Here is a 101,771-nt window from a genome sequence, read left to right on the forward strand (position 1 = left end):
CAGGTCGAGATGCGCGCCCCCGCCATTCTTGCTCAGCGTGATCTCGTCGTCCGAGCGGCGCGCGAAGGTGCCTGCGTGAATGTCGTAGTAATCCGCGATGATATCGGTCTCTGAGATCACGCCGCGCGCGAGCGGGTCCTTGAACTCGCCGATATGCTGGATCGTGGTCGCGCGGCTGTCGCAGAAGATGCGGGCGCGGCGCAGGGTCTCGTCATCGACCTCGCGCATGTCGGGCCGATAGGCGCCGATCAGGTCGAGATGCGTGCCCGGCTGCAGCCACTCGCCCCGGATATAGGGCTGAGAGGACATGGTGGTGCAGGCAATGATCTCGGCGCCGCGCACGGCGGTTTCCAGATCGGCCTCGGCGCGCGCACCGGTGCGCGCGGCCAGCGCCTCGGCGGTCAGATGGGTGCGGTTCCAGATCGTGAAGCGCGCCTGCGGGAAGGCCGCGCGATAAGCCTCGATCATCGAGGCGGCCACATGGCCAGCGCCGCAGATCAGGATCTCGCGCGCGTCAGGGCGGGCAAGGCGCCGCGCCGCCAGAAGGCTGTCGCCTGCGGTCTTCCACTTGGTGAGCAGCTTGAAGTCGACGAGGGCCTCAGGCATCCCGGTGCGGTCGCTGAGCAGGTTCACCGCGCCATTGACCATGGGCAGACCCGCCTCCGGGTTGCCCGGCATGATCGTGGCCGATTTCACCGCGATTCCGAGACCCGAGATCCAGGCCGAGCGGGTCAGCAGCGTGTCCTCGCCGCGATAGAGGAAGGTGTCGGCCACCTCGGCGCGCGGCAGGCGGTGGCCCGCCTCGAAGGCCTCGGTCAGGATGATCCAGTCAAGCAGACCCTCGGCCTCAGACCCGATGATATCGATGCTCATTCCGCCTCCGCGTCGCTCAATAGCCCCTCGGCCACAAGGCGCGCGGCCCAGCCGGCCGGCCCCTCGAAGAGATGCGTTTTCCAGCCGCGCAGATGCGCCGCAGCGATATTGTCTGCCCGGTCGTCGGTGAACAGAAGCTGCGCGCCCACCATGCCAGAAGCCTGCTCGACCATCTCGTAGATACGCGCCTCGGGCTTGATCACGCCCATATGCCCCGAGATGAAGGGCCGGTCGAAATCGCGCAGGAAGGGATAATGCGTGCAGGCATAATCGAATGAGCCGATGCCGAAATTCGTCAGCGAAAAGACCGGCACGCCGCGCGCCTGCAAGGCCTGCATCAGCCGCAGCGAGCGCGGGATGACCGGCGCGGCCATCTGAATCCAGTCGTCATGCCACAGCCGGATCTTCTCGCGCCACTGCGGATAACGCTCGGCCCAGTCGTAGATTGTCTCGCGGAACGAACCGCCACGGTCGATGATATCGTTCATCCCGTGCAGATCGACCTCGGCGAACATCGCCTCGCGCTCGGCGCGCGGCATGATCTGGTCGTAATACCGCTCGGGCTGCCATTCGATCAGCACGTTGCCGATATCGAAGATCACCGCTTCAACCATTCGCTTCCCTCATTGCTGCGCGCACGGTCCGGTCTAGCACATCGAGAAAGCGCGACCGATCGGCCTTGGAGAACGCACGCCCCCCGCCCTGCCGGAACGGATCGGCCGAACGCAGGTCGGCCATCAGATCGCGCGTCGCCAGGACATTGCCGATATTGGCGGGGGTCAGGGCCTCGCCATCGGGGCGCAACACGCGCGCCCCCGCCGCGACGCATTTCGCGGCCAGCGGGATGTCGTTGGTCACCACAACGTCGCCGCGCCCGGCGCGGTCGGCGATATGCATGTCGGCCACGTCCGGCCCTTCGGCCACATAAACCATCTGGATCAGCGGATTGGCCGAGGGGCGCAGCCCACCGTTCGACACGAAGGACGCCGGATGGCCGAGGCGTGTCGCCACGCGCTCGATCTCGGCCTTCACCGGGCAGGCATCGGCATCGACCCAGATCACCGCCAGAGCGCCTCGGCGTGGAAGGCGATATGGTCAGGCATGAAGGTCGAGACGAAGAAATAGCTGTGATCGTAGCCCGCCTGCATGCGGAAGACGCCCGGCTGGCGGCGCGCGGCCATCGCGGCGGCCAGCGCCTCGGGGCGCAGAAGGTCAAGGAACTGGTCGTCGCTGCCCTGGTCGATCAGCACATCGCCATCGAAGCCCACCCGGTTCATCAGGTGGGTGGCATCATGATCGAGCCAGGTGTTTTCATCCGCGCCCAGATAGGCCGTCAGTTGCTTGCGCCCCCAATCCGATTGCGAGGGCTGCGCGATCGGCGCGAATGCCGAGACCGAGCGGAACCGCCCCGGCAGCAGCATCGCCAGCGTCAGCGCGCCATGCCCGCCCATCGAGTGCCCGGTGATCGACTGGCGATCCTCGTCAATGTCGAAAGCGGCGGTGACGATGCGCGGCAGCTCATCGGCGATATAGTCCCACATGCGGAAATGGGGCGCCCAGGGTTCTTGCGTGGCGTTGACGTAAAAGCCCGCGCCCTGCCCCAGATCGTACGCATCGTCATTGGCCACATGCGCACCGCGCGGCGAGGTATCGGGGAAGCACAGCGCGATGCCATGCTCCGCCGCCCATTGCTGCGCCCCGGCCTTCACCATCGCGTTTTCATGTGTGCAGGTCAGGCCCGACAGATACCACAGCAACGGAACCGGTCCCTGCTCGGCCTCCTCGGGCAGGAACAGGCCAAAAGTCATCGCGCATCCGGTGGCCTCGGACTGGTGGGTATAGACCCCCTGCATGCCGCCAAAACACTTGTTTTCCGAAACCGTGTGCATGGGCTCTCCTATCGTGTAACCCAGGCGATAACGCCCGGAATGGTCAGAATGCTGATCGCCGTCGAAATCAGAATCGCGGTTGAGACGCGCTGAGGCGCAACGCCGTAATGCGCGGCCAGAATGTAGACATTTCCCGCCACCGGCAAGGCCGCAGCGGAGATCATCACCCCCGCGGCGTAGGGTTCCACGTCGAACACCGCGAGCGCCGCGATACCAACCGCCAGCGGATGCAGGAAGAGCTTGGCCGAAGACAGCCAGATCGCCGGCGCGACCCGCTCGGCCGAGCGGTCCGCCAGCGAGGCACCGATGGCGAAAAGCGCGCCGGGCGTGGCCGCCGCCCCAAGGATCGAGACGAAATCCTGCAAGGGCGCGGGCATGGGGATATGCAGCCCCGCCCAGAGCAGCCCCGCCGCCATCGACACGATCATCGGATTCTTCACCAGACCAAGCGCCAGCGGCGCAACGGCAATGCGACCGTGCCGAGCCACGGTGATGATCATGGTGATGATCGAGGAAAACACGATCAGATCGATCGCCAGCACCATCAGCACCGGCCCGACAGCAGGCGGCCCGAGCAGCACCACCAGCATCGGCACTCCGAGAAAGCCGGTATTGCCGGTCATCGCGGTGTGGGCCTCCATCGCGGCCTCGCTGAGCGGGCGGCCGCGCGCCTTGGCGACCGCGAAGCCGATCACCCAGACGAGCGCCGAGCCCAGCAGATAGGCGAGGAAGAACTGCGGATCGAACAGTTCCTCAAGCTTCAGCGTCGCGGTGAAGCGAAAGAGCATCGCCGAAAGGGCAAAATAGAAGACGAATTTCGTCAGCCAGGCCGTTGCCTCGGCGGGAAAGAAACGGATCCGACCGGCGAACCAGCCCAGTCCGATCAGGCCGAAAAATGGAAGCGTCTTGAGAAATATCTCCAGCATGGCCAAGCGCTAACACGCAGATTCCGCTTGCGCCAGTGCCCTCAGCCTCCCCCGATCAACACCCCAGCGGCAAAGACCAGCGCGCCGCCCAGAACGACCTGCATGACAGCGCGCATGAAGGGCGTCTCCATGTAGCGGTTCTGGATCCAGGCGATGGCCCAAAGCTCGACGAAGACGACAATCATCGCGATCACGGTGGCGGTCCAGAAATCGGGGATCAGATAGGGCAGCGCGTGGCCAAGACCGCCCACCGTCGTCATGATGCCCGAGGCGAAGCCGCGCTTGACCGGCGAGCCGCGCCCGGAGATGACGCCATCGTCATGCGCGGCCTCGGTAAAGCCCATCGAGATCCCCGCACCGACCGAGGCTGCAAGGCCCACGAGAAACGTCGTCCAGGTATCCTGCGTGGCGAAGGCCGTCGCGAAGATCGGCGCGAGCGTCGAGACCGAACCATCCATCAGCCCCGCAAGGCCGGGCTGCACCCAGGTCAGGATGAACTGGCGATGCGCGGCGCGGTCCTCCTCTTCCTTGGTCTCTTCGGGCAGATGCTTGGCCTCAAGCTGGGTTGCTTTCTTCTCATGGCCCATCTCTGCCGCGGCCAGATCGCCAAGCAGCTTGCGCGTGGCCGCATCCGAGGTGCGCTGCGCGGCGAGCGTGTAGAACTTGCCCGCCTCGCGCTCCATCGCCTCGGCCTCGGCGCGGATCGTTTCAAGTGGCAGGTTCTTGGTCAGCCAGATCGGCTTGCGGGCGTAGAAACCCGCAACGTGTTCACGTCGGATCAGCGGAATGACATCGCCAAAACGCGCCTGATGACGCTCGATCAACGACTGGCGGTGATGATCCTCTTCGGCGGCCATACCCTCGAACACGGCGGCAGAGGAAGGGTATTCGGCGCGCAGATGCTCGGCGTATTGGCGATAGATGCGGGCGTCGTCCTCCTCGGAGGAAATCGCGAGCGCCAGAACCTCCTGCTCGGACAGATCGGCAAAGCGTCGGCGGTTGGCGAGGCCGGGGATCATGGCAGGCTCCTTTTTAGAATGATTCCAAAATATGGAATAACGCATGGCTTGCAAGTGCCGATATTGAACCGCTTAGTTCAGAATCAACTTGCGGAACTAAACCGACCGGTTCATATAATCCATATGAACCGACTCGTTCAGTTTGGAGACGTGAGATGAAACGCATCCTTCTCAGCCTTGCATTGGTGACTGTATCGGCCGCTTCGGCCGCAGCCTATGGCGTCGATCTTCCTCGCCTGAGCTTCCCGAGCCAAGGCGAGCAAGTGACGCAGGGCTGCGATATCGCGACTCAGTCCTGCGAGGAGTGAGTTGCCCCAAGATGCGCCTGGCCCCGCTTGGCGGCCAGCTGCATCTGGTGCTCGCGCTCGCGGAACCGCGCGCGGTCGGCATCGGAATATTCGTCGATGCAGCGATGGCAGCTGACGCCCTGCTCGAATTCCGGGCGTAGCTTGTCCTCGGCCGAGACCGGGCGGCGGCAGGCGTGACAGCTGTCGTAATCGCCCTGCTTCAAGCCATGGCGCAGGCTGACGCGACCATCGAAGACGAAACAATCGCCCTCCCACAGGCTTTCGGTCTCGGGCACATCCTCAAGATATTGCAGGATGCCGCCCTTGAGGTGGTAGACCTCTTCCACCCCCTGGCTAAGCAGATAGTTCGTCGATTTTTCGCAACGGATACCGCCGGTGCAGAACATCGCAACGCGCTTGTTGTGGAACCGCGCGGCGTTCTCTTGCCACCATTGCGGAAACTCGCGGAAGCTGCGGGTCTTGGGGTCGATCGCGCCCTTGAAGGTACCGATCTCGACCTCGTAATCGTTGCGCGTGTCGATCACCACGACATCGGGGGCCGAGATCAGCTCGTTCCAGTCCTGTGGTGCTACGTAATGGCCGACCGACGCGCGCGGATCGACATCGGGCTCGCCCATCGTCACGATCTCGCGCTTGAGGCGCACCTTCATCTTGCCGAAAGGCATCTCTCGCGCGGCGCTTTCCTTCCATGCAAGCGTCGTACAGCCCGGCAAGGCGCGCAAATGCGCCAGCACGGCGTCAATCCCCTCGCGCGTGCCCGCAATGGTGCCGTTGATCCCTTCGCGCGCAAGCAAGAGCGAGCCTTTCACGCCCATCGAGCAGGCCAACCGAGCCAGCGGCGCCTGAAGCGCTGCGGGGTTTTCGAAACGGGTGAAGTGATAGAGGGCGGCGACGGTATACATAGCCCCCCTCTAGCGCCGAACCGGGGGCGCTGGCAAGCCGGGCGGCTCAGGCGGCGAAAGTATAGACGTTGCCACCCGCAGCCCGCGCTGCGCGGATACGCGCCTCGAGCCGCTCTTGCAGATCCTCAAGGGTGATATGCTCGGACAGGTTCGAGGCGAGGATCTCGCGCATCGGGCCGTTCGAGGCGATGCGCAGCATCTTGCGGCCCCGGCGGCGATGCAGCCAAAGCGCCGTGATCTCGCGGTAGGGAATATGCACGGGCTTCGACCCCATCGGCCCGGGCAGACTGAGCGTGTCGGGGCCCAGCACGATCTCTTCCTTGCGGCCTGCGGTGCGGATCAGGGTAATCAACCCGACAACCAGGAACACCGCCGCGCAGCCCACGAAGAACATGAAGAACGCCCGCGCGCCCATCCCCCCCGCGCCATCTGCCGGGTAAGAGATGATCGGGTTGTCCGAGAACGCCGCATGCCAGGAAAACAGCAGCACGAACAGGAACATGGCAATCGCCAGCAGCAGCTCCAGCGGGCGGCGGTAGAACGGGAGGGTCTCGGTCGTCATGGCGCGGCCTACAGCTTGAACAAAATAACTTACCTGCGATGCTAGAGGATGAATCTGGCAGAATTGGGACGCAAGAGGAAACAATGTCGGGCGAAACCGAAGCTTTGATCGTGATTGACGTGCAGAATGATTTCTGCCCCGGCGGCGCCTTGGCGGTCACGGGCGGGGATGAGATTATCCCGCGTATCAACGCGCTGATGCAGGAATTCCCCGTCACCGTCCTGACGCAGGACTGGCACCCCGAGGAGCATTCCTCCTTCGCGGCCATGCATGATGGCAAGTCGCCTTTCGAAACAATCGAGATGCCCTACGGTCCGCAGACGCTGTGGCCCGCGCATTGCGTCTGGGGCAGCAAGGGCGCGGCGCTTCACCCGCGCCTTGCCATCGATCCGGCCGATCTGATCATCCGCAAGGGCTTTCGCCCCGAGATCGATAGCTACTCGGCGTTTTTCGAGAACGACCACGCCACGCCGACGGGCCTTGCGGGCTACCTGCGCGAACGGGGCATCACCGATCTGACCTTTGTCGGTCTCGCGCTCGATTTCTGCGTGGCCTGGTCGGCCATCGACGCGGCCAAACTTGGGTTCAACGTGCGGGTGCTTGAGGGCGCCTGCCGCGCCATCGACCTGAACGGCTCGCTTGCCGCCGCGCGCGACGCGATGCGCGCCGCCGGCGTTGTGCTCGCGGCATGAGAGGAGGCCCGAGATGGTCGATATCGCCACCCGCGTCTATAACCACAAGTGGAAGATCGACCCGATCGTCCGCTCCCTGATCGACACCGATTTCTACAAGCTCTTGATGTGTCAGTCGATTTTCCGCAACAAGCGGGACACGACGGTCACCTTCAGCCTGCACAACCGCTCGAAATCCATTCGCCTGGCCGAGTTGATCGACGAGGGTGAGCTGCGCCAGCAGCTTGACTACGCACGTGACCTGCGGCTGGCGCGCGGCGAAAGCACCTGGCTGCGCGGCAATACCTTCTACGGTAAGCGCCAGATGTTCCGCCCCGATTTCATGGAGTGGTTCGAGGGTTTCCAGCTACCGCCCTATCACCTTGAGGTGCGCGACGGGCAATATGACCTGACCTTCGAGGGCAAGTGGCACGAGGTCATGCTGTGGGAGATCCCGGCGCTGGCGATCCTGATGGAGCTACGCTCGCGCGCGGTGCTGAACGCGATGGGTCGGTTCGAGTTGCAGGTGCTCTACGCCCGCGCCATGGCCCGCGTCTGGGAAAAGATCGAGGCACTCAAGGGTATCCCCGGCCTGCGCATCGCCGATTTCGGCACGCGGCGCCGCCATGGTTTCCTGTGGCAGGACTGGTGCGTGCAGGCGATGATCGAGGGCCTGGGCGACGCGGCCAAGGGTGGCGCCTTTACCGGTACTTCGAACTGCCTGATCGCCATGCGGCGCGACCTTGAGGCCGTCGGCACCAACGCGCATGAGCTGCCCATGGTCTATGCAGCGCTGGCCGATAGCGACGCAGCCCTGCGCGAGGCGCCCTACAAGGTTCTGGCCGACTGGCAGGAAGAGCATGAAGGCAACCTGCGCATCATTCTGCCCGACACCTACGGAACCAGGGGCTTTCTGGAGCACGCGCCCGACTGGCTCGCGGGCTGGACGGGCATCCGCATCGACTCGGGCGATCCGGTCGAGGGGGCCGAGACCGCGATCAAATGGTGGAAGGCGCGCGGCGAAGACCCGACGCAGAAGCTCGTGATCTTCTCGGACGGGCTCGATGTCGAGAAGATCCGCGAGTTACACGAACATTTCGCCGGTCGGGTCCGGGTCAGCTTTGGTTGGGGCACGCTGCTCACCAATGACTTCCGCGGCCTCGTGCCCGACGGCGGGCTGGCGCCGTTCAGCCTGGTGTGCAAGGCGATCAGCGCCGAGGGGCGCCCGACTGTCAAGCTGTCTGACAACCCCGAAAAGGCGCTTGGACCGGCGGATGAGATCACCCGCTACAAGCGCGTCTTCGGGGTCGGCCAGCAAGAGGCCATGCCGGTCGTCGTTTAACCGGCAAGCCCGTTGAGCAGCACGTAAAGCAGCGCCGAAAGCCCGGCCGAGGCCGGCACGGTGATGATCCAGGCCGCAGCGACCGTCAGCATATGCGAGCGGCGCACCAGCAGGCGGCGCGAGCGTTCCTCGGGCGGGATCGGCTTGCCCTTTTGCAGACCCAGTTGTCGCACCCGGCGCTCGGCGTGCCATTCGCGGTAGAAGCCCACGCCGAAGATCGCGCCGACCGCGATATGGGTCGAGGACACCGGCAGGCCAAGCCACGAGGCCACGATCACCGTGATCGCCGCCGACAGCGCCACGCAATAGGCGCGCATCGGGTTGAGCTTGGTGATCTCGGACCCAACGAGCCGGATCAGCTTGGGTCCGAACAGGATCAGACCGACCGAGATGCCAAGCGCGCCGACCACCATGACCCAGATCGGGATACCGACCTTGTCGGTGATGTCCCCGGCCTCGACGGCATGAACCACCGCCGCCAGCGGACCGACCGCGTTGGCCACGTCATTCGCGCCATGGGCAAAGGACAGAAGTGCCGCCGACACCACAAGCGGGATCGAGAACAGTTTCTTAAGCGACTTCTTCCGGTTCTCCAGCCCCTCTGACTGGCGCCGGATCAGCGGAACCGAGGCCGCCCAGGAGATCACGCCCGCAGCAAGCCCGATCAACAGCGCATGGGTCATCGAGATGCTGAAGACCCGCTTGAGACCCTTGATCGCGAGATAGGCGGCAAAAGCGCCGGCCATGATCCCGATCAGCACCGGCACCCAGCGGCGCGCGGCAGCGATCTTGTCATCGGCATACATGATATTGGCCTTGATGAAGGCCAGGAAGATCGCCGCAATGATCCCGCCCAAAACCGGCGAGACGACCCAGCTCAGCGCGATGGTTCCCATCGCGCTCCAGTTTACCGCCCCGAAGCCTGCCGCAACGATCCCCGCCCCGACAACGCCCCCGACGATCGAATGCGTCGTCGAGACCGGCGCACCAACGGCGGTGGCAAGATTCAGCCAGAGCGCTGCAGCCAGCAGCGCCGCCATCATGGCCCAGACGAAATGCGCGCTGTCGGTCACGACGCCAGGCGCGAGAATGCCGGTCGAGACGGTCTTGACCACATCTCCCCCCGCGATCAGCGCACCTGCGGTTTCAAAGACGGCCGCGATGATCAGCGCGCCGCCCAGCGTCAGCGCGTTGGCGCCGACGGCGGGGCCCATGTTGTTGGCAACGTCGTTGGCGCCGATGTTCAGCGCCATATAGGCGCCGATGGCCGCCGCCGCGATCACGATCAGCGCGCCGGGCTGCGAGCCCATCAGGATCGCCGCCGCGATCCCCGCCAGCACGATGAAGGCCAGGGCGATTCCCGGCGCGACAAGCGGCCGCGAGACGAACATCGTCGCCTCCTCCAGCCGCCCGATACGGCCCAAATCCTTGTCGAGCGTTTTCCACTGGTTCACCGGAGGCGTTGCCATGCCCTCTCCCCGCTTGTCATATTACTGACGTTAAACCGTCACAGTCGGGCGGCGGGGTAGCTGGTTTAGTCTCACAAAACAACTGCGGAATCGTCACAGAGCCAGCAAAATCTGCTTCAAGCCGTCTTCGGCGACGCGCTCGGCGGCGTCTTCGCTGGTAAACCACTCCCGCTTGCGACGACCCGCCTCCGGGTAGCGCTCGGACAGGCTCTGAACCTCGATCTGGAAAACGCGAACTTCGCAGCGCAAATGCATCCCGCTGTCGCGCTTCTTGAGATAGGAGAATGTGCCGATATGCCCGGGACGCACTTGCCCGCGCACGCCGGCCTCTTCCCAGGCTTCTTGCGCGGCGGCGCCCGCCAGCGTGCGACCATTCATCGGCCAGCCCTTGGGAATGATCCAGCGCCCGGTATCGAGCGAAGAGATCAGCAAGATCTCCCGCTTCCCCTTGTGACGGCGCACGCAAAGCGCGCCCACCTGCAAATGCGGCGGACGCAAGCCGAGCAAGCCGGTAAGAACTTCGCCGATAACCCTGATCATGGCGCACCCTCCCACAGAGGGCGCCCCGACAGCAAGGCCTGCCCGGCCTCAACCGCGCGCTTTGCATAGGCCGCACCGCGTGTTGCGTCGCCGGGGGCGCGGGTGATGACCCAACCGGCCGAGGCGAAGGCCCGCAGTGCCACAAAAAGCGGCAAAAGCCGCGCCTGATCGGCGGGCAGATCGCGCCGCGCGGCATAGCCCTGCACCAACGCCCGCGCCTGCTGGCCCATCGCCGGATCGCCCCAGCTCTGGATCAGGGCCGAGGCCAGATCGTAAAGCCGCCATCCCGGCCCGCTGTCATCAAAATCGATCAGCGTCATCCCCTCGGGGCCCAGCATGACATTGGTGCGGATTACATCGGCGTGGATCGGACCGAAATCCCGCGCCTGCGCCAAGATGCCACGCGCAAGCTCGCGCGCATCCAGCAGCAACGCGCGCTCCTCGACGCTCAGCGCGGGGTTCTCCCAAAACCGCCCCCAACGCGGCTGATCCCCCAATAGCGCGTCGGCGTCCCAAGGCTTGCGCGTGAAGGGCGCCGGGCAGGCGCCGGCATCGCTTGCGTCGTGCAGCGCGGCGATCAGCCCCCCCAGTTCAACCGCCCGCGCGGCCACGGCCGACCCGGCCAGCGGCTCATCCGCCTGCCCCATCGGTGTGCCCTCAATCCAGCGCAGGCAGGAAACGACGCGCCCGCCAAGCCCCGCCGTCAGCCGCCCGTTGATCGCACGGATCGGCTGCGCCACCGGCACCCCTGCGGCGGCCAGGCGCTCACACCATTCCAGCTCAACCTCGATACCTTCGCGCCCCTGATACCCCGGCCGGTGCAGACGCAGGGCCGCGCGCGTTCCATCGCGCAGCGTCGTCTCATAGACCACGTTCTCGCTTTGCCAGACCAGCCGCAGCGGCGCGCCAAGCGACCCCCAATGCGCCAGTGCCGCCTGCGCCTGCGCCGCGTCACGCGCGCTCATGCAGGCATCTCGCGCAGGATCGCGTCGAGCGTCTCGACCAGTTGCTCGGCATTGGCGCGCGAGAAGGGCATCGGCGGGCGCATCTTGAGGATATGCTGCGCGCGCCCCACCCGGCCCAGCAGGATGCCGCGCGCCTTGGCAGCCTCGACCACCCGGCCGCAGAAATCGCTGGCGGGCTGCGCGCCCTGCGCGAACTCGATCCCGAAGAACAGCCCGAAGCCGCGCACATCGGCGATCAGCGGGTGGCGCAACTGGCGCAGCAGGTCAAGCGCATAGCCGCCCACGTCGCGCGCGTTTTCGACTAGCCCCTCCTCTTCGATCACGCGCAGCGTCGCCATGGCCGCCGCGCAGGACACCGGATTGCCCCCAAATGTGTTGAAATACCCGAACGCCCCGCGAAACGCCGCCATCACATCGAGCCGCGCAACCACCGCGCCCACCGGATGACCATTGCCCATCGGCTTGCCAAGCGTCACCACATCGGGCGCGAAGCCCAGAAACTCATGCCCCCACCAATGCGAGCCCACACGGCCAAAACCCGGCTGAACCTCATCGCACAGGATCAACCCGCCCGCGCGGCGCACGACCTCAACAGTCGGAGCAAGGAAGCCCGGCGCGATCCCAGGCGTGCCCTCATTGGCGAAGATCGGACAGAGCATCAGCCCCGCAAACCCGTGCCCGGCCTCTTCCAGCTCGGCAATCGCGCGGGCCACGCCGTCCGCAAAAGCCTGCGGTTGCGCCGCCAGCGAGCCACCCAACGGCACCAGACTGTCCGGCGCGGGCACACGGCGCACATGGCCGGGGTAACCGCCAATCGGCGGACGCCGGGTGGACAAATGCGCCACCGCCGTTGTGTTGCCATGATAGGTATTGTCGGTCGCAATCAGCCCGGTCTTGCCGGTCACCGCCTGCGCCATGCGCAGCGCCACATCGTTCGCCTCGGACCCGGTGCAAACCATGATGATCTGGCTCAGATCATGGCCGAAATGCCCCAAGAGCCGCTCGGCATAGTCCAGAATGCCCTCGTGCAGGTAGCGCGTATGCGTGTTCAGCACCGCGGCCTGGGCCGAGATCGCCTCGACCACCTTCGGATGGCAATGCCCGACATGCGCGACGTTGTTGTAGCAATCAAGGTAGCGCCGCCCCTCGGCATCCCACAGCCATACACCCTCACCGCGCACGATATGCACAGGTTGTTCGTAGAAGGTCGGCACATTCGGCCCCAGCAGGCGCGCGCGCCGCGCGATCAGATCATTCGTCATCGCCCACCTTCCCGCGCAGGGACTTCACCTCGCCCCTCACCGTCTTGGCCTTGAGCCTGCGCCGCTGGCTGCCCAGTGTCGGCTTCGTCGCCACCCGCCGCTTGGGCGCAACCAGCGCGGCGCGGATCATCTCGGCGAGCCGCTCCCGCGCCAGCTCCCGGTTGCGCAACTGGCTTCGCGTCTCCTCGGCCCGGATCAGAATTGCCCCGTCCTGCGTCCACTTACGTCCCGCGATCCGCTTCAGCCGCGCTTTCACCGCCGGCGTCAGATGCGGCGAGCGTTCGGCCTCAAACCGCAACTCCACCGCCGTCGAGACCTTGTTGACGTTCTGCCCACCCGGCCCCTGCGCGCGGGTAAAGCTTTCCGAAAGCTCCCAATCGGCGATCGCCACAGTGTCGTTGATCCACAGCATGGCCAGACCCTAGCGCGCCGGGCGGAAAACGAAAGACCCCTGCCTTCAATGTGGCGCAAATATCCCGGGGTCCGGGGCAGCGCCCCGGCTCTCACGCCAGAAGGCGCGCGCCGTCATGGCCCAGAATGCGGGCGCTCAGGATCGTCCCCTCGGGCATGTCGCGCGCGAAGGCCACCTCGGTAAAGAACTCGGTGCGCCCAAGGCGCGGCCCCTCGGTCAGGATCACCCGCTCCTGCCCGACCTCGGCTGCCAGATGGCGTTCCAGCGCCTCCTGCCCCTTGGCACGCAGCCGCGCCGCGCGCTCCTTGATCGCGGGGCCAGCCACGCGCGGCATCCGCGCCGCAGGCGTGCCCTTGCGCGCCGAGAAGGGGAAGACATGCAGGAAGGTCAGCCCGCAGTCATCCACCAGCCGCAGCGAGTTCTCGAACATTTCCTCGGTCTCGGTCGGGAAACCGGCGATAATATCTGCGCCGAACACGATCCCCGGCCGCAACCGCCGCGACTCTTCGCAAAACCGGATCGCATCGTCGCGCAGATGGCGGCGCTTCATCCGCTTGAGGATCATGTCATCCCCCGCCTGAAGCGACAGATGCAGATGCGGCATCAAGCGCGGCTCCGTCGCGATCGCCAGCATCAGGTTCTCGTCGGCCTCGATCGAGTCGATCGAGGAAATCCGCAGCCGCGCCAGATCCGGCACCAGCCGCAGGATGCGCATCACCAGATCACCCAATCGCGGCCCGCCCGGCAGATCCGCCCCCCAGGAGGTCAGATCGACCCCGGTCAACACCACCTCGTTGAAACCGCGATCCACAAGCCGCTTGATCTGCTCGACCACTACCCCCGCCGGGACCGAGCGCGAATTGCCCCGCCCGAAGGGAATGATGCAGAAGGTGCAGCGGTGATCGCAGCCGTTCTGGACCTGCACATAAGCTCGATGGCGGCCGAAACCGTCAATCAGATGGCCTGCGGTCTCCTTGACCGACATGATGTCATCGACCTGGACCTTCTCGGTCTCGCCGATGAAGTCCGGGCCACGCATCTCGGCACCGATGCCCGACCAGGTCTCGGCCAGCATCTTCTCATGGTTGCCAATGACCCGCGTGACCTCTTCCATCGCCGCAAAGGTCTCGGGTTCGGTCTGCGCGGCGCATCCCGTCACGATGATCGGCGCGCCGGGGTTTTCCCGCGACAGCCGACGGATCTCCTGCTTGGCCTTGCGCACCGCCTCGGCGGTCACCGCGCAGGTATTGACGACCACGGCGTTCTCGATCCCCGCCTGGGCAGAGAGCTCCTTCATCGCCTCCGTCTCATAGGCGTTGAGACGGCAGCCGAGCGTGGCAAAGACCGGGGCTTTCATGCGCTGGCCAGGAATGCGGGGCTCAGGACGCCCTCGAACACCAGCGCGGTCGGGCCGGTCATCCAGACGCCATCGTCGCGCCAGTCGATCTCAAGCCGCCCACCGTCCACATCGACGATCACATGCCGCCCGGTCAGCCCGCGCAGATGCGCGGCAACGGCGGTGGCACAGGTGCCCGAGCCACAAGCCAGCGTGATGCCCGCCCCGCGCTCCCACACCCGCATGCGCAAATGGTCCGGCGCGATGAGCGAGGCAAATTCGACATTGGTGCGCTCGGGGAAGAGCGGGTCATGCTCGATCTGCGGGCCAAGACCCGCGACATCCACGGCCTCGGCATCCGCGACGAAATAGATGCAATGCGGGTTGCCCATGCCCACGGCCACCGGGTCACCCGCCAGCGGCAGATGCATGGGTTCCGCCGCGACCGGAATCGCAGCTGCCTCTAGAATCGGCGCGCCCATGTTGACCGAAACGAGCCCGTCTTCGCGCCGACGCGCCGAAAGCGTGCCGCGCGCGGTGGTCAGGGTGACAGCGTCCTTGCCCAACTGGCGCATCATCCAGTCCGATACGCAGCGCGTGGCATTGCCGCAAGCGCCCGCTTTCGAGCCATCCGAGTTCCAGAATTCCAGCGCGAAATCAGCCGCTTGCGAAGGCAGGATCACCGCAAGCTGATCAAAGCCCACGCCCCGATTCCGATCACCCACCGCACGCGCCAGCGCAGGCGTCACCGGATCGACGCCATCACGCGCGTCGATCACCACAAAGTCGTTGCCCAGACCATGCATCTTCATGAAACGCAGGCCGGTCAGAGGGGTCAGTGTGCTGTTCATGCCGGGCATATACGCCTGCCGATAGGTTTTTTCCAGATGCGCAAAATTTCCGAAGATTCGGCCTTGACCCCCCGTGCGTGGGCCTTTAGAGAGCCGCTCAGTGACGAGCCAAGGCGCCGCGCCACACTGAACCGCCATCGCGCAGAACAGAGTGAGCAAGCTAACAGCTTGACCCGCAAGGGGAAAACAGGGTACTAACCTGCTTCACGCGAGAAGAGTGGGCCGTTAGCTCAGTTGGTAGAGCAACTGACTTTTAATCAGTGGGTCGCAGGTTCGAATCCTGCACGGCTCACCACTCCCTCCACCTGATGCAACGTGACACGCTGCGGCTTGCCGTGGCGTTTTCGCAATTGACCAAGCGGCGCAGTATTCCCAAATATCTCTTCGATACTTTCGGGCCATGGCGCCTGCACGATACGAGGAGACCCCGATGCGCAAATACCTGATCCCCCTGCTCGCCCTCGCCGCGCTGAGCGCCTGCGAAACCGTCAAGGGTGCGGGCCGTGACCTGCAAACCGCAGGCGCGGCTGTCAGCCGCGAGGCCGCCGAGGTGCAATCGCAATACTGATCGAACGAAAAAGGGCGCCCGAGGGCGCCCTTTTCAGTTGTCCATCTTGAGGGCCGAGATGAAGGCCGATTGCGGGATTTCGACCTTCCCGAACTGGCGCATCTTCTTCTTGCCGGCCTTCTGCTTCTCAAGCAGCTTCTTCTTCCGCGTCGCGTCGCCGCCGTAGCACTTGGCGGTCACGTCCTTGCGCATCGCGCTGAGCGTCTCACGCGCGATCACGCGGCCGCCGATGGCCGCCTGGATCGGGATCTTGAACATGTGCCGCGGGATCAGTTCCTTGAGCTTTTCCACCATGGCGCGGCCACGCGATTCGGCGCGGTCGCGATGCACCATGATCGAGAGCGCATCGACCGGCTCGTCGTTCACCAGGATCGACATCTTCACGAGGAAATCCTCGCGATACTCGCTCAGCTGATAGTCGAAGCTCGCGTAGCCCTTGGTGACCGATTTCAGACGGTCGTAGAAGTCGAAGACAACCTCGGCCAGCGGCAGGTCATAGACCACCATGGCGCGCGAACCGGCATAGGTCAGGTCCAGCTGGATACCGCGGCGATCCTGGCAGAGTTTGAGCACATCGCCCAGATACTCGTCGGGCACCATGATCGTGGCCTTGATGCGCGGCTCCTGGATGTGATCGACATAGGTCAGGTCGGGCATGTCGGCGGGGTTGTGCAGATCGCGCACCTCACCGTCTTTCATGTGCAGCTTGAACACCACGCTCGGCGCGGTGGTGATCAGGTCGAGGTCATATTCGCGCTCCAGACGGTCGCGGATCACCTCGAGGTGCAGCAGCCCAAGGAAGCCGCAGCGGAAGCCAAAGCCAAGCGCAGCCGAAGTCTCCATCTCGTAGCTGAACGAGGCGTCGTTCAGCGCGAGCTTCTCGATCGCGTCGCGCAGGGCTTCGAAATCATTCGCATCGACCGGGAAGAGACCGCAGAACACCACCGGCTGAGCGGGTTTGAAGCCCGCCAGCGGCTTGTCGCAGGGTTTACGCTCATGCGTGATCGTGTCGCCCACGCGGGTATCGCGCACCTGCTTGATCGAGGCGGTCAGCACACCGATCTCGCCCGGGCCCAGTTCGGCGATGTCTACCATTTGGGGCTTCAGCACGGCGAGCTTGTCGATGCCATAGACCGCGCCGGTCTGCATCATCTTGATCCGGTCACCCTTCTTGATGACGCCGTCCATCACGCGGATCATGACGACAACGCCCAGGTAGGGGTCGTACCAGCTGTCGACCAGCATCGCCTTGAGCGGCGCGTTGCGGTCGCCCTTGGGCGAGGGCAGGCGCTGCACGATGGCCTCAAGCACATCGGGAATACCCAGACCGGTCTTGGCCGAGATCGGGATCGCGTCCGAGGCGTCGATGCCGATGACATCTTCGATATTGGCCTTCACCGCATCCGGGTCGGCGGCGGGCAGGTCGATCTTGTTCAGAACGGGCACGATCTCATGCCCCGCGTCGATCGCCTGATAGACGTTCGCCAGCGTCTGCGCCTCGACCCCTTGCGACGCATCGACCACCAGCAGCGAGCCCTCGACCGCGCGCATCGAGCGCGAGACTTCATAGGCGAAGTCGACGTGGCCGGGGGTGTCGATCAGGTTCAGGATATAGGTCTGGCCGTCCTTGGCGGGATACTCGATCCGCACGGTGTTGGCCTTGATGGTGATGCCCCGCTCCCGCTCGATATCCATCGAGTCGAGCATCTGCGCCTTCATGTCGCGCGCAGCCACCGTGCCGGTCATCTGGATGAGCCGGTCGGCAAGGGTGGATTTGCCGTGGTCGATATGCGCCACGATGGAGAAATTGCGGATGTGATCGAGCTGGGTCATGGGCGCGCATATATCTGCAAAAAAAGGGGCCGGGAAGGGGGATTGAACACCGCGCCCGCCGCGGTATTTTCGCGGCAAGCGGCGCAGCCGGGCCCGAGGCCATTGACCGCGCGGGCCAGATACTCAATCTAGCGCCTATCAGATCAGGAGAAAGCCATGATCCTTTCCGTTCCGAACATGACCTGCGGTCATTGCAAGGCCGCCGTCGAGGCCGCCATCGTCGAGGTCGGCGGCAAGGCCGACATCAATCTTGCCGACCGCGAGGTCGAGGTGAACGGCCTGCCCGAGGCAACGGTTCTGGCCGCGCTCAAGGCTGCCGGCTACGAGGCCGAGGTGATCGAGTAACGCTAGCGGTTGGGGCTGCGCCTGCTAAGCCCATCCACAGCTTGCGCGCGCTGCGTCTTTTTCGCGCGCCGACGGGCCAAAGGGGCGGTTTCGTTGCGATTTGCGCCAGAATCGGCTATGGTGCGCCCGCAAACAAAGGCGGGGACCAATCCCGCCAACTCAAGGCAGAACGCGGGGCAGTAGTCATGAAGTTCACCATTCTTGCGGCGGCATGTCTCGTCATGGGCGCCACTCAGGCCTCGGCGGGTCCGATTGACGGCGCCTGCATGGGCGCGAACCGCAACAGCGCCAACCGCGCGCTATGCGGATGTATCCAGCAAGTGGCCGACATGACGCTGAGCCGTTCGGACCAGCGTCGCGCGGCCAAGCTGTTCAAAGACCCGGAGAAGGCACAGGAAGTGCGTATGTCGGACCGCAAGGCCGACGAGGCGTTCTGGGACCGCTACAAGAACTTCGCGGCGGCAGCCGAGGGTTACTGCGGCGGCTGAAGCACGGCGATCAGGCGGCGCGCGCCATCCTCGATCAGGTCGAGGCAGCCATCGAAATCACGGGTGTAATAGGGGTCGGGCACGTCTTGCGTGCCCGTTTTCGCATCTAGAAACAGCCGCAGCTGCGCGCGGGCGCCCGCGGGCCGAATCCGCTCGGCATCTTTCAGGTTCTTGCCATCCATCGCCAGGATCAGGTCGAACCGCTCGAAATCATCGCGTGTCAGCTGGCGCGCGCGCAGGCTGCTCAGATCGTAGCCACGCGCGCTGGCGGCGGCCTGCATCGGGCCATAGGGCGGCTCGCCCCGGTGCCAGTCGCCCGTTCCAGCGCTGTCGGCCTCAGCCTCCAGACCCGCGCGGGCGGCCATTTCACGAAACACGCCCTCGGCGGCGGGAGAGCGGCAGATGTTGCCTAGGCAGAGAAACAGGATACGCATAAGCAACATGTAGCGAGAGGAGCGGCAATGGCCAAGATCGTGATTCTGACCGGGGCGGGAATTTCCGCCGAAAGCGGGATTCGGACGTTTCGGGCCTCGGACGGGTTATGGGAGGAGCATCGCATCGAGGATGTCGCGACCCCCGAGGGTTTCATGGCCGATCCGGGGCTGGTGCATCGCTTCTACAATGCCCGCCGCGCCGCAGCCGCCGCAGCCGCGCCGAATGCCGCCCATCGCGCGCTGGCCGAGCTCGAGCAAGACGGCCGCCACGAGGTGCTTGTGGTCACGCAAAACGTGGATGATCTGCACGAGCGTGGCGGCTCGGCCAATGTCATCCACATGCACGGCACTCTGACGGGCGCGCTGTGCCATTCCTGCGGCCATCGCTGGCCCGCGCCCGCCGAGATGGCGCCGCGCGATCCCTGCCCCGCCTGCCAAAAGCCTGCCACACGGCCCGACATCGTTTGGTTCGGCGAAATGCCCTATCAGATGGAAGAAATCTGGACCGCGCTGCGGGCGGCGGATCTCTTCGTGTCGATCGGCACCTCGGGGAACGTCTACCCGGCGGCCGGATTCGTCGCCGATGCCGGTCATGCCGGGGTGCCCACGCTTGAACTGAACCTCGAACCCTCGGCGGGCAGCCGCTATTTCGACGAGGCCCGGCACGGCCCCGCCACGGCGATTGTTCCCGCCTGGGTGCGTGAAATGCTGGGCTGAGGGGCGCTGCGGCGTTACGATGAAAATGAGTGCGCGGCCAACAGAATGCCCGCATGAATCGCTTGACGCCGCCCGGCTTTGCCCGTATGCCCCCCAAACGAATTTCCGGGCGCTGCCATTCGCGGCGTTCGTTTGTGTTGAGAAGCGGGCGGACACGCGCCCCGAGGAAACGAAGGATTTACGCCATGTCGCGCGTTTGCGAACTGACCGGCAAGGGCCCGATCACGGGCAACAACGTGAGCCACGCGAACAACAAGACGCGTCGCCGCTTCCTGCCGAACCTCAACGAAGTGACCCTGATCTCGGACGTTCTGGGTCAGTCGTTCAAGCTGCGCATTTCGGCCGCCGGCCTGCGCTCGGTCGACCACCGCGGTGGTCTCGACTCCTACCTGCTCAAGGCCAAGGACGCCGAGCTGTCGGACAACGCGCTGAAGATCAAGAAAGCGATCGTGAAGGCCCAGGCTGCCGCCTGATCCTGACACGCGTTAGTCAAGCGATTGCCCCGCCATCGGCGGGGTTTTTGCTTTTGCGCGACCTGCGGCAATTCGGCTTGACTAAAGGCATGGCGCGCGCCCGCGCAGGCGGCTAGATTGCAGCCATGAACCGGAAGTACGCACAGAGTGCCGTGGCGATCCTGCTGGCGGCTATCCTTGCGGCGACGAGCCTGACGATGGCCGTTGCCCGCGGGCAGACGCGTGTTGCCGGCGAGATCGTGATCTGCACCGGCTACGGCCTCACCACGGTCTCGGTCGATGAAAACGGGGACCCTGTCGGCCCCGTTCATCTCTGTCCCGACATGGTGCTGGGCATGATGGCCGCGCTGGATGAAGCGCCGCCTGTCCTCATGCGTCCCGAGGGCATGGTCGTGCACCTCGAAGCGCCCGAGCCTGCCAGCCTCAGCGCCCAGTCGGCCCTGACCCCGCGCGCGCGCGGCCCCCCGCTTTCGGCCTGATCCCTTCGCCTAACCCGAACCAAGATCAGACTGGAGACGAGTATGTCCCGCTTCAAACTTCTCATGACCGCCGCGGCGGTCGCCTTCGCTGCGCCCGCTTTCGCCAGCGACATCATGATCACCGACCCCTATGCCCGCGTCTCGACCATGATGTCGAAATCCGGCGCGGCCTTCATGGTCATCGAGAATCACGGTGCTGACGACGATCGACTGATCGGAGCGGCCTCGGATATCGCTGACCGGGTCGAGTTGCACACCCATATCTCCGATGCCAACGGGGTGATGCAGATGGTCGAGGTGAAGGAAGGCTTCCCGGTGGCTGCGCATGGCACGCACGAGCTCAAGCGCGGCGCGGACCATGTGATGTTCCTGGGCCTGCGTCAGTCGCTCAACGATGGCGATACGGTCCATGTCGTTCTGACCTTCGAGAAGGCAGGCGAGGTTGCGGTCGACATCCCGGTCGACCTCAAGCGCGATGCCGCAGCGATGGGCGGGATGCAGATGATGAACGGTGCGCCCGAAGGGAAGATGCCCGAGCATAAGAATATGCCCTCCAACTAATCTGTCGGCGCCGCCAGAAATGGCGGTTGCCGAAACGACCGGCCTCCGCCTCTTTCCCGAGCGGGCGGTGTGTCGTGCGGTCAGGCCCGGCTTCCCGAACGGGTTTCTGGCCACTTCCCTTGATTGCGGCCCGGTCGGTTCCCGACGACCGGCCCCATGATCCGGAACGGCCCTGCCTCCGCCCACGTGCCCTCGCGGATGGAGGCAGGGAACGTCCCAAAACGAAAAGCCCCGGCGCATCGACCGGGGCTTCGTTCATTTCAAAGGTGTTGATCGCTTACTCCGGGCCGGCTGCCCCCAGAAGCCGCAGCATCTCGGTCGCGGCGGCAGCCGGAGCCACCTCGCCCGCAGCAACGGCCGCCCCCAGATCGCCCATCCGTCCGCGAATAGCGGGGTCATTGTGCAGCCGCGCCAGAAGCCCCTCGCGCACCTCGGTTTCGAACCAGTGACGCGCCTGCGCCGCGCGGCGCGAGGTGAAATGGCCGTGTTCGCGCCGCCAGTCGGCCAGCATCTTCATTTCGTCCCAGGCCTTGATCAGGCCCTGCTCTTCCAGCGCCGAGACGGGCAGCGCCTTGGGAAAGCCCTCGGGGTCTTGCGCGCGCTTGCGCAGCAGGCGCAGCGCGCCCGCATAATCGGCCACGGTGCGCATCGCGGCGGGCTTGAGATCGCCGTCAGCCTTGTTGACAAGGATCATGTCGGCCATTTCCATGATGCCGCGCTTGACGCCCTGCAACTCATCCCCGCCCGCGGGCGCCATCAGCAGGATGAAAAGGTCGGTCATCTCGGCCACCAGCGTCTCGGACTGACCGACGCCCACCGTCTCGATCAGCACGACGTCGAAGCTCGCGGCCTCGCACAGGGCCACGGCCTCGCGGGTGCGGCGTGCAACGCCCCCCAGATGAGCCTGACTGGGCGACGGGCGGATGAAGGCGTTGGGATCGCGCGAGAGCCGCTCCATCCGGGTCTTGTCGCCCAGGATCGAGCCCCCCGAGCGCGCCGAGGACGGATCGACCGCCAGCACGGCAACCCGCAGACCCTGCGCCGTCAGCATCATCCCGAAGCTTTCGATGAAGGTCGATTTGCCCACGCCGGGCGTGCCCGACAGGCCGATGCGCAGCGCCTGCCGCCCCGCCCCCGCCAGCCGATCCAGAAGCGCCGTCGCCTGAGCGCGATGATCGGCCCGCGCCGACTCGACCATCGTGATCCCCCGAGCGAGCGAGCGGCGGTCACCGGCGAGGATTTTGTCAGCGAGGTCGGTCATGGCATGGGCGTTCATCGGAGGCCTTCGGACAGAGGAGATGACAAAAGCGTCAGAATTCGTGATGCGGTTTCGGTTTCTTGCCCCCTCGGGGCGGTGTATGTCCAGACCGAACACCGGATTTCCTGAGGAGCTATGATGCTTTCGTCGTTCAAGGGTCGTTTGGGCGCCGCCGCAATCGCGATCGGCGCGGCATTGATGGCCGCGTCGCCGCTCTTGGCGGACCAGAAGGATCGCATTCAATTCGATGTCGAGCTGAAGGGCCTCAAGGCGGGCCGCCTGACGATCAACGGCAAGATCGAGGGCGCATCCTACGGCGCGAACGGCACGCTGGAAACCACGGGGCTTCTGGGCGCGCTGAAAAAATTGCGCCACGACGCCTCGGTGGCGGGCAATTTCAAGGCGGGTGCCTTCACCCCGCTCAGCTACAACCAGACCTCGGAGCGTGGCGACAAGAAGGTCGACCACGTGATCGTCTACCAGGCGGGCACCCCCGTCTCGGTCAGCCGCAACCCGCCGCGCACGCCGCGCGACCTTGACGTGGACCCGGCCAAGCAAACCGGCACGATCGACCCGCTGACCGCGCTTTACGCCGTGCTGCGCGACGTGGACCGGGGCGATGCCTGCAAGCTCGACGTCAAGCTCTACGACGGCTCGAAGCGCACCCAGGTCAAGCTCGAACCGGCCCAAAGCAAGGGCGCAAATGTGATCTGCGCGGGCGAGTACCGCCGGCTTGAGGGCTTCTCGGCCAAGGACATGGATGAGAAGAGCCGCTTCCCCTTCACGCTGACCTACGCCCCCACCCCCGATGGGGCGCGCCTTCAGGTCATCGAGATCGCGACCGACACGATCTATGGCAAAGGACGTCTGAAACGGCGATAAGGACGTCGTGACGGACCGACTTCCCATAGACGAGGCGCTTCCCGCGCTGAAAGACGCACTGGCCAAGGCCGGTCGCGCCGTGCTGATGGCGCCGCCCGGCGCGGGCAAGACCACCCGCGTTCCGCTGGCGCTGCTCGATCAGGTGTCGGGCCGGATCGTCATGCTCGAACCCCGCCGCCTGGCCGCCCGCGCCGCTGCCGAACGCATGGCCGAGACGCTTGGCGAGCCGGTCGGCCAGACCGTTGGCTACCGCATTCGTGGCGAAGCCCGCACATCGCGCGCGACCCGCATCGAGGTGGTGACCGAGGGCATCCTGACGCGGATGCTGCAATCCGACCCGGAACTGACCGGTATCGGCTGCATCATCTTCGACGAGTTCCACGAACGCAGCCTGAATGCCGATCTGGGCCTTGCCCTGACATGGGAGGCGCGCAGCGCCCTGCGCCCCGATCTGGCCATCGTGGTGATGTCGGCAACCCTTGATGCCGAACCCGTCGCAGCGCTGCTCGACAACGCGCCTGTGATCGTCTCCGAAGGCCGCGCCTTCCCGGTCGAGACGCGCTGGCTTGGTCGCCCACTTGCGACTGGCATGCGGCTCGAGGCCGCCACGGCTGCGCTGGTCGAAGAAGCCGCGGCCGAGACCGAGGGCGGCATTCTGGTCTTCCTGCCCGGCGAGGCCGAGATCCGCCGCACCGAGGCGCTGCTGTCGGGTCGTCTTCGCCCCGAGATCACGCTGCGGCCGCTGTTCGGCGCGATGGATTTCGCCGCCCAACGCGCGGCCATCGTCCCCGCGAGTTCAGGGCGCAAGATCGTGCTGGCCACCTCTATCGCCGAAACCTCGCTGACCATTCAGGATATTCGCGTCGTCGTCGATGCCGGACGCGCCCGCCGCCTGCGCTTCGACCCAAGCTCGGGCATGGCCCGTCTGGTGACCGAGCGTGTCAGCCGTGCCGAGGCCGAACAGCGCCGTGGCCGCGCCGGGCGCGTCGCCGAAGGGATCTGTTACCGGCTCTGGACCAAGGGCGAAGAAGGCGCCCTACCCGCCTTCGCCCCGCCCGAGATTGCCGTGGCCGATCTGTCGGGCCTTGCGCTCGAACTCGCGCTTTGGGGATCGGATGGCGCGGATCTTGCCTTCCTTACGCCGCCCCCGTCCCCCGCGCTGGCCGAGGCACGCGCGCTGCTCGAAGGGCTTGGTGCGCTGAAAGACGGGCGGATCACGACGCATGGGCGGGCGCTGGCCGCGCTGCCGTTGCACCCGCGTCTCGCGCATATGCTGGTCACCGCCGGCCCCGAGGCCGCGACCCTAGCGGCGCTGCTGGCCGAGCGCGACCCGATCCGAGGGGCGCCCGCCGATCTTGCCCTGCGCATCGCTGCCATCGCTAATCCCGGACGATTCGAGGCAGAGCATCCCTGGCAGGTGCATCGAGGCACGGTCGAGCGGATCCGATCCGAGGCGAAACGGCTGGCGCGTATGGTGCAACCCGCAGTCAGCTACAGCCTGGCCGAGATGGCCGCTCTAGCCTATCCCGACCGGATCGGTCTGCGCCGCAAGGGCGAGGCACCGCGCTATGTGCTCTCGGGCGGCAAGGGTGCGGTGGCGGCCGAGACCGACGCGCTTGGCCGCGCGCGCCTGATCGTCGCGACCGATCTGGACGGTGACCCGCGCGAGGCCCGAATCCGGCAGGGCATCACGCTGGCAGAGGCCGAGCTGCGCCGTCTCCACGCACCCGAGATTGCCTGGCAAGACATCTGCGCCTGGTCGCGCCGCGAGGGCCGCGTGCTGGCCCGCAAGCAAGAACGCTTCGGCGCGCTGCTTCTTGATGATCGCCACTGGCCAGACGCGCCGCCCGAGGCCATCGCCCGCGGCGCGCTGGACGGGCTACGCGAGATCGGCCTCACGCTCTCCCCTTCCGCCGCGCGCTTCCGCGCCCGCGTCGATATCCTGCGTCAGGACGGCGAGGAGATGCCCGACCTGTCGGATGACGCCCTGCTAAATGGCGAGGCGCTGTTGCCCTACCTGCGCGGCAAACGGACGGAGGCCGATCTGCGCAACCTTGATCTGACCGAAGCCCTGCGCGGACAACTCGACTGGGGGCAGATGCAATTGCTGGACCGGCTGGTCCCGAGCCATTTCGAAACCCCGCTCGGCCGCCGCGTCCCGATCGACTATTCCGGTACAGCGCCCGCGATCGAGGTCAAGTTGCCCGAGATGTATGGCGTGACGGAGCATCCCTCTGTCGGGCCGAAACGTCATCCGCTGCGGATTTCCCTGCTAAGCCCTGGCAACAAACCGATCCAGGTGACTATGGATCTTCCGGGCTTCTGGGACGGCTCCTACGCCGATGTTCGCAAGGAAATGCGCGGCCGTTACCCGCGCCATCCCTGGCCCGAGAATCCGCGCGAAGCGGACCCGACCACACGCGCCAAGCCCCGCGGAACGTAAGGGGGCGCCGCCCCCTCGCGGCTTACGCCGCTCACCCCCGGGATATTTCTTGCCACATTGAAGGGCTGACCAGAGCACACCCGACCCCACCGCGGGGGGCGGAGAGGTCGAGCGGCCTTCAACGTGGACGGTCATCGGCGTCCCCGCCTGTACCGTGGGTTCAGATCTCACTGATTCTGGTTAAGAAAGCGTTTCCGCTTCAATGTGGCGCAAATATCCTCGGGGGGTGAATTTGCTGAAAGCAAAGAGGGGGGCAGACAGCCCCCCTGCGCCCCCGCCACCTGTCACTTGCCCAGACACCAGCGCATGATCGCCTTTTGTGCGTGCAAGCGGTTCTCGGCCTCGTCGAAGATCACCGAATGCGGACCGTCCATCACGGCGGAGGTCGCCTCGTCATTACGGTGCGCGGGCAGGCAATGCATGAAGAGCGCATCGGGCTTGGCGCGCGCCATCAGCTCTTCGTTGACCTGATAGGGGCGCAGCTGGTTGTGGCGGCGCTCCTTCGCGGATTCCGGGTCATGCATCGACACCCAGGTATCGGTGACCACCAGATCGGCTCCCTCGACCGCCTTGAATGGGTCGCGCTCGATCCGGGCATCGACGCCTTTGGATCGGGCGAAGTTCAACCACTCGGCCTCGGGGTCAAGGGTGGGCGGGCCGGTGAAGGTCAAATCGAACCCGAACTGACCTGCCGCATGCAGGAACGAGGCACAGACGTTGTTGCCATCCCCCGACCAGACGACCTTCTTGCCCGCGATGGGGCCGCGATGTTCCTCATAGGTCATCACATCCGCCATGATCTGACAGGGGTGGGTGCGGTTCGTAAGCCCGTTGATTACCGGCACGCTGGCGTATTCGGCCATCTCCTGCAGGGTTGCCTCTTCGAAGGTGCGGATCATGATCAGATCGACATAGCGCGAGAGCACCCGCGCCGTGTCGGCGATGGTCTCGCCGTGACCCAGCTGCATCTCCTTGCCCGAGAGCACCATCGTCTGCCCGCCCATCTGGCGCACGCCCACGTCAAAGCTGACGCGTGTCCGGGTCGAGGGTTTCTCGAAGATCAGCGCGACCATGTGACCGGCCAGCGGCTGATCATGGTCCAGCGCGCCTTTCGGGCGCCCGTTGCGCGCATCCTTCATGGCGCGCGCGCTGTCGATCATCTTGCGCAGGTCTTCGGGGCTGGTGGTGTGAATATCGAGAAAACTGGTCATCTGTCTGTCTTTCGCTCAGCGGCCCTCGCCGCCGGATCAATCAAGCCTTGGTCGGTTCAAGCGCGCTGGCGGCGGCATCGAGACGTGCGACCGCCTCGGCCATATCCGCCTCGGAGATGTTCAGCGCAGGCAGCAGGCGCAGCACGTTATCGGCAGCAGGCACCGTCAGCAGCTTCTCGGCATAGGCCGCCTTGACCACATCTGCGGGCGCAATCTTGCACTTGAGCCCGAGCATCAGCCCCTGGCCGCGCACACCCTCGAACACGTCGGGATGGGCCGCGATCAGGCCTTCGAGTTTCTGGCGCAGGAAGCCTGCCCTGGCGTTGACCGCATCGAGGAAGGCCGGATCCGTGACGATCTCCATCACCTTGCCGCCTACAGCGCAGCCAAGCGGGTTGCCGCCATAGGTCGAGCCATGGGTGCCTGCGACCATGCCGCTCGCGGCCTCTTCGGTGGCGAGCACCGCGCCAAGCGGGAAGCCGCCGCCGATGCCCTTGGCGACCATCATGATATCGGGCGTCACGCCCGCCCATTCATGGGCAAAGAGCCGACCGGTGCGGCCCACGCCGCACTGGACCTCGTCGAAGATCAAAAGCGTGCCGGTGGTGTCGCACAGATCGCGCAGGCCCTTGAGGCACTGATCGGGCACCGGGCGGATGCCGCCCTCGCCCTGCACCGGCTCGATCAGTATGGCGGCGGTGCGCTCGTTGATGGCGGCGCGCAGGCCCTCGTGGTCGCCCCATTTCACATGGACGAAGCCGGGCAGCAGCGGGCCAAAGCCCTTGACCATCTTCTCGGATCCGGCGGCGGCGATAGCCGCCGAGGAGCGGCCGTGGAAGGCGCCCTCAAAGGTGATGATTTCAACCCGCTCGGGCTGGCCTTTGTCATACCAGTATTTGCGCGCCATCTTGACGGCCAGCTCGCAGGCCTCGGTGCCCGAGTTGGTGAAGAAGACGGTATCGGCAAAGCTGTTCTCGACCAGCTGATCAGCAAGCTTCTGCTGCTCGGGGATCTGGTAGAGGTTGGAGACATGCCAGAGCTTGCCGGCCTGCTCGGTCAGGGCGGCGACCAGTTCGGGGGCTGCATGGCCCAACACGTTCACCGCGATGCCCGCCCCCATGTCGAGATATCGGGTACCGTCCGCCGTTTCGAGCCAGGAGCCCTCGCCCTTGACGAAGGCGAGAGGGGCGCGGTTGTAGGTGGGCAGAACGGAGGAAATCATCGCGTGTCTCCAGAAAGGGAAGGCCAAGGGGTGCAACAGGCCTGCAGGGCTGTCAACGGTCAAGGCCGGGGATTTAACGGGTTTTGGGGGGATGTGGCCAAAGACCACGGCAGATCGGACGTCAGGCGCGGGTGCGGCGGCGTCGGGGACGGGCGAAATGGGCGGTCCGTGTGATCATGGGCGTTCGGTAGCGCGCGCGATGGCACCTGTCAAAGGATTCCTTTGATGCAGGCGTGGCGCGGGCTTGAATTCCGGGGGCGGCGCTTGTATCTCATCGCGTCCTCACTAATATGAGGCAAGCCAAGCCGGAACCCGGTCAACGGACCGGGTCAGAATGCGAAAGGGTGGTCATGTCCTGGACCGATGAACGCGTCGAACTCCTGAAAAAGATGTGGTCGGAGGGCCAGTCGGCCAGCCAGATCGCCAAGGAGCTGGGCGGGGTGACCCGCAACGCCGTGATCGGCAAGGTGCATCGTCTGGGCCTGTCGAACCGCGCCGGTGGGAGCGATCCTGCGCCGGCGCCCGCCGCGCCCGCCGCTGCCAAGCCCGCTCCGGTGGAGCGGCCCGAACCGGTCGCGGCCGCCGCGCCCGCCGCAAACCGCCCCGAGCCCGCGCCCACCCCGAAGCCCGCGCCCGCCGCGCGCCCGGAACCCGCGCCCGCCCCCGCCGCGCCCACACCGGTGATGCGCAAGGCGATCATTCCTGCGGGGCAGCCGCTGCCGCCGCAGCCCTCGGCCAATGAGATCAGCCCCGAGGCTCTGGCCAAGGTGGGCGAGGTCGAGAAGCGCGCCCGCAAGATCAGCCTGATGGAGTTGACCGAGCGTACCTGCAAATGGCCGATCGGCGACCCGGCAACCGATAACTTCTATTTCTGCGGCCTGCCCTCGCAGCCCGGAAAACCCTATTGCGAGGCCCATGTGGGCGTCGCCTTCCAGCCGATGAGCGCTCGCCGCGACCGTCGCCGCTGAACCCGGGCTAAGCCGGGGGCGCTGCCCCCGGACCCCCGAGGTATTTGAACCAAGAAGAAAGGGCGGGTCGTCGGGCTCGCCTTTGCCGTTGAGAGGGCATGATGAGCCAGAACCCCCCGAACCTGCGCCCCGATCTGGCGCCGAAGGCGCGCTTTGACGAGGCGCCGCGCCCGGGTCAGCCGACGATCGGGATGGTCTCGCTTGGCTGTCCGAAGGCGCTGGTGGACAGCGAACGGATCCTGACGCGGTTGCGGGCCGAGGGCTATGCGATCAGCCCCGATTATACCGGGGCCGAGGCGGTGATCGTGAATACCTGCGGGTTTCTGGATAGTGCCAAGGCGGAAAGCCTTGAGGCCATTGGCGAGGCGCTGAAGGAGAACGGCAAGGTCATCGTGACCGGCTGCCTCGGTGCCGAACCCGAGTTCATCACCGGCGTGCATCCCAAGGTTCTGGCCGTGACCGGCCCGCAGCAGTTCGAGCAGGTGCTGGATGCGGTGCATGGGGCGGTGCCGCCCTCGCCCGATCCGTTCGTCGATCTGCTGCCGCCGACGGGTGTCAAGCTGACCCCGCGCCATTACAGCTATCTGAAGATCTCCGAGGGCTGCAATCACCACTGCAAGTTCTGCATCATCCCCGACATGCGCGGGCGTCTGGTCAGCCGCCCCGCCCATGCCGTGCTGCGCGAGGCGGAGAAGCTGCTTGATGCCGGGGTGCGCGAATTGCTGGTGATCTCGCAGGACACCTCGGCCTATGGGGTGGACCGCAAGCACGACCTGAGCCCCTGGAAGGGTGGCGAGGTGCGCGCGCATATCACCGATCTGACGCGCGAGATGGGCAAGATGGCCAAGGAGGCCGACGCCTGGCTGCGCCTGCATTACGTCTATCCCTACCCCCATGTGCGCGATCTGATCCCGCTGATGGCGGACGGGCTGATCCTGCCCTACCTCGATATTCCCTTCCAGCACGCACATCCCGAGACGCTCAAGCGCATGGCGCGGCCCGCGGCCTCGGCACGGACGCTCGACGAGATCGCCGCCTGGCGCGCGGCCTGCCCCGAGATCGTGCTGCGCTCGACCTTCATCGTGGGCTATCCCGGCGAGACCGAGGAAGAGTTCCAATACCTGCTCGACTGGATGGACGAGGCGCAGCTCGATCGTGTCGGGTGCTTCCAGTATGAGAATGTCGCCGGGGCGCGCTCGAACGACCTGCCCGATCATGTGCCGGATGCGCTGAAGCAGGAGCGGTGGGAGCGCTTCATGGAGAAGGCGCAGGCGATTTCCGAGGCGAAGCTGGAGGCCAAGGTCGGCACGCTGCAACAGGTGATCGTGGACGAGATCGACGAGCAGGGCGCGACCTGCCGCACCCGCGCCGATGCGCCCGAGATCGACGGCAACCTGTTCATCGACGCGGGGTTCGAGGTTCTCGCGCCGGGCGACATGCTGACGGTCGAGGTAGAGGAAGCCAGCGAATACGACCTTTGGGGTCGTCCGCTGACCTGATCGCCGCCCTCAGACCAGACCTTCGGTGTCGATATGCACGGTGGCGCCGCAGTGCTTGCAATGGATGGCGTCGGCGTCATGCAGGCTCAGCCCGCAGTGCTTGCACTCATAGCGCACCTTCCTGGGCCGGAAGAGCACCTGGGCCAGCCGCAGGAACAGCGTGACGCCGAAGATCATGATCCCGACCGACAGCAATCGTCCGGTCGTTCCGGGCAAGGTGATATCGCCAAACCCGGTTGTCGTCAGCGTCGTGACGGTGAAGTAGAGCGCATCGGCGTAGTTGCGGATATCCTCATTGCGCCCGAACTGCGTCGCATAGATCAGCCCGGTCATGATGAAGAGGAAAACGCACAGGTTGATCGCGGCGAGAATGACATCCTCGTGCCGACGGAAGAACCTAAATTCGACGCGTAGCCGGACCAGCATCTGATAAGCGTGCAGCAGCCGCAGGGTTCGCAAGACGCGCAGGAAGCCGAAGCTCTCGCCGGCGATGGGCGCAAGAAACGACACCATCGCCACCAGATCCGCCAGCGTCGCGGGCCGTGTCCAGAAATTCACCTTACTGTCCGCGATCAGGAGCCGCGCCAGAAAATCCGCCACGATCACAAGACCGATCAGCGCATCGGTCACCTCGATCGCCAGCGAGCGGGGCAGGAAGGACGAGATGATCACGAAAGTAATCGTCGTCAGATCGAAACATAGAATCAGGTAGCGAAAGCGTTGCGCGCGTTTCGTCTCACCTTCGTAGAGGGCGCGAAATGTCTCAAGCATGTGCGGGCCTTTTGGCCCGTTCTACCGTCATTTCCGCTTTCGTCAAACGCCGCTCTTGCAATTTAGGGGCAAAAGGCGCATCTAGTCTGGGCGAGACGCTATCTTTCGACGATCTGCTCCTTTCGGGCCTCAGTTCGCGATTTTGACGTGACTGAGCCGGGCTGCCGCAATTGTGCGGGCAGCATATCAAAAGGAGACACACGATGGCCAACGGCACCGTGAAATGGTTCAACAGCACCAAAGGCTTCGGCTTTATCGCCCCGGAAAACGGCGGCAAGGACATCTTCGTTCACATCTCGGCGGTTGAGCGCGCAGGCCTGCGCGGCCTCAACGACGGTCAGGCTGTGACCTTCGATCTGGAAAAAGGCCGTGACGGCCGCGAGTCGGCAACGAACCTCGCCCTGGCCTAAGGCCAATCCGGATTTCGGACGATAGAAGGCGGCCCCGAAGGGCCGCCTTTTTCATTGCCGCAATCAATTATCTGCGCGGGCATCTTTCAGCGCGATGATCTGGCCGATCGAGTATTCCGCCGGATCGACGCCGAGTTGGGCCGCCAACTGGGCGTGACCGGCGCTGATCGCGGCACCGCCGCTCGAAAGGGTCACGTTGGACGCAACGCCATGGGCCGGAGCCGCATAGGGCGCAGCGGCATCGTTGTCGCGTTTGGAATTCCACAGGGCGATGACCTCATCGGCCGAGTAATGCGCCGCATCGACGCCCGCCTGAGCCGCAAGCTGGGCGATGCCAGGGCTGACGCCTTGCGCCGAAGCAGCACCCGCCGAGAGGGCAGCAGCGAGACCGAGGATAAGAGCAGATTTACGCATTTCATTCTCCATTTTGTCTATCGTTTCAGGGCCTTGGATAGTGCCATCCCGGTTGCGCCCTGCGATAAGACAAACCTAGTTCTGCGCGTCAGGTATGAGAATGACACGAAATATCCGGACATTGTGCAAATTTGCCTATTGAAATCGGCCTGCACCAGACATGCCCTGCAACCGTTTGAATTGGCTGCCCACATTCGTGTGAACGCCCGCCACGGCCACCCCCGGACGCGCGCCATGCCGATCATAACCCCGCGATCATCCGTGATCGTTCCCGCGCTTTTCGTGAACGCAGGTTGCGACTCGCGCCCCTTCCCTCACGCGCCGCTTTCCCCTATCTAGGCGCAAACCCCGAAATACCCTCGAAAGGTGCGCCTATGGCTTCGTATCAATATGTTTACCACATGGATGGCGTCTCGAAGACCTATCCGGGTGGCAAGAAATGCTTTGAGAATATCCGACTGAACTTCCTGCCCGGCGTGAAGATCGGTGTGGTCGGCGTCAACGGCGCGGGTAAATCGACGCTGCTGAAAATCATGGCCGGCATGGACAAGGATTTCCAGGGCGAGGCCTGGGCCGCCAAGGGCGCCAAGGTCGGCTATCTCGCGCAGGAGCCGCAGCTCGACGAGACCAAGACCGTGCGCGAGAACGTCATGGAAGGCGTGGCCGAGAAGACCGCCAAGCTCGAGCGTTACAACGAGCTGGCGATGAACTACTCGGACGAGACCGCCGAGGAAATGGCCCGCCTGCAAGACGAGATCGACGCCGAGAACCTGTGGGATCTCGACAGTCAGGTCGATATCGCGCTCGAAGCGCTGCGCTGCCCGCCCGATGACGCCGATGTCTCGACCCTCTCGGGCGGTGAGCGTCGCCGCGTCGCGCTGTGCAAGCTGCTGCTCGAAGCGCCCGACATGCTGCTGCTCGACGAACCGACCAACCACCTTGACGCGGAAACTATCGCCTGGCTGCAGAAGCACCTGATCGAATACAAGGGTACGATCCTGTGCGTTACGCACGACCGTTACTTCCTTGACGACATCACCAGCTGGATCCTCGAACTCGAGCGCGGCCGCGGCATCCCCTACGAGGGCAACTACTCCGCCTGGCTCGAACAGAAAGCCAAACGGCTTGAGCAGGAAGCGCGCGAGGACAAGGCCAAGCAGAAGGTCATGGAGAAGGAACTCGAGTGGATCCGCGCCGGTGCCAAGGCCCGTCAGGCGAAATCCAAGGCCCGTATCGCGGCTTACGAGAAGATGGCCGACGAGGGCGTCAAGGATCGCGTGGGCAAGGCGCAGATCATCATCCCGAACGGCCCGCGCCTTGGCGGCAAGGTGATCGAGGTCGAGAACCTGAAGAAGCACATGGGCGACAAGCTGCTGATCGAGAACCTCTCGTTCAGCCTGCCGCCGGGCGGCATCCTGGGCATCATCGGCCCGAACGGCGCCGGTAAATCGACCCTGATCAAGATGATCGTCGGCGCCGAGCAGCCCGACGAAGGCACGATCACCGTCGGCGATACCGTCAAGCTTGCCTATGTCGACCAGTCGCGCGACGCGCTCCACCCGGACAAGAACGTCTGGGAAGAGATCTCGGGCGGGGCCGAACTGATCCAGTTGGGCGATGCCTCCGTCGCCAGCCGCAGCTATGTCGGCGCGTTCAACTTCAAGGGCGCGGATCAGCAGAAGAAGGTGGGCCTGCTGTCGGGCGGTGAACGCAACCGCGTCCACATGGCGAAACTGCTGAAATCGGGCGGCAACGTGCTCCTGCTCGACGAACCTACCAACGACCTCGACGTAGAAACCCTGCAAGCGCTGGAAGCGGCGATCGAAGACTTCGCCGGCTGCGCGGTCATCATCTCGCACGACCGCTTCTTCCTCGACCGCCTCTGCACCCACATCCTCGCCTTCGAAGGCGAGGCCCATGTGGAATTCTTCGAGGGCAACTTCGAGGATTACGAGAACGACAAGATCCGCCGCCTCGGCCCCGACGCGGTCGAGCCCAAGCGGGTCAAGTACAAGAAGTTCACGCGCTAAGACAAAGGCCCCCGCTCCGGGGGCCTTTTTTTCTTCCCCTTGCAAAGGCTCGCCATGCCCACCATCGCCCGCCTGCTAACCTACCTGCCCACCACGGACGCAGCGCACTCCCTCGCCACGGCGCTCATTGACGCGCGCCTGATCGCCTGCGCCAATATCGGCGCGCAGTTAACCTCGCTCTACTCTTGGCAAGGCACGCGCGAGGAAACGCCCGAGGTTCAACTCTGGCTCAAGACCCGCAGCGATCTGGCGCCCGATGTCATGGCCAAGATCGAACAGCTGCACCCCTACGACTGCCCGCTGATCGCGCTCGACGAAATCACCGTCAACCAAGCCTATGCCGATTGGGTCAACGCCCAAACGCGCTGATTTCGGCTTTGCCTAAATATCCCGGGGTGAATGGGCCGCAGGCCCAGAGGGGCAGCGCCCCTCCGCCTCTCGCGAAGGCCAAGTCCTCGCCATCCGACTGGCGCCGCACACCTTGGGCCGCACGCACGGCCTGTACGATCAGCCCCTCGATTGGCGCGCCACGATCCATCCGCAGCACCGCGCGGCCGATACGGGCCTCGAACCCTGCCCGGGCCAGCAAGTCACACACATAGTCCTCGGAATGCGCGTAACGGCGGCTCTCGCGCAGAACGAAGCCTTCACCCTCGTAGGCCTCAACGGTAAAGGCAAAGCGCCCACCCGGCGCCAGCGCTAGCGCAACCCAGCCGACGATCTGCTCCAGCGCGCCCAGATAGGCAAAGACATCGGCAGCCGTGATCAGATCATAGGCGTCCACAACCGGCGCAAGCACGCTCAGATCCGCCTTCTCAAGGCGATCGTAAACCCCCTTGGCCTCGGCCTCGCGCAGCATCTCGGCCGAGATATCCCAGCCCTCCAGATGCCTGGCCGAGGCGCGCAGCTCTGCCCCCATCAGACCCGTGCCGCAGCCCAGATCAAGCACCCGCGCGAACTCGCCTTCCAGCCCCGCCCGCAGCAATTGCGGCGCGCGGTAGTTCAGCGTCTCGACCAGCGCATGGTCGAAGTGATCGGCATATTGATCGAACAGCGTCTCGACAAAGGCCGAGGGCATGGTCTCGACCAGCGGCTGACCGCGTAAAAGATCAAGTCGCAGCGCCGCTCCCAATTGGTCAGCAGGGTCGAGGCGCAGCGCCTCGGCAAAGGCCTCACCCGCAGCGGGCAAACCATTCTCGGTGCGGATCTCACCCAGGCGATACCAGCCCGCCACCCAACCCGGCGCGACCTCAAGCGCCTGAAGGTAGAGATCGGCGGCGGCCGCAGCCTCGCCCGAGGCCAGAAGCCCCTCGGCATAATCCGCGCGACGGTCGGCGATCAGATCGCCGGAAGAAAACTGCAAGGGGGTCATGAAACACCTGAATCTGGAGGGAACCGGAGACTCAGGCAGGGGTTACGACAGGGGCTGACGCATGAAGGCACCGAAAGGGCGAGACGCGCCGCAGATGCAGCGGCGCGGCGCATTCGTCAAGGGGGCTCAGCGTTTCTTGACGAACTCGGTCAGGATGACGATACGCTGGCCCTCGACGCGACCCTCGATATGGGCAGGGTTGTCGGCCACAAGGCTGATGCCACGCACCGCAGTGCCGCGCTTGGCGGTAAAGCCCGCGCCCTTGACCGGCAGATCCTTGATCAGCGTGACGGTATCGCCACTGGCCAGCAGCGCGCCATTGCTGTCGCGATGCTCGACGCCGGGCAGCACCTGCCCGGCCTGCGCCCACGCAAGCGCGTCTCCCTCAAGCGCCATGCCCTCGCGCGCCTCGGCGGCCCAGGCGGCGTCGACCTGCCCAAGCTTGCGCCAGACGGCTGCCTGCACGGTGGGCTCGGCCGACCAGGCGGCACCCTCAAGGCAGCGCCAATGCGCCTCGGGCGCGTCCTCCGAGCGGCAGATCGCGCAAAGCAGAACGTGCTCTTCGGTGCCCGCCAGAGGCTCCGCCGCCAGATCTTCGGCAGCGCCGCAGAACTCGCACACCGCTCCCGAGCGGGCCATCAGATCGTCAATCAGCGCCATGGGAACCTCCTGCTGCTGCCCTCCAATAGGAGCCGTGCCGGGGCGAGGCAACGCGAAAAGAAAGGGCGCCCGCAGGCGCCCCGTCCGATCAGCTTACTTCGCCCATTCCCAGGGCACGGTGAATTCGCCCAGTTTTTGCTTGAGCTTGTCCTCGTCGATCGTGCCGGTGGTGGCGATCCCGGCCACTAGGCCACGTTTCTTGTCTTCGACCACAGCGACGACATGTGCGGCGATGCCTGCCTCGGCCAGCGCGGCATCAAGCACGCGCGAGATCGCGCGCTTGCGCAGGTCGGGCTTGAAGATCTTGCCCACGGCGGTCTTCGGCAACTCATCCATCACCTCGATATGCTTGGGGATCGCGGCGCGCTCATGGATGTGCTTTTTCGCGTGGGCGGTCAGTTCCTCATCGGTGACCGAGGCACCGGCCACCAGTTCGAGATAGACGCAGGGCAGCTCGCCCGCGAAGCTGTCGGGCTGCCCGATCGCCCCGGCGAAGGCCACGGCCGGATGCGACAGCAGCGCCTCTTCGATCTCGGCGGGGTCGATATTGTGGCCCCCGCGAATGATCAAATCCTTGGCGCGTCCGGTAATCCACAGATAGCCATCCGCATCAAGCCGCCCCAGGTCGCCCGTACGCAGGAAGCGGTCCTCGGCAAACAGGTCGTGGTTCTTGTCAGCCTCGGTATAGGTCGAGCCCTCGAAGACGCCGGGGTTGGCCACGCAGATCTCACCCACCTCATCGACGCCGCATTCATCAAAGCCCTCGGTCGTCTTGCGCAGGATGCGGACGTGGCAATAGGGCAGCGGAATACCGACCGAGCCGACCTTCTTATGGCCATCGACCGGGTTGACCGAGACAAGGCAGGTGGCCTCGGTCAGACCGTAGCCTTCCGCGATCTCGACGCCCGTCGCGGCCTTGAAGCGGTTGTAAAGCTCCAGCGGCAGTGGGGCGGAACCCGAGATCGCCGTCTTGAGCGAGGAAATATCGGCATTCACCGGGCGCTGCATCAGCGCAGAGATGGCCGTGGGCACCGTGATCAGGAAGGTGACCTTCCAACGCTCGACCAGCTTCCAGAAATTGTCGAACACGCCCTCGCCGCGATAGCCCGCAGGCGTCGGCATCACCACATGCGCCCCCGAGGCAATCGCGGACATCAGCACCGGATAGGCCGCGAAGACGTGGAACAGCGGCAGCGGACAGATCAGCACGTCTTCCTTGGTGAACAGCAGCGTCCCGCCCAGCCAGCCATTGTAGATCATGCCCGAGTATTTGTGCTGCGCCACCTTGGGCATCCCCGTGGTGCCGCCGGTGTGGAAATAGGCGGCTACCCGGTCACCGGCGCTGTCGGCGAAGGTCAGCCTGTCGCCCGGCATCTTGGCGCATTCGCGATTGAAGCAATAGACATCGGCATGGTGCTTCGTCGTGACCTTGGGGCGCACGAAAGGCACGATCAGCGACTTGGGTGGAGTCAGGTAGCGGTTCAGGTCGATCTCGAGCACGGTCTTGACGTTCGGCGCGAACTTGACCGCCTCGGCCGCCTTCTGGGCGATATCGCTTTTCGGGAAGGGCTTGAGCGTGACCAGAACCTTGGCCTTGGTCTCGCGCAGGATGGCCGAGATCTGCTCGGATTCGAGCAGCGGATTGATCGGATTCACGATCCCCGCGACCGAGCCCCCCAGCAGGGTCACCGCAGTTTCAAGGCAGTTCGGCAGGACGTAAGCGACCGTGTCACCCTCGCCCACACCAAGATGACGCAAGAGGTTCGCGGCTTGCGTCACGCGGCCATGCAGCTCGGACCAGCTCAGCGTCAGCGCCTTGTCCTTCGGCCCCGAAAAGATCTGGAAGGTCAGCGCCGGGCGGCTGCCATAGGCATCGCGTGCGCGGGTCAGGAACTGGTACATGGTCTGGGCGCGATCGCGGCCTTCCCATGGCATCTCGTTCTCGACCGCGTCGCGGTCGGCAATGGACGCAAAATTCGCCATCTCGGTCTTCCTCCCTAAGCCCGTTCCTCGCGGGCCCTTCCTGTCAGAATGCGACAGGAGCGCCCTCGGCAGCAAGTATGCAGGTCAGTGGGCAACGTCACGTCATGGCGAAAGTGACGCGGGGAAACAATATGGCGCGAAGGGCGGAGACAGCCGCTGCCGTCCCCGCACACTCAGGTCACAAGCAATCAGGCATTGCCGCCCGGAATACGCAGGACCTGGCCCGGATAGATCTTGTCGGGATGGGTCAGCATCGGCTTGTTCGCCTCGAAAATCTCCATGTAGCGGTTCGCGCTGCCCAGAGTTTTCTTGGCAATCGCCGAAAGCGTATCGCCTTTGACGACGGTGTGGAAAACGGCATCCAGGGTATCGGCATCCTCTTCGGTTTCGACCGCAGCCACACCATCGACATTGCCCACGGCGAGAATGATCTTTTCCTTGGTCTCGGCGTCGATCGCCTTGCCCGAAACCACGACCTTGTCACCCTCGACCTTCAGATCGACACCGGTCGCATCGAGCCCCAGATCTTTCAGCTCCGCCCGCAGCACATCTTCTTTCGGCGCCTCGGCGGCCTCGGCCTCCGAGCCGAACAGAGACTTGCCCGCGTCTTTCACAAAATTCCACAGACCCATAGCACTCTCCTCATATTGGCTGGCAGGCCCCCGGGGGCGCTGCCTTCAACCTGAGGTGACCGTGCAACGATCAGATGACGCGACAAAGGGGAATTACCGCACACACGGCCCCCTTGATGCGAGCGGATAGCGCGATCAGACCGCCGCGCCGTCGGTGAATTGCAGCCGCGCCAGTTCGGCATACAGACCGCCTTCGGCGACCAACTCGTCATGGGTGCCCTGCGCGACGATGCGGCCGTCTTCGAACACCACGATCCGGTCGGCCTTTTTCACCGTCGCGAGACGGTGCGCCACAATGACCGTTGTGCGCCCGACCGAGACACGCTCGACCGCAGCCTGCACCTCGCGCTCCGAGGCCGAATCCAGCGCCGAGGTCGCCTCGTCCAGCAGCAGGATCGGCGCGTCACGCAGGATCGCGCGGGCGATGGCGATACGCTGCTTCTGCCCACCCGACAGCATCACGCCGCGCTCGCCCACATAGGTGTCGAACCCGTCGGGAAGCGCCGTCAGGAAGTCATAGGCATGGGCCGCGCGCGCGGCTTCCTCGACCTCGTGATCCGTGGCGTTGGGGCGGCCGAAGCGAATATTCTCGCGCGCCGAGGCGGCGAAGATCACCGGATCTTGCGGCACAAGGGCCACGGCGTGGCGGAAATCATGCCGCGCAAGATCGCGCAGATCGTAGCCGTCGATCTTCACTTGCCCGTTCTCGGGATCCCAGAAACGCTGAATCAGCTGGATCACGGTGGTCTTGCCCGCCCCCGAAGGGCCGACAAGCGCGACCGTCTCGCCGGGCTTGATCGACAGCGTGACCTCCTCAAGCGCCGAGGTCTCGGGGCGTGAGGGGTAGTGGAAGGTGACATTCTCTAAGTCGATAGCACCGCGCGCGGGCATCGGCAGCGGCACCGGATGTTCGGGGTCTTTGACGCTGTCTTCGGCCCCGATCAACTCGACCAGACGCTCGGTCGCACCGGCGGCGCGCTGCAACTCGCCCCAGATTTCCGACAGCGCGCCGACCGAACCGGCGACCATCACGGCGTAAATGACGAACTGCACCAGCTCGCCCACCGACATGTAATCCAGACGCACGTCGCGCGCACCGACCCAGAGCACGCCAACCACGCCCGCAAACACGAGGAAAATCACGATCACCGTCATGATCGCGCGGGTGGTGATGCGACGCTGCGCCGAGACAAAGCTTTTCTCGGTGACATCGGCGAAATGCGCGCGGGTCTGCGCCTCATGGGTGAATGCCTGCACGGTCTGCGCCGACAAAAGCGCCTCGGAGGCCGCGCCCGAGGAACTGGCGATCCAGTCCTGGTTTTCGCGCGAAAGCGCGCGCAAGCGACGGCCGAGCACCACGATCGGGATGACCACGGCGGGCACGATCAGCAGCACAAGGCCGGTCAGCTTGGCCGAGGTGACCAGCAGCATCACCATGCCGCCGATCAGGATCAGGAAGTTGCGCAGCGCGACCGAGACCGACGAGCCGATGACCGACAGGATCAGCGTCGTATCTGTGGTGATGCGCGAGATGATCTCGCCCGTCAGGATGCGCTCGAAGAAGGCCGGGCTCATGCCCAGAACGCGGTCGAAGACTGCCTTGCGGATATCGGCCACGACCCGCTCGCCAAAGCGGGTAACAAGGTAGTAGCGCGCGCCGGTGCCAAGCGCGAGCAGCGCGGTGATCAGCAGCGCCGCACCGAAATACTGGTCGAGCAGTTCGGCCCCTTGCTGGAAGCCATCCACCACGCGGCGCACGGCAAGCGGCAGAACCAGGCTGATCGAGGCGGTCAGCATCAGCGCGGCCAGCGCGGCCAGCGCCATCCACTTGTAAGGCGTCACAAACGGGCTGAGGCCCTTGAGTGCGCCGATGCGTTTTGTGGTGGGCCGATCTTCGAGCGGCGCTTGCGGTCTGCGTGCCATGCTGTCTCCCCTGTCCGCTCGGGTTTAGGGGTAGACCCAGTGTGGGGCAAGGGCGGAATCGTCGCGTCGGATCCGCGCACGCCGTGAACAAAACGCCGCAGAGCCGCCAAGGGCCCTGTATTGCCGGAAGAAAGCAGCCAACAACGCGGGAAAATTCGGAACCACAATGATGCCGGCCTCACTTTCGTTCGATCGTATCCTGAAGCTGCTGCTTGGCCTCGCGCTGGCGAGTTTCTCCGCATACACACTCTACGGGCTTTGGCTGGGCTATTCGTTCTGGAATGACGAGGTATTCAGCGTGGCCGCCGCCGCCCTTCCGCAGGGAGAGGCAATGCAGGGTTATCTGCGCGATGTGCACCCGCCGCTCTATCAGTGGCTTCTTGCGCTCTGGGTCAAGCTGTTTGGCACCTCCGAACTGTCGGCGCGACTGTTCTCGGCGCTGTTTGTCGCGGGGGCCCTGGCTGCGCTGGCAAGCCTGCGCCGCAAGATGCCGCAACGCGTTGTCCTGCTGACGCTGTTCCTGTTTCTCTCCAGCTGGCTCACAACCTATTACGCGCAGGAAGCGCGCAGCTACGCGATGCTGCTGTTCGCGTCGGCGCTCTCGTTCGTGCTGTTCACACTGGGTGAGCGGCGCTGGCTGATCGCGGCGCTGCTGACGCTTGGCTGCACGCATTTCTTCGGCACCTTGCAGGCGATGCTCTACCTGCTCTGGATCGGCCTTGAGCGCGACACAGGCTGGCCCAAGCGCATCCTGCTGGCGAGCGTCGCGGGTGTGTTGATGATCTGGCCGGTCGCCATGCTGACGCTTGGCGGCGTCGGCGAGCAGGTCGGCGGGAAGTTCTGGATCGACAGCACGCCGCTCGACGCCCTGCAAGACGCGATCCAGGCCGGCATACCTTTGGGGTCGGCGGGGTTGATCTTGATCTTCGCCGCGGCATGGCTGCGCAGTTCCATCCCGACACTCGAGCGCCGCGCGGCGCAGGATGCCGCGATCCTGTTCGCCGCAATGGCAATCGGCACTGCACTGCTGAACTTTCATACGCCGGTCACAACCGAGCGGAACTTCATCGTGCTCTTGCCGCCCGGATCCTTCCTGCTAGCAGTAGCGCTCGACGCGATATTGCCGCGTGTGCCGCGAAACTGGGCGCGGATCGTCCTGCTCGTTCTGATTTTCTTGGCCACGCAAGAGCGCATCTACAGCAAGATTGGCCGCAAGTTCGAACCGCTCGAGAATATCCGGGGGGCGACAAAAGGCGCGCTCGCGGCCCTCGATCCCGTTCACGGACGGCTGTTTGCGTGGCCATTGCGCGCCCAGGCCACCATCTTCGGCTCCGAGCGGATCAACTTCTATTTCCCGCCGACCGCTCAGCCGAGGGTTCTCGACCCGCAAGCCATCCCTGCGCTGCACGCCGGAGATATCGTGGTCTTCCTGCGGATCACGGCGACCAATGCCAAAGCCGCCCCCTGCGACAACGCGCTATTTGTACATCTGGAGGCCAGCGGCACCCCCTTCCGGGCAACCTTCCCGCCGCAATCGGTGCGCTGCGAGACCGGGTTCGTGACGATCCTTGGGCCCTAGGTGTCAACCGCGCCAAAGAGCGGGCCGACACGAACTTCCGTGTCGGGGTCGCGCAGCAGAAACAGTGCATCCAACCCCTCGCGCCGGGCTACCCTTGCGCCCTCCTCGGGGCCAAGAACCATCAGCGCGGTGGCCCAGGCATCGGCCTCGGCGCAACTGCGCGCGACCACGCTGACCGAGGCTGGCCCGCCCTGCACGGGCGCGCCGCGGCGCGGCTGCATCGTGTGTGACAGGCGCTGGCTGCCCAGTTCGACCCAATGGCGATAGTCGCCCGAGGTGGCGACGGCTGCATCCTCAAGCGCCAGGATCGAATGCGGCGCGCGGCGCGCGGGATCGGGCGCCTCGACCGCGACCGACCAGGGTGCGCCATCGGGGCGCAGACCAAGAGCGCGCATCTCTCCGTCGATACCAACAAGCGCCGCCGTGATCCCGTGGTCCAGCATCACCTCGGCCAGACGATCCACACCGTAGCCCTTGGCGATCCCGTTCAGGTCCAGCGACAGCGGCGCGCGTTTGCGGACCTCGCCACGCTCGGGGGCGAGATCAAGCACCTCATGCGCAGGCGGCCGCGCGCGGGTCAGTGCTGAGCGAATGGCCTCGGCACTCGCAGCCTCAGGGCCGAAACCCCAGGCCCGCACCGCATCGCCCATGCCGATGTCGAAAGCCCCGCCCGAGGCGCGACCGATCCGCAGCCCAAGCTCCAGCACGCGCAGCAGATGGGCGGGCAGCACCACCCAGTCGCCCACAGGCGCCGTGTTGAAGCGCATCAGCGCGCTGTCGGGCTTCCATGTGGACATCTGATCGTCGATCTCTGCCACTGCATCCTGCAATGCGATGGCCAGCGCCCCCGGGTCATAGCCCGGGGGCGCATAGAACAGCGCCGACCAGCGGGTGCCCATCGTCGGGCCATTGAGCGCGATGCGCTGCGGCTCAGTAGGTGTCTTCGACATAGCGCCCCTCAGCTTTCAGCAGCACCGGCGACAATCCGGCGGGGGCAAGGATTTCGCCCAAGGCGGCCGACACACCTGCGGCCATCTCGCGCCCGCCGCAAACCATGATCCGCGCCCCGGACTGGATCAGCCGCGTCAACTCGGCCGCGTCAGCGCGCAGGGCATCCTGCACGTAATGCGGCCGCGCCCCGCGCGAGGCGGCGGTGATCAGGCGCGCCAGACGCCCCTCGTCCTGCCAGCGCGCGAGATCCTCGCCATAGAGAAAATCGCTTGCCGCATGGCGCATCCCGAAGAACAGGTGCATCGGGCGGCGGCGCGCGTTTGCCCGCACAAAACCCGCCAGCGGCCCGATCCCCGTGCCTGCCCCGATCAGGATCAGCGGCACCCGATCACGCCCGGCATGGAAGCCCGGATTGCGGCGCAGGAAGGCACGCACCCGATCGCCCGGCTGCAAGGCCATCAACTGCCCCGAGCAAAGCCCGCCCGGCTGCTTGCGCACCACGATCTCGACAAATCCATCGCGCGTAGCAGAAGCCAGCGAGTAGAAACGCGGGACCGAGGCGCCCTCGGGCACCACACCGATCAGATCGCCCGCAACAAAGCGGCCAAAGCCCTGCCCCGTCAGGCGCTGCCACAGCGACGCGCGAGGAAGCGCGAAGCGCAGGATCGCGGTCGGGGCCTGAACCTCGGCGCCATAGTCACGCCGCTCGATCAACTCCAATTGCGTCGTGCGCGGCGACCGGGGTGCATGGGACAGGACCAGATCGATCCCGAGGATCTGACCAAGCGCAACGCCCCAACGATGAAAGTCCTGCGGCGACTGGCGATCGACCGTCGCAAGCGGCAGCAGTTCCTGCCAACCTTTGGCCTCGGCAGCCGCGGCGACCTCGGCGGCATAGGCGCAATAGGCCGAAAAGCTGCGATCTCCAAACCCAAGCACCGCGAGCGGCGCCTTTGGCGCGGCGGGCAGCGCGGCAAGGCGATCCAGAAACCCCTTGGCCGAGGCAGGCGCCACCCCGTCGCCATAGGTCGCGGCCAGCACCAGGATGCGCTTCGCCCGGCCGTAGCTTTTCGGCGCAAAGGCCGACATGGGCGCGACATGCACCGGCTGGCCTGCCGCCCCGAGCGCGCGGGCCAGCGTTTCGGCAAAGCCGCGGGTCGAGCCGCCCTCACTGCCGACAAGAACGATGGTCTCGGCCTGCGCGGCCGGGGCGCTGCGAAAGCCCCGCGCCCCGCGCCCGGCCAGCCAGACGGCAAGGCCAGTGCCCGCCAGCCCCGGAATCGTCAGCGCGATCAGACCGAGAGCCAGCCCCAGAACCGAGGCCCCCTGCCCGGTATGCAGCATGTATATGGTTTCAGACAGGCGCTGCCACGGCGTCGCATCGGCCCATGCCAGCAGCGCGCCCGTTCCCTGATCGAGATACCCCGAGCCGCTCTTGGTCTTCAGCGTGAACACATCGCTTGCATCGCTCGGATAGGGATAGGTGAAGCTGCGCAGATCGGTCACCGCAAGCTTGCCGATCATGTCGATATCGGTCAGAGCAACACCGCTGCCCCCGCTGACCGAGGCGGGAAAGCCCGGCTGCGCCTCGCCGTCAGGCAAAAGATCGAAGGTCGAGGCGGTCATCCACAGCGCCGTGCCAGCCGAGAGCAAAAGCCCGACCGAGGCCACGCGCGCCATCTCGGCGTGCCAGCGCGCAGGCCCGGCTCCGCGCATCGGCGCGAACCAGCGCCGCCAGCCGCCCGCGCGCCGGGCAATCAGCCAGGCCCCGCTGAGCGACAAGATCAGCATCGCTCCGGCCCCCGCCGCCATCACCAAACGCCCCGCGTCATCCAGAAAGAGCGAGCGGTGCAGGTTCGTCAGCCAGCGCTCCACCGCGTTCGGGTCCGCGCTGGCCACGCCCTGCCCCGTTGCCGGTTCGATCACCGCCGCCATGGGCGTGCCGCCCTCAAACCAGTAGGCGGTGATCTTGCCCGAGGGCGCGCGGCGGATCTGCTCGACCGTCGGGTAGGCCCCGGCAATCTTCCCGACCAGATCGGCCACGCTTTGCCCGGCCTCGGCTTGCGGCGCGCTCAGCCGTTCGGCCGCCGGGAAGACCGACAGGGCTGCCCCGCTGAGGCCAAGCACCAGCAGGACAACCGCGGCCAGTAGCCCCGGCCAGCGATGCAGCGCGCGGATCATCGCACCCCCTCTTTACATCTCGTAGGTGAAGTTGGCGATGTAGCGCCGCCCCGCGACGGGCTGCCCTGCCCCTGCCGAGGTCAGCGGCACGGCGACCTCATTGGGGCTGTCGCGCATATCCTCGACCGAGGCGTCGAGATGCAGCGTGTAGCCCGCATCGAACAGCGCATCGGCCAGATCAAGCGTGATCTCAAGCTGGCGCCCGGCGCCCACGCTGGCGCCGGTAATGCCGTTGATCTGGGCAAGATCGCCCCCCGTGGCGCGATACCAGTCCGACAGGTGCTTGTAGTATTTGGACTTGCCGCCAGCCATCCAGAGGCTGCCGACATAGGCCCCGCCGGGATCGGTGACGTAAAGCGCAAGATAGGCCCCGTCCCCGCCATAGTTGTTCATCTGCGTGGTGAGCGTGACCGGGCGCGCGAGAGCCAGGGCAGGAAGCGTCAGCGCCGTGGTCAGCGCCAGTGCGGCGAATACGGGTTTCATGGCAGGCAACCTTTCAACAAGGGGTGGACAAGATGGATAGGCTCAGTTGACCTTTACCGTCGGCGTCGCACCTGGCACGAAAAGCCCGTTCTGCGGCGGAGCGACGGTTCCGGCGGGCGCGGCCTTCTGACCGCCACGGCCGTAATCGTCGTCGTCATCATCATCATCGTCGTCGTGATCGTCATCGTCGTCGTCATCGTCGTCGTGACTCGCGCGGAGCTTCCACAGCCAGCGGAACGCATCGTCATCGTCGTCACGATCATCGTCTGCCACACGCAGGGCGCGCTCGGCGCCCTTGGTGTCAAGGCTGGTGGCGCAGCCCAGATCGCGGGCGCAGCCATTGTCACGCAGCCCGCTAAGGGCCGGGAAACCGACAAGGGCCGACAGCGCGGTCCCGGCGGCAAGAAGTGCGAAGGTCTTTTTCATGGCGAGATCTCCTTTTGATCCGATGCGATCAAACTGGCCCCGCGAACTGAGCGTTTCCTGACGGCGCGGTTTTTTTTGCTTCAGCTTGCCGTCAGGAAACGAAAAGCCCCGCCACAAGGGCGGGGCTGCGGGTGCCGCGGCAGGCGGGCCTAATCGTCATCGTCCGCGTCGGGGCGGTTACGATCACGGCGCTTCTCTTCATATTCGAACTCGATCACTTCAAGCGTCGCTGGATGCAGCTTGACCTCGATGGGGCGGCCTTCGGCGTCGGTTCCGTCGATCTCATAGCAGCCGTCGTCGATCTTGATACGCCCGACGGTCCAGCCGTTCTGCGCGGCCATCTCGGCCACGGCGGCGCGCGGCTGCCACTCGGCCATGGGCGCAAAGCAATCGTCATCGGCCAGGGCCACCTGCGCCGGAGCCAGCGCAAGAAACACCAGAATTGTCAGCGACTTCTTCATCGGGCACACTCCGAGCCAGCGGGTATCATGGCCCCTTTCTTCACCATGAAGCTGACAGGAGCCTGAAGCAAGCCGCGGCGCCATGTCAGCTTGGCGTCAGCCGCGCGCGTCACAAGGATGCCAGACAAAGCAAGGAGCCCGCCTGCCATGCGCATTCTGCTGATCGAGGATGACACCGTTCTGGGCGCCGCTGTGCGCGACCAGATCGCGGCCGATGGCCATTCGGTCGATTGGGTGACGCGGCTCGATCAGGCGGGCGATGCGGTGGCGGGAACGGTCTATGACCTGCTTCTGCTCGACCTGATGCTGCCGGACGGGCGCGGCATCAGCTTTCTCAAGGCCCGCCGTGTGCGGGGCGATGTGACGCCGGTGATTATCCTGACCGCGCTCGATCAGGTCTCGGACCGGATCGAGGGGCTGAACGCCGGGGCGGACGACTACCTTGTGAAACCCTTCGATCTGGCGGAGCTTTCGGCGCGGATTGGCTCGGTCTCGCGGCGCTATGCGGGCAATCCCAACCCGCTGATCGAGCATGGCGCGCTCCAAATCGACCTGTCGGCGCGCAGCATCCGGCGCGACGGCAAGCCCGTGGTGCTGACCGCGCGGGAATGGGCCCTCTTCGAGGCACTGCTTGCGCGGCCCGGCCAGCTTCTGTCGAAAGCCCAGCTAGAGGAGAAGCTTTACGCCTTCGGCGCCGAGATCGAGAGCAACACGATCGAGGTCCATGTCAGCCGCCTGCGCAAGAAACTCGGCGCGGGCGTGATCGAGACCGAACGCGGCCTTGGCTACCGGCTGGGGGCCGCATGAAACTGCCGCGCAGCCTTCAGCTTCGGCTTGCGACCTCGGTTGGCCTGCTGCTGACCGCGCTGTGGCTGACGGCGGCCTCTCTGACCACCATCGTGCTGCGCAACGAGATGAACGAGGTCTTCGACTCGGCCCTTCAGGAAACCGCGCAACGGCTGCTTCCGCTGGCCATCGTCGATATCGTCAACCGCGAGGAAGAGGGCATCACGCAGCGGCTGGCGACGATCCGTGAGCATGACGAGTATTTCACCTATATCGTGCGTGACGAACGCGGGCGGGTGTTGCTGCAATCGCATGGCGCCGATCCGACGATCTTTCCTGCATACGAAGACCCCGGTTTCACGCAGAATGCCACCTACCGCTTCTTCCATGACGAGGCGCTGAGGGGCAGCCTGCGCATCTCGGTGGCCGAGCCCCTGACTCATCGCGCCGAGGTTGCGCGCGAGATCCAGATGGGCCTCAGCCTGCCGCTGCTGATCGTCATTCCGATCGCGCTCTTGGCGGTGCTGTTTGCCGTGCGCCTCAGTCTGCGGCCGCTCAATCAATTCCGCAGCGCGCTGGCGGCACGCGGTGCGCGCGATCTGTCGCCGCTGGCCGGTGGCGATCTGCCCACCGAGATCGCGCCGGTTGTCGAAACCCTGAACGGCCTGCTGACCCGGCTTGAAGGCGCCTTCGAGGCCGAGCGCAACTTTGCCTCGAACGCCGCGCATGAACTGCGCACCCCCCTTGCGGGCGCCATCGCTCAGGCGCAGCGCCTGCGTGCGGAAACCACGGACCCGATGGCCCGCGAACGCGCAGGCGAGATTGAATCCACGCTCAAGCGCCTGACGCGATTCTCCGAACGGCTGATGCAACTGGCCCGCGCGGAAGGCGGGCGGCTGCGCCTTGATCATGCCTCGGATCTGCGCGCGGTGGTGCGGGTCATCGCGCAGGATATCGGCCGCGCGGCTTCGCCCGAGCGGCTGCACCTCGATCTGCCCGCACAGCCGGTCATGTCGGATCTGGACCCCGATATCCTTGGCATCCTGAGCCGCAACCTGATCGAGAACGCCCTGCGTCATGGACATGCAGACGCGCCCGTCGAGGTCTCGCTGAGCGCCTCGGGTCTTCTGAGCGTGGCCAATGACTGCGCGCCGCTTGACCCCGATACGCTGGCCCGGCTGACGCGGCGGTTCGAGCGCGGGGACACCCGCGCCGATGGATCTGGCCTTGGGCTGACCATTGTCGCGGCCATCGCGCAGGGTATCGACAGCCCGCTCACGATCCGCTCGCCACGGCCGGGTCAGACAACGGGGTTCGAAGTGTCGATCGCCCTGCCTGTCGAGCCCGCCTAGACGCGGATCCCGTAGCGCCCGATCTTGTCGTTCAGCGTGCGCCGGGCGATGCCCAGAACCTGCGCCGCGCGCTCGGTATTGCCGCGGCAGCGTTCCAGCGTCGCGCGGATCTCGCGCGCCTCATAGGCCGCGACCTTGTCAGCAAGGCTTTGCGGCGCGTCCTGCGCGACGGCGGGTGCATCGGGCAGATCGAGACCCAGGGCGAACCGCTCGGCCGAGGCACGCAGCTCACGCACATTGCCAGGCCAGGGGCGGCGCAACAGCTGCTGGCGCAGCAAGTAGGGCACTTCGGGTAGGGCCTTACCGTAGCGCCGCGCGGCGAGTTCCGCGAAATGGACAAACAGTTGCACAATGTCCTGACCAAGCGCGCGCAGCGGCTCCAGCACGATCTCGGCTCCGGCCAGCCGGTAGAACAGATCGGCGCGGAAGCTGTCATCGAGCGAGAGTTTGCTCAAGTCGGATTTCGACAGGGCGATGATGCGCAGGTCAAGCGGGCGCAGGGTGTTCTCTCCCAACCGCTCCACCTGGCGTTCCTGCAACGCACGCAGCAGTTTCGCCTGCGCCGGTTTCGGCATCGCCTCGACCTCGTCAAGCACCAGCGTCCCGCCCGAGGCGCTCTCAAGCTTGCCGGGTTTGTCGAGCGCACCGGGGAAGGCGCCTGCGACATGGCCGAACATCTCGATTTCGAAAAGCTGCTCGGGCAGCGCGGCACAGTTGATCGCCACAAAGGGGCCAGCGGCACGCGGGCTTGCGGCATGCAAGGCGCGGGCCACCAACTCCTTGCCTGTGCCGGTCTCGCCGGTGACGATGATGTCGAGATCAAGCGGCGCCAGCGCCGCGATGCGGGCGCGCAGGGCCTCGATCGCGGGGGACTGCCCCAGAATCTCGGCCCCGTCGCGGCGCTGAAGTTCGGTCTGTAGGCGGCCCAGTTCTGCGCGCGTCGCCGCCGCACGCAGCACCCGATCCACCACCGCCAGAAGATGCGCGGCATCATAGGGTTTTTCGAGGAAATCCTCGGCCCCAAGCCGCATGGCGCGCACCGCGTGCGGCACATCGCCATGGCCGGTGATCAGGATCGCGGGCAACCCGGGCAGGCGGGTCTTCAGCGCCTCAAGCAGCTCGAACCCGTCCATTCCCGGCATCCGCAGATCGGTGATGATGAGATCAGGTGTCACAGGGGCCGCCAGCGCCGCCTCGCCCGAGGCGAAACCCTCGGTCCGGTAGCCGCCCGCCTCGATCAGGTCGCACAGCGCGGCGCGGTGGTCGGCGTCGTCCTCGACGATATGGATCAATGCGCTCATGCCCGCGCCTCTTCGATCAGCGGCAGTATGGCGGTCATCCGCGTGCCTTCACCGGGGACCGAGTGCACCTCGAACCGCCCGCCGAATTCAGACAGGATCGCCTGCGAAATGGCAAGGCCAAGGCCCAGCCCCTCGCTGTTGGTCTTGGTCGAAAAGAAGGGCTCGGTCACGCGCGGCAGGTCTTCGGGGGCGATGCCGATACCGGTGTCCTCGACGCTCAGATGCACCTCGGCGCCATGCGTGGCGACGCTCAGCCGCACCTCGCGCCGGGGCAGCCCCTCGACCGCGTCGAGCGCATTCAAAAGCAGGTTGAGCAGCACCTGTTCAAGCCGCACGCGCCCCGCCTTGACCCGAATGGGCGCGCCCTCGACCGTCAGATCAGGCACCACGCCCACGGCGCGGGCGCGCGGCTGCACCAGTTCCAGCGCGCTCTCGGCAACCTGCACGGGGTCGATTTCATCGAGCGTGCCGCTTTCCTTGCGCGAGAAGGATTTGAGATGCTTGATCGTGCGCTGCATCCGGCGGATCAGGTTGCGCGCGGTTTCAATGCGCGGCCCGGTGCGTTCGGGGGTGCGCTCCAGCGAAAGCTCGGCCGCGGCAAGCGTGGCTTCCATCGCGGCCAGTGGCTGGCTGACCTCATGCACGATTGCGGCGGACATGCGACCTAGAGCGGCCATCTTCTCGGTATGGATCAGGCTTTCCTGTGCGGCGCGCAGCTCGGCCTCGGTCTGGCGACGGGCCTCGATCTCGCGGGCGAGCATCCGGGTGCGCTCCTCGACCTTGCGTTCGAGCAGTTCCGACTGGCGCAGGCGCAGCGCGACAAGCTGACGGCGCTGGCGCTGGATCTTGGCCAGACCTATGCCCAGTCCCCAGCAGAGCGCCGCGCCCGCCCCCCAGCCAAGCGACGCGAAAATCGCGGGCAGGACCGGCGCCGCCGAGATCATGCGCCAGTCGTGCCCGAAGGGCGCGCTTTGCGTGCGCAGCCGCGCCCCTGCCCCGTCAAGAATCCAGCCCTGCGCGCCATGCAGGAGCGGTTCGTCCACCCGCACCTCAGCGCCGAAATAGGTACGCTGCGAGGTCAGCCGCGCGACCGCCTCGGGCGAAAGCGTCTCAAGCGGCTGATAGCGCCAGGCGGGTTCGCCCGACAGAAACACGATGCCATCGACATCGGCCACGGCATTCGCCTGCCCCGCCGCGCGCCAGGCCTCTTCCAGCGGATCGAGGACGACCTTCACGACAACGACCCCCTGCTTGCCCTGCGCTAGGTCGATCCGCGCGGCCAGGAAATAGCCCGGCGTGCCGGTTGTCACGCCAATGGCGTAAAACCCACCCGCGCCGGTCTCGATCGCCTCGCGGAAATAGGGGCGGAAGCTGTAGTTATTGCCGACGAAGCTTTCACCCGTGTCCCAGTTCGAGGCCGCGAGCGTCTGCCCCGCCGCGTCCATCAGATACAGGTGGCTCGCCCCGGCCAGCCCGGTCACGCGCTGCAAATACCGGTTCGCGGCGTCAATCACGGCGGGGTTTTCGGGGTGCAGGATGGCGTCGCGGATGCGGGCATCCTCGCCCGTGACCTTGGGCAGGTAGCGGAAGCGGTCGATCTCGGTCTCAAGCGCGCGCAGGCTGAGGATCAGGCTTTGTTGCAGCCGCGCGTCGATGTCGGCGATGGCCGCGCGCCAGGCGAGCGCGCCCGCAAGGACCGCGACGCAGCAGATGGTCAGCACGCTCAGCGCGGCCGGAACCCGGCGCAGACGGGACAGACCGCCCCCGGTTGCCGCACCCGCCGTCATGGCGCGCAGGGCCGCAGCACAAGGGGCTCGGCTTCGGTCGCGCCAAGCGTCACGCAATCAACGCCGCACAGCTGCCAGCCCGTGGGCGTCTTGCCCGAGGCCGCCAGCACCAGTTCGCGCACCGGCGGCGCCGAGGGTTGCCAGACCCACCAGCCGTCTTCAAACACGCCATCGGGGCCGGGTTCCATCCCCGCCCCCGATCCCTTGACCGCCGCCTCTATCAGCCGCATCCGCCCATCCTCGACCCGCCAACGCTCGCGCCAGCTTTCCTTCTCGACCGAATGGGTCCATTCGAGGCTGAACTCGCCGCCCGCCGCAAGGGCAATCGTCATCGCCCCCGCGATCAGGCAGCCGCTCATGCCGGCACCCGGCCCCGGCGCACCCAGAGGAACGCGCCGAACAGAATGGCCAGGGCGAAGCCCACCTCATCGGTCAGGGCCAGCGCCGCGACAAGGCAGAAGGCGCCCGCCATGGCGATCAGCCGCTCCCAGACCGCCAGCGGACGGCCAAGCCAGCCGATCACCGCAGCCCCCCAGAGCGCCAGCGACAGCACCGCCTTGAGCACGATATAGGCCACCGCCGGGACATATCCGATCGCGGCTGCCAGCGGCCCGCCATCTTGCAGCATCAGGGCCGGGGTATAGACCGCCATGAAAGGCACGACGAAGCCCGCGGCGGCGACCTTGACGGCCTCGAAGCTGATGCGCAGACCGCTTTCCTTGGCGATCGGCGCGGCGGCAAAACAAGCCAGCGCCACGGGCGGCGTGAGGTCGGCGAGGATACCGAAGTAGAAGACGAACATGTGGCTGACGATCAGCGGCACGCCAAGGGCCAGCAGCGCCGGGCCCGCGATCGAGGAGGTGATGATGTAGTTCGGGATGGTCGGGATCCCCATCCCGAGCACGATACAGGTGATCATCGTCAGCACCAGCGACAGGAACAGGCTGTTCTCGCCCACGCCCACGATATACTGGCCAAACGTGTTGGCCGCGCCGGTCAGGGTCATCACGCCGATGATCACGCCCACCAGCGCACAGGCGATACCCACCGGCAGCGCGGTCTTGGCGCCCTCGGCCAGGCTGTCACGGCACAGCGCCAACGTCTCGCGCCCGCCCTTCGAGAAGATATTGACCGCGACCAGCGCCGCCAGCGCGATCATCACGATGTTCAGGCCGAACTTGAAGAAAGCCGCCGCAATCAGGCCAAGGAAGATCCAGAAGATCACCCGCAGCACCCCCTCGGGCATACCAAGCGCGACCGAACCGCCGAGGATCAGCATCCCCGTCAGCGCAAGCCCCACGGTGCCCGCGAAAAGCGGCGTGTAGCCGGAGAACAGCAGGTAGACGAGCACCGCCAGCGGCAGGATCAGATACCAGCCCGCCTTCAGCGCAGCCATGGCCGAGGGCAGATCCTCGCGCTTGAGGCCGCGCAGGTTGCGCTTGCCCGCCTCAAGGTGAACCATCCAGAAGACACCGAGGAAATAGAGGATCGCGGGGATCAGCGCGGCCTTGACGACCTCGACATATTCCACGCCCAGGGTCTCGGCCATGACGAAGGCCACAGCGCCCATCACCGGCGGCATGATCTGCCCGCCCATCGAGGCGGTGGCCTCGACCCCGCCGGCGAAGGCCGGGCGGTAGCCGAAGCTTTTCATCAGCGGGATGGTGAATTGCCCGGTGGTGACCACATTCGCCACGCCCGAGCCCGAGATCGTGCCCATCAGCCCCGAGGACAGCACCGACACCTTGGCCGCGCCGCCCATCTTGTGACCGACAAGGCCAAGCGAGACATCGGTGAACAGCTTGATCATCCCGGCTTTCTCAAGAAAGGCGCCGAACAGGATGAAGAGGAAGATATAGGTCGCCGAGACATAGGTCGGGATGCCGTAGATGCCTTCGGTGCCATAGGTCAGGTGCTCGATCACCTGCGCGAAATCGTAGCCGCGATGGTCGAGCGGGGCGGGCAGATACTCGCCCCAGAGCGCATAGCTGAGGAAGATGCCCGAGATGATCGGCAGCGCGGGGCCCATCAACAGCCAGGCGGCGGTGAAGATGGTGACCAGCGCCGCGACGCCAAAGACGATGTCGCGCGTCAGCGGATCGCCCGCGCGCATCAGCAGATCGGTGAACTCGACCCACTGGTAGGCGGCCACGGCCACGCCGATCCCGGCCAACGCATAGGACAGCGCCTTCATCGCCGGGCCACGATGCTTGGCAATCGCCAAGAGCGGCAGACCAAGCGCCAGCAGGAAACCCACATGGACCGCGCGCACGACCTGGCTAGGCAGGTCGATCACATGCGCGGCAACCGAGATTTGAAACACAGAGAAGGCAAAGGCCAGCCAGAACAGCCCGCGCCCCTCATGCGTATCGGGAAAGCTTTCCGCCAGCGGATCGTGCAGCCCGAGCTCATCCTCGGGCAGGTGATGTTTGGTCTGTTCCATGATGTCCTCCCCCGTGGGTAGCGGCCCGGCTGACCGGACCGCCCCCTTGCCCCTTCAGGCCGTGCTTAAAGCAGGCCCTGCTCTTTGTAGAAGCGCTCGGCGCCCGGGTGCAGCGGGATGGGCGAGCCCTTGATCGCGCCTTCCAGGCTGATGCCGCCGGCGGCGCTATGCGCGGCCTTGAGGGTGTCGAGGTTCTCGAACATCAGCTTGGTCATCTGGTAGGCGACCTCGTCCGAGACATCCTCATGCGTGACGAGGAAGTTCACGACGGCAACCGTCGGCACGTCGGCGGTCTGACCCTCATAGGTGCCCGCCGGGATGGCGCTGGCGATATAGGGGGCGCCGAGGCTCTCGGCCACTTCTGCCGGGACCGAGAGGAAGGTGATCGGCTGCGAGGTCGCCAGATCCTTCAGCGCCGCGTTGCCCAGACCCGAAGATTGCAGCGTCGCGTCCAGCTGGCGGTTCTTCATCAGTTCGACCGATTCCGCGAAGGGAAGGTATTCGAGCTTGCCCAGATCTTCATAGCTCATCCCCGAGGCGCCAAAGATCGCGCGGGCGTTCAGCTCGGTCCCCGACTTGGCGGCGCCAACCGAGAGGCTCTTGCCCTTGAGATCCGCGACCGTGGCGGCGCCGGTTTCCGAAAGCGCGGCGATCTGGATCACGTTGGGGTAGATCGCGGCAATGGCGCGCAGCTTGCTCAGCGGCTCCTTGAAGCCCGCATCGGCATTGCCTTCCCAGGCGTATTTGACCGAGTCGCCCAGTGCGAAGGCCAGCTCGCCCTTGCCCTGCTGCAGCAGGTTCAGGTTCTCGACCGAGGCCTTGGTCGATTGTACCTGGGTGCGCGCGCCCTCGATGCCCTTGGCATAGACATCCGACAGCGCCACGCCGAGCGGGTAATAGACCCCCGAGGTGCCGCCGGTCAGAATGTTGATGAATTCGCTGGCCTGTGCGACCGGCGCCGAAACCGCGATCGCCCCGGCGACAACCGCGCCGAGCTTCAAATTGTGGAACATCATGTCCTCCCCATGCATATTCCCCGCCTCCTGCGGGGCTGTGCGACAGGGTGAGGGCAAAGCGCCTGCGATCAAACCTCTTTCCAGCGCGCGGGGCCAGATTCGTGGCAGCTTCCCGCCCCGGCTCTGGCCGGTTTCCGCCACGCACGGAAATTTCGCTTGTCTTGCAGAGCCTTAGCGGACTCTGAGCCGGGCGCCTTCCGCGCCGCGTGGGGCGAGGCTGGCCAGCCCGATCAGGACCAGAACGACAAGGTTCATCACCACCGCATAGATCAGGCCCGGGATCGACAGTTCGGGCGATTTGAGCAACGCACCCGCGACGAAAATCGTGATGGCGACATTTTGCAGCGAAACCTCGGTCATGATCGTGCGGGTCGCCGCGGCCTCAAGGCGCAGTCCGCGCCCGGCGACGAAGGCCAGCAGGGGCGCGATCACGGCCAATGTCACCACGGCCATGCCCGTCTCGGCAAAAGCACGCTGCATGGCGCCCCAGTTCTGCGCGAAGGTCGCCAGCACCATCAGAACGAACAGCAGCTTGGCCAGCGGATCCACGACGCGCACCATCTTTGCAACCATACGCGGCGCGAAATGCGCCAGCGCCATCCCCAGCAGCATCGGCACGATGGCCACCGCCGACATGCCTAGCGAGATTTTCAGCAGGCCCGCGGGTTGCGGCGCGGTCACGCCCGCCGCCACCAGCACCAGCGGCAGGGTGATCGGCGCAAGAAGGCTCGTGCTCAGGGTCATCGCAACCGACAGGCCCACCTTTCCCCGCGCCAGATGCGTGGCGTAGTTCGATGTCACCCCGCCCGGCGAGGCGGCGACCAGCATCAGCCCCGCCATCAGCATCGGCGACAGGCCAAAGAGACTGCCGATGGCGAAGGCCAGCAACGGCAGCCCCAGCACCTGCAACGCCAGCCCCGCGCCATAGGCGGGCGAGCCGCGCAGCGCGCCGGTGATGTCGCGCAGTGCAAGGCGCAGCCCCAGCGAGAACATCAGGATCATCATCGCCACCGGCAGGAAGGCCGCAAGGATCGCCGTCATTGGAAACTCCCGTTCTTTTGCTCTGGATGCCCTGCGCCGCGCCGCGCGTCCCTGATCAAAGTCAAGGTCGCGCGCAGCGTCGGGGGCTACTGTCCGCCCATTACCAAGAGGACATGGCCCATGATCACCCGTCGCTTGCTCATCGCTTCCACCGCGCTCTTGCCGCTTCTTGCCCGGGCCGGCTTTGCCCAGGACGGGCATGCCGATCTGGAACCCGAGGCCGATGCCGGCATGATGCAGGACATGCCGCGCCGCTACATGATGGAAGACCTCTACGGCAACGTCATGACGAATGAGGAGTTCGCGGGCAAATACCTGCTGATCTACTTTGGCTACACCGGGTGCCCCGATGTCTGCCCGACCTCGCTGTCAACCATGGCGGATGCGCTCGATCTTCTGGGTGAGGACGCCGCGCAGGTCACGCCGATTTTCGTTACCGTCGACCCCGAGCGCGACACGGCAAAGCTCATGCGCGAATACCTCGCCTTCTTCGACAAGCGGATCGAGGGGCTGCGCGGCCCGAAGGCCTATACCGACCACATGGTCAAGACCTTCAACGCGCGCTACGAAAAGCACATTCCCGATCCCGCGCAGCCCGACCGCTACTCGATCGACCACACCGCCTCGATCGCCTTCCTCGATCCGGTCGGGATGCTGATCAAACGCTACCCCCACGGCACCAGCGCCGAGGATATGGCCAGCGACATGCGCACGATCATGGCCGAGGTCCCGGTGAAATGATGCGAACGACGCGGCGCGGTGTTCTGGCGGGTCTGGGTGCCACACTGGCGCTGCCCGGCATCCTGCGCGCCGAGGAGGCCCTTCCCGCGCCTGCGGCGACATTGGCGCGCGCCGCCACACCGCCGCGCGATGCCTCGGGGCTGATCATGAAGGACGGCGAAGGCGCCGCGCTGGCGCTGGCCGACTTCGCAGGCAAGATCATGGTGCTGAACCTCTGGGGGCCGTGGTGCGTGCCCTGCCGGCGCGAGATGCCCTCGCTTGCGCGGCTGGCCGCGACGCTCGACCCGGCGCGCGGCGTCGTGCTTCCGCTGGCCTTCGATTGGCGAGGCGCGAGTGCGGTGCGGCGGTTCTACCGGGAAACGGATATCACCAACCTGCCGGTGCTGATGGGCGATGGCGACAATCTCAAGGCAGTCCTGGGCCTTGAGAACCTGCCCACAACGGCGATCATTGATCGCACCGGCCGGATGATCGAATATGTCGAAGGCGAGGCGCGGTGGGACGACCCGACCACGATCGAGTGGTTGATGGGCTTGGCCTGAACGCCCCCGAAACGAAAAGCGCCGCCCCAAGGGGCGGCGTTTTTCTTAGACCAGATCCCCGCGCGAGAAACGCCAGTATCCCAAGCCCGCAAGGGCCGCGCCAAGCGCCGTCGGATAGGCCATCGCCCAGGCGACATAGCCCGCCACTCCGAAGTGATCGAGGATCACGTAGGACGCCGGGCCCAGCAGGATCAACTGCGGGTCGAACAGGATCATCGAGGCCGTGCGGAAGCTTTGCAGCGGGTTGGCCAGCGCGATGCCGATGACGAAATCGGGCACGAAGCGTTGCTGGATCAGGATCGACAGCAACAGCAGGTCAAGAAACGCCACCAGCGTCAGCCAGATCAGCAGGCTCGCGCCGAGTGCGACTTCGGTCGAGCGCGACACGGACGAGATCAGGAAGCCGATCCCGAGAAAACAGGTCGCGAGCGCTGCGACAAGGCCGGAATAGAGGCCGACATGGCGCCAGGGCACCTCATGCCCCATCACCGCGCCATAGGCCGCGGCCAGCGCCAGTGCGGCGAAGATCGGGGAAAGCACCAGCATCAGTCGCGCAAGAAAGCGCCCCCAGTACCAGGTCCGCAACGAGACCGGGAAGGCCAGCATATATTCGAGGTTGCCCGCCTCACGGTCCCCCACCATCGAACGCGCGGTGGTGACGACGATGAACAACGGCAGCACTGCCATCATGATCTGGATATAGGTCACCAGCAGCCGCGAGAGCCCGGTGAAGCCCAGCACCCGGCTTTCGGAAATGCCGGTGGTGATCAGCAGCAGCATCAGGCCGATGGCCACGAAAGAATAGAAATGGAACCAGCGCGAGCGCAGCGACTCCGACAGTTCGAGCCGCAGCATCAGGCCAAGCCCGGTGCGCGGCGTCACGGCCGGATCGCGGCGAGAGGTGGGGGCCTCGCGCAGCACGGGTTCAGGGGTCATTGCGTTCATCCTCGGTGTCCTTCCCCATCCGCACCCGGTACGCAGCGCCAAGTCAAGCCGCGTTTGAGCACCTCGACCCTCATCGTGGCATAATCGACCGTATCCGAGGCGGGATGGCGCACCGCCGCAAAGCCGTAGTCCATGGGCGAAACCATGCCCGCGCGGTAATGGGCCTGACGCGCATCCATCCAGGCATCGCCCTTAGTACCGCTGTCGTAATCCATCACCCAGAACTCGATATCGGGTGCGTCTTTCCAGGGCTGTTCCTCAAGCCAGTTCACCGCATCACCGATGTCGTCGAACTTCACCAGCTTGCGATCCGGCCCGCCGCGGATCTCGGAGGCGTATTGCGGCTCGGAGATGATCATGCCGCAGATCTCGCAGGTCTCGCGACCCCAGCGGATCGGCTCGGGGCCTTCGGATTGCGGCTTGCAGGCAGCCAGCAGCGGTGCTGCGGCCAGCAGCGCGATCATCTGGCGACGGGAGGGGCCGTGACAACGTCTGCACATCTCAATTCACCCTCTCAGGTTGCTGATCAAGCGACAGGCTTTCGATCAGACTGCCATAGCGGGCCAAAAGCCCGAGGAAACGGAAAGTCTCGGCGGCGGGCACAGGGCCGGTGAAGCGCGTGCCCGCGCCATTGGCCTCAAACCCCCAGCCCGACAAAGCCAGCGCGAAAGGCGCATGCGGTGCCGACAGCACGATCTCGGCGCGGCGGAACTCACCCGCTTTGAGGCGATCCATCACCGCATCGTCCAGCACCACGCGGCCGCGGTCCATCTCGATCACGCGATTGACCAGCGGCGCCACTTCTTCCAGGCGGTGACTGGCGATCAGCATCGAGGCATCCCGGCGCTCGGCCAGCAGGTCGATGAAGACCGCGCGGGCCGCCGGGTCGAGGTTGGCCGAGGGTTCGTCGAAGATCATCAGATCGGCGTTGCGGCCAAGCGCGACAGTCACGAGGATCTTTTGCTTCTGCCCGCCCGAGAGACGGTAGAAGGGGCGTTTCTTCACCTCGTCGAGGTCGATGCCCATGCGTTCGGCAATCGCTTGCATCAGCGCGCGGTCGGCCCCGGCGCCCTTTTCGGCGAAGCCCAGCAACTCGCCCACTGGCATACGCAGCGGCGGCGGCAGTTGCGGCACGAAGGCAATACGCGCGAGCGCACCCGCATCGCGGCGCCCGGCGCCAGCGCCGTCGAAACCGACGCGCCCGTCATGCCGGTATTGACCGAGCAGGCAGCGAAACAGCGTCGTCTTGCCCGCACCGTTCGAGCCGATCAGCGCGATGCGGTCGCCCGCGGCGATCGAAAGCGTCAGCTCATCCAGAACCGCGCGGCGGTCGAAGCGTTTTGTCAGGCGGTCGATGGTGATCATGTCGCCCTCCTCAGACGATCTTGTCGAGGCCGCGGATCGTGAAGCTCAGCGCTTCCTGCGGGCAGGCATCGACGCATAGCCCGCAGCGCGTGCAATCGGGCCCGATGAATTCCGTGGTGTCCGAGGCATAGCCCATCTTCGTGATCTCCAGCACATGCGGCACAAGGCAAACCGCCCTGCACTCCCCTTCATGCACGCATTTTTCGAGATCGTATTTGATCTGGACCGGTGCAACAGCGCCCGTGATGCCATAAGTCAGCCCGATCGGGCAGACATAGCGGCACCAGAACCGGCGAGAGAAGAAGACCTCAATCCCAAGCAGGAAGATCACCCAGACGACAGCGACGGTCGGGCCATAGATCAGCGCGCGGCTGACGATGCCCACCGGGTTGATGTATTCGAAAACCGTGTAGCCGGTGAAGAAGGCCAGGCCCATGAAGATGACCCATAGCACCACCCGCAGACCTCGATGAAACGGGTGATCCTTGACCCAACCGCGCTTCGCGAGGAAGAGGTGGAGCGCCTCGGCCCATTCGGCCAGCAGGTGATAGGGGCAGGCCCAGGAGCAAAACGCCCGCCCGCCCACGATCCACCACAAAAGCACGACCGTTACGGTACCGATCACGAGGTTCAGCACCAGTTCCTTGTAAGCCAGAAAGACCTGAAGCGCCGCGTTCGGGTCGGCCATGTGAAAGCCGAGGAAGCGCGAGGCCGACATTGAGCCCTCGACCAGCTGCACGTCCCACGCAAAGGAAATGATGAACAGGGCGTTGATCAGGATGATCGAGGCCCAGCGCATGTTGCGCCACTTGTTGCTGACCAGCGGATACTGGTGTTCGTGATCGATGATCGCCTTGCGCTTCTGGACCTGCTCGGGGGTCTTCTTGTAGCGCTTCATCTCGCGCGCGGCATCGGTTTCCTCGGTCGGCGCGGCCTTGCGCGGGTCGGCACCGAACATCATCGCCAGCTTGTGCAGGAACCACTTCATGATTGTGCCTCCAGGGTCAGTTCGGTGTCGATGATTATGGCGGCGGGCTCGGCGGGGCAGATCATCTCGCAGGTGCCGCAGCCGACGCAGGCCTTGTGCACGGTGGGGATGCGCCGAGGATCGGCCGGATCCTCCGAGATCCTCTCAAGGCTGATTGCGCCCTGGATGGGGCATTCGCGCACGCACAGGTCGCACAGCTCCAGCTCATAGGGATGCGAGGCGACGGGTTGCGGTTCCCACCGGTCGATCTCTTCGTAGCGCAGAAGGCCGGTGAAGTCGTAGCCGCGGGCAAGGCCGGTAAAACCCTCGCCCTTCATGGCAAGACAGGATTCGGGCCGCGCCAGCCGCGCGAAACCCATGGTGACCTCTTCCTTGGTCGCGATCGCGTGGCTCAGCGCCCCCGTCGGACAGGCCAGAACGCATTGCACCGCATCGCAAGAGAAGTCGCAGGCCTGCGCGCGGGCGTCGATATAGGGCACGCCGAGACCGTAGCCCTCATCGCCATCGGCCAGCTTGATCGCTTCGACCGGACAGACCTGAACACATTGGCCACATTTGATGCAGGACGCCAGAAAGTCCTTCTCGGCCAGGGCGCCAGGCGGACGCAGCCGGTCAAACATCTGGCGATAGACGGGATACCAGCCGACGAGGCCCGCAGCCACGGCGGCCACGCCCAGCCCCACTGTGCGCAGCATCAGGCGCCGCCGCTCCAGCTCGCGCCGGGTCAGGCGGGGTTTCTTCGGGGTATCGGAGCCGTCGGTCATTGCGTAAGCATCTCCAGCGCGGTTGTCGGTTTCTCGACGCGCGTCGCGGTTTCGGTCTGCGCGGCACTGTGGTTCACCGCCTGCTCATAGGGGCGCGTTTCGCGAACCAGCAGACGGGGCTCGGTGAAGGGTGCGAGGCGTTCGACAAAATCGAGCGCCGCAAGCGCCAACCCACCCCGGAAGAACGCCGCAGAGGGCACATCCATCCACAGCCGGTCGGCATAGTTGTAGATCTCGTAGGGCGCGTCGCCCTCGCCATCGCCATCGGCGTCAAAGCCCGCGTAGTCGTCCCAGTAATTGCCGTTCCAGCCCTCGCGCAGCGCCGTGCCGCGGCCGCGCACCGACACCTGGGTGAAATTTGACAGGAAGTTGTTCTGCGAGAAGTTGTTGCCTTCCCAGTCGGTGTGGAACTCGACGCCGACACCGTTGTAGGCGATCTGATTGCGGTGGATTTCGTTGGTCTTGTCCGGATCCCAGGGCGAGGGGTCGATATAGATACCCACCGCATTGCCCAGGATCACGTTGTCCTCGACCACCGCACCCGAGGTTTCCTTGAACCCCACGCCCAGCCCCGAGGCGCCCCATGCCCGCAGGATCTGATTTCCGCGCACGTTGATATCGTTGGCATACATCAGGAAGACGCCCACGACGCAGTCCGAGATCTCGTTGCGCTCGACATCGTTCTCATGGGCATACATGAAATGGATGCCATAGCGGCCGTGCTGGATGCGATTGTCGCGGATCTTGTTGCCGCTGGAATACCAGATCACGAAGTCGCGGCTGTGCTCGACATGGTTCTGCTCGAAGATATTGTCGTTCGAATACCAGATGCGCACGGAATCCCCGCGCATCTCCAGCGGCATATCCTTCGAGCTGATATAGTTGCGGCGCAGCACATTGTTGCTGGCCTCCGAGAGATCCAGGCCGAAAAGGCTGTTCTCGATGCGTACATCTCGCACCACGTTGAAATTGCCGTGGATGCGCAGCCCGGCATCGACCTTGTTGTGCAGACGGCCCGAGTTCCGGATCGTCAGGTTCTTGAGCGTGACACCATCGGTCTCGATGGTAACCACCGTGCCGGTGCCGCCCCCGTCGATCACCGCCGCGCCCTGCCCGTCGATCACCACCGGATGGCGGATGACCAGCGGGCCCTGATGGTTGCCGGGTTCGAGAACGATCTCGGCGCCATCAGGGGCGGCGTCGATGCGCTCTTGCAGCGTCTCGGCCAAGGCCGGGGCCGCAAGGGCCATCAACAGAAGGGCAATCGAGGCGGCACGCATGGCATGGCTCACATCTTGGCGGCAGCATCACCCGCAAGACGGATCTGCTTGAAGCGGATCAGCGCCGCCAGAAGCAGGACCGCCGAGGAGGCAAGCATCAGGAAGAACCCGGTCGAAGGATAGCTGTGGGTCGTGAACTGCGCCACCTTGCCGTCGCCAAACACCGTCGGCATGAAGGGCTTGAGCGTGAAGGCCCCCATCTCGTTGAGGCTATGCCCGTACCACCACAGCCAACCGGCGTATTCCGCAAGGAAACCCACCGGCAGCGCCATCGGCACCAGCACCAGCAGCCAGTAGAAGACCGAGCGCGCCGAGAAGGCAGCGAAAACCATCAGCGCCATGAAGGCCAGGATCACGACATAGAGCACCTGCGCGACCGAACTCATGGTGGCGACGAGCGGGTCGTTACGCTCGGGTTCATTGAACCAGCGGGCCAGCGACTTGGCATAGTGCCACTCGAAAACCTGCATGACCGAGCCGCTCCACGCTTCCTGCTGATCCGTGGGCTTCTTGTTGTTGTCGATGTTGTAGTTGGCGCGCAGGTTGTCGATCAGCGCCTGCTTGTCGCCAGTGCCTGCGACCACCGGCGTTTCCTTGGCCTCGCTCTCCTCAAGCGACTGCTTGAGCATCTTCACGATCGGCGACAGGTTCGAGTCGTCCACCTTTTCGCCGGAATCCTGCCCCAGCGACACGACGAGCCCCTCAAGATAGGCGGTGGTATGTTTCGAGATCCCGTTCTCGCCATGCATCGCCAGCGTCATCCAGGCCGCGACGGCGCCATACCCGACCACCGACACGGCGATGCGCGCGTTGCGCCCCGGCGCCGCGAAAGCCAGCAGCATCACCCCCATCATCCCGAAGAGGAAGGGCGAATAGGCCTTTTCGACAGGGCCGCCCGAGGCGATCGGATACATGCCGACATAGTGGTTGATCGTGTCCATCTCGTGGACGCAGTCGAGGGCTTCGTTCTCTTCGACCTCGGTCGAGTCGCGGATATCGCAGCCGTTGCGCACCGAGTCCATGTGGAAGAGGATACGGATCCCCTGCGGGAAGGTCGCCTCAGGGTAGTTCGGGGCCGTCAGCGACACCCACCAACCGGGGCTGAAAAAGGAAGCGGCAATGAGGCAAACGGAAATAAGGGTCAGTACGCGGTAAACGATCCCGCGTTTGTCGGTGGCGGCCTTGTCCATGGGTGAGGTCCTGTCAGGCTATGTGGGCAACCGGGCGGGGAAAGCACTCCCGCCCGGCGCATGGTCTTACCAGTCGAAGTCGGGGTTGACCCAATCCGGATCGCCGACCAGTTCCGCCGGCGGCTCGAGGCGCGAGACATAGTCGAGCACCGCCAGGGTGTCACGCTCGGTAAAGGTCTGGATCTGCTGCACCATGTCCGGGTTGGCGTTCCGGCGCTTGCCTTCCTTGATCCACTGATACTGACGCACAAGGTAGTTGTAGTGCTGGCCGTGGATGCGCGGATAGAACTTGTCGTTGTCGCCTTCGCCGTTCTCACCGTGGCAACGCACGCAGTTGTCCTTGTAAAGCTGCGCACCCAACTCCAGATCGTCGCCCTTGCCGACGCCGTTATTGGGGTTCATCGGCAGCTTCGAGATATACTCGGCCACGTCCGCGATCGCCTGCGAGCCGCCAATTTCCGAGGGCAGCGCGAAGGGATACATCGTCGGGTTGTCGCGGTTCAGCGCGCGAATATCGGCGAGCTGCTTGATGATGACGGTGTAGTGCTGCCCCGAGATCTGCGGGAAGGTGCCGTCGTCCAGGCCCCAACCGTTCAGCTGGTGGCAGGCCGAGCAGACCTCATAGACCTCGATCCCGTTCTCGTAGTTCGGGGTCAGGTGCAGCGCTTCATCCTGTTCGCCCCCGCCCTGGTTCCACGACGAGGTGTCGACAGTGCCCGCAGCCAGCGCGGGCAGTGCCAGCGCGACGAGAGCGGCGGAAAGAAGAGTGGCTTTCATGGCTGGTCCTTTCATTTTGCGGAACGGTCGATCTGCGACAGCCAGGTGGCGATGACAGAAATGTCTTCGTCCGAGGCCTTCTTGATCGTGCCAAACATCAGCTTCGACTGACCGTTGACGCGCACCTTGTCGCGCATCTCGGTCATCGCGCGGATGAGGTAGTCGCGGTTCAAACCGGCGACGAAGGGATAATTCTTGCTGGTAGGCTTGCTGCCTTCGGCGCCGTGGCACGACTTGCAACCAAGCGAGTTGAACGCCTTTTCACCCGCAGCGAGCGTCTCGGCATCGGGCGGGGGGTCCAGCGGCTTGGGCGCGCCGGGCGCTTGATCGGCCAGATATTTGGAGACCTTCTTCAGATCGTCGTCGGTCACCAGATGCATGACATCGATCATGCCCTGCACGAAAGGATGGCCCGTCGTCTCGTCAACGGTCCCCAAGCGCTTACCCGCCTTGATATCCTTGAGCTGCTGCAGCAGGTATTTCTCATTCTGACCGGCCAGCGCGGGATAGGTCATCACCGGCTTCGCGCCCTTCATGCCATGGCAGGCCATGCAGGACTTGGTCATGTAAATCTTCTTGCCCTCGTCCGGGCCTTCAGCGAGTGCGGGCATTGCGACGCACGTAAGCGCCGCGGCGAGAAGGCTGTTCAAGATGGGACGCATTGGCGCAATCCTCGTATCTGGCAGGGAAGAAGGCGGCGGCCCTGATGGCCGCCGCCCAGGATCACGTCACTGCTTCACAGCGCCGTGCTCATCCAGGAAGTTCTTGGCGCGCAGACCGATATCGGCGGCTTTAACCTGGTACTGCCACCACTGACCGGCCCAGAGGGTCGCGTTCTGCCAGTCTTCCTTCTCGGCTGCGGCTTCGGCCTTGGCCTTGGCCTCAGCGGCGAAGTTCAGCTGGTCGGTCGCGTCTTCCACCAGCGAGACAACTTCCGGGAAGTCCTTGAAGTTGCGCTCGGTGATGTAGGTCACGACCGAGTCGATGACTTCCTGCGTCGCCACGTTGTTCGCGGTCTGCTTGTCGTAGTCATCCTTGCTGTAGGTCTGACCCTCGGTCACAGCACCGGCCTCTTCGACGTAGCCCTTCGGACGCACGGCCAGGAAGCCGGTCATCTCGAGGTGCAGCGCCGAGCAGAACTCGGTGCAGTAGTACGAGAAGACACCGGGTTTGTCGGCGACGATCTTCGCGGTCGCGGTCTTGCCGGGTTCAAGCGACAAGTTGACGTTGTAGGTCGAAACCGAGAAGCCGTGGGTTTCGTCTTCTGCACGCTCGGAGTTGGTGATGATGAACTCGACGGTGTCGCCTTCGTTCACTTCCACGATTTCCGGGGTGAAGTGCGAACGGATCGCGGTCATGTAGACCTTGACGTTCGTGCCGTCACGCTCGATGCGCTCCTGGCCCGGACGCACCGCGCCTTCGTGCCGTTCGCCCGTGCGCGAGTTGGTGCCGTACTTGTAACGGACCAGCGGCTGGAGCTTCTCGGCCGAGATGGCGGTGGCGTAGTGGGGCTCACCCAGCGGCACCGGCATATCGTAGAGCAGTTCCATCTTGTCGCCCGAGATATCGATCAGCTGGTGGTTCTGCGGATGCAGCGGGCCCACGGGGTTGAACCGGTCGATCGCCAGTTTGTTCAGGGCGATCAGGTATTTACCCTTCGGATTGACAGTCTCGCCTTCCATCGCCACGAGGTGGCCGATGTTGTAGTGGATCGAGATCTTGTCGAGCACCTTGCCTTCGCAATAGTCCCACTTGGCAACCTGGCTGTCCACGTAGAGCGAGGTGTAGACGACGCAAGGCTTGCTGTCATACTGGGTATGCAGCGGACCAAGGCCGAGCGGCACCTGCGTGTGGATCGCGTCTTCCATGGCGATCACGGGGATACCGTAGGGGTCCGTGCCGCTGAACTTGCCGGCATCGATCGAAGCCTTGATCTTCTCGAACGAGTAGACCGAACCCTGCGTGTCGAGCTTGCCGCCGACGATGATGTATTTCCCGTCGGGCGAAACGTCCACGCCGTGCGGCGATTTCGGTTCGGCGACAAGGTACACCAGGCCCTCGGCGATCGCGGTTTCCATGCTGATGACCGGGTGGTCATTGATCATGGTGACCTTGCCGGCCTTGTAGACCTCTTCTGCCTTCTTCCAGTTGATGATGTGCAGATAGTCGGTGTCGTTTTGCGAGCAGCCGGCCTCGAAGGGCGGACGGCCCGACTCGATGCCGCCGACATAGCGTTCGGCGCAGAACGAGTTGGTGAACGACCAGCCATCCGACACGAGCTTACCGGCGTCAGACAAGTCCTGGCTGTAGGGCGGCAGTTCGATCGAGAACGAGTTCTCGGGCTCGATGCGGCCTTTTTCGCGGTTGAACTTCCAGTAGGTGACAGCACCGCGGAACTTTTCGTTGAACTGCGACAGCGGCGCATAGCCGCGGCCCAGAACGCCCGGATACTGCGCGGCCTCGATCACGTATTCCGAGTTCGGGGTCACGAAGGTGCCGCCGTGTTCGGATTGCAGGATCGGGTTGACGACGATCTGCTGGGTTTCGAAGTCATGCAGCGAGATCACGCCGACACGCGGGGCCGACTTGTCGTTGATGAACAGGTATTCGCCATCGACGTCGCCGTTGGTCTCGGTGATCGCCGGGTGGTGGGTATCGCCCCACTGGATTTCCCGCCCGTCGATCTTGCCCTGCTCGAGGATCGCTTTCGATTCCTCGTCGAAGCCGTAGCCCTGCCACGGTTCGGGCGTAAACACCGAGACGTATTTCAGAATACGCATGGACGGCACGCCATAGACCATGACTTGGCCCGATTGACCGCCCGAGGAGAACACGATGAACTCATCGCGCCCGCCGGTCGGGGTGTAGGTTTTCGCCGCGGAGACCAGATCCTGCTGGGTCAGGCCGCGCCGCGCCATCACCTCGTCGAGCGTTTCCGCAGAAGCGCTCATAGCCATGCTCATGGCCACGATTCCCGTCGTGGCAAGCAGGCGCTTGTGAATGGTCTTGACCATTGTTTGCCCTCGCTTTCGAGCCGTTTGCGTTGGACGCGTTTCCCGATGACGCAGACGGCCCGTAAGCTGCGCCGCGACTCTCTTCACATGTAGGTGAGGGAGTCGCCTTGACATATGTTAAGGCTTGAATACCAGTTTGGACGCAGGTTGTCGGCGAGGCACCTGATATGCCTCGATCATTCCGGAAAAGAGGCCCCCGATGAAACGACGTTCCGCGATCTTTGGCTGCGCAATGATGCTTGTTCTTGCGCCAATTGGCGCCCTCGCACAGGAGGCAACCGCGCCCGGGCTTGAGATTTCGGGCGGTTTTATGCGCGCATCGCCCATGGTTGCGGCCGCTGGAGCGGGTTTCATGACCATCCGCTCGACCGGCCCCGAGGACCGGCTTGTGGCTTTCCGCTCGCCCGCCTGCACCCAACCCGAACTGCACACCCACGTGCATGACAACGGCATGATGCGGATGCGTCAGGTTGACGCAATCGACATTCCCGCAGGCGGCGAGGCCGTACTCCAGCCCGGCGGGCTGCACCTGATGTTCATCAATCTGACCAAAACGCTGGAAGAGGGCGCGCAGGTGCCCGTCACTCTGGTCTTCGAAAAGGCGGGCGAGGTTGCGATCGAACTGCCCGTCAAGCGTGCGGGTGCGATGAACTGAGTCCCTGCGGTTCAAGCATCCCTCGGGGGCCACCGGGCGTTCGGTGGCCCTTTCCTTTTACGCATCGCCTCAGGCGGCGATGACGCCGATCAGCAGCAGCATCTGGAACAGTGCGGTCTGCGCGATCAGCCGGTTCAGCCGCGCCGAGATCGGCCAGTGCCACATCGCATGGCCGAGCCAAAGTGCGAGCAGCCCCGCGGGGGCCAACGTCAGCGCAGGCCGAAGCCAGGCCGCCACCGCCAGCGCGCCCAGCAGGAAGGCGAAATACACCAGCCGCGAGGGGCGGTCGCCGATCACGATAGCCAGCGTACGGCGCCCGGCGCGCGCGTCCTGCGCCCGGTCGCGGTGGTTATTGAGCATCAGAACCGCCGCGCCCGGCAGACCGATCATCGCCCCAAGCGCCAGCGTCTGCGGCGCAAGCGGCGCGACATCTTGCAGCCAGGCCGTGCCCGAAACCGCCACGAGCCCAAAGAACAGGATCACCAGCGCCTCGCCAAAAGGCAGGCCCGACATCGGGTAGGGCCCCATCGAGTAGAGATAGCCGAAGGCCAGCGACGAAAGCCCGATCGCCACGATGGGCCAGCCGCCAAGCGCTGTCAGGTAAAGCCCTGCAAGCACGGCGACACCAAAGGCCGCCAGTGCCCCGCGCCGCACCTGAGGCGCTTTCAGCAGCCCAAGTGCGGTCATGCGCGGCGGGCCAAGCCGGTCGTCGCGATCCACGCCGCGCTCGGCATCGGCGGCATCGTTCCACAGGTTGGTGCCGATCTGGATCGCGGCCGCGGCCAGCATCGCCGCCAGCGTCACATCGGGCCGCCACAGCCCCTGCCCCGCCGCCAGCCAGCTTCCGGCCAACACCGGCATCAGCGACAGGCTGACCGTCTTGAACCGTGCCGCCATGATCCAGAGCGCCGGGCGCGGCAGGCTTGCAAGGCGCTCTCTGACGTCGGACATACTTTGGGTCATTGCGGTTTCTTCGCTATCTGCATCCGGGCCACGCCAAAGACGAAGGCGCGTTCCTCAACCAGCTCCAACCCGGCGGCGGCAATCTCGCGCGCCATGTCCTGCCGCGCGGGGAAGCGCTCGATCGACTCGACAAGATATTGGTAGGCGCCCTGATCGCGCGCCACAAGGGCGCCAAGCCGCGGGATCACATGACGCGCGTGAATGCCATAGAAAGGGGCAAACCACGGATCTGGCTTGGAAAACTCTAGCAGCACCAGATGCCCGCCCGGCGCCAGCACCCGTGCAACCTCGCGCAGGCCCTGCGCCGGATCGCTCATGTTGCGCAGCCCGAACGAGAGCGTCACCATCGCGACCGACGCCGGGGACAGGGGCAGATCCTCGCCCGCCGCCTGAAGATATTCGAGCGCATCCCCCGCCCGCTCGCGCGCAACGCCCAGCATCCCCGCCGAAGGGTCGGTCACGATGATGCGCCGCCCGGGCAGAGCCGCCCGCAGCGCAATCGCCAGATCGCCGGTGCCGCCCGCAAGATCGACGATCGGCGCCTCGCCCGGCTGAAGATGATGCAGCGCGCGGGAAATCACCTTGCGCTTCCACAGCCGATGGGTGCCGAAGCTCATCAAGTCGTTCATCAGGTCGTAGCGCGGGGCGATGCGATCAAACAGCGCTCGGACCTCGTCGCGACGGATTTCCTCGGCAACGCTTTGTTCGCCGAAGCTGGTCCGCAGATCATCAAGTTGGCTTGCGCGCGGCATCGTCCTGTCCTTCGGTGAATCGTCGTTTCCGCGCACAGGCTATTGCCCGACGCGGATCGTTTCTTTGACTTTTCTCAACAGGGGTTCAGCGGCGCCCTTCGGCTTCGTCGATCAGGCCCTTGACCCATTTCGCCGCCAGCCAGGTCGCCGGGACGCCAAGTGGGATCGAGACCCACAGCGCGGTCAGCGGCGGGATCGCGGGCAGGCCAAGGCGCTGCCACATCAGCCCCAGAAGATAGAGGTTGATCGCCACCGCTGCCGCCGTGAACGGATAGAGCAGGATCGCCAGCCGGCTCAGCCGCGGGCCCGCGGGCTCAGTGGCTGGTTCCGGCTTCGAAGCTGATCTTGTTCCAGACATTGTATTTCCCCGAAGGCTTCTTCATCGGCAGACGCTTGATCTCTTCGAGCGTCTTGGCATCGTAAACGATAACAGCCCCGTCGTCTTCCCAGATCGAGACAAGCGCCTCGTCGCCGTCCTTGGTGAATTCGACATGCGCCACGGTCTTGCCCGGCTCAGGGTCGAGCGTCTTGACGATCTCGAGCGTCTCCTTGTCGATGATGTGCATCTTGTCCTTGTTCGGGCCAAAGAACACATCGGCCCAGGCATAGGGCGAATTCGAATGGCTGCGCATGAAGAAGCCGGGGCCGAGCGTCTCGATCCGCTTCACCGTCTTCCAGCTTTCCATATCGATGACCGAGATCGCCGGGTCTTTCAGATGCGGCGTGGCCATGACGGTCGTGCCGTTCCACGGCCAGGTGATACCCGACCCAAGATGCGGCATCCCCGGCAGATCGACCTCGGCCACTTCCTTGCCGATATCGAGATCCAGCACCAGCCCGCGCGCGCCGTCGCGCGAGGCGCCGATCAGGTTGGTGTAGCTGAGATCGAAGAAGAAATCGTCCATGATGTCCGAGACCGGGATCTTGCGCACGGGGAAGCGCTCGGTCGTCTTGATCGCGGGTTCCATGCGGTAGTCATGGGCAAAGCCCTGCACCGGCGGGTTGTCGCCGTAGAAGACTTCCCAGACCTGCGGAAGATCCTTGAGCGCAAGCACAAAGCTTTCACGCGGCGGAGCCTGATAGACCGCCGACACGCGCGAGGGCACACCGCCCGACCCGGTCACGTCGATGATCTTCTGCACGCCCAGATCCTCGGTCGCGAGGATGGTCAGCGTCTGCGGCAGGTAGTTCGCAACCGCAAGCCACTTGCCATCGCCCGACATGGCGATGTTGCGGCTGTTGAGTCCCGCGCGCACCTGCCCCACAACCTGGAGCGACCAGATATCGTACTTCTGCACCCAGCCGTCGCGCGACATCACAAAGACATAGCGCCCATCGGGGCTGAACTTGGGCCCGCCATGCACCGCGAAGGGCGTGGCGAAGCGGTCGAGCACCTCGAACGTGTCGCCATCGAGAACCGAGACATGGTGGTCCCCGGTTTCGACAACCAGCGTGATGTTCATCGGATCGGCGGTGAAGACCGGCGCTTCGGCGGCCTTGTAGTCAGCCGACAGATTGCGGCTGGCATTGGCATCCTCGACGCTCCAGCGCGGGGTCTCGGCCAGCGGGGTTTCCAGATAGCGCGCGATGGCGGCGACCTGCTCAGGGGCGAGCGTTTCGGCAAAACCCGCCATCTGCGTGGCGGGACGGCCGTCACTGATCACCTTTTCCAGCGCCGGGCCGAACATGCGGCCAAGCGTCTCGGGGATCAGCGCGGGGCCTGTGCCGCCCAAGCGGTTCTCGGCGTGGCAGGCGGCGCAATGCTCGGCAAACAGCGCCTGTGCGTCGGGCTCGGCCAGCGCGGGTCCGGTTGCGGCCAGAACCAGCGCGATGGCGCCTGCCAGACGGTCAGAAGAAACGATGCTGCGGATCATGGCTCTTGCCTCGGAACGGAGTGACGGTCACGCGCGGGCCATCGGCCTCAAGGCCGATTTCCGACGCGGAGAGATAGCAGGCGGGGTCTTCCGCCCAGGGGTCGCCGGTCAGTTGCAGCGCGCGAATGCGGGTATTGCCGCCGCAGACCGACTTGTAGGCGCAGGCGCCGCAGCGACCCTTGAGCGGGCGCGGCCGGGTGCGCAACGTCGCCAGCATCTGGTCGTCGCCGGTCCACAGTTCGGAGAAGGGGCGCTCCTTGATCGAGCCGACGGTGTAATCCGACCAGTAGGTGTCGGGATGCACCCGCCCCTGCGTGTCGATATTGGCCACACCCAGACCCGAGCTGTTGCCGCCCCAGGCCTCGAGATGGGCGCGGATATGCTCGGCCTTCTCGGGGAAGTTCTTCTCGACCCAACGCAGGAAATAGACAGCGTCGGCGTCGTTGTTGCCGGTGACGATCTCCAGCGGCATGTCCTCGGCCACGGCGATCCAGGCGCGATCGAGCAACTCGTCCATCGCCGCGCGGGTGCGGGCGTGTTCGGTATCCTCGCCCCGGTGCTTGTCGCCGCGCCCGGCATAGACGAGGTGCGACAGGTAGAACTTGTCCACGCCCTCGCGATCGCACAGGTCCATCATTGCGGGCATCTGCTCGGCATTGTCGGCGGTGATGGTGAAGCGCAGCCCCACCTTGACCTTGCGCTTGAGCAACTCGCGCACGCCGACCAGCGCCGCGTCGAAAGCGCCGTCGAGGCCGCGGAACCAGTCGTTCGTCGCACCGATTCCGTCAAGCGAGATACCAACGTAGTCAAAGCCCAGATCGGCGATGCGCCCGGCATTCTCGGCATTGATCAGCGTGCCGTTGGTGGACAGCGACAGGTGACGGAAGTTCAACTCTTTCGCGCGCTCGGCCAGTTCGAAGAAGTCGAAACGCGAGAGCGGCTCGCCCCCCGACAGGATCAGCGCCGGAATGCCGAACGCCTTCAGGTCGTCCAGCACTCCCATCGCCTGCTCGTGGCTCAACTCGCCCGGGAAATGGGTATCGGCCGAGGTGGTGTAGCAATGCCGGCAGCGCAGGTTGCAGCGCCGCGTGAGGTTCCAGATCACCACAGGCTTCACGGGGCCACGGCGCTCGCGCACCGGGGTCGGCGCGACAAGCTCGCGCATGTATTGCGTCAGACGGAACATGGATCAGCCCTCTCCCCGGATACGTAATCCGGTCTTTTTCAGGATACGGGTGGAATAGAGGATATCCTTGGCCCGACAGGCGGGACCAAGAAGATCGGAGATCACGGCGCGTTTGGCCTCGACCTCGTCGCGGGAAGAGCCATGGACCATGGCAAAGAGGTTGTAGGGCCAGCCCTCGGCGCGCGGACGAAGATAGCAATGCGAGACGAAATCGAGCGCGCCGACCTGCGCACCAAGTTCGGTCGCCCGGTCGTCCTGCACATCCCAGACAGACATGCCGTTCGCCGTCATGCCAAGCGCGTAGTGGTTGGGGGCAAGCGCGATGCGGCGGATCACGCCGCGCTCCTGCATGGCGCGCATCCGCGCCATCAACACTTCGACATCCAACCCCAGCTGCCCCGCGATCTCGACGTAGGGCTCGGAGGTGACCGGAAGTCCGGCCTGGGTCGCTGCGATAATACGTCTGTCGATAGCGTCGATACTCATGCCGGAACCCGAAAGCCGATGAAGAACTCTTCGAGCTTTGGGAAACGGTGGACGCACATCCCCGTTTCCCGCTCGATCGCATCGGCTGCCTGCGTGATCCCTTCGAGCGTCTCCGCCGCGAGCACGAACCACATGTTCAGCCGGTGCGTGCGTTCATAATTGTGCGCGACCTCCGGATGGGCATTGACCAAAGTCATGACCTGCTCGAATTCGGCCTCGGGGACTTCCATCGCGCAAAGGCAGAAAGCTCCACCCATCGCTGCAACATCGTAAAACGGCCCGAACCGCGTGATCGCGCCAAGTTCGCGCAAGTGGCGGATGCGGGTGATCAGGTCCTTTTCCTCCAACCCCAGTTGCTCTGCCGCAACGGCGAAAGGATGCGGGGCGATCGGAAAACCGTCCTGCAGCGCGTTCAGGATCTTGCGATCCTCCGCGTCGAGCACATCGGGCGAAAGCGGCGCGCGTCTCATTCGGCAGCCTCCAGAGCAGGGCGGGCCTGAAGCATCGCCCCAGTCTGCTTGAAGCAGCGGACCGAGAACAGCACGCGCGGCTCGGCACCGGCCAGTTCAGGCAGCGCGGCGGCTCCAGCGATAACCTCAAGCGCCTCGGAACGGGTCTTGGCGTGCACCATGCAAAACAGCGGATGCTCCCACCCTTCTGACAGGCGGCGCTCGTAGCACAACGTCACGCCGGGATGACCGATCAGCGCCTTGCCCGCGGCCTCGACCTGATCAAGCGGCATCTTCCAGGTCACCATCGCGTTCGAGCGCCAGCCAAGTGCCCGGTGGCGCACGATGATGCCCATTCGGGTGATGATACGCGCCTCGCTGAGCGCGGCGATACGTGCGATGACCTCATCCTCGGTCATGCCAAGACGGGCACCAATCTCGGCGAAGGGTTGGGGCACAAGCGGCAAGCCATCGGTCAGCGCCTGCAGGATCGCGCGATCGCCGTCGCGGATCGCATCGAGATCGGCGGGCTGATCGAGCTTGAGCACATGGCGCGGCCCCTCCAGGCGGAAACCAAGATCGACGTTGAACGCCCGCTGCAAGGGCAGGTTCAGCACCCGCAACCCGCTGCGTTCAGCGATACGCTCAAGGATCTCGGCAAGGCTGTCGGCATCGGGGGCGGTGGCGACGAACCAGATGTTCCACTCATCCTCGCGCAGGTAGGAATGGTTGACGCCCGGCTCGGACCCGACGATCTGCGCCACCTCTTCGATACGCCACTCGGGCACCGCGAGCGCCGCGAGCGTCGACGCACCAACGGTATTGGGCCGACAGGTCGCACCCACACGGGCCATGGTGCCGCTGTCGCGCAGCTGCACCAGGCGCATCAGCACCTCTTCCTCGGTCTCGTTCAGCATCTGCGCCATGGTCGCAAAGGGGCGAGCCACCAGCGGCAGGTAGCGCTGCCATTCATCCAGAAGGCGCATGTCGAGGGGCGTCAGAAATGCCATGATTACAATCCCAGTCTGTGGGCGCGCGCGGTGAAGAAGATCCCCGAGGGGCTCTCGGCCGCGATCTCGCCGATGGGTTCCAAGGTGGTGGTGTCATAGATCACCACCTTGTTCTCGTCCCGCACCGAGACCCAGGCTTCGGTCCCGCGCGAGGTGAATTCCATGTGCAGCACGGCAGGGCCGGGCTTCATCTCGCCGACAACCTCATGCGTCATCGAATCGATGACCTGCACAGTATCGTTGTCGGGATGAGCGAAATTGACCCAGACCTGCCGCCCGCCGGGGCGCGCCATGGCAAAGACCGGCTGTCCGTGAGTGGCGGTTCGGCCCGTTTCTTCCAAAGTGCGCGAATCGATCCAGAGCACTTCGTGGTGGTGGATCGCGGGCAGCACGATCTGGTCGCCCGCTTTCGCCCAACCTTCGAGGTGCGGCATCTTGTAGACCGGCATCTCCTCCTTGCCGCGCCCGTATTGGGGCAGGATGCGGCGAGGCTCGGGCACTTCGGCCCAGAGGTCGATCGAGGTCAGCCCGTCCTCGCCGAACAGCCCGGCGATATAGGTGCGCCCGTCATCGGTCACCAGCGCGTCGTAAGGCTCGGCGCCGATGTTGCTCAGCGTGGTGATCTTGGGCTCGGGACCCGACATGTCGACGATCTTCGTCTCGCCCGTATCCCAGACCGAGAAGACAAACTTGCGGCCCGGCGCGTCTTCCAGCCCAAGCGCCTTGCCACCCGCGGGAATCGCCACGAGTTGCTCCAGCGTCTCGGCGTCGAAAATATTCACGCCGCCGGGTTCGTAATTCGCAACCGCGATCAGCTTGCCATCGTCGGAAATCGCACCGCCGATGGAATTGCCCGCCTGCACGACGCGCCCGACGATCTGCTGCGTCAGCAGGTCAAGCTTGGTCAGCCCGCCGTCGCGACCGAAGATATAGGCAAAACGCTCGTCCGCCGAAAAGACCAGCGAGGCATGCGACAGATCGCCGAACCCCTCGACCCGGCCAATCGCGGCACGTTCGGATTGATCGACGATCAGCACCGAGCCCGTCGCGCGCTCGACCACGACCCCCAGATCGCCGGTGGCGCGCAACTCTTGCGCGAATGCGGGGGCGGTGAGGGCGGTGCACAGCAGGAAAGCAGCAAGACGGTTCATTGGTTTTGATCTTTCAGCAGGTAATCGGCGATCCAGTAGGCCTCGGCCTCGCTCATCAGCGGGCGCCAGGGCGGCATCGCGGTATTGGGCACACCGTCAAGAATAACAGTGGCGATCAGTTCGCGGTCCTGGCCCTCCAGCGCCTCGGGGGTCAGCGGACTGCCAAGCCCCCCCTTGCGCGTCAGACCGTGGCACGAGCCGCAATCCTGGACGACCAGATGCTCAAGCTGCGCCGCGCGCTCTGGCCCCACCACTTCGGCGGTGGCCGGCAGCGTGATCGCAAGCAACAGCAGGACGGCGGCGGCGAGCATCTTAGGCATGGCACCGCTCCGCGCCGGGATCGGCCAGAACGGCCGTGCACAGGCAGCCAGCGCTGGTGCGCCCCGAGAGGCCCGCAACCGCGCCCACGATGAAGATCACCGGGCTTTCGAGGTCCGAGCGCGCCAGATCTCCCTCGATCCGGTCAAGCCGGGAATCGAGGCGCTGCTCCTGCGCGGTGGTGGCCGAGGCGACCGCCATGACCGGGGTCGATCCTTCCAGCCCATGCGCCATCAGCTGCGTCGCGATCAGGCGGATCGTGGCCTTGCCCATGTAGAAGACGAGCGTGGTTTCCGGGTCGGCAAGCCCCGCCCAGTCGAGATCGAGCATCTCGTCGGCCTTGCAATGGCCGGTGATGTAGCGCACCGAACGCGCCAGCCCGCGATGCGTCAGCGGCACCCCGGTGGAGGCCGAAGCCCCCTGTGCCGCGGTAATGCCCGGCACCACGGCGAAGGGCACACCGGCCTCGGCCAGTCGCGCGGTTTCTTCGCAGCCACGGCCGAAGATGAACGGATCACCTCCCTTGAGGCGCACCACATTGCGGCCCGCCTGCGCGTAACGCACGAGAATTTCGTTGATTTCCTCTTGCGGCACCGGGTGGTGATGCGTGCTCTTGCCAACGTTCACCCGCTCGGCCTCCGGCGGAATCATCGCCAGAATCTCGGCGGCGACAAGCCGGTCATAGACCACGACATCGGCGGAGCCGATCAGCCGCGCCGCCTTGAGGGTCAACAATTCCGGGTCGCCCGGACCTGCGCCGACAAGTGTAACCGTCCCTATGTTACCCATGTCACGTCCTCTGCTTGGAATTACTCCAACCGACCATGCCAAAACTGACCCGCGATTATCTTGACGGAAGTCAATCTTGGCCGATCCAGGTGGAATTTCCTGCTAGGGCTTGACGATGACCTTGCCAATCATGTCTCGGCTTTCCCAATGCGGGCCGCACAGATAGCCCCATTCGCCGGGGATATCGAAGGTCTGCTCTGCGGTTTCTTCGGGGAACAGGCGCTCACTTTCGGGCTCGCCCGCATCGCGAAACCAGGTCGAATGTGAGGTGCGTTTGTCCACGTTCACCCAGCGAATCGTGGTGCCCGCAGGAACTTCGATCTCGACGGGGCAGAAGGTGTATTTGTACATCAGAACGACCTCGACACCCTCTGCCTCCGCCGAAGGGTGGCCATAGATCTCGGCATAGCGCTCCTCTGCCTCGGTGCAGATCGCAGCGATCTTGACAGGGTCGGTCTCGGCCAGGGCCGGCGCGGCCCAGAGCGCGGCAAGGGCGATCGGAAGAATGGCTTTCATCGTCAATACTCCATCCGGAAAAGGAGAAGGGCGGCAGGTTACCCCGCCGCCCCGTCCTTGTCACTGCGCCGTGGCGTTGATTTCCACGTTGGGATCGTCAAGCCCCAGTCGCCAGTCCATCGAGACATGGTGGAAGCGCGCGGTGGTAAAGTCGTCGTGGATCGCGAAGCCCACGGTGTAGACCTTGCCAGCCTCGATCTTCACATCGCCCGGCGCCCCGGTGTCGAGCGGCCGCTTGATGACCACGGTCCAGGTGTCGCCTTCCAGCGTAACCGAGGTGTCGATCGGTGCGCCCTCATCCACACGGCGTGCGTCGAGGATGTGGCCGTTGTTGCCGCCGGTCGGGTTGGCGCGCAGCAGGTCCATGAAGGTGCCGCCATCGAGATAGGCCGCGATCTCATCCTCGGACTTCAGCTTGTCCCAGCCACCGAGCGGTGCGTTGTTACGCCCCTTCAGCTCGATCTCGGTACGCGATTCCGCGATGTATTTCGAGACAAACTCGCTGGCGCCGATGCGCTGCGCGACATCCCCTGCCGCCGCCAGAGCGTCCGCTTCCGGAGCGTCAGGCATATAGCGGCTGTCGTTGTGGCAGGTCGCCCAGCAACCGGCCTGCTCGACATACTCGATGCCCTGACCCGCGATCATCATGGCAACCTTGACCGGGTTTTCGGGATCCATCTTGCCACCTTCGACGAAGGGCACGGGCGTATGCGCCGCGGCCTTGAACTGAAGGCGCAGATAGAGGTTCTCGGCATCGTGGGTCGCCTGAAGCGACGCGTCGATCGAACCGCGCTTGCCCGGGATCGGGGTCGGCTCGGCCTTCTCGCCGGTAACGATCTTCTGACCCATCGCAGGGAGTTCCTTGGCGTGGCAGGTCGAGCACTTGTCGCCGCCTTTGGTGAAGGGCCGTGCCCCGCCATGCGTCTTGCCGTTCTGCACCCATTCGAAGCTGGCCTGACCCGGGTAGAACATGGTCACCGTAATCGGGCTGGCCTTGCCCCAATCGATCCCGACGTCGGCGGTTCCGCTCGAAGCTGCAGGAGCAGCCGAGGCGGAAGCCCCCGCATCGCCACCGCTGGCGGCAGCCTTGGCCTGTTCGACCGCAGCGGCAATGCGCGCGACAACGGCCTCTTCTGCGGCCGTGGCAGCTGCTGCGGCAGCTTCGGCCTCGGCGGCCTCTTTCGCTTCGATCCGCGCCAGGCTCTCAAGGTATTCCTGCGGGATCTCGCGGGCAAACTTCGGATTCGGGGCTTCGAGCTGGGCGAGGTATTCCTCGTCGGCGCGGTCACGCACATTCGTATGCGCAATCCCCTTGTGGCAGTCGATACAGGTCTGGCCCGTCTCGATCGCATTCATGTGCTGCTGGCGCGCGCGCGGGCGCTGCTTTTCGGGCAGCATGGATTCGAAATCGTGACAGTTGCGGCACTCGCGCGAGTCCGACGATTTCATCCGCTCCCATTCGTTCATCGCCAGATGAAGCCGCTTGGCGTCGAACTTCTCGGGCGTCGAGATCGAGCCGGTCAGCTTGCCCCAAACCTCTTTCGAAGCCTTGATCTTGCGGATGATCTTATGCGTCCAGTCCTTCGGCACGTGACAGTCCGAACAGACCGCGCCCACCCCCGAACGGTTCACGTCGTGGATGGTTCCCTTGTATTCGGCATAGACGTTATCCTCCATCTCGTGACACGAGATGCAGAATGGCATCGTGTTGGTGGCTTCCATCGCGGTGTTGAAGCCGCCCCAGAAGACGATCCCAGCGATGAAGGCTGCGGCAGCGCCCATGACGGGCACGCCGAAATAGACGTAGCGGCGCCAAAGGCGGCCGGTTTTTTTGGATTCGGTAGTGTCGTCAGACATGATCGCTCCTGCGCGGCGGAGGGGTCTTGGCGTCTGGCAGCACCCGTCCAGCCCTATGCATGGGAAGAAAAGGGGCCGCCCCGGTATCCGAGGCGGCCCGCTGCACGTAACCCGTTATCAGGTCACGTGATTGGTGCGGTTGTAGACGTTGAACTTGCCGGTCGGGGCATAGAGGCCCTTCACGCGGGCTTTCTCTTCCAGCGTCTCGGCGTCGTAGATCACCATCTCACCGTTCGGCTCTTTCGAGTCGCTCATGTTCCACTTGGACACCCACACTTCCGTGCCGTCCTTGTTGAACTCGAAGTGAACCGCAGCGCTACCGGCTTCGTCCGTGACCTGAATGGTCTTGGCGATTTCGCCAGTCGCCTTGTCGATGACTTGGATCGACTGCTGCACTTCCGGATCCGGGTGCTTGGTCTGGTCAGCCCAGACGTACTTCGAATTCGGATGGGTGCGGATGAACAGGCCGGGGCCGTCCGTCTCGACCGTGTAGCAGACTTTCCACGCCTGGTCGGCATGGCCCTCGGGGTCGTTGCCCCAAACGGTCACGGTGCCTTCACCCAGGTGGGTGGTGCCGGCGACCGGGCCGCAGTTCGGGTCATCCCAGTTGGCGCCCGGGCCGGGGTGCGGCAGCGCGCCGACGTCGATCATCGCTTCAAGCTTGCGATCTTTGGTGTCGACCACGACCATCTTGTTCGAAGCGTTCGCCGCGATCTGGAAGTAACGGCCGGTGGTATCGAAGAAACCATCGTGCAGGAACTTGGCCGAGTTGATTGCCTCGATGCGCAGGTTGTCGAGATCGGAGTAGTCCACCTGCCACATCTGACCCAGTTCCTTCACGGCCACCAGGAAGGTCGGCTCGTTCGGGGTGGTGTAGATGGCGGCCACGCGGGCTTCTTCGACATAGTTGCCGTCGACGTTGATACCGCGGGTCGAGACGACCTTGAGCGGCTCCATGGTCTCGGCATCGGCGATCACGAAGTGCGGCGGCCAGTAGCCCCCACCGATCACGTACTTGCCGTCGCCCGAAACGGCCACGTCACGTGCGTCATGGGCGATGTCAACCTCGGCGACCAGCATCTTCTCGGGCGTCTGCCAGAGGTCGATCTTGGTCATCTTGCCGTCGCGGCCCATGGTGTACCAGAAGCGGCCCGGGTTTTCGGTGTGCTCGGTGTTGTGGTGCTCGGAGGCCTTGATCACGTGCACGGCGTAGCCGGTCGGGATGTGGGTCACGACTTCCTTGGTGTCGCCGTCGACGATGGCAACCTTGCCGACGTCACGCTCGATCACGACGAAGAAGTTTTCCCAGTTGCGGCCGTGCAGCGGCTCGGTCGGGTAGTCCTTCGGATCGACATAGACCTTGCGGCTGGCTTTCATCTGCTCAAGCGACCACTCCGGGGGCTTGGGCGCATCCATCTGGATGTAGGTCGCCATGTCCTTGATTTCCTGCTCGGACATGATTTCCGAGAAGTTGTTCATCCCGCCTTCGGTGCCGAAGGAGATGATCTTTTCAAGGCGTTCCTGACCAAGCTGCAGCGTGCCGCCCTCGGTGACGGTGCCGTCGGCTGCGGTTTTCTTCCAATGCGGCTCGAGGTTCTTACCGGTGGCGCCTTTGCGCAGAACACCGTGGCAACCCGCGCACTGCTGGAAGTAAATCTCTTTGGAATGCTCGAAGGCTTCCGGGCTCAGCGTCGGGGCCTCCTGGGCAAAGGCAGGCAGCGCCACGCCGGTGAGCAGCACCGCGAGGCTGGCGACCGAGCCCAGGCCGAAGCGTTTCGTAATTCTCTCAAGTGACATGATCACTCTCCTGTGGGGGCGATGAGGCAGGTGCGACACTGCCCGGAGAGGGCGCGAGATACATTGACCAAAGTCAAGTTTCTGTGAGGTCAGTTTGATGATCCGATCCCGCGCAAAAACTTCTAATTATTGCAATATGTTACGAAAAAGCCGCTCCGGCGCGCCGAATTTTGACTTTCGTTAAGGTCGAGCGAGAGGCGCCGACTCATGGTCGGGAGGACATGTTGTTTTCGGGTCGCCGTGCGATCCAGAACCTGGAAGGCACCCCCATGAGCGTATTCGCACGCATCCTCTCGGAAAGTTTTCGGATTTTCTTTCTGGCCACACTGATCAGCGCGATCGTGTTGCTTGGCGTCTGGCTGTGGATCTACAGCGCAGACCTGATGGGTCTTGGCTCGACCGAATTTCCCTTTGCTCCGGCGGCGATGCACTGGCACGCGCATGAGATGATCTTTGGCTTTGCCACGGCGGCCGTCGGCGGATTCTTTCTGACTGCCGTGCCGAACTGGACCGGCGCCGCCGGCGCGCGGTCGCGTTTCATAGGTACGGCCGCGGCGCTTTGGCTGGCCGCTCGGATCGCGGTGTGGTTCTCGGGGCTTCTGCCCCCCGGTGTCGTTGCGATCATCTGTCTCGCCTTCCTGCCGTTTCTCGGGGCGCGAATCGCGATGCTGCTATTCAAGCGGCCCAAACCGCAAAACGTGATCCTGCTGGCTGTCTTGGCACTGATCTGGGCGGGAGAGCTTCTGGTTCAGGCCGACTGGATGGGCTGGAGCTGGGGCGATTCCGGGCGCGGGCTGCGGGTTGCGCTGCTCGCACTTGTCGCGCTGATCGCGGTGATCGGCGGGCGCGTGACCCCCGCCTTTACCCGCAACGCGATGATCCGCACCGGGCGCGAGCACGACCTGCCCGCAAGCGGCGGGCGGCTTGATCTTGCTGGGAGTGCAGCGGCAATCGCCGCCGCTGCCCTCGCCGCCCTGCCGATCCCTGAGGTCATTCCGGGCGCGGTGGCCTGCATCGCCGGGGTGCTGGCGCTGATCCGGCTGGCGCGCTGGCAAAGCCGCTGGACGCGCCCCTTCGCGATTCTGTGGACGCTGCACCTGTCCTACGGCCTGCTCGGGCTTGGTCTGATTGCCCTGGGGCTGTCATGGATGGGAATCGGTTCTGAAATAGCGGCGATTCACCTGTTGGGAATCGGCGGGACGGGCGGGATGATCCTGTCGGTGCTTAGCCGTGCAAGCCTTGGGCACACCGGGCGCCCCCTGATCGCGCCGCGTCCGGTTGCAATCGCCTATGCGCTGATCCCGTCGGCTGCGGTCCTGCGCTGGCTGGCCCCGCAGTCGGGCACGCTCGAACCCCTGCTGACGATTGCTGCGGGCCTTCTGTGGCTGGCAGGCTTCAGCCTTGCGCTGGCGGCAATGGGGCCGATCCTGACCGCGCCCCGCGCGCCGCGCGAACCGGCCCCGCCCGTCCCGCCGCATCGTTCGTGATCACGCACAGTTCACGAACGATTGACTTTCGTTAAGGCGGCTACCCCCCAGGCTCTGTCATCTGGGCAGACCGATCAACCGCTCCGAAAAGGAGAGCGCAATGCGCGAAGTCATGACCAAGAGCATGGCCCGAAACATATTCTATGGCGGGTCACTGTTCTTCATCATCATCTTCCTGGGCCTCTCGGCGCAGACCCACATGTACATCCGTACCACCTCGACCAACGAAGCCACACTTACGGACTCGGTCAAGGCGGGCAAGCGGATCTGGGAAGAGAAAGCCTGTATCAACTGCCACACCATCCTTGGTGAAGGCGCCTATTTCGCCCCCGAACTGGCCAATGTGATGACCCGCTGGGGCGTCGATCCGGCCGACCATGAGGGAGCGATGGAATCGCTGAAGGCCTGGATGGATGCGATGCCCACGGGCATCGAAGGCCGCCGTCAGATGCCGCAATTCAATCTGACGGACGAAGAGTATCAGCAGCTCGCCGACTTCCTGCTCTGGGTCGATACTATCGACGCCCAGGACTGGCCGCCGAATGATGCGGGCTGAGGGAGAACCATCATGAAATACGAATCGCAAAAAATCGCCTTGGCCTATATGGGCGTGGCACTGGGCCTCTTTCTGATCCAGGTCACAATGGGGCTCGTCATCGGCTGGATCTACGTCTCGCCGAACTTCCTGTCCGAGGTTCTGCCCTTCAACATCGGGCGGATGCTGCACACCAACGCGCTTGTCGTGTGGCTGATCACCGGCTTCTTCGGCGCTGCCTACTTCCTCATTCCGGAAGAATCCGAGCGTGAGATCCACTCGGTCAAGCTGGCCTACCTTCAGCTGATCATTCTGGTTGTCGGCACGCTTGGCGCAGTCATCACCTACACCTTCAACCTGTTTGAGGGGAACATCCTGCTTGGCAAAGAGGGGCGCGAGTTCCTTGAGCAGCCGATGTGGGTGAAGGCCGGTATCGTCGTTGCCGCGCTGATCTTCCTCTACAACGTCTCGATGACGGTGCTGAAGGGTCGCAAGACCGCCATCACCAACATCCTGCTGCTTGGCCTCTGGGGCCTGGCGCTGCTGTTCCTCTTCGCCTTCTACAACCCGTCGAACCTCGCGCTCGACAAACAATACTGGTGGTACGTCGTCCACCTGTGGGTTGAGGGCGTGTGGGAACTGATCATGGCCGCGATTCTCGCCTACCTGATGCTCAAGCTGACGGGCGTGGACCGCGAGATCGTGGAAAAATGGCTCTATGTCATCGTTGCTGCCGCGCTCTTCTCGGGCATCCTTGGCACCGGTCACCACTACTACTGGATCGGCGCACCGGGCTACTGGCAGTGGATCGGCTCGATCTTCAGCTCGCTTGAGATCATTCCGTTCTTCGCGATGATGGCCTTTGCCTTCGTCATGGTCTGGAAAGGCCGTCGTGACCACCCCAACAAGGCCGCCCTGCTGTGGTCGCTTGGTTGTGCCACGCTCGCCTTCTTCGGTGCCGGTGTCTGGGGCTTCCTGCACACGCTGCACGGGGTGAACTACTACTCGCACGGCACGCAGATCACCGCGGCGCACGGCCACCTTGCCTTCTTCGGCGCCTATGTCTCGCTGAACCTGGCGATCATGAGCTACGCTATCCCGATCCTGCGTGGCCGCGATCCCTACAACCAGGTGCTCAACATGGCCTCGTTCTGGCTGATGTCGGGCGGCATGACCTTCATGACCTTCACGCTGACCTTCGCTGGCACGGTGCAGACGCACATGCAGCGGGTTCTGGGCGATGGCTTCATGGACGTGCAGGAGCAACTCTGGGTCTTCTACGTCATGCGCTTCGGCTCGGGCGTGGCGGTCGTGGTCGGCGCTCTGCTGTTCATCTACGCTCTGGCGAAGCCTCGGCGTGAGGTGATCACCTCAGCCGCTCCGGCCGAGTGATGCAACCCAAGACAGGACATCAGGATATGAACGCGCACAACATCACGAAGGAGGGGGCGGCAGCCCCCTTCTACCTCCCCCAGAGCGACGAATGCGACGTCTTTGCCGCTGCCGCCGCCTGCGATCTTCCCGTCTTGCTCAAGGGCCCCACGGGCTGCGGCAAGACCCGCTTCGTCGCGCATATGGCGGCCAAGCTTGGCCGGCCGCTCTACACGGTTGCCTGCCACGATGATCTTTCCGCCGCCGACCTGATCGGTCGCTACCTGCTCAAGGGTGGCGAGACCGTCTGGGTCGATGGCCCCCTGACCCGCGCCGTCCGCGAAGGCGCGATCTGCTATCTCGATGAGGTGGTCGAGGCGCGCAAGGACGTCACCGTCGTGCTGCACCCGCTCACCGACGACCGCCGGATCCTGCCGATCGACCGCACCGGCGAGGAACTGGAGGCCGCGCCCGGCTTCATGCTGGTTGCCTCCTATAACCCCGGCTATCAGAATATCCTCAAGACCCTGAAACCCTCGACCCGTCAGCGTTTCGTCGCGATGGAGTTCGACTTCCCCGCCGCGGAGCACGAAATCCCCGTGGTGGCCCGCGAATCCGGCCTGCCCGAGGAACGCGTCAAGCCGCTCGTGCGGCTCGCGGGCAAGCTGCGCGCGCTCAAGGGGCAGGATCTGGAAGAGGGAGTTTCGACCCGCCTTGTCGTCTATGCCGCAACGCTGATCGCGCGCGGTATGCCGATCGAGCGGGCCATCGACACCGCGATGATCGAACCCCTTTCGGATGATGAGGATGTGAAACGCGGGCTCCGCGATCTCGTTACGGCCATTTTCGGGTGAGGCAAGCCGTGACCGGGATCGACTTCGAGCCATGGGAACCCGAAGAAAGCGTCGGGAAACTATGGCACGCCCTTGCCAGCCGTTTTGACGCCCCCGAGGCGTATGACGGAGCCCGTGTCGACCTCTCCGAGGTCGGCGGACGGCTGGCAGTCCTTTTCCGCGCCCTGGGGGGTGCTGCGGCCTGCGAAATCCGGCCGGTGTCCGAGGAGGTCAGCCACCACCGGCTGTCCTTCCTGCGCCGCCTGGGAACCGAGGCCGAGGCCCTCCCGCGCGCAAGCCTTGATGGGGAGGCCCTGCGCCTTCCCGTCTCCTTGTCCCTTTTCCCCGCGCGTGAGGCCAATGCCGCCACATATGTCTGGCTGGCCGCGATTTCGGCGCGCGCTCCGGGCGGCATCACCCTGCCCGAGGATCTCTTGCAGGCCGATCTTGCGCGGATTGCGCTGGCGCGCCGCATGGTGGCCGACACATTGACCGAGGCGCCGGGCTTCCGCAGCCTCTACTCCGACCTTTGCGCCGCTACGCTTGCGCTGCGCCCGCGCCCCTCGCTGCCCGCCGCCGAGGCGGCCGTCGAGGCGCTGATCCGCGCGACGCTTGGCGATTCGACCCCGCTGTCCGATATGGCGCGCGGCTACGAGGCCGCGATGAAAGAGGGGCGGCTGAACACCCTGAGCACGCCGCGCGGCTATCAGCCCGCGCGCCCGGTCTCGCTCTGGCCCGATCTGCGTCGCGTCGAAACCTCGGCCGAGAACGCCGTAGAGACCCGCGATGCCGAGTCAGAGAACCTGATCGACGAGAACCCCGGAGAAAAGACCCATCGCGCCCGTCGTCGCAAGGCCGACCAGGTTGAGCGCAACGACAGCTTCATCCTGCACAAGTTCGAAGCGATCCTGAGCTGGGCCGAATTCATCAACCTCAACCGCCGGGTCGATGACGACGATCCCGACAGCGCCAAGAAGGCCGCCGACGATCAGGAAGAGATCGGGCTGGGGCAAATCTCCAAGGCGCCCGCGACGCGGCTCAAGCTGCACCTCGACCTTGCGCCCGAAGATGTGGACCGCGAGCGCCTGGCGGGCAAGTTCCTCTACCCCGAATGGGATGTGCGCACGGGCGCCTACCTGCCCGATCATTGCAGCGTCTTTGCCAGCCCTGCCGAGGTGCGGCCAGATGCGCCGTCGCCCAGTGCGGACCCGCGCGCCAACCGCCGCATCCGCGCGGTCAAACGCCAGTTCGAAGCGCTGCGGCCCGGCCGCATCTCGACCTCCGGGCATCTGGATGGCGATGAGCTGGACATGGAGGCCGCCGTTCGCGCGCGTGCCGACCTGCTGGCGACCGGCGAAGCATCGGAGCGGATCTGGCGCCAGACCCGCCCGCTCAAGCGCGATCTTGCGGTGTCGATCCTGCTCGATGTGTCGCGCTCTACGGAAAGCGCCGTGTCGGGCCGCGCCGTAATCGACATCGAACGCGAGGCGCTGGCCGCATTGGCCTGGGGTCTTGATGCCTGCGGCGATGATTTCGCGATCCATGCGTTCTCGTCGCTCAAGCGCAACCGGGTCTACATGCTGAACTGCAAGGAATTCGGCGAACCGATGGGCCCTGCGATCGAGGAGCGTATCGCCTCGCTCCGCCCGGGCTTCTACACCCGGCTTGGCGCCGCGATCCGCCACAGCTCGGCCGATCTTTCGCGTCAGGCGCGCAAACGGCGCCTGCTGCTGGTAATCACCGACGGCAAGCCCAACGACCTCGACCATTACGAGGGCCGCCACGGCATCGAGGACAGCCGCATGGCGGTGGTCGAGGCGCGCCGCGCGGGCCATTCGGTCTTTGGCATCACCATCGACCGCGAGGGCAAGTCCTGGTTCCCGCGGATCTTCGGGCGCGGCGGCTTCGCCGTGATCCCGCATCCCGATCACCTGACCGCCGCCCTCCCCGAGATCTACCGGCAACTGGTGGGAGCATGACCGACACGACACCCGAGGCCCATCCGCTCGAACAGCTTCCCGGCGATCTGATGATGTGGGTGCTGATCGTGTCGGAACTGCTTGTCTTCGGGGCGGGGCTCGCGGCCTTCCTGAGCGTTCGGATCACCGACCCGGCGGCCTTCGCGAGCGCGCAGGATCATCTGCATCGCGCGGCTGCGGGGATCAACACGCTGGTCCTGGTCACCTCGGGTTTTCTTGCCGCTCTGGCGGTGCGCGCGGCCGAGCATGGCCGGATCGCCCGCACCCGGATGTGGCTTTCCGCGGCCTCGCTGCTCGGGGTTGTGTTCCTGGTGATCAAGACCTTCGAGTTTATCGAGAAGGCGCAGCAGGGCATTGGGATCGAGACCAGTACCTTCTTTACCTTCTATTACCTGATGACCGGTTTTCATGCCGCGCATGTCGTCGCCGGGATCGTCATCCTGGGCCTCGTCGGCATCCGCTGCACTCCGCGCACGGTCGAGGTCGGCGCCGCCTTCTGGCACATGGTCGATCTGGTCTGGGTGCTGCTTTTCCCGGTGATCTATCTGTTGAGGTAAGCGATGAAGCTGCTGTCTGATCCGCTGATGCGTGCCTGGGTCTGGCTTGTGGGGCTTTCGCTCGGCTCCACCGTCATCGCCACTTCGGTCGCGCGGATCGAGGGCGTGGGCATCACCCTTGCTGGAGCTACGATCCTTGTGCTGGCCTGGGCCAAGGCCCGGGTCATCCTGTCTCGCTATCTGGGGCTTGCACAGGCGCCCTTCTGGCATCGCGGCTTTTCGATCGTGCTGGCGATCTATTGCGCGGGCCTGCTGGGGCTTTACCTGATCGCCTGAGCGATCAGGGCTTCGACCAAGCGGTCGCGGGGTCTTCCTCGGAATAGTCGCGCAGCAACGAGATATCGTCGATCACCGCGACGTTCTGACGGATGCGCACGCCCTGATCGCGCAGCTTGGCAAAGGCGCGGCTCAGGCTTTCGGGCTTCATGCCCAGACGCCCGGCAATCAGCACCTTGTCATAGGGCAGCGTCACCTCGCACTTACCCTCGCCGCAAGGCGCGAGATCAAGCAGGAATTCCGCAACCCGCTGCGCCCCGGTCTGCGCCTTGAGCTGCTCGATCTGACCAACAAGGCGATGCAGATGTGCGAAGGTCGCAGAAAGCAGCGCCACGGCAAGCTCGGGCTCGTTCTGGATCAGCCGCAAGAACACTTCGGTGTCGATACGGATCAGGCGGCAATCCGTCGCGCATTCCGCCGAGACCGGATAGGGATCGTTCTTGAACGCGACCGCCTCGCCGAAGCTGTCGCCACGGGTAAAGACACCCACGACCGCCTCGGCCCCGTTCGGCGCGATGCGATAGAGCTTCACCCAACCCTCAGCGACGATATAGACGCCGGTCGCGGTTTCGCCCTGCAGGAAGATCGTCGCGCCGCGCTCAAGCTCGCGCATCCGGGCCTGCGCCAGAATACGGTCCAACGCGTGGGCGGGGACGTTCGCCAGCAAGAGCGACTGGCGAGCGACTGCTTGAAGTGATTGCGGCATCGCGATTCCTTTCTTGCGACTTATGCCGAATCCAAGCGGCAGATGGAATAGTCAGGGCTTTCATCCCGACGTAAAGGATAGCGCCGACGCGGCGGGGGCAAGAGGCGTCGGACGGAATTTTCACCAAATGGTCAGCAAGGCGACAGTGCGCCGAGTTCGCCGGATGTCTCAGCCTTCTTCGGCGCGGCGCAGATCTTCGGGCAACAGCGCGGGCGGGGCGGCCCCTCCGACAGGGTCAAGCAGCATCTCTTCGGCGCGGGTCAGGCGTTCCTCGCCGCCCTGCACCAAGGCCCAGAGGTGATGCATATCCTCCTCGAAACGCTCCTCGCCGATCACGCCTGCATCGCGGAGCTTCTCGATCTCACGCATTACTTCGATGGCGTAATCGTTGAGGCCAAGCGCCTGCACCTCGCCTTCGGACTGCACATCGTAGCGCACCGCATGGGCGAAGGCGAACATGACGACCTGCGTCAGCGCCTCGCCCACCGAGGCGCCGCGCGCCATCCGGTCGGCGGCCAGCGCCTCGCCCGCCATGGTCATCTCCATCCCGAACCCTTCGAGCAGTTCGCGCATCCCGGCCAGCACTTCGGGATCGACCTCGGTGCCAAGAGGCGTCGCGTCATCCGAGGGCGCGCCGCCGAGATCCTCGGTAAAGACCGAGACCGAAACCTTCGGCGCCTTGGGTGCGGCACGCACGGGCGCAACGGGCCGCTCCTCGACCGGTGGCACCTCTTCGACGGGTGCCGGATCGGGGGTAGCGGCGGGCTCGGGCGGCGCTTCAGCGGGCAGATCGACGGGCTCCGCGGCGTGGGGTGCGGGCACAGGTTCTTCCTGCGGAGCGGGGGCAAGCAGGGCCTGAGCCGCCGCACTCAGGCGCAACTGCATCACCACCTTGGCGCCGAACAACCGGCTGAGGAAGAACGGGCGATGCTCGTGCTCCTCAACAAGGCCCATCTCTTTCAGGCGCACCAGCGGGCGACCCACCTCGAGCCCCTTGCCACGCGCCTCGACCGAAAGCGAATCGCGATCGACAGACCCGCGCGCGTCCCCAAGCTGGGCGATCACGTTCAGCAGCTCAAGTTCTGCGCGTTCGAGCGGTTTGTCCGGCATCTGGCCCTCCCCTTCAAGAGGCACGCGGCATCGCAGATCGCGGCAGCGGCGTCAATGCAACCCTTGGTGACAGCGCCGTTTTTCGCCGACGCGCGCAATGCGTTCAGGCGGCCATTCCGGCAACGGGCGCGGGGCGAATCCGCAAGGCCCGCAGCGCATTGAGGATCGCCAGCACGTCGATCACTTCCTGAAGCAGAGCGCCTTCGACGGGCGTCAGATAGCCAAGCGCCGCCGCGATCATCCCCAGAACCGACAGCCCGATTCCCATGAAGACGCTCTGGATCGCGATGCCACGTGCACCGCGCGCGATCTCCAGCCCCGGCCGCAGCCGGTCGATGCTATCGACCAGCAGCACCACATCCGCCGCCTCGGCCGAGGCCGCCGCCCCGCGCGCGCCCATCGCAATGCCGACATCGGCGGCGGCCAGCGCGGGCGCATCGTTGACCCCGTCGCCCACCATGGCCACCGCGCCATCCTTGCGCTCGCTCAGCACCAGAAGCACCTTCTGATCAGGCGTCAGCCCGGCGCGCAGACCATCAAGCCCGAGGCCATCGGTGACGCGCTCGGCCACATCGGCACGGTCGCCCGTGGCCAGAAGGATGCGCGACACGCCAAGCTGGCGCAGCGCGTCGAGCATCTCGCGCGCGCCCTCGCGCAGCGGGTCCGCCATGATCAGGTGCCCCGCCAGATGCCCATCGACCGAAAGCGCCACCAACACCGCGCCCGCCATCAGCGCTTCGTCCGGCAGGGCGCCATCGCCCACCCGCTCGGTCACGAAGCGATCGCCGCCGACCAGCACGCTTTTCCCATCGATATGACCCAGAACGCCCTCTCCGGGAATCTCGGCGACCTCGGTCGGCAGAGACAGCACCAGCCCACGCTCGCGCGCGGCCTGCACCAGCGCCTGCGCGACCGGATGCTGCGAGGCCTGATCGAGCGAGGCCGCAAGGCGCAGGATCTCATCCTCCGCCAGCGCACCACGGCTTTGAACGGCAAGGATGCGCGGACGCCCCTCCGTCAGGGTGCCGGTCTTGTCGAGGATCAGCGTGCGGATCTGCGCCAACATCTCAAGCGGCTTGGCACCCTTGATCAGCACGCCGTAATGCGCCGCCCGCGACAGCCCCGCGACCAGGGCGACTGGCACCGCCAGGATCAGCGGGCAAGGGGTGGCCACGACCAGAACCGCGACGGCCCGGATCGGATCGCCCGTCAGCCACCACGCCAGACCTGCCAGCACCAGCGTCACCACCAGAAAGCCAAGCGACCAGCGATCGGCCAGCCGCGCCATGGGCGCCTTGGAACGCTGCGCCTCTTCGACAAGGCGCACGATCCCGGCATAGGTGCTTTGCGCGGCGATCCGCGTCGCGCGCAGCTCGAACGCCTCGCCGGCATTGGTCGAACCGCTCATGACCTCGGCGCCGGCGGCGGCGCGCACGGGCAGCGATTCCCCGGTCAGCGCCGAGGTGTCGAGCATCGCCATATCCGACAAGAGCGTGCCATCGACCGGCGCAACCTCTCCCTGCCGGATCAGCAGCCGGTCGCCGGGCTCGACGGCATCGAGCGGCACAGCCTCTAGCCTGCCGTCGCGCAGCCGGGTGGCACTGCGCGGCACGCGCGAAAGCAGATCGTGCATCTCGCGACGGGCGCGCCCCTCGGCATAGCTTTCCAGAAAGGTGCCGCCCGCATACATCACGCCCACGACGGCGGCGGCGAGTGTCTCGCCAAAGATCAGCGCGGAAGACATCGACAGCGCCGCGACGATATCAAGGCCGAACTCACCCCGCCGCAGCCCGTCTGCAATCTCGAACACCAGCGCCACCAGAACCGGTGCGACACCCGCTGCCCAAACCCATCGCGCAGGCGCCTCCTGCCCGCTGAAGTGCAGCAAAAGCCCCAGGCAAAGCCCCGCCAACGCAACCGCGATCAGCGCCTTCTTGCCGCGATCCCCCGAGAGCAGTTCCATCGGCTCACTCCGCGCTCATTCTTCGCGCAAGGCGTAAGACATGTAATCGGCAATCGGCTTGAGCAGGAACGAGGCAGGCGTGCGCGCCGAGGTCTGGATGAAAGCCTCCAGCGGCATGCCAGGTTGCAGCCCGAAACCATCCAGCGCCGCCCGGCTTTCCTCGGCGATGGTCAACTCGGCCGTGTAGAAGGCCACGCCGCTTTGCGCATCCAGCACCGTATCGGCGGATACGCTGCGCAGCACGCCCGAAAAACTGGGCGTTGTGCGGCTGTCAAAATTAGGAAAACGCACCAGCGCGCCCTGCCCCGGTTGCAGCCGGTCGACTTGCCGCGGGTCGATGCGCAAAACGAAGATCAGCGGCGTATCGGCGGGCACGATCGTTGCGATGTCGCTGCCCGGCGCGATGACCCCGCCGATAGTGTGGACCTTCAGGTCCAACACGCGCCCGGTCATCGGTGCGCGCAGGATCAGCCGGCCTAGCGCAGTCTCGACCACCCGCAGGTTCTCGCGCAGTTCGATCTCGCGCGGCTCCAGCATGCGCAACTCGTTTTGCGCCTCTTCGCGCCGCGCCGCCGATAGCCGCAGGGCCTCGATCTCATACCCCGCGCGAGCACTGTTGATTTCGGCGACCGAGGCCTGAAGCCGCCCGATCTGGCCCTCAAGGCTCGCGGCCTCACGTTGCAAAACCGAGACCTGGCGGAACTGCGTCAGCCCGCGCTCATAGAGCGATTGCTGATCGGTAAGTTCCTTCTCGATCAGGCTTAACTGGGTCTCACCCGCCGTGATCTCACGGCCGAAGCCCTCGATCTGCGCCCGCGCCTGCAACTTGCGCTCGTCTAGCTGCGCGAGTGTCTGGGCCATGGTGTCGCGGCGCGAGGCAAACAGCGCGGTTTCCGAGGCCAGAACCCGCGCCACCTCGGCATCGGCCGCAGCGGCATCGCGCAACTCGGCGCGATAGTCGGGGGCCTCGGAATCCAGCACCTCGGCGCTCAGCCGGTCGATCCGGGCGAGCGTCTCGAAGAGGCCGCGACGCAACAGCAACTGCCGCGCCTCAAGCTCGGTCCCGTCGAGACGGATCAGGGCCGCACCCGCCTCAACCAGATCGCCATCGCGGATCTCGATTGCGGCGACAAGGCCGCCATCGGGATGCTGCACGGTCTGGCGCCGGGCCTCGACTTCGACCTGCCCCATGGCAACGACCGCACCATTGATCTCGGTCGCGACGGACCAGGCCGCGAAGCCGCCAATGCCCAGCAGGATGGTCAACAGACCGATGGTGATGAGACTCGTCGTGGACCAAACCATCAGCCATCCCCCTGCTTGCGGCTGGCCGCACTGATCAGGCTGGGGCTGTTCTTGACGAAGCGGCTCAGCACCTCGTCACGCGGGCCAAAGGCGCGCATCACGCCACCCTCGACCATCATCACCTTGTTCGACACCGCCAGCGCCGAGGGGCGGTGCGACATCACGAAGACGATCTTCTGCGCATCGCGCGCCGTGGCAATTGCCGCGTTCAGCGCCTGCAAGCCGGGCTCATCAAGGCTCGAATTCGGCTCATCGAGCACCAGAACCACCGGATCGCCATAGAAGGCGCGCGCAAGCCCGATGCGCTGGCGTTGCCCGCCCGACAGCTCATTCCCGCGATCGCCGATGCGCGTGTCATAGCCATTGGGCAGGCCGAGGATCAGATCATGGGCCGAGGCCGCCTGTGCCGCCGCCACGATATCCTCGGGCGTGGCATCGGGCTGGAAGCGCGCGATGTTCTGCGCCACGGTGCCCGCAAACAGCGTGACGCGCTGCGGCAGGTAGCCCAGCATCAGGCCCAGACGGTCGGGTTCGTATTGCTCAAGCGTCGCACCACCCAGACGGATCTCGCCATGGCTCGGCGCCCAGAGGCCGACCAGCATCCGCGCCAGCGTCGTCTTGCCCGAGGCCGAAGGGCCGATCACCGCCACAACATCGCCGCCCTGCGCGCTGAAACTCACGTTGCGCAGCAAGGGCCGCGACTGTCCCGGCGGCAGATAGGTCGCACCATGGGCCGAGATCAGCGCGGCGGGTTCAGGCAGCGGCATTGGCGCGGGCGCCTCGGGCGCCGAGGCCAGGGCTCGGTCAAGCGCGCGCGCCGAGATCAGACCGCGCTGCATCACCGGCCACTGCCCAACGGTCTGCTCGACCGGCGCCAGCGTGCGCCCCAGTAAGATCGAGGCCGCGACCATCGCGCCTGCCGTCAATTCATCTTGCAACACAAGCCATGCGCCAAGCGCAAGCACCGCAGATTGCAGCAGCAGCCGGGTCGCCCGCGTCGCCGCCGTAATCGCGCCGCCCCGATGCGCGCCGCGCAACGAAGCCTCCAGCCCGCCTTGCCTCGCGCCCTGCCAAAGCGCCGACAGCGCGCCGCGCATCCCGAGGGCACGGATCGTCTCGATCTCGTCCTCCATCATCTGCGCGCGGGCGTCGGCCTCAAGATTGCTGCGCATCGCGACCGCCTGCTGGCGCGCCGTGACACGCTGATTGAAGAGCGCAAGCAGCAGAACCAGCGCGGTGCCAGCAAGCGCAAACCAACCCAGGAGCGGATGGAACAGAAACAGCACGATCAGGAAAATCGGTGTCCAGGGCAGATCGAACAGCGCCGCCAGAGCAGGCGAGGCAAAGACCGCCTGCACCTGCGCCAGATCGCGCAACGGCCGCACATCGCCGCGCCGCTCGCCGCCACGCTCCGCCAATGCAAGCGACGCCGACAACGCCCGCGGGCTGAGGCCATCGTGCAACCGCGCCCCGATCAGCGCCAGCACCCTTCCCCGCACGAAGTCAAGCACACCCATGATCAGGAACAGATAGGCCACGATGATGAACAGAACGACCAGCGTGCTGCTGGTGCGCCCACCGATGACCCGGTCGTAGATCTGCAACATGAAGATCGGCCCGGTCAGCATCAGCAGGTTGATGACCGCGCTGAACAGCGCCACCGCCAGCAGGCTGCGCGCCGAGGACCACAGCGTCCGACGTAATTCGGACGGTGCCTGTGTCCTCGCAACTGCCATCATGCCTTCTCCCTCGGCGGCCCGGTCCGGTCACTGGATCACAAAGCGAAACCGGCTCCAAGGTCCAACCCGCGCGATGATCCGCCAAAGTCCTGAACCGAGGCTGAATCGCAATAGGCGTGCGTCAGGCCAGAAAAACCTGATCGTCGCTGAAGAAGGCCATCACATCCGTGCCCCACTCGGTCGTGCCGCCAATGGTGATCGAGCCCATCCCGTCACCCCAGCTGAGAACCGATGCATCCTCGACCCCGTCGCCATCGGTATCGACCGTTGCGAGATCGAAGAGATCGTCGAGCTGTTCGTCGGTCAGCTCAGACAGGCCGTTCAGAACGATGGTGTCTTGCGTGTTCACACCACTCTGGAAATCCGCGATGGTGTCGTGTCCGTCCGAGGTGGTAATCGCGGTCCCACCATCCACGGACGGAATATAGATCTGGTCCTCGTAGTAGATCGTGCGGCCATCGGCGAGTGTGTATTGCGAAACATCGTCCGGGTTGTCGAGTAGCGGATCCTTGCTGTCGCTAGAGGACCAGGTGTATGCGAGACCATCCCTATACTGTTCAACCAAAGGCGCCAGGAAACCGGTTGCTTCACCCGCCTCTTCGTCCCACCCCCCAAGATACAGTTGCGCGAAGCCGTTCAGAGTAAGACCGGAATCCGGCGCATCGAAAGTGCCCACGAGCGTAAAGCCCTCGCCGCTCTCGACCCCAAAGTTAAACACAAATGTGTCTTCTCCCGGACCGCCGATCAGCAGATCGTCGCCCGAGCCGCCATCGAGTGTGTCATTGCCGGGGCCGCCCTTCAGAACATCGTCCCCACCCGCGCCGAAAAGCTGGTCGTCGCCCGGTCGCCCCTTGAGCACGTCGTCCAGTTCGGTCCCGTGGATCACATCATCCGAATTCGACCCCATCGTCGATTTCGCCGAGCGGGTATGCGCTTTCGCAGCCATAAGGCGGTCTCCCTGTTCGTCTCCGGTCGCTCCCGCCAGTATGCCTTAATCTTTCTTAAAGTATATCACTCATGGCTGCCGAGTTTTCCCGCAGCGATTGCATTCCCCCGGCCAGGAGGCTGACGAGGTCAAGAAACGCGGCCTTTCACCCCATGCCGGTGCGTTCGCGGCGGCGGCCAGCGCGGGCAGAATCGCTGCGCCAGCTCAGCACGGTCGCGGCGCCCCAGGCAACGCAGTAAAGCCCGCCCATTGCCAGCACGTAGCTCCCGCTGATCGGCCCGATCGCCGCGCGCTCGGCCAGTTGCGAGGCATGGGTCAGAGGCTCGGGATGCACGAGCAGCTTGCCCAGATAGGCCGCCGTCTGAATCAGCAATATCCAGAAGTAATTGCGCCGGATGCGGCGGCCAATCGCAACCCACAAAGAGACATGATAGCGCGGGGCCCAGTAATCCTCGGCCAGGGTCTTTTGCCAGCCTTCTTCCATGTGCAGATCGCCGTCATGCAGCATGGGGGCGTAGAAATGCGTCTCAAGCCAGCGGCAGCGCGCACGCCAGACGTTGAAATAGCGATAGCGCCGCGCCTCCTGCATCAGGAAGAAGATGATCAGGATCCCCACCAGGATCAGCGGCAGGGGCGAGGCAGCGGGCGAGGAATAGGAAATCGACAGCGCGATCCCGAGCGTCACCACCGCCCAGTTCGTCGTCGTATCCAGCCGTGTTCGCCAGATCGTCGAACGATACACCTCGCCGCGGTAGAGATGCGCAATCGCGCCAAGCTCTGCGGCATCGAGCTTCTTGCGCTCGGCCTTTTCCCCTGCGTCCATCAGATGTCCTCCCCTAGCGTCAGGTTCGCACGGCAGCGCCGGTCGGGCAAGATTTTTGGCAAGATTTTCAGGGGGTCACGCGGGATTCGGGCGCCTGACGGCGGCACGACTCCGCGCCGATCTGGGGCGCCCTGGGTCGGGGCGCCCCTTGGCTGGCATCAGCCTTGCATCTCAAGTTCGCGCGCCCGTTCGCGCAGGGCGAATTTCTGCACCTTTCCGGTCGACGTCTTGGGCAACTCGCAGAAGATGACCGTCTTGGGCGCCTTGAAATGCGCCATGTTCTGGCGGCAGAAGGCGATCAGTTCGGCCTCGCTGACCGTGGCACCGGCGCTCAGCTTGACGAAGGCGCAGGGCGTCTCACCCCAGCGTTCGTGCGGGCGGGCAACCACGGCGGCCTCCATCACCTCGGGGTGCTTGTAAAGCACGTCCTCGACCTCGATCGACGAGATGTTCTCGCCGCCCGAAATGATGATGTCCTTGGAGCGGTCCTTGAGTTCGACATAGCCATCGGGATGCATCACACCGAGATCGCCGCTGGCGAACCAGCCGCCCGAGAATGCCTCATCCGTCGCGCTCGGGTTCTTGAGGTAACCTTTCATCACGCTGTTGCCGCGCAGGAATATCTCGCCGATGGTCTGACCGTCGGAGGGCACAGGCTGCAGGGTTTCCGGATCGGCGACCATCAAGCCCTCGGCCGAAAGGTTGCGCACACCCTGGCGGGCCTTGAGCCGGGCGCGCTCGGCCGGGCTCTGCGCATCCCATTCGGGGTGCCAGGCGCAGGTGACGGCGGGGCCATAGGTCTCGGTCAGGCCATAGGCATGGGTGACCTCGAAGCCCATCGCCTCCATCTTCTCGATGATGATCGCAGGCGGCGGCGCGCCACCGGTCAGCACCTTGATCCCGGTCTGCAAGCCTTCCTTGAGCGCCGCATCGGCATGGACGATAAGAGCCAGAACGATCGAAGCGCCGCAGAAGTGGGTCACGCCCTCTTCCTTCATCAGGCGCAGCATCGCCTCGTCACGCACGGCGCGCAGGCAGATCACCGTGCCCGCCGCGGCGGCAATCGTCCAAGGGTAGCACCAGCCGTTGCAATGGAACATCGGCAAGGTCCACAGATAAACCGGCGTGTCGCCCATCTGCCATGTCGCGATGTTCGAGAGCGAGTTCAGATGCGCCCCGCGGTAGTGATAGACGACCCCCTTGGGATTGCCCGTCGTCCCCGAGGTATAGTTCAGACTGATCGCATCCCATTCGCTCGCCGGCGGCGCCCACTCGAAGCTTTCGGAACCCTCGGCGACCATCTCATCATAGGTGATCTGACCGATGCGGCGTCCGCCCTCATAGCTCGCGTCGAGAATGTCGACCACGAGGATATCGCTGCGCCCGGCGATATGCAGCGCGCGCTCGGCGACCTCCGCGAACTCGGGGTCGACCAGAAAGACCTTGGTCTCGGCATGGCTCAGGATAAAGCTGATCGCCTCGGCATCCAGACGCGTATTGATCGCGTTCAGCACCGCTCCCGCCATCGGCACGGCGAAATGGGCTTCATAGATCTCGGGAATGTTGGCGGCGATGATCGAGACGGTATCGCCCCTGCCAATACCACGCGCGCTCAACGCGCTGGCAAGACGACGGCATCGCGCATAGGTCTCGGCCCAAGTGCGGCGGATATCGTTATACACGACCGCCGTGCGGTTGGGGTAAACCGCCGCCGTGCGGGCCATGAAGCTGACGGGGGTCAGCGGCACGTAATTTGCGGCGTTCTGATCAAGACCGATTTCGTAAATGTTGTGCTTCATGCAAAGCTTCCTCCAAGCGGGCCTAAGCGTCCTTGCCCATCAACAATCTGCGCCCGAGTTGCCGGGCCGGCTTACTGCGGTAGCGGGCGGTGCCCCGGCATCTCGGGGCACACGCCCAAAAAGTTCACCGCCGCCTTCAGCGTTCGTGCGGCGGTGAATGTTTTCGCCTGACCGAGAAGCACGCTTCGTGATCAGGCCGGAGACGCCTCGGCGTTCTCACTTGGCCCGGACGTAGCGGCCCGGTGCATCTTCGATGACCTTGAGGCCACCCTTGCCGGGACGGTAGGCGGGTACGCGCGCATCGTCACTGTGGGAGGCAATCCACTTGGCCCATTCAGGCCACCACGAGCCGGAATGCTGCTTGGCGCCTTCCAGCCATTCCTCGGATTTCTCGGGATAGTCACTGCGGGTCCAGTAGCCGTATTTCGGACGCTCCGCGGGCGGATTGATCACCCCCGCGATATGGCCCGATCCGCCCAGCACGAAGGTCACATCACCGCCCAGAAGCTGCGTGGTCGGGTAGATCGAGGTCCAGGGCGCGATGTGATCCTCTTTCGTGGCCAGCACGAAGAAGGGCACGTCGATCTTGCCGAGGTCGATGGGCGTTCCGTCGAGCGTCAGGAAGCCCGGCTGACGCAGGCCGTTCTCGATATATACCTTCTCCAGGTACCACAGCAGCATGGCTGCGGGCAGGCGCGTGCTGTCCGCATTCCAGAAGAGCAGGTCGAACGCCGGAGGTTTTTGTCCCATCAGGTAGTTCATCACGTGGAACGACCACACCAGGTCGTTTTCGCGAATCATCGAGAACATGTCCTGCAGGTGGTGATTCTCGAGATATCCGTGCTCGGCCATATGACTGCGTAGCGCTGCAAGGCGGTCGCGGTCGATGAACACGCCGACCTCGCCGACATTGGTGAAGTCCACCATGGTCGCAAAGGTGGTCGCCGTGACGATGCGCTTGTCGCCGCGCGCCGCCAGCAGCGCCAGCGTCGCGGTCACCAGGATACCGCCGATGCAGAACCCGAGGATGTCGAAGCGCTCTTCGCCGGTCGCCTTCTCCATCGCGTCCAGCGCCGCAAGCGGACCGAGCTTCATGTAATCCTCAAAGCTCATCGCCGCGTGCTCGCGCGTCGGGTTCACCCAGGAAATCAGGAAGACCGAGTGCCCCTGCTCAAGCATGTAGCGCACCATCGAATTGTCGGGGCGCATATCGAAGATGTAGTATTTGTTGATCCACGGCGGAACGAACAGCAGCGGGCGCTTGTGCTGCGTCTTGGTCATCGGTTCGTAATGGATCAGCTGCATCAGCTCGTTTTCATAAACGACCTTGCCGGGCGTCACCGCCAGATCCTTGCCGACCTCGAAGGCCGAAGCGTCGTTGGTATTGATGTCCAGCCGGCCCTCGCCGCGCTCAAGATCCTCCACCAGATTGCGGAAACCGTCGAGCAGGCTGCGCCCCTCTGTCTCCAGAAGGCGCTCACGCGCGGCGGGGTTGAGCATCAGGAAATTGCTCGGTGACAGCGCGCTAAGCATCTGACGTGTATAGAATTTTACTCGCAGGCTGTCCTTGGTGCCCTGCGGCAGAACCGACAGAAACTCTTCGGTCGCGCGCTCCAGCGCCAAATGGCTGTCGCGCAGGCCGCGCGTCACCGGATCCGCATTCCAGCGCCGATCGCGAAAGCGCTTGTCGCCGACCTTGCCACCCTCGCCGCTCCAGGCATCCTGCCAGGCTTTCGCCCAATCGACCCAGAAGCGCTGCGAAAGCTCAAGCGTTTCGAGCGGGCGTTCCAGAAAGGCGGGCAGCGCGCGCATATAGGCCTCGACCACGCTGCGATAGTCGACAATGGAGAAATCCTGCCCCGAGATCTTGGCGGAGGCGGTCTCTTGCGAGCGCTTCGCAACAGCCTGCAGGCGGGTCATCAATTCGAGGAATTCGGCGCCCTGTCGTGTGATGCTCTCTGCATCGAGCGAACTGGTGGGGGGGAGCGATTGGCGCCGTTCGGACATATAGAATTCCTCCTCGAATTCGACCGTTACATATTCGGGTAGTTAGGTCCGTCGCCGCCCTGGGGTGTTGTCCAGGTTATGTTCTGGCTGGGGTCCTTGATGTCGCAGGTCTTGCAGTGCACGCAGTTCTGGAAGTTGATCTGGAAGCGTGGGCCATCCTCACCTTCGAGCACCTCATAGACCCCGGCCGGGCAGTAGCGCTGCGCGGGCTCGTCA

The 101,771-nt window shown here is 64.9% G+C and carries 102 protein-coding genes and 1 tRNA gene (1 of these 103 cut by a window edge); 31 read left to right on the forward strand and 72 right to left on the reverse strand.

Annotated elements, in window-relative coordinates:
* The 6 genes in view from N3C64_RS06060 to mbfA are tightly spaced (at most 41 nt apart) and all read right to left on the reverse strand, a layout consistent with a single transcriptional unit that may run on beyond the window.
* On the reverse strand, positions 1-873 hold the 5' portion of the coding sequence (locus N3C64_RS06060; protein ID WP_260012834.1) for an ornithine cyclodeaminase family protein. It extends 48 nt beyond the left edge of the window; 873 of the gene's 921 nt are visible here — the first part of the coding sequence; the start codon lies at positions 871-873; its stop codon lies beyond the left edge, outside the window.
* Positions 870-1,487, reverse strand: coding sequence for an HAD family hydrolase (locus tag N3C64_RS06065; protein WP_260012841.1), 618 nt, complete (start codon positions 1,485-1,487; stop codon positions 870-872). Before N3C64_RS06065 ends, N3C64_RS06060 begins: the two co-directional genes overlap by 4 nt.
* The gene (locus N3C64_RS06070; protein WP_260012844.1) at positions 1,480-1,935 is read right to left on the reverse strand and encodes a YaiI/YqxD family protein; all 456 of its coding nucleotides are present in this window, start codon (positions 1,933-1,935) and stop codon (positions 1,480-1,482) included. The genes N3C64_RS06065 and N3C64_RS06070 overlap by 8 nt, the downstream gene beginning before the upstream one ends.
* Complete coding sequence (fghA, locus tag N3C64_RS06075; RefSeq protein WP_260012846.1) at positions 1,932-2,762, reverse strand: S-formylglutathione hydrolase; 831 nt, start codon at positions 2,760-2,762, stop codon at positions 1,932-1,934. Before fghA ends, N3C64_RS06070 begins: the two co-directional genes overlap by 4 nt.
* An 8-nt stretch (positions 2,763-2,770) precedes the next feature.
* Positions 2,771-3,688 carry an AEC family transporter gene (locus tag N3C64_RS06080; protein WP_218628893.1) on the reverse strand — a complete coding sequence of 306 codons (918 nt, stop codon included), beginning with the start codon at positions 3,686-3,688 and terminating at the stop codon, positions 2,771-2,773.
* A gap of 41 nt (positions 3,689-3,729) precedes the next feature.
* Positions 3,730-4,707 carry an iron exporter MbfA gene (gene mbfA / locus N3C64_RS06085; RefSeq protein WP_260012849.1) on the reverse strand — a complete coding sequence of 326 codons (978 nt, stop codon included), beginning with the start codon at positions 4,705-4,707 and terminating at the stop codon, positions 3,730-3,732.
* Positions 4,708-4,862: 155 nt separating this feature from the next.
* Between mbfA and N3C64_RS06090 the strand changes: the two genes are divergently transcribed.
* On the forward strand, positions 4,863-5,015 hold the full coding sequence (locus N3C64_RS06090) for a hypothetical protein (protein WP_218628895.1): 153 nt from the start codon (positions 4,863-4,865) through the stop codon (positions 5,013-5,015).
* On the opposite strand, the gene trhO is transcribed toward N3C64_RS06090, so the two are convergent.
* Complete coding sequence (gene trhO / locus N3C64_RS06095; RefSeq protein WP_260012851.1) at positions 4,997-5,917, reverse strand: oxygen-dependent tRNA uridine(34) hydroxylase TrhO; 921 nt, start codon at positions 5,915-5,917, stop codon at positions 4,997-4,999. The two genes, N3C64_RS06090 and trhO, sit on opposite strands and share 19 nt — an antisense overlap.
* A 46-nt stretch (positions 5,918-5,963) precedes the next feature.
* A complete protein-coding gene (locus tag N3C64_RS06100; protein WP_260012853.1) occupies positions 5,964-6,479 on the reverse strand; it encodes a hypothetical protein in 516 nt (171 codons plus the stop codon).
* An 83-nt stretch (positions 6,480-6,562) separates the two neighbouring features.
* Here N3C64_RS06100 and pncA point away from each other — a divergent pair, with 83 nt between their 5' ends.
* Positions 6,563-7,171, forward strand: coding sequence for a bifunctional nicotinamidase/pyrazinamidase (pncA, locus tag N3C64_RS06105; RefSeq protein WP_260012855.1), 609 nt, complete (start codon positions 6,563-6,565; stop codon positions 7,169-7,171).
* A 13-nt stretch (positions 7,172-7,184) separates the two neighbouring features.
* The gene (gene pncB, locus N3C64_RS06110; RefSeq protein WP_260012858.1) at positions 7,185-8,492 is read left to right on the forward strand and encodes a nicotinate phosphoribosyltransferase; all 1,308 of its coding nucleotides are present in this window, start codon (positions 7,185-7,187) and stop codon (positions 8,490-8,492) included.
* On the opposite strand, the gene N3C64_RS06115 is transcribed toward pncB, so the two are convergent.
* From N3C64_RS06115 to dapF, 7 genes are all read right to left on the reverse strand, one after another.
* Positions 8,489-9,961, reverse strand: coding sequence for an inorganic phosphate transporter (locus N3C64_RS06115; RefSeq protein ID WP_260012859.1), 1,473 nt, complete (start codon positions 9,959-9,961; stop codon positions 8,489-8,491). The genes pncB and N3C64_RS06115 overlap by 4 nt on opposite strands.
* Positions 9,962-10,054: 93 nt before the next feature.
* Entirely contained in the window at positions 10,055-10,501 is a 447-nt protein-coding gene (locus N3C64_RS06120) for an NUDIX hydrolase (RefSeq protein ID WP_260012860.1), read from the reverse strand.
* A complete protein-coding gene (locus N3C64_RS06125) occupies positions 10,498-11,466 on the reverse strand; it encodes a phosphotransferase enzyme family protein (RefSeq protein WP_260012861.1) in 969 nt (322 codons plus the stop codon). Before N3C64_RS06125 ends, N3C64_RS06120 begins: the two co-directional genes overlap by 4 nt.
* Positions 11,463-12,728 carry an aspartate aminotransferase family protein gene (locus N3C64_RS06130; protein WP_260012862.1) on the reverse strand — a complete coding sequence of 422 codons (1,266 nt, stop codon included), beginning with the start codon at positions 12,726-12,728 and terminating at the stop codon, positions 11,463-11,465. Before N3C64_RS06130 ends, N3C64_RS06125 begins: the two co-directional genes overlap by 4 nt.
* Positions 12,718-13,140: an alternative ribosome rescue aminoacyl-tRNA hydrolase ArfB gene (gene arfB, locus N3C64_RS06135; RefSeq protein ID WP_218628904.1), complete on the reverse strand. Its 423-nt coding sequence runs from the start codon at positions 13,138-13,140 to the stop codon at positions 12,718-12,720. Before arfB ends, N3C64_RS06130 begins: the two co-directional genes overlap by 11 nt.
* Before the next feature lie 91 nt (positions 13,141-13,231).
* Entirely contained in the window at positions 13,232-14,497 is a 1,266-nt protein-coding gene (gene mtaB, locus N3C64_RS06140) for a tRNA (N(6)-L-threonylcarbamoyladenosine(37)-C(2))-methylthiotransferase MtaB (protein WP_260012863.1), read from the reverse strand.
* The gene (gene dapF / locus N3C64_RS06145) at positions 14,494-15,327 is read right to left on the reverse strand and encodes a diaminopimelate epimerase (RefSeq protein WP_260012864.1); all 834 of its coding nucleotides are present in this window, start codon (positions 15,325-15,327) and stop codon (positions 14,494-14,496) included. The genes mtaB and dapF overlap by 4 nt, the downstream gene beginning before the upstream one ends.
* 219 nt (positions 15,328-15,546) lie before the next feature.
* Between dapF and N3C64_RS06150 the strand changes: the two genes are divergently transcribed.
* Both N3C64_RS06150 and N3C64_RS06155 read left to right on the forward strand, forming a co-directional pair.
* Positions 15,547-15,622 (forward strand) — tRNA-Lys (locus N3C64_RS06150).
* Positions 15,623-15,727: 105 nt separating this feature from the next.
* Positions 15,728-15,895, forward strand: a complete 168-nt coding sequence (locus N3C64_RS06155; RefSeq protein WP_375546099.1) for an entericidin A/B family lipoprotein — start codon at positions 15,728-15,730, stop codon at positions 15,893-15,895.
* Between the two features lie 33 nt (positions 15,896-15,928).
* On the opposite strand, the gene lepA is transcribed toward N3C64_RS06155, so the two are convergent.
* Positions 15,929-17,728 (reverse strand): translation elongation factor 4, encoded by a 1,800-nt coding sequence (gene lepA / locus N3C64_RS06160; protein ID WP_218628907.1) that lies wholly within the window; start codon positions 17,726-17,728, stop codon positions 15,929-15,931.
* 156 nt (positions 17,729-17,884) lie between these two features.
* Here lepA and N3C64_RS06165 point away from each other — a divergent pair, with 156 nt between their 5' ends.
* Together N3C64_RS06165 and N3C64_RS06170 are read left to right on the forward strand one after the other, a co-directional pair.
* Positions 17,885-18,073 (forward strand): heavy-metal-associated domain-containing protein, encoded by a 189-nt coding sequence (locus tag N3C64_RS06165; RefSeq protein WP_218628908.1) that lies wholly within the window; start codon positions 17,885-17,887, stop codon positions 18,071-18,073.
* 185 nt (positions 18,074-18,258) lie between these two features.
* Positions 18,259-18,561, forward strand: a complete 303-nt coding sequence (locus N3C64_RS06170) for a hypothetical protein (RefSeq protein ID WP_218628909.1) — start codon at positions 18,259-18,261, stop codon at positions 18,559-18,561.
* On the opposite strand, the gene N3C64_RS06175 is transcribed toward N3C64_RS06170, so the two are convergent.
* Positions 18,546-19,001 (reverse strand): low molecular weight protein-tyrosine-phosphatase, encoded by a 456-nt coding sequence (locus tag N3C64_RS06175; protein WP_260013120.1) that lies wholly within the window; start codon positions 18,999-19,001, stop codon positions 18,546-18,548. The genes N3C64_RS06170 and N3C64_RS06175 overlap by 16 nt on opposite strands.
* Before the next feature lie 21 nt (positions 19,002-19,022).
* Between N3C64_RS06175 and N3C64_RS06180 the strand changes: the two genes are divergently transcribed.
* The 4 genes from N3C64_RS06180 (at position 19,023) to N3C64_RS06195 (ending at position 21,225) form a co-directional block, all read left to right on the forward strand.
* Positions 19,023-19,712: an NAD-dependent deacylase gene (locus N3C64_RS06180; protein ID WP_260012869.1), complete on the forward strand. Its 690-nt coding sequence runs from the start codon at positions 19,023-19,025 to the stop codon at positions 19,710-19,712.
* A gap of 185 nt (positions 19,713-19,897) precedes the next feature.
* Positions 19,898-20,185, forward strand: a complete 288-nt coding sequence (gene rpmB / locus N3C64_RS06185) for a 50S ribosomal protein L28 (protein WP_218628912.1) — start codon at positions 19,898-19,900, stop codon at positions 20,183-20,185.
* A 125-nt stretch (positions 20,186-20,310) separates the two neighbouring features.
* Complete coding sequence (locus tag N3C64_RS06190) at positions 20,311-20,664, forward strand: hypothetical protein (protein WP_260012870.1); 354 nt, start codon at positions 20,311-20,313, stop codon at positions 20,662-20,664.
* 42 nt (positions 20,665-20,706) lie between these two features.
* Complete coding sequence (locus N3C64_RS06195) at positions 20,707-21,225, forward strand: copper chaperone PCu(A)C (RefSeq protein ID WP_260012872.1); 519 nt, start codon at positions 20,707-20,709, stop codon at positions 21,223-21,225.
* A 277-nt stretch (positions 21,226-21,502) separates the two neighbouring features.
* Here the strand turns inward: N3C64_RS06195 and meaB are convergent, their stop codons facing one another.
* A complete protein-coding gene (meaB, locus tag N3C64_RS06200; protein WP_260012874.1) occupies positions 21,503-22,486 on the reverse strand; it encodes a methylmalonyl Co-A mutase-associated GTPase MeaB in 984 nt (327 codons plus the stop codon).
* Positions 22,487-22,618: 132 nt separating this feature from the next.
* Here meaB and N3C64_RS06205 point away from each other — a divergent pair, with 132 nt between their 5' ends.
* Entirely contained in the window at positions 22,619-23,365 is a 747-nt protein-coding gene (locus N3C64_RS06205) for a DUF3108 domain-containing protein (protein ID WP_260012875.1), read from the forward strand.
* Positions 23,366-23,372: 7 nt separating this feature from the next.
* Positions 23,373-25,808 (forward strand): ATP-dependent helicase HrpB, encoded by a 2,436-nt coding sequence (hrpB, locus tag N3C64_RS06210; RefSeq protein ID WP_260012877.1) that lies wholly within the window; start codon positions 23,373-23,375, stop codon positions 25,806-25,808.
* A 284-nt stretch (positions 25,809-26,092) separates the two neighbouring features.
* Here hrpB and argF read toward each other — a convergent pair whose 3' ends face one another.
* Together argF and N3C64_RS06220 are read right to left on the reverse strand one after the other, a co-directional pair.
* Positions 26,093-27,019, reverse strand: coding sequence for an ornithine carbamoyltransferase (gene argF, locus N3C64_RS06215; RefSeq protein WP_260012879.1), 927 nt, complete (start codon positions 27,017-27,019; stop codon positions 26,093-26,095).
* Between the two features lie 40 nt (positions 27,020-27,059).
* The gene (locus tag N3C64_RS06220) at positions 27,060-28,241 is read right to left on the reverse strand and encodes an aspartate aminotransferase family protein (RefSeq protein ID WP_260012887.1); all 1,182 of its coding nucleotides are present in this window, start codon (positions 28,239-28,241) and stop codon (positions 27,060-27,062) included.
* Between the two features lie 350 nt (positions 28,242-28,591).
* Here N3C64_RS06220 and N3C64_RS06225 point away from each other — a divergent pair, with 350 nt between their 5' ends.
* A complete protein-coding gene (locus N3C64_RS06225) occupies positions 28,592-29,209 on the forward strand; it encodes a GcrA family cell cycle regulator (protein WP_260012890.1) in 618 nt (205 codons plus the stop codon).
* A 101-nt stretch (positions 29,210-29,310) separates the two neighbouring features.
* A complete protein-coding gene (gene rimO, locus N3C64_RS06230) occupies positions 29,311-30,708 on the forward strand; it encodes a 30S ribosomal protein S12 methylthiotransferase RimO (protein ID WP_260012892.1) in 1,398 nt (465 codons plus the stop codon).
* A gap of 9 nt (positions 30,709-30,717) precedes the next feature.
* Here rimO and N3C64_RS06235 read toward each other — a convergent pair whose 3' ends face one another.
* Positions 30,718-31,479, reverse strand: a complete 762-nt coding sequence (locus tag N3C64_RS06235) for an ion transporter (RefSeq protein ID WP_260012895.1) — start codon at positions 31,477-31,479, stop codon at positions 30,718-30,720.
* A 203-nt stretch (positions 31,480-31,682) separates the two neighbouring features.
* Between N3C64_RS06235 and N3C64_RS06240 the strand changes: the two genes are divergently transcribed.
* Complete coding sequence (locus N3C64_RS06240; protein ID WP_218628922.1) at positions 31,683-31,889, forward strand: cold-shock protein; 207 nt, start codon at positions 31,683-31,685, stop codon at positions 31,887-31,889.
* A 63-nt stretch (positions 31,890-31,952) separates the two neighbouring features.
* Here N3C64_RS06240 and N3C64_RS06245 read toward each other — a convergent pair whose 3' ends face one another.
* Entirely contained in the window at positions 31,953-32,303 is a 351-nt protein-coding gene (locus N3C64_RS06245; RefSeq protein WP_260012897.1) for a hypothetical protein, read from the reverse strand.
* A gap of 374 nt (positions 32,304-32,677) precedes the next feature.
* On the opposite strand from N3C64_RS06245, the gene ettA reads away from it, so the two are divergent.
* Entirely contained in the window at positions 32,678-34,333 is a 1,656-nt protein-coding gene (ettA, locus tag N3C64_RS06250) for an energy-dependent translational throttle protein EttA (RefSeq protein ID WP_218628924.1), read from the forward strand.
* Between the two features lie 54 nt (positions 34,334-34,387).
* Entirely contained in the window at positions 34,388-34,702 is a 315-nt protein-coding gene (cutA, locus tag N3C64_RS06255; protein ID WP_260012906.1) for a divalent-cation tolerance protein CutA, read from the forward strand.
* On the opposite strand, the gene N3C64_RS06260 is transcribed toward cutA, so the two are convergent.
* The 5 genes from N3C64_RS06260 to N3C64_RS06280 all read right to left on the reverse strand — a co-directional run bounded on the left by N3C64_RS06260 (position 34,683) and on the right by N3C64_RS06280 (position 40,903).
* Positions 34,683-35,705: a class I SAM-dependent DNA methyltransferase gene (locus tag N3C64_RS06260; RefSeq protein WP_260012908.1), complete on the reverse strand. Its 1,023-nt coding sequence runs from the start codon at positions 35,703-35,705 to the stop codon at positions 34,683-34,685. The two genes, cutA and N3C64_RS06260, sit on opposite strands and share 20 nt — an antisense overlap.
* Positions 35,706-35,831: 126 nt before the next feature.
* The gene (locus N3C64_RS06265) at positions 35,832-36,365 is read right to left on the reverse strand and encodes a PhnA domain-containing protein (RefSeq protein WP_260012910.1); all 534 of its coding nucleotides are present in this window, start codon (positions 36,363-36,365) and stop codon (positions 35,832-35,834) included.
* A 93-nt stretch (positions 36,366-36,458) separates the two neighbouring features.
* Positions 36,459-38,348 carry an acyl-CoA synthetase gene (locus tag N3C64_RS06270; protein WP_260012911.1) on the reverse strand — a complete coding sequence of 630 codons (1,890 nt, stop codon included), beginning with the start codon at positions 38,346-38,348 and terminating at the stop codon, positions 36,459-36,461.
* A 188-nt stretch (positions 38,349-38,536) separates the two neighbouring features.
* Positions 38,537-38,980 (reverse strand): peptidoglycan-binding protein LysM, encoded by a 444-nt coding sequence (gene lysM, locus N3C64_RS06275; protein WP_260012929.1) that lies wholly within the window; start codon positions 38,978-38,980, stop codon positions 38,537-38,539.
* A gap of 135 nt (positions 38,981-39,115) precedes the next feature.
* A complete protein-coding gene (locus N3C64_RS06280) occupies positions 39,116-40,903 on the reverse strand; it encodes an ABC transporter transmembrane domain-containing protein (RefSeq protein ID WP_260012941.1) in 1,788 nt (595 codons plus the stop codon).
* 169 nt (positions 40,904-41,072) lie between these two features.
* On the opposite strand from N3C64_RS06280, the gene N3C64_RS06285 reads away from it, so the two are divergent.
* Entirely contained in the window at positions 41,073-42,482 is a 1,410-nt protein-coding gene (locus tag N3C64_RS06285) for a glycosyltransferase family 39 protein (RefSeq protein WP_260012943.1), read from the forward strand.
* On the opposite strand, the gene N3C64_RS06290 is transcribed toward N3C64_RS06285, so the two are convergent.
* The 5 genes from N3C64_RS06290 to N3C64_RS06310 all read right to left on the reverse strand — a co-directional run bounded on the left by N3C64_RS06290 (position 42,479) and on the right by N3C64_RS06310 (position 46,984).
* The gene (locus N3C64_RS06290; protein ID WP_260012945.1) at positions 42,479-43,432 is read right to left on the reverse strand and encodes an FAD:protein FMN transferase; all 954 of its coding nucleotides are present in this window, start codon (positions 43,430-43,432) and stop codon (positions 42,479-42,481) included. The two genes, N3C64_RS06285 and N3C64_RS06290, sit on opposite strands and share 4 nt — an antisense overlap.
* On the reverse strand, positions 43,413-45,614 hold the full coding sequence (locus N3C64_RS06295; RefSeq protein WP_260012947.1) for a PepSY domain-containing protein: 2,202 nt from the start codon (positions 45,612-45,614) through the stop codon (positions 43,413-43,415). Before N3C64_RS06295 ends, N3C64_RS06290 begins: the two co-directional genes overlap by 20 nt.
* A gap of 12 nt (positions 45,615-45,626) precedes the next feature.
* Positions 45,627-46,097, reverse strand: a complete 471-nt coding sequence (locus tag N3C64_RS06300) for a DUF2271 domain-containing protein (RefSeq protein WP_260012949.1) — start codon at positions 46,095-46,097, stop codon at positions 45,627-45,629.
* Between the two features lie 42 nt (positions 46,098-46,139).
* Positions 46,140-46,523 (reverse strand): hypothetical protein, encoded by a 384-nt coding sequence (locus N3C64_RS06305; protein WP_260012950.1) that lies wholly within the window; start codon positions 46,521-46,523, stop codon positions 46,140-46,142.
* A gap of 149 nt (positions 46,524-46,672) precedes the next feature.
* Entirely contained in the window at positions 46,673-46,984 is a 312-nt protein-coding gene (locus N3C64_RS06310; protein ID WP_260012951.1) for a PepSY domain-containing protein, read from the reverse strand.
* A 147-nt stretch (positions 46,985-47,131) separates the two neighbouring features.
* Here N3C64_RS06310 and N3C64_RS06315 point away from each other — a divergent pair, with 147 nt between their 5' ends.
* Both N3C64_RS06315 and N3C64_RS06320 read left to right on the forward strand, forming a co-directional pair.
* On the forward strand, positions 47,132-47,791 hold the full coding sequence (locus N3C64_RS06315; RefSeq protein WP_260012952.1) for a response regulator: 660 nt from the start codon (positions 47,132-47,134) through the stop codon (positions 47,789-47,791).
* Positions 47,788-49,122, forward strand: coding sequence for a histidine kinase dimerization/phospho-acceptor domain-containing protein (locus tag N3C64_RS06320; protein ID WP_260012954.1), 1,335 nt, complete (start codon positions 47,788-47,790; stop codon positions 49,120-49,122). Before N3C64_RS06315 ends, N3C64_RS06320 begins: the two co-directional genes overlap by 4 nt.
* Here the strand turns inward: N3C64_RS06320 and N3C64_RS06325 are convergent.
* The 6 genes from N3C64_RS06325 to N3C64_RS06350 all read right to left on the reverse strand — a co-directional run bounded on the left by N3C64_RS06325 (position 49,119) and on the right by N3C64_RS06350 (position 56,710).
* Positions 49,119-50,423, reverse strand: coding sequence for a sigma-54-dependent transcriptional regulator (locus N3C64_RS06325; protein WP_260012957.1), 1,305 nt, complete (start codon positions 50,421-50,423; stop codon positions 49,119-49,121). The two genes, N3C64_RS06320 and N3C64_RS06325, sit on opposite strands and share 4 nt — an antisense overlap.
* Entirely contained in the window at positions 50,420-52,210 is a 1,791-nt protein-coding gene (locus tag N3C64_RS06330; RefSeq protein ID WP_260012964.1) for a sensor histidine kinase, read from the reverse strand. Before N3C64_RS06330 ends, N3C64_RS06325 begins: the two co-directional genes overlap by 4 nt.
* Positions 52,207-52,569, reverse strand: a complete 363-nt coding sequence (locus tag N3C64_RS06335; protein WP_260012974.1) for a DUF1850 domain-containing protein — start codon at positions 52,567-52,569, stop codon at positions 52,207-52,209. The genes N3C64_RS06330 and N3C64_RS06335 overlap by 4 nt, the downstream gene beginning before the upstream one ends.
* On the reverse strand, positions 52,566-54,653 hold the full coding sequence (locus N3C64_RS06340; protein WP_260012976.1) for a TRAP transporter permease: 2,088 nt from the start codon (positions 54,651-54,653) through the stop codon (positions 52,566-52,568). The genes N3C64_RS06335 and N3C64_RS06340 overlap by 4 nt, the downstream gene beginning before the upstream one ends.
* Positions 54,654-54,718: 65 nt before the next feature.
* The gene (locus N3C64_RS06345; protein ID WP_218628942.1) at positions 54,719-55,666 is read right to left on the reverse strand and encodes a TAXI family TRAP transporter solute-binding subunit; all 948 of its coding nucleotides are present in this window, start codon (positions 55,664-55,666) and stop codon (positions 54,719-54,721) included.
* 174 nt (positions 55,667-55,840) lie between these two features.
* Entirely contained in the window at positions 55,841-56,710 is an 870-nt protein-coding gene (locus N3C64_RS06350) for a bile acid:sodium symporter family protein (protein WP_260012977.1), read from the reverse strand.
* 120 nt (positions 56,711-56,830) lie between these two features.
* Here N3C64_RS06350 and N3C64_RS06355 point away from each other — a divergent pair, with 120 nt between their 5' ends.
* On the forward strand, positions 56,831-57,451 hold the full coding sequence (locus tag N3C64_RS06355) for an SCO family protein (protein WP_218628944.1): 621 nt from the start codon (positions 56,831-56,833) through the stop codon (positions 57,449-57,451).
* The gene (locus N3C64_RS06360; RefSeq protein WP_260012979.1) at positions 57,448-57,993 is read left to right on the forward strand and encodes a TlpA disulfide reductase family protein; all 546 of its coding nucleotides are present in this window, start codon (positions 57,448-57,450) and stop codon (positions 57,991-57,993) included. Before N3C64_RS06355 ends, N3C64_RS06360 begins: the two co-directional genes overlap by 4 nt.
* A gap of 45 nt (positions 57,994-58,038) precedes the next feature.
* Here the strand turns inward: N3C64_RS06360 and N3C64_RS06365 are convergent, their stop codons facing one another.
* From N3C64_RS06365 to nosZ, 10 genes are all read right to left on the reverse strand, one after another.
* Entirely contained in the window at positions 58,039-58,929 is an 891-nt protein-coding gene (locus tag N3C64_RS06365) for an ABC transporter permease (RefSeq protein WP_218628946.1), read from the reverse strand.
* 5 nt (positions 58,930-58,934) lie between these two features.
* A complete protein-coding gene (locus N3C64_RS06370) occupies positions 58,935-59,438 on the reverse strand; it encodes a nitrous oxide reductase accessory protein NosL (RefSeq protein ID WP_260012980.1) in 504 nt (167 codons plus the stop codon).
* 1 nt (position 59,439) lies between these two features.
* Positions 59,440-60,303, reverse strand: a complete 864-nt coding sequence (locus N3C64_RS06375) for an ATP-binding cassette domain-containing protein (RefSeq protein WP_218628948.1) — start codon at positions 60,301-60,303, stop codon at positions 59,440-59,442.
* Positions 60,304-60,313: 10 nt separating this feature from the next.
* Positions 60,314-61,291: a NapH/MauN family ferredoxin-type protein gene (locus N3C64_RS06380; protein WP_218628949.1), complete on the reverse strand. Its 978-nt coding sequence runs from the start codon at positions 61,289-61,291 to the stop codon at positions 60,314-60,316.
* A complete protein-coding gene (locus N3C64_RS06385; RefSeq protein ID WP_218628950.1) occupies positions 61,288-62,055 on the reverse strand; it encodes a 4Fe-4S dicluster domain-containing protein in 768 nt (255 codons plus the stop codon). The genes N3C64_RS06380 and N3C64_RS06385 overlap by 4 nt, the downstream gene beginning before the upstream one ends.
* The gene (nosD, locus tag N3C64_RS06390; protein ID WP_260012992.1) at positions 62,052-63,335 is read right to left on the reverse strand and encodes a nitrous oxide reductase family maturation protein NosD; all 1,284 of its coding nucleotides are present in this window, start codon (positions 63,333-63,335) and stop codon (positions 62,052-62,054) included. The genes N3C64_RS06385 and nosD overlap by 4 nt, the downstream gene beginning before the upstream one ends.
* Before the next feature lie 8 nt (positions 63,336-63,343).
* Entirely contained in the window at positions 63,344-64,525 is a 1,182-nt protein-coding gene (locus tag N3C64_RS06395; RefSeq protein WP_218628952.1) for a hypothetical protein, read from the reverse strand.
* A 66-nt stretch (positions 64,526-64,591) separates the two neighbouring features.
* Positions 64,592-65,302 (reverse strand): c-type cytochrome, encoded by a 711-nt coding sequence (locus N3C64_RS06400; protein WP_260012996.1) that lies wholly within the window; start codon positions 65,300-65,302, stop codon positions 64,592-64,594.
* 11 nt (positions 65,303-65,313) lie between these two features.
* Entirely contained in the window at positions 65,314-65,913 is a 600-nt protein-coding gene (locus tag N3C64_RS06405) for a c-type cytochrome (RefSeq protein ID WP_218628954.1), read from the reverse strand.
* Positions 65,914-66,030: 117 nt separating this feature from the next.
* Positions 66,031-68,316, reverse strand: a complete 2,286-nt coding sequence (nosZ, locus tag N3C64_RS06410; RefSeq protein ID WP_218628955.1) for a Sec-dependent nitrous-oxide reductase — start codon at positions 68,314-68,316, stop codon at positions 66,031-66,033.
* A gap of 199 nt (positions 68,317-68,515) precedes the next feature.
* Here nosZ and N3C64_RS06415 point away from each other — a divergent pair, with 199 nt between their 5' ends.
* On the forward strand, positions 68,516-68,971 hold the full coding sequence (locus N3C64_RS06415) for a copper chaperone PCu(A)C (RefSeq protein ID WP_260012998.1): 456 nt from the start codon (positions 68,516-68,518) through the stop codon (positions 68,969-68,971).
* Positions 68,972-69,040: 69 nt separating this feature from the next.
* Here N3C64_RS06415 and menA read toward each other — a convergent pair whose 3' ends face one another.
* The 14 genes from menA to N3C64_RS06490 form a co-directional block, all read right to left on the reverse strand.
* Positions 69,041-69,922, reverse strand: a complete 882-nt coding sequence (gene menA / locus N3C64_RS06420; protein WP_260013000.1) for a 1,4-dihydroxy-2-naphthoate octaprenyltransferase — start codon at positions 69,920-69,922, stop codon at positions 69,041-69,043.
* A gap of 8 nt (positions 69,923-69,930) precedes the next feature.
* Entirely contained in the window at positions 69,931-70,686 is a 756-nt protein-coding gene (locus N3C64_RS06425; RefSeq protein ID WP_260013003.1) for a ubiquinone/menaquinone biosynthesis methyltransferase, read from the reverse strand.
* Positions 70,687-70,771: 85 nt separating this feature from the next.
* Complete coding sequence (locus tag N3C64_RS06430; protein WP_218628959.1) at positions 70,772-71,044, reverse strand: hypothetical protein; 273 nt, start codon at positions 71,042-71,044, stop codon at positions 70,772-70,774.
* Complete coding sequence (locus N3C64_RS06435; RefSeq protein ID WP_260013006.1) at positions 71,001-72,560, reverse strand: cytochrome D1 domain-containing protein; 1,560 nt, start codon at positions 72,558-72,560, stop codon at positions 71,001-71,003. The genes N3C64_RS06430 and N3C64_RS06435 overlap by 44 nt, the downstream gene beginning before the upstream one ends.
* Positions 72,535-73,746, reverse strand: a complete 1,212-nt coding sequence (gene nirJ, locus N3C64_RS06440; RefSeq protein WP_218628961.1) for a heme d1 biosynthesis radical SAM protein NirJ — start codon at positions 73,744-73,746, stop codon at positions 72,535-72,537. Before nirJ ends, N3C64_RS06435 begins: the two co-directional genes overlap by 26 nt.
* Before the next feature lie 3 nt (positions 73,747-73,749).
* Entirely contained in the window at positions 73,750-74,232 is a 483-nt protein-coding gene (gene ahbB / locus N3C64_RS06445) for a siroheme decarboxylase subunit beta (protein ID WP_260013011.1), read from the reverse strand.
* Positions 74,229-74,702 (reverse strand): Lrp/AsnC family transcriptional regulator, encoded by a 474-nt coding sequence (locus N3C64_RS06450; RefSeq protein WP_260013013.1) that lies wholly within the window; start codon positions 74,700-74,702, stop codon positions 74,229-74,231. Before N3C64_RS06450 ends, ahbB (N3C64_RS06445) begins: the two co-directional genes overlap by 4 nt.
* Entirely contained in the window at positions 74,699-75,691 is a 993-nt protein-coding gene (ahbB, locus tag N3C64_RS06455; RefSeq protein ID WP_260013016.1) for a siroheme decarboxylase subunit beta, read from the reverse strand. Before ahbB (N3C64_RS06455) ends, N3C64_RS06450 begins: the two co-directional genes overlap by 4 nt.
* A gap of 2 nt (positions 75,692-75,693) precedes the next feature.
* The gene (locus tag N3C64_RS06460; protein ID WP_218628965.1) at positions 75,694-76,842 is read right to left on the reverse strand and encodes a cytochrome D1 domain-containing protein; all 1,149 of its coding nucleotides are present in this window, start codon (positions 76,840-76,842) and stop codon (positions 75,694-75,696) included.
* Positions 76,839-77,162: a c-type cytochrome gene (locus tag N3C64_RS06465; RefSeq protein ID WP_233676775.1), complete on the reverse strand. Its 324-nt coding sequence runs from the start codon at positions 77,160-77,162 to the stop codon at positions 76,839-76,841. The genes N3C64_RS06460 and N3C64_RS06465 overlap by 4 nt, the downstream gene beginning before the upstream one ends.
* Complete coding sequence (gene cobA, locus N3C64_RS06470; RefSeq protein ID WP_218628966.1) at positions 77,155-77,949, reverse strand: uroporphyrinogen-III C-methyltransferase; 795 nt, start codon at positions 77,947-77,949, stop codon at positions 77,155-77,157. The genes N3C64_RS06465 and cobA overlap by 8 nt, the downstream gene beginning before the upstream one ends.
* Positions 77,950-78,051: 102 nt before the next feature.
* On the reverse strand, positions 78,052-78,465 hold the full coding sequence (locus N3C64_RS06475; RefSeq protein ID WP_260013018.1) for a cupredoxin domain-containing protein: 414 nt from the start codon (positions 78,463-78,465) through the stop codon (positions 78,052-78,054).
* 60 nt (positions 78,466-78,525) lie between these two features.
* The gene (locus tag N3C64_RS06480) at positions 78,526-80,322 is read right to left on the reverse strand and encodes a NapC/NirT family cytochrome c (protein WP_301654107.1); all 1,797 of its coding nucleotides are present in this window, start codon (positions 80,320-80,322) and stop codon (positions 78,526-78,528) included.
* A gap of 117 nt (positions 80,323-80,439) precedes the next feature.
* Positions 80,440-82,119 (reverse strand): cytochrome D1 domain-containing protein, encoded by a 1,680-nt coding sequence (locus tag N3C64_RS06490; protein WP_260013021.1) that lies wholly within the window; start codon positions 82,117-82,119, stop codon positions 80,440-80,442.
* A gap of 269 nt (positions 82,120-82,388) precedes the next feature.
* Between N3C64_RS06490 and N3C64_RS06495 the strand changes: the two genes are divergently transcribed.
* The 7 genes from N3C64_RS06495 (at position 82,389) to N3C64_RS06525 (ending at position 89,157) form a co-directional block, all read left to right on the forward strand.
* Positions 82,389-83,606 carry an NnrS family protein gene (locus tag N3C64_RS06495; protein ID WP_260013024.1) on the forward strand — a complete coding sequence of 406 codons (1,218 nt, stop codon included), beginning with the start codon at positions 82,389-82,391 and terminating at the stop codon, positions 83,604-83,606.
* A gap of 100 nt (positions 83,607-83,706) precedes the next feature.
* A complete protein-coding gene (locus N3C64_RS06500; RefSeq protein WP_218628970.1) occupies positions 83,707-84,162 on the forward strand; it encodes a c-type cytochrome in 456 nt (151 codons plus the stop codon).
* 12 nt (positions 84,163-84,174) lie between these two features.
* The gene (locus tag N3C64_RS06505) at positions 84,175-85,533 is read left to right on the forward strand and encodes a cbb3-type cytochrome c oxidase subunit I (protein ID WP_260013026.1); all 1,359 of its coding nucleotides are present in this window, start codon (positions 84,175-84,177) and stop codon (positions 85,531-85,533) included.
* Positions 85,534-85,559: 26 nt separating this feature from the next.
* Complete coding sequence (locus N3C64_RS06510; RefSeq protein ID WP_218628972.1) at positions 85,560-86,366, forward strand: CbbQ/NirQ/NorQ/GpvN family protein; 807 nt, start codon at positions 85,560-85,562, stop codon at positions 86,364-86,366.
* An 8-nt stretch (positions 86,367-86,374) separates the two neighbouring features.
* Positions 86,375-88,324 (forward strand): nitric oxide reductase activation protein NorD, encoded by a 1,950-nt coding sequence (locus N3C64_RS06515; RefSeq protein WP_260013030.1) that lies wholly within the window; start codon positions 86,375-86,377, stop codon positions 88,322-88,324.
* On the forward strand, positions 88,321-88,881 hold the full coding sequence (locus tag N3C64_RS06520; RefSeq protein ID WP_260013033.1) for a cytochrome c oxidase subunit 3 family protein: 561 nt from the start codon (positions 88,321-88,323) through the stop codon (positions 88,879-88,881). The genes N3C64_RS06515 and N3C64_RS06520 overlap by 4 nt, the downstream gene beginning before the upstream one ends.
* Before the next feature lie 3 nt (positions 88,882-88,884).
* Entirely contained in the window at positions 88,885-89,157 is a 273-nt protein-coding gene (locus N3C64_RS06525) for a nitric oxide reductase F protein (protein ID WP_218628975.1), read from the forward strand.
* 4 nt (positions 89,158-89,161) lie between these two features.
* Here N3C64_RS06525 and N3C64_RS06530 read toward each other — a convergent pair whose 3' ends face one another.
* The 10 genes from N3C64_RS06530 to N3C64_RS06575 form a co-directional block, all read right to left on the reverse strand.
* A complete protein-coding gene (locus tag N3C64_RS06530) occupies positions 89,162-89,863 on the reverse strand; it encodes a Crp/Fnr family transcriptional regulator (RefSeq protein ID WP_218628976.1) in 702 nt (233 codons plus the stop codon).
* A 168-nt stretch (positions 89,864-90,031) separates the two neighbouring features.
* On the reverse strand, positions 90,032-90,973 hold the full coding sequence (locus tag N3C64_RS06535; RefSeq protein ID WP_260013039.1) for a hypothetical protein: 942 nt from the start codon (positions 90,971-90,973) through the stop codon (positions 90,032-90,034).
* A 103-nt stretch (positions 90,974-91,076) separates the two neighbouring features.
* Positions 91,077-92,936, reverse strand: a complete 1,860-nt coding sequence (locus N3C64_RS06540) for a heavy metal translocating P-type ATPase (RefSeq protein WP_260013046.1) — start codon at positions 92,934-92,936, stop codon at positions 91,077-91,079.
* A gap of 15 nt (positions 92,937-92,951) precedes the next feature.
* Entirely contained in the window at positions 92,952-94,241 is a 1,290-nt protein-coding gene (locus tag N3C64_RS06545) for an HlyD family type I secretion periplasmic adaptor subunit (RefSeq protein WP_260013048.1), read from the reverse strand.
* Entirely contained in the window at positions 94,241-95,980 is a 1,740-nt protein-coding gene (locus N3C64_RS06550) for a type I secretion system permease/ATPase (protein WP_260013051.1), read from the reverse strand. Before N3C64_RS06550 ends, N3C64_RS06545 begins: the two co-directional genes overlap by 1 nt.
* A 121-nt stretch (positions 95,981-96,101) precedes the next feature.
* The gene (locus N3C64_RS06555) at positions 96,102-96,926 is read right to left on the reverse strand and encodes a calcium-binding protein (protein WP_260013055.1); all 825 of its coding nucleotides are present in this window, start codon (positions 96,924-96,926) and stop codon (positions 96,102-96,104) included.
* A gap of 145 nt (positions 96,927-97,071) precedes the next feature.
* The gene (locus tag N3C64_RS06560; RefSeq protein ID WP_218628981.1) at positions 97,072-97,749 is read right to left on the reverse strand and encodes a DUF2270 domain-containing protein; all 678 of its coding nucleotides are present in this window, start codon (positions 97,747-97,749) and stop codon (positions 97,072-97,074) included.
* A gap of 158 nt (positions 97,750-97,907) precedes the next feature.
* Complete coding sequence (locus N3C64_RS06565) at positions 97,908-99,548, reverse strand: acyl-CoA synthetase (RefSeq protein WP_260013060.1); 1,641 nt, start codon at positions 99,546-99,548, stop codon at positions 97,908-97,910.
* 216 nt (positions 99,549-99,764) lie between these two features.
* Positions 99,765-101,468: a PHA/PHB synthase family protein gene (locus tag N3C64_RS06570; protein ID WP_260013062.1), complete on the reverse strand. Its 1,704-nt coding sequence runs from the start codon at positions 101,466-101,468 to the stop codon at positions 99,765-99,767.
* A 113-nt stretch (positions 101,469-101,581) separates the two neighbouring features.
* Positions 101,582-101,771 (reverse strand): 4Fe-4S dicluster domain-containing protein (locus N3C64_RS06575; protein WP_260013066.1); only part of this gene is annotated, 190 nt, incomplete at its 5' end.

This window comes from Sedimentimonas flavescens (genome assembly GCF_025154035.1).
Lineage (GTDB): Bacteria > Pseudomonadota > Alphaproteobacteria > Rhodobacterales > Rhodobacteraceae > Rhodobacter > Rhodobacter flavescens.

Coding starts and splice junctions, on each gene's coding strand:
- trhO (WP_260012851.1), bottom strand. CDS start 5,917: ATGTATACCGTCGCCGCCCTCTATCACTTCACCCGTTTCGAAAACCCC.
- N3C64_RS06530 (WP_218628976.1), bottom strand. CDS start 89,863: ATGCCGCAATCACTTCAAGCAGTCGCTCGCCAGTCGCTCTTGCTGGCG.
- rimO (WP_260012892.1), top strand. CDS start 29,311: ATGAGCCAGAACCCCCCGAACCTGCGCCCCGATCTGGCGCCGAAGGCG.
- N3C64_RS06510 (WP_218628972.1), top strand. CDS start 85,560: ATGAACGCGCACAACATCACGAAGGAGGGGGCGGCAGCCCCCTTCTAC.
- N3C64_RS06285 (WP_260012943.1), top strand. CDS start 41,073: ATGCCGGCCTCACTTTCGTTCGATCGTATCCTGAAGCTGCTGCTTGGC.
- N3C64_RS06270 (WP_260012911.1), bottom strand. CDS start 38,348: ATGGCGAATTTTGCGTCCATTGCCGACCGCGACGCGGTCGAGAACGAG.
- N3C64_RS06425 (WP_260013003.1), bottom strand. CDS start 70,686: ATGCCGCGCGCAAGCCAACTTGATGATCTGCGGACCAGCTTCGGCGAA.
- N3C64_RS06260 (WP_260012908.1), bottom strand. CDS start 35,705: ATGACCCCCTTGCAGTTTTCTTCCGGCGATCTGATCGCCGACCGTCGC.
- cutA (WP_260012906.1), top strand. CDS start 34,388: ATGCCCACCATCGCCCGCCTGCTAACCTACCTGCCCACCACGGACGCA.
- N3C64_RS06540 (WP_260013046.1), bottom strand. CDS start 92,936: ATGGAACTGCTCTCGGGGGATCGCGGCAAGAAGGCGCTGATCGCGGTT.
- N3C64_RS06090 (WP_218628895.1), top strand. CDS start 4,863: ATGAAACGCATCCTTCTCAGCCTTGCATTGGTGACTGTATCGGCCGCT.
- mtaB (WP_260012863.1), bottom strand. CDS start 14,497: ATGAAAGCCCCGGTCTTTGCCACGCTCGGCTGCCGTCTCAACGCCTAT.
- N3C64_RS06205 (WP_260012875.1), top strand. CDS start 22,619: ATGATGCTTTCGTCGTTCAAGGGTCGTTTGGGCGCCGCCGCAATCGCG.
- N3C64_RS06430 (WP_218628959.1), bottom strand. CDS start 71,044: ATGTCTGGAACAAGATCAGCTTCGAAGCCGGAACCAGCCACTGAGCCC.
- N3C64_RS06310 (WP_260012951.1), bottom strand. CDS start 46,984: ATGAAGAAGTCGCTGACAATTCTGGTGTTTCTTGCGCTGGCTCCGGCG.
- N3C64_RS06490 (WP_260013021.1), bottom strand. CDS start 82,119: ATGTCACTTGAGAGAATTACGAAACGCTTCGGCCTGGGCTCGGTCGCC.
- N3C64_RS06525 (WP_218628975.1), top strand. CDS start 88,885: ATGAAGCTGCTGTCTGATCCGCTGATGCGTGCCTGGGTCTGGCTTGTG.
- N3C64_RS06290 (WP_260012945.1), bottom strand. CDS start 43,432: ATGTCGAAGACACCTACTGAGCCGCAGCGCATCGCGCTCAATGGCCCG.
- N3C64_RS06065 (WP_260012841.1), bottom strand. CDS start 1,487: ATGGTTGAAGCGGTGATCTTCGATATCGGCAACGTGCTGATCGAATGG.
- N3C64_RS06170 (WP_218628909.1), top strand. CDS start 18,259: ATGAAGTTCACCATTCTTGCGGCGGCATGTCTCGTCATGGGCGCCACT.
- N3C64_RS06335 (WP_260012974.1), bottom strand. CDS start 52,569: ATGAGCGGCTGCCTGATCGCGGGGGCGATGACGATTGCCCTTGCGGCG.
- N3C64_RS06120 (WP_260012860.1), bottom strand. CDS start 10,501: ATGATCAGGGTTATCGGCGAAGTTCTTACCGGCTTGCTCGGCTTGCGT.
- N3C64_RS06435 (WP_260013006.1), bottom strand. CDS start 72,560: ATGATCCGCAGCATCGTTTCTTCTGACCGTCTGGCAGGCGCCATCGCG.
- N3C64_RS06305 (WP_260012950.1), bottom strand. CDS start 46,523: ATGAAAAAGACCTTCGCACTTCTTGCCGCCGGGACCGCGCTGTCGGCC.
- N3C64_RS06395 (WP_218628952.1), bottom strand. CDS start 64,525: ATGGACAAGGCCGCCACCGACAAACGCGGGATCGTTTACCGCGTACTG.
- N3C64_RS06505 (WP_260013026.1), top strand. CDS start 84,175: ATGAAATACGAATCGCAAAAAATCGCCTTGGCCTATATGGGCGTGGCA.
- N3C64_RS06165 (WP_218628908.1), top strand. CDS start 17,885: ATGATCCTTTCCGTTCCGAACATGACCTGCGGTCATTGCAAGGCCGCC.
- N3C64_RS06355 (WP_218628944.1), top strand. CDS start 56,831: ATGATCACCCGTCGCTTGCTCATCGCTTCCACCGCGCTCTTGCCGCTT.
- N3C64_RS06495 (WP_260013024.1), top strand. CDS start 82,389: ATGAGCGTATTCGCACGCATCCTCTCGGAAAGTTTTCGGATTTTCTTT.
- lepA (WP_218628907.1), bottom strand. CDS start 17,728: ATGACCCAGCTCGATCACATCCGCAATTTCTCCATCGTGGCGCATATC.
- N3C64_RS06500 (WP_218628970.1), top strand. CDS start 83,707: ATGCGCGAAGTCATGACCAAGAGCATGGCCCGAAACATATTCTATGGC.
- N3C64_RS06245 (WP_260012897.1), bottom strand. CDS start 32,303: ATGCGTAAATCTGCTCTTATCCTCGGTCTCGCTGCTGCCCTCTCGGCG.
- N3C64_RS06475 (WP_260013018.1), bottom strand. CDS start 78,465: ATGAAAGCCATTCTTCCGATCGCCCTTGCCGCGCTCTGGGCCGCGCCG.
- nosD (WP_260012992.1), bottom strand. CDS start 63,335: ATGCGTGCCGCCTCGATTGCCCTTCTGTTGATGGCCCTTGCGGCCCCG.
- N3C64_RS06375 (WP_218628948.1), bottom strand. CDS start 60,303: ATGATCACCATCGACCGCCTGACAAAACGCTTCGACCGCCGCGCGGTT.
- arfB (WP_218628904.1), bottom strand. CDS start 13,140: ATGCTGTGGATCAACGACACTGTGGCGATCGCCGATTGGGAGCTTTCG.
- N3C64_RS06190 (WP_260012870.1), top strand. CDS start 20,311: ATGAACCGGAAGTACGCACAGAGTGCCGTGGCGATCCTGCTGGCGGCT.
- cobA (WP_218628966.1), bottom strand. CDS start 77,949: ATGGGTAACATAGGGACGGTTACACTTGTCGGCGCAGGTCCGGGCGAC.
- N3C64_RS06100 (WP_260012853.1), bottom strand. CDS start 6,479: ATGACGACCGAGACCCTCCCGTTCTACCGCCGCCCGCTGGAGCTGCTG.
- N3C64_RS06370 (WP_260012980.1), bottom strand. CDS start 59,438: ATGTGCAGACGTTGTCACGGCCCCTCCCGTCGCCAGATGATCGCGCTG.
- N3C64_RS06405 (WP_218628954.1), bottom strand. CDS start 65,913: ATGCCCGCACTCGCTGAAGGCCCGGACGAGGGCAAGAAGATTTACATG.
- dapF (WP_260012864.1), bottom strand. CDS start 15,327: ATGAACAGCACACTGACCCCTCTGACCGGCCTGCGTTTCATGAAGATG.
- N3C64_RS06380 (WP_218628949.1), bottom strand. CDS start 61,291: ATGAAGTGGTTCCTGCACAAGCTGGCGATGATGTTCGGTGCCGACCCG.
- N3C64_RS06225 (WP_260012890.1), top strand. CDS start 28,592: ATGTCCTGGACCGATGAACGCGTCGAACTCCTGAAAAAGATGTGGTCG.
- N3C64_RS06520 (WP_260013033.1), top strand. CDS start 88,321: ATGACCGACACGACACCCGAGGCCCATCCGCTCGAACAGCTTCCCGGC.
- N3C64_RS06535 (WP_260013039.1), bottom strand. CDS start 90,973: ATGCCGGACAAACCGCTCGAACGCGCAGAACTTGAGCTGCTGAACGTG.
- N3C64_RS06240 (WP_218628922.1), top strand. CDS start 31,683: ATGGCCAACGGCACCGTGAAATGGTTCAACAGCACCAAAGGCTTCGGC.
- N3C64_RS06450 (WP_260013013.1), bottom strand. CDS start 74,702: ATGAGACGCGCGCCGCTTTCGCCCGATGTGCTCGACGCGGAGGATCGC.
- N3C64_RS06545 (WP_260013048.1), bottom strand. CDS start 94,241: ATGGTTTGGTCCACGACGAGTCTCATCACCATCGGTCTGTTGACCATC.
- lysM (WP_260012929.1), bottom strand. CDS start 38,980: ATGGGTCTGTGGAATTTTGTGAAAGACGCGGGCAAGTCTCTGTTCGGC.
- ahbB (WP_260013016.1), bottom strand. CDS start 75,691: ATGGCATTTCTGACGCCCCTCGACATGCGCCTTCTGGATGAATGGCAG.
- N3C64_RS06280 (WP_260012941.1), bottom strand. CDS start 40,903: ATGGCACGCAGACCGCAAGCGCCGCTCGAAGATCGGCCCACCACAAAA.
- nosZ (WP_218628955.1), bottom strand. CDS start 68,316: ATGGTCAAGACCATTCACAAGCGCCTGCTTGCCACGACGGGAATCGTG.
- N3C64_RS06220 (WP_260012887.1), bottom strand. CDS start 28,241: ATGATTTCCTCCGTTCTGCCCACCTACAACCGCGCCCCTCTCGCCTTC.
- meaB (WP_260012874.1), bottom strand. CDS start 22,486: ATGACCGACCTCGCTGACAAAATCCTCGCCGGTGACCGCCGCTCGCTC.
- N3C64_RS06080 (WP_218628893.1), bottom strand. CDS start 3,688: ATGCTGGAGATATTTCTCAAGACGCTTCCATTTTTCGGCCTGATCGGA.
- N3C64_RS06345 (WP_218628942.1), bottom strand. CDS start 55,666: ATGTTCCACAATTTGAAGCTCGGCGCGGTTGTCGCCGGGGCGATCGCG.
- N3C64_RS06130 (WP_260012862.1), bottom strand. CDS start 12,728: ATGACGAATGATCTGATCGCGCGGCGCGCGCGCCTGCTGGGGCCGAAT.
- mbfA (WP_260012849.1), bottom strand. CDS start 4,707: ATGATCCCCGGCCTCGCCAACCGCCGACGCTTTGCCGATCTGTCCGAG.
- argF (WP_260012879.1), bottom strand. CDS start 27,019: ATGACCAGTTTTCTCGATATTCACACCACCAGCCCCGAAGACCTGCGC.
- N3C64_RS06315 (WP_260012952.1), top strand. CDS start 47,132: ATGCGCATTCTGCTGATCGAGGATGACACCGTTCTGGGCGCCGCTGTG.
- N3C64_RS06295 (WP_260012947.1), bottom strand. CDS start 45,614: ATGATCCGCGCGCTGCATCGCTGGCCGGGGCTACTGGCCGCGGTTGTC.
- N3C64_RS06550 (WP_260013051.1), bottom strand. CDS start 95,980: ATGATGGCAGTTGCGAGGACACAGGCACCGTCCGAATTACGTCGGACG.
- N3C64_RS06125 (WP_260012861.1), bottom strand. CDS start 11,466: ATGAGCGCGCGTGACGCGGCGCAGGCGCAGGCGGCACTGGCGCATTGG.
- N3C64_RS06360 (WP_260012979.1), top strand. CDS start 57,448: ATGATGCGAACGACGCGGCGCGGTGTTCTGGCGGGTCTGGGTGCCACA.
- pncA (WP_260012855.1), top strand. CDS start 6,563: ATGTCGGGCGAAACCGAAGCTTTGATCGTGATTGACGTGCAGAATGAT.
- N3C64_RS06555 (WP_260013055.1), bottom strand. CDS start 96,926: ATGGCTGCGAAAGCGCATACCCGCTCGGCGAAATCGACGATGGGGTCG.
- ettA (WP_218628924.1), top strand. CDS start 32,678: ATGGCTTCGTATCAATATGTTTACCACATGGATGGCGTCTCGAAGACC.
- pncB (WP_260012858.1), top strand. CDS start 7,185: ATGGTCGATATCGCCACCCGCGTCTATAACCACAAGTGGAAGATCGAC.
- ahbB (WP_260013011.1), bottom strand. CDS start 74,232: ATGAGTATCGACGCTATCGACAGACGTATTATCGCAGCGACCCAGGCC.
- N3C64_RS06115 (WP_260012859.1), bottom strand. CDS start 9,961: ATGGCAACGCCTCCGGTGAACCAGTGGAAAACGCTCGACAAGGATTTG.
- N3C64_RS06460 (WP_218628965.1), bottom strand. CDS start 76,842: ATGAACCGTCTTGCTGCTTTCCTGCTGTGCACCGCCCTCACCGCCCCC.
- N3C64_RS06155 (WP_375546099.1), top strand. CDS start 15,728: ATGGCGCCTGCACGATACGAGGAGACCCCGATGCGCAAATACCTGATC.
- N3C64_RS06265 (WP_260012910.1), bottom strand. CDS start 36,365: ATGGCGCTGATTGACGATCTGATGGCCCGCTCGGGAGCGGTGTGCGAG.
- N3C64_RS06195 (WP_260012872.1), top strand. CDS start 20,707: ATGTCCCGCTTCAAACTTCTCATGACCGCCGCGGCGGTCGCCTTCGCT.
- N3C64_RS06340 (WP_260012976.1), bottom strand. CDS start 54,653: ATGGAACAGACCAAACATCACCTGCCCGAGGATGAGCTCGGGCTGCAC.
- menA (WP_260013000.1), bottom strand. CDS start 69,922: ATGTCCGACGTCAGAGAGCGCCTTGCAAGCCTGCCGCGCCCGGCGCTC.
- N3C64_RS06235 (WP_260012895.1), bottom strand. CDS start 31,479: ATGCTTGAGACATTTCGCGCCCTCTACGAAGGTGAGACGAAACGCGCG.
- N3C64_RS06570 (WP_260013062.1), bottom strand. CDS start 101,468: ATGACCCGCCTGCAGGCTGTTGCGAAGCGCTCGCAAGAGACCGCCTCC.
- N3C64_RS06330 (WP_260012964.1), bottom strand. CDS start 52,210: ATGACGGCGGGTGCGGCAACCGGGGGCGGTCTGTCCCGTCTGCGCCGG.
- fghA (WP_260012846.1), bottom strand. CDS start 2,762: ATGCACACGGTTTCGGAAAACAAGTGTTTTGGCGGCATGCAGGGGGTC.
- nirJ (WP_218628961.1), bottom strand. CDS start 73,746: ATGTTCCGTCTGACGCAATACATGCGCGAGCTTGTCGCGCCGACCCCG.
- N3C64_RS06415 (WP_260012998.1), top strand. CDS start 68,516: ATGAAACGACGTTCCGCGATCTTTGGCTGCGCAATGATGCTTGTTCTT.
- rpmB (WP_218628912.1), top strand. CDS start 19,898: ATGTCGCGCGTTTGCGAACTGACCGGCAAGGGCCCGATCACGGGCAAC.
- N3C64_RS06565 (WP_260013060.1), bottom strand. CDS start 99,548: ATGAAGCACAACATTTACGAAATCGGTCTTGATCAGAACGCCGCAAAT.
- N3C64_RS06365 (WP_218628946.1), bottom strand. CDS start 58,929: ATGACCCCTGAACCCGTGCTGCGCGAGGCCCCCACCTCTCGCCGCGAT.
- N3C64_RS06400 (WP_260012996.1), bottom strand. CDS start 65,302: ATGAAAGCCACTCTTCTTTCCGCCGCTCTCGTCGCGCTGGCACTGCCC.
- N3C64_RS06180 (WP_260012869.1), top strand. CDS start 19,023: ATGGCCAAGATCGTGATTCTGACCGGGGCGGGAATTTCCGCCGAAAGC.
- N3C64_RS06325 (WP_260012957.1), bottom strand. CDS start 50,423: ATGAGCGCATTGATCCATATCGTCGAGGACGACGCCGACCACCGCGCC.
- N3C64_RS06385 (WP_218628950.1), bottom strand. CDS start 62,055: ATGACCGACGGCTCCGATACCCCGAAGAAACCCCGCCTGACCCGGCGC.
- N3C64_RS06320 (WP_260012954.1), top strand. CDS start 47,788: ATGAAACTGCCGCGCAGCCTTCAGCTTCGGCTTGCGACCTCGGTTGGC.
- N3C64_RS06480 (WP_301654107.1), bottom strand. CDS start 80,322: ATGTCTGACGACACTACCGAATCCAAAAAAACCGGCCGCCTTTGGCGC.
- N3C64_RS06300 (WP_260012949.1), bottom strand. CDS start 46,097: ATGAAACCCGTATTCGCCGCACTGGCGCTGACCACGGCGCTGACGCTT.
- N3C64_RS06350 (WP_260012977.1), bottom strand. CDS start 56,710: ATGACGGCGATCCTTGCGGCCTTCCTGCCGGTGGCGATGATGATCCTG.
- N3C64_RS06465 (WP_233676775.1), bottom strand. CDS start 77,162: ATGCCTAAGATGCTCGCCGCCGCCGTCCTGCTGTTGCTTGCGATCACG.
- N3C64_RS06560 (WP_218628981.1), bottom strand. CDS start 97,749: ATGGACGCAGGGGAAAAGGCCGAGCGCAAGAAGCTCGATGCCGCAGAG.